The sequence below is a fragment of the Olivibacter sp. EAT-5 genome, from assembly GCF_044784325.1.
Classification (GTDB): Bacteria; Bacteroidota; Bacteroidia; order Sphingobacteriales; family Sphingobacteriaceae; genus Olivibacter; species Olivibacter oleidegradans.
In genome coordinates this window covers 1,730,144-1,845,486 of the sequence record NZ_CP173028.1, presented here as the reverse complement: position 1 = coordinate 1,845,486, position 115,343 = coordinate 1,730,144, and the positions used below count along the sequence as shown (strand labels likewise).

102 protein-coding genes and 1 riboswitch (2 of these 103 running past the window's edge) are annotated in these 115,343 nt (G+C 40.6%); of the genes, 45 read left to right on the top strand and 57 right to left on the bottom strand.

Annotation, left to right across the window (positions count from 1 at the left end; translation table 11 throughout):
* The 4 genes from ACH11B_RS07475 to frr all read right to left on the bottom strand — a co-directional run.
* Positions 1-214: the 5' end (the start) of a hypothetical protein gene (locus ACH11B_RS07475; RefSeq protein WP_377613189.1), read on the bottom strand. Its footprint begins 2,216 nt before the window's first position; only the first 214 of its 2,430 coding nucleotides appear in the window; the start codon lies at positions 212-214; its stop codon lies off the left edge, out of view.
* Positions 180-1,196 carry a hypothetical protein gene (locus tag ACH11B_RS07470; protein ID WP_377613188.1) on the bottom strand — a complete coding sequence of 339 codons (1,017 nt, stop codon included), beginning with the start codon at positions 1,194-1,196 and terminating at the stop codon, positions 180-182. The genes ACH11B_RS07475 and ACH11B_RS07470 overlap by 35 nt, the downstream gene beginning before the upstream one ends.
* Before the next feature lie 15 nt (positions 1,197-1,211).
* Positions 1,212-3,584: a prolyl oligopeptidase family serine peptidase gene (locus ACH11B_RS07465; protein ID WP_377613187.1), complete on the bottom strand. Its 2,373-nt coding sequence runs from the start codon at positions 3,582-3,584 to the stop codon at positions 1,212-1,214.
* A 171-nt stretch (positions 3,585-3,755) separates the two neighbouring features.
* A complete protein-coding gene (gene frr / locus ACH11B_RS07460; RefSeq protein WP_013664722.1) occupies positions 3,756-4,319 on the bottom strand; it encodes a ribosome recycling factor in 564 nt (187 codons plus the stop codon).
* Positions 4,320-5,212: 893 nt separating this feature from the next.
* On the opposite strand from frr, the gene thrA reads away from it, so the two are divergent.
* The 3 genes from thrA to thrC all read left to right on the top strand — a co-directional run bounded on the left by thrA (position 5,213) and on the right by thrC (position 10,239).
* Positions 5,213-7,660: a bifunctional aspartate kinase/homoserine dehydrogenase I gene (gene thrA, locus ACH11B_RS07455; RefSeq protein WP_377613186.1), complete on the top strand. Its 2,448-nt coding sequence runs from the start codon at positions 5,213-5,215 to the stop codon at positions 7,658-7,660.
* A gap of 181 nt (positions 7,661-7,841) precedes the next feature.
* On the top strand, positions 7,842-8,819 hold the full coding sequence (locus ACH11B_RS07450; RefSeq protein ID WP_377613185.1) for a homoserine kinase: 978 nt from the start codon (positions 7,842-7,844) through the stop codon (positions 8,817-8,819).
* Between the two features lie 109 nt (positions 8,820-8,928).
* Positions 8,929-10,239, top strand: coding sequence for a threonine synthase (gene thrC, locus ACH11B_RS07445; RefSeq protein ID WP_377613184.1), 1,311 nt, complete (start codon positions 8,929-8,931; stop codon positions 10,237-10,239).
* A 109-nt stretch (positions 10,240-10,348) separates the two neighbouring features.
* Here the strand turns inward: thrC and metG are convergent, their stop codons facing one another.
* Positions 10,349-12,415, bottom strand: coding sequence for a methionine--tRNA ligase (gene metG, locus ACH11B_RS07440; RefSeq protein WP_377613183.1), 2,067 nt, complete (start codon positions 12,413-12,415; stop codon positions 10,349-10,351).
* A 156-nt stretch (positions 12,416-12,571) separates the two neighbouring features.
* Between metG and ACH11B_RS07435 the strand changes: the two genes are divergently transcribed.
* Positions 12,572-13,480 carry an LD-carboxypeptidase gene (locus tag ACH11B_RS07435; RefSeq protein WP_013664717.1) on the top strand — a complete coding sequence of 303 codons (909 nt, stop codon included), beginning with the start codon at positions 12,572-12,574 and terminating at the stop codon, positions 13,478-13,480.
* Between the two features lie 137 nt (positions 13,481-13,617).
* Positions 13,618-14,022, top strand: a complete 405-nt coding sequence (locus ACH11B_RS07430; protein WP_377613182.1) for a DoxX family protein — start codon at positions 13,618-13,620, stop codon at positions 14,020-14,022.
* A 176-nt stretch (positions 14,023-14,198) separates the two neighbouring features.
* Here ACH11B_RS07430 and ACH11B_RS07425 read toward each other — a convergent pair whose 3' ends face one another.
* The 10 genes from ACH11B_RS07425 to ACH11B_RS07380 form a co-directional block, all read right to left on the bottom strand.
* Positions 14,199-14,915 (bottom strand): DUF4397 domain-containing protein, encoded by a 717-nt coding sequence (locus ACH11B_RS07425; protein ID WP_377613181.1) that lies wholly within the window; start codon positions 14,913-14,915, stop codon positions 14,199-14,201.
* Positions 14,916-15,228: 313 nt separating this feature from the next.
* On the bottom strand, positions 15,229-17,556 hold the full coding sequence (gene bglX / locus ACH11B_RS07420; protein WP_377613180.1) for a beta-glucosidase BglX: 2,328 nt from the start codon (positions 17,554-17,556) through the stop codon (positions 15,229-15,231).
* A gap of 61 nt (positions 17,557-17,617) precedes the next feature.
* On the bottom strand, positions 17,618-19,378 hold the full coding sequence (locus ACH11B_RS07415) for a family 43 glycosylhydrolase (protein ID WP_377613179.1): 1,761 nt from the start codon (positions 19,376-19,378) through the stop codon (positions 17,618-17,620).
* A gap of 2 nt (positions 19,379-19,380) precedes the next feature.
* Entirely contained in the window at positions 19,381-20,748 is a 1,368-nt protein-coding gene (locus ACH11B_RS07410; RefSeq protein ID WP_377613178.1) for a glucoamylase family protein, read from the bottom strand.
* 141 nt (positions 20,749-20,889) lie between these two features.
* Entirely contained in the window at positions 20,890-22,416 is a 1,527-nt protein-coding gene (locus ACH11B_RS07405) for a RagB/SusD family nutrient uptake outer membrane protein (protein ID WP_130854567.1), read from the bottom strand.
* A 4-nt stretch (positions 22,417-22,420) separates the two neighbouring features.
* Entirely contained in the window at positions 22,421-25,438 is a 3,018-nt protein-coding gene (locus ACH11B_RS07400) for a SusC/RagA family TonB-linked outer membrane protein (protein ID WP_377613177.1), read from the bottom strand.
* A gap of 344 nt (positions 25,439-25,782) precedes the next feature.
* On the bottom strand, positions 25,783-28,587 hold the full coding sequence (locus ACH11B_RS07395; protein WP_377613359.1) for a triple tyrosine motif-containing protein: 2,805 nt from the start codon (positions 28,585-28,587) through the stop codon (positions 25,783-25,785).
* Positions 28,588-28,726: 139 nt separating this feature from the next.
* Positions 28,727-29,692, bottom strand: coding sequence for a rhodanese-related sulfurtransferase (locus ACH11B_RS07390; protein WP_013664708.1), 966 nt, complete (start codon positions 29,690-29,692; stop codon positions 28,727-28,729).
* 141 nt (positions 29,693-29,833) lie between these two features.
* Entirely contained in the window at positions 29,834-30,739 is a 906-nt protein-coding gene (locus ACH11B_RS07385; RefSeq protein WP_377613176.1) for a helix-turn-helix domain-containing protein, read from the bottom strand.
* 167 nt (positions 30,740-30,906) lie between these two features.
* Positions 30,907-31,461, bottom strand: coding sequence for an outer membrane beta-barrel protein (locus tag ACH11B_RS07380; RefSeq protein ID WP_130854570.1), 555 nt, complete (start codon positions 31,459-31,461; stop codon positions 30,907-30,909).
* A 321-nt stretch (positions 31,462-31,782) separates the two neighbouring features.
* Here ACH11B_RS07380 and ACH11B_RS07375 point away from each other — a divergent pair, with 321 nt between their 5' ends.
* The 12 genes from ACH11B_RS07375 to ACH11B_RS07320 all read left to right on the top strand — a co-directional run bounded on the left by ACH11B_RS07375 (position 31,783) and on the right by ACH11B_RS07320 (position 45,888).
* Entirely contained in the window at positions 31,783-32,631 is an 849-nt protein-coding gene (locus ACH11B_RS07375; protein WP_013664705.1) for a UDP-2,3-diacylglucosamine diphosphatase, read from the top strand.
* Positions 32,632-32,775: 144 nt separating this feature from the next.
* The gene (locus ACH11B_RS07370; RefSeq protein ID WP_013664704.1) at positions 32,776-33,756 is read left to right on the top strand and encodes a DUF6427 family protein; all 981 of its coding nucleotides are present in this window, start codon (positions 32,776-32,778) and stop codon (positions 33,754-33,756) included.
* A gap of 118 nt (positions 33,757-33,874) precedes the next feature.
* Positions 33,875-35,188: a hypothetical protein gene (locus ACH11B_RS07365; RefSeq protein ID WP_013664703.1), complete on the top strand. Its 1,314-nt coding sequence runs from the start codon at positions 33,875-33,877 to the stop codon at positions 35,186-35,188.
* 74 nt (positions 35,189-35,262) lie between these two features.
* Entirely contained in the window at positions 35,263-35,823 is a 561-nt protein-coding gene (gene lptC / locus ACH11B_RS07360) for an LPS export ABC transporter periplasmic protein LptC (protein ID WP_013664702.1), read from the top strand.
* Between the two features lie 137 nt (positions 35,824-35,960).
* Positions 35,961-38,066, top strand: a complete 2,106-nt coding sequence (locus tag ACH11B_RS07355; protein WP_377613175.1) for a SurA N-terminal domain-containing protein — start codon at positions 35,961-35,963, stop codon at positions 38,064-38,066.
* A gap of 116 nt (positions 38,067-38,182) precedes the next feature.
* A complete protein-coding gene (locus ACH11B_RS07350; protein WP_377613174.1) occupies positions 38,183-38,698 on the top strand; it encodes a DUF2480 family protein in 516 nt (171 codons plus the stop codon).
* A 47-nt stretch (positions 38,699-38,745) separates the two neighbouring features.
* Positions 38,746-39,522 carry a DUF3108 domain-containing protein gene (locus ACH11B_RS07345; protein WP_013664699.1) on the top strand — a complete coding sequence of 259 codons (777 nt, stop codon included), beginning with the start codon at positions 38,746-38,748 and terminating at the stop codon, positions 39,520-39,522.
* Between the two features lie 48 nt (positions 39,523-39,570).
* On the top strand, positions 39,571-40,140 hold the full coding sequence (locus ACH11B_RS07340) for a DUF3109 family protein (RefSeq protein ID WP_130855138.1): 570 nt from the start codon (positions 39,571-39,573) through the stop codon (positions 40,138-40,140).
* Between the two features lie 285 nt (positions 40,141-40,425).
* Positions 40,426-41,979, top strand: coding sequence for a Do family serine endopeptidase (locus ACH11B_RS07335; protein ID WP_013664697.1), 1,554 nt, complete (start codon positions 40,426-40,428; stop codon positions 41,977-41,979).
* A 343-nt stretch (positions 41,980-42,322) separates the two neighbouring features.
* Entirely contained in the window at positions 42,323-43,096 is a 774-nt protein-coding gene (locus ACH11B_RS07330) for a succinate dehydrogenase cytochrome b subunit (protein WP_130854573.1), read from the top strand.
* Between the two features lie 47 nt (positions 43,097-43,143).
* On the top strand, positions 43,144-45,081 hold the full coding sequence (locus ACH11B_RS07325; protein ID WP_377613173.1) for a fumarate reductase/succinate dehydrogenase flavoprotein subunit: 1,938 nt from the start codon (positions 43,144-43,146) through the stop codon (positions 45,079-45,081).
* Between the two features lie 45 nt (positions 45,082-45,126).
* Positions 45,127-45,888 (top strand): succinate dehydrogenase/fumarate reductase iron-sulfur subunit, encoded by a 762-nt coding sequence (locus ACH11B_RS07320; RefSeq protein WP_041388021.1) that lies wholly within the window; start codon positions 45,127-45,129, stop codon positions 45,886-45,888.
* A gap of 87 nt (positions 45,889-45,975) precedes the next feature.
* Here ACH11B_RS07320 and ACH11B_RS07315 read toward each other — a convergent pair whose 3' ends face one another.
* On the bottom strand, positions 45,976-47,250 hold the full coding sequence (locus tag ACH11B_RS07315) for a M56 family metallopeptidase (RefSeq protein ID WP_377613171.1): 1,275 nt from the start codon (positions 47,248-47,250) through the stop codon (positions 45,976-45,978).
* A gap of 28 nt (positions 47,251-47,278) precedes the next feature.
* Positions 47,279-47,650, bottom strand: coding sequence for a BlaI/MecI/CopY family transcriptional regulator (locus ACH11B_RS07310; RefSeq protein WP_013664692.1), 372 nt, complete (start codon positions 47,648-47,650; stop codon positions 47,279-47,281).
* Between the two features lie 622 nt (positions 47,651-48,272).
* Between ACH11B_RS07310 and ACH11B_RS07305 the strand changes: the two genes are divergently transcribed.
* Together ACH11B_RS07305 and ACH11B_RS07300 are read left to right on the top strand one after the other, a co-directional pair.
* Complete coding sequence (locus tag ACH11B_RS07305; protein ID WP_013664690.1) at positions 48,273-49,280, top strand: sensor histidine kinase; 1,008 nt, start codon at positions 48,273-48,275, stop codon at positions 49,278-49,280.
* Positions 49,281-49,296: 16 nt separating this feature from the next.
* Positions 49,297-50,022, top strand: a complete 726-nt coding sequence (locus ACH11B_RS07300) for a LytTR family DNA-binding domain-containing protein (protein WP_013664689.1) — start codon at positions 49,297-49,299, stop codon at positions 50,020-50,022.
* 4 nt (positions 50,023-50,026) lie between these two features.
* On the opposite strand, the gene ACH11B_RS07295 is transcribed toward ACH11B_RS07300, so the two are convergent.
* Together ACH11B_RS07295 and ACH11B_RS07290 are read right to left on the bottom strand one after the other, a co-directional pair.
* A complete protein-coding gene (locus tag ACH11B_RS07295) occupies positions 50,027-51,769 on the bottom strand; it encodes a S41 family peptidase (RefSeq protein WP_377613170.1) in 1,743 nt (580 codons plus the stop codon).
* A gap of 121 nt (positions 51,770-51,890) precedes the next feature.
* On the bottom strand, positions 51,891-52,106 hold the full coding sequence (locus ACH11B_RS07290; RefSeq protein ID WP_013664687.1) for a hypothetical protein: 216 nt from the start codon (positions 52,104-52,106) through the stop codon (positions 51,891-51,893).
* A gap of 186 nt (positions 52,107-52,292) precedes the next feature.
* Here ACH11B_RS07290 and ACH11B_RS07285 point away from each other — a divergent pair, with 186 nt between their 5' ends.
* Positions 52,293-52,892: a porin family protein gene (locus tag ACH11B_RS07285; RefSeq protein ID WP_041388020.1), complete on the top strand. Its 600-nt coding sequence runs from the start codon at positions 52,293-52,295 to the stop codon at positions 52,890-52,892.
* Positions 52,893-52,930: 38 nt separating this feature from the next.
* Here ACH11B_RS07285 and ACH11B_RS07280 read toward each other — a convergent pair whose 3' ends face one another.
* Positions 52,931-53,320 carry a group III truncated hemoglobin gene (locus ACH11B_RS07280; protein WP_013664685.1) on the bottom strand — a complete coding sequence of 130 codons (390 nt, stop codon included), beginning with the start codon at positions 53,318-53,320 and terminating at the stop codon, positions 52,931-52,933.
* A gap of 569 nt (positions 53,321-53,889) precedes the next feature.
* On the opposite strand from ACH11B_RS07280, the gene ACH11B_RS07275 reads away from it, so the two are divergent.
* From ACH11B_RS07275 to ACH11B_RS07265, 3 genes are all read left to right on the top strand, one after another.
* Positions 53,890-54,258, top strand: a complete 369-nt coding sequence (locus ACH11B_RS07275; protein WP_041387158.1) for a hypothetical protein — start codon at positions 53,890-53,892, stop codon at positions 54,256-54,258.
* 18 nt (positions 54,259-54,276) lie between these two features.
* Positions 54,277-55,020, top strand: a complete 744-nt coding sequence (locus ACH11B_RS07270) for a peptidylprolyl isomerase (RefSeq protein ID WP_013664682.1) — start codon at positions 54,277-54,279, stop codon at positions 55,018-55,020.
* Positions 55,021-55,095: 75 nt separating this feature from the next.
* Positions 55,096-55,863 (top strand): exodeoxyribonuclease III, encoded by a 768-nt coding sequence (locus ACH11B_RS07265; protein ID WP_013664681.1) that lies wholly within the window; start codon positions 55,096-55,098, stop codon positions 55,861-55,863.
* A gap of 32 nt (positions 55,864-55,895) precedes the next feature.
* Here the strand turns inward: ACH11B_RS07265 and ACH11B_RS07260 are convergent, their stop codons facing one another.
* Positions 55,896-56,321: a YybH family protein gene (locus ACH11B_RS07260; protein WP_377613169.1), complete on the bottom strand. Its 426-nt coding sequence runs from the start codon at positions 56,319-56,321 to the stop codon at positions 55,896-55,898.
* 237 nt (positions 56,322-56,558) lie between these two features.
* A riboswitch (TPP riboswitch) is annotated at positions 56,559-56,653 on the top strand.
* A 45-nt stretch (positions 56,654-56,698) separates the two neighbouring features.
* Here ACH11B_RS07260 and thiS point away from each other — a divergent pair.
* From thiS to ACH11B_RS07225, 7 genes are read left to right on the top strand one after another with little or no spacing between them, the layout of a single operon-like run.
* A complete protein-coding gene (gene thiS, locus ACH11B_RS07255; RefSeq protein WP_013664679.1) occupies positions 56,699-56,899 on the top strand; it encodes a sulfur carrier protein ThiS in 201 nt (66 codons plus the stop codon).
* 38 nt (positions 56,900-56,937) lie between these two features.
* On the top strand, positions 56,938-58,806 hold the full coding sequence (thiC, locus tag ACH11B_RS07250) for a phosphomethylpyrimidine synthase ThiC (RefSeq protein ID WP_377613168.1): 1,869 nt from the start codon (positions 56,938-56,940) through the stop codon (positions 58,804-58,806).
* A gap of 10 nt (positions 58,807-58,816) precedes the next feature.
* Complete coding sequence (locus tag ACH11B_RS07245) at positions 58,817-59,407, top strand: thiamine phosphate synthase (RefSeq protein ID WP_041387157.1); 591 nt, start codon at positions 58,817-58,819, stop codon at positions 59,405-59,407.
* Entirely contained in the window at positions 59,394-60,056 is a 663-nt protein-coding gene (locus ACH11B_RS07240; protein WP_377613167.1) for a thiamine phosphate synthase, read from the top strand. The genes ACH11B_RS07245 and ACH11B_RS07240 overlap by 14 nt, the downstream gene beginning before the upstream one ends.
* A complete protein-coding gene (locus tag ACH11B_RS07235) occupies positions 60,041-60,814 on the top strand; it encodes a thiazole synthase (protein ID WP_377613166.1) in 774 nt (257 codons plus the stop codon). Before ACH11B_RS07240 ends, ACH11B_RS07235 begins: the two co-directional genes overlap by 16 nt.
* Positions 60,814-61,926 carry a 2-iminoacetate synthase ThiH gene (gene thiH / locus ACH11B_RS07230; RefSeq protein ID WP_377613165.1) on the top strand — a complete coding sequence of 371 codons (1,113 nt, stop codon included), beginning with the start codon at positions 60,814-60,816 and terminating at the stop codon, positions 61,924-61,926. The genes ACH11B_RS07235 and thiH overlap by 1 nt, the downstream gene beginning before the upstream one ends.
* A 17-nt stretch (positions 61,927-61,943) precedes the next feature.
* Positions 61,944-62,960, top strand: coding sequence for a ThiF family adenylyltransferase (locus ACH11B_RS07225; RefSeq protein WP_377613164.1), 1,017 nt, complete (start codon positions 61,944-61,946; stop codon positions 62,958-62,960).
* Here ACH11B_RS07225 and ACH11B_RS07220 read toward each other — a convergent pair.
* The 8 genes from ACH11B_RS07220 to ACH11B_RS07185 form a co-directional block, all read right to left on the bottom strand.
* Positions 62,957-63,289 (bottom strand): nucleotide pyrophosphohydrolase, encoded by a 333-nt coding sequence (locus ACH11B_RS07220; RefSeq protein ID WP_013664672.1) that lies wholly within the window; start codon positions 63,287-63,289, stop codon positions 62,957-62,959. The genes ACH11B_RS07225 and ACH11B_RS07220 overlap by 4 nt on opposite strands.
* A gap of 23 nt (positions 63,290-63,312) precedes the next feature.
* Complete coding sequence (dtd, locus tag ACH11B_RS07215; RefSeq protein ID WP_013664671.1) at positions 63,313-63,771, bottom strand: D-aminoacyl-tRNA deacylase; 459 nt, start codon at positions 63,769-63,771, stop codon at positions 63,313-63,315.
* Positions 63,768-65,036 (bottom strand): peptidase T, encoded by a 1,269-nt coding sequence (gene pepT / locus ACH11B_RS07210; protein ID WP_377613163.1) that lies wholly within the window; start codon positions 65,034-65,036, stop codon positions 63,768-63,770. The genes dtd and pepT overlap by 4 nt, the downstream gene beginning before the upstream one ends.
* Before the next feature lie 9 nt (positions 65,037-65,045).
* Positions 65,046-66,533: a tetratricopeptide repeat protein gene (locus tag ACH11B_RS07205; RefSeq protein WP_377613162.1), complete on the bottom strand. Its 1,488-nt coding sequence runs from the start codon at positions 66,531-66,533 to the stop codon at positions 65,046-65,048.
* A gap of 117 nt (positions 66,534-66,650) precedes the next feature.
* Positions 66,651-67,394: a zinc ribbon domain-containing protein gene (locus ACH11B_RS07200; protein WP_013664668.1), complete on the bottom strand. Its 744-nt coding sequence runs from the start codon at positions 67,392-67,394 to the stop codon at positions 66,651-66,653.
* Positions 67,394-68,491 (bottom strand): Nif3-like dinuclear metal center hexameric protein, encoded by a 1,098-nt coding sequence (locus ACH11B_RS07195; protein ID WP_377613161.1) that lies wholly within the window; start codon positions 68,489-68,491, stop codon positions 67,394-67,396. Before ACH11B_RS07195 ends, ACH11B_RS07200 begins: the two co-directional genes overlap by 1 nt.
* Positions 68,492-68,494: 3 nt before the next feature.
* Complete coding sequence (locus ACH11B_RS07190) at positions 68,495-68,974, bottom strand: hypothetical protein (RefSeq protein WP_377613160.1); 480 nt, start codon at positions 68,972-68,974, stop codon at positions 68,495-68,497.
* 122 nt (positions 68,975-69,096) lie between these two features.
* Positions 69,097-69,504, bottom strand: a complete 408-nt coding sequence (locus tag ACH11B_RS07185) for a DUF4199 domain-containing protein (RefSeq protein WP_377613159.1) — start codon at positions 69,502-69,504, stop codon at positions 69,097-69,099.
* A gap of 150 nt (positions 69,505-69,654) precedes the next feature.
* On the opposite strand from ACH11B_RS07185, the gene ACH11B_RS07180 reads away from it, so the two are divergent.
* Positions 69,655-70,227, top strand: coding sequence for an RNA polymerase sigma factor (locus tag ACH11B_RS07180; protein ID WP_149105156.1), 573 nt, complete (start codon positions 69,655-69,657; stop codon positions 70,225-70,227).
* Positions 70,217-70,879, top strand: coding sequence for a hypothetical protein (locus ACH11B_RS07175; protein ID WP_013664663.1), 663 nt, complete (start codon positions 70,217-70,219; stop codon positions 70,877-70,879). Before ACH11B_RS07180 ends, ACH11B_RS07175 begins: the two co-directional genes overlap by 11 nt.
* A gap of 34 nt (positions 70,880-70,913) precedes the next feature.
* Here ACH11B_RS07175 and ACH11B_RS07170 read toward each other — a convergent pair whose 3' ends face one another.
* From ACH11B_RS07170 to ACH11B_RS07145, 6 genes are all read right to left on the bottom strand, one after another.
* Positions 70,914-71,921 carry an inorganic phosphate transporter gene (locus ACH11B_RS07170; RefSeq protein ID WP_013664662.1) on the bottom strand — a complete coding sequence of 336 codons (1,008 nt, stop codon included), beginning with the start codon at positions 71,919-71,921 and terminating at the stop codon, positions 70,914-70,916.
* 57 nt (positions 71,922-71,978) lie between these two features.
* Positions 71,979-72,626, bottom strand: coding sequence for a DUF47 domain-containing protein (locus ACH11B_RS07165; RefSeq protein WP_013664661.1), 648 nt, complete (start codon positions 72,624-72,626; stop codon positions 71,979-71,981).
* A 115-nt stretch (positions 72,627-72,741) separates the two neighbouring features.
* A complete protein-coding gene (locus ACH11B_RS07160) occupies positions 72,742-73,767 on the bottom strand; it encodes a cell wall metabolism sensor histidine kinase WalK (RefSeq protein WP_013664660.1) in 1,026 nt (341 codons plus the stop codon).
* Between the two features lie 22 nt (positions 73,768-73,789).
* A complete protein-coding gene (locus tag ACH11B_RS07155; RefSeq protein WP_013664659.1) occupies positions 73,790-74,467 on the bottom strand; it encodes a phosphatidylserine decarboxylase family protein in 678 nt (225 codons plus the stop codon).
* Between the two features lie 164 nt (positions 74,468-74,631).
* Positions 74,632-75,165 (bottom strand): hypoxanthine phosphoribosyltransferase, encoded by a 534-nt coding sequence (gene hpt / locus ACH11B_RS07150; RefSeq protein WP_013664658.1) that lies wholly within the window; start codon positions 75,163-75,165, stop codon positions 74,632-74,634.
* Positions 75,165-77,201, bottom strand: coding sequence for a transglycosylase domain-containing protein (locus tag ACH11B_RS07145; RefSeq protein WP_377613158.1), 2,037 nt, complete (start codon positions 77,199-77,201; stop codon positions 75,165-75,167). The genes hpt and ACH11B_RS07145 overlap by 1 nt, the downstream gene beginning before the upstream one ends.
* Positions 77,202-77,404: 203 nt before the next feature.
* Here ACH11B_RS07145 and ACH11B_RS07140 point away from each other — a divergent pair, with 203 nt between their 5' ends.
* The 3 genes from ACH11B_RS07140 to ACH11B_RS07130 all read left to right on the top strand — a co-directional run bounded on the left by ACH11B_RS07140 (position 77,405) and on the right by ACH11B_RS07130 (position 79,534).
* Entirely contained in the window at positions 77,405-78,493 is a 1,089-nt protein-coding gene (locus ACH11B_RS07140; RefSeq protein WP_377613157.1) for an Mrp/NBP35 family ATP-binding protein, read from the top strand.
* A gap of 44 nt (positions 78,494-78,537) precedes the next feature.
* Positions 78,538-78,816: a NifU family protein gene (locus tag ACH11B_RS07135; RefSeq protein ID WP_013664655.1), complete on the top strand. Its 279-nt coding sequence runs from the start codon at positions 78,538-78,540 to the stop codon at positions 78,814-78,816.
* A 67-nt stretch (positions 78,817-78,883) separates the two neighbouring features.
* Positions 78,884-79,534 (top strand): hypothetical protein, encoded by a 651-nt coding sequence (locus tag ACH11B_RS07130; RefSeq protein WP_013664654.1) that lies wholly within the window; start codon positions 78,884-78,886, stop codon positions 79,532-79,534.
* An 18-nt stretch (positions 79,535-79,552) separates the two neighbouring features.
* On the opposite strand, the gene ACH11B_RS07125 is transcribed toward ACH11B_RS07130, so the two are convergent.
* From ACH11B_RS07125 to ACH11B_RS07115, 3 genes are all read right to left on the bottom strand, one after another.
* Positions 79,553-80,125, bottom strand: coding sequence for a nitroreductase (locus ACH11B_RS07125; protein WP_130854594.1), 573 nt, complete (start codon positions 80,123-80,125; stop codon positions 79,553-79,555).
* A gap of 100 nt (positions 80,126-80,225) precedes the next feature.
* Positions 80,226-82,412 (bottom strand): carboxy terminal-processing peptidase, encoded by a 2,187-nt coding sequence (locus tag ACH11B_RS07120; RefSeq protein ID WP_049794960.1) that lies wholly within the window; start codon positions 82,410-82,412, stop codon positions 80,226-80,228.
* 160 nt (positions 82,413-82,572) lie between these two features.
* The gene (locus ACH11B_RS07115) at positions 82,573-83,754 is read right to left on the bottom strand and encodes a tetratricopeptide repeat protein (RefSeq protein WP_013664651.1); all 1,182 of its coding nucleotides are present in this window, start codon (positions 83,752-83,754) and stop codon (positions 82,573-82,575) included.
* Between the two features lie 158 nt (positions 83,755-83,912).
* Between ACH11B_RS07115 and ACH11B_RS07110 the strand changes: the two genes are divergently transcribed.
* Positions 83,913-85,193: a replication-associated recombination protein A gene (locus tag ACH11B_RS07110; protein ID WP_377613156.1), complete on the top strand. Its 1,281-nt coding sequence runs from the start codon at positions 83,913-83,915 to the stop codon at positions 85,191-85,193.
* A 26-nt stretch (positions 85,194-85,219) separates the two neighbouring features.
* Here the strand turns inward: ACH11B_RS07110 and rnc are convergent, their stop codons facing one another.
* The 3 genes from rnc to ACH11B_RS07095 all read right to left on the bottom strand — a co-directional run bounded on the left by rnc (position 85,220) and on the right by ACH11B_RS07095 (position 87,550).
* Entirely contained in the window at positions 85,220-85,951 is a 732-nt protein-coding gene (gene rnc, locus ACH11B_RS07105; protein WP_013664649.1) for a ribonuclease III, read from the bottom strand.
* A gap of 84 nt (positions 85,952-86,035) precedes the next feature.
* Entirely contained in the window at positions 86,036-87,289 is a 1,254-nt protein-coding gene (gene fabF / locus ACH11B_RS07100) for a beta-ketoacyl-ACP synthase II (protein WP_013664648.1), read from the bottom strand.
* Between the two features lie 24 nt (positions 87,290-87,313).
* Entirely contained in the window at positions 87,314-87,550 is a 237-nt protein-coding gene (locus ACH11B_RS07095; RefSeq protein WP_013664647.1) for an acyl carrier protein, read from the bottom strand.
* A gap of 270 nt (positions 87,551-87,820) precedes the next feature.
* Between ACH11B_RS07095 and ACH11B_RS07090 the strand changes: the two genes are divergently transcribed.
* Entirely contained in the window at positions 87,821-88,240 is a 420-nt protein-coding gene (locus ACH11B_RS07090) for an IPExxxVDY family protein (protein WP_041387154.1), read from the top strand.
* A 189-nt stretch (positions 88,241-88,429) separates the two neighbouring features.
* Positions 88,430-89,860, top strand: coding sequence for a pyruvate kinase (gene pyk, locus ACH11B_RS07085; RefSeq protein ID WP_013664645.1), 1,431 nt, complete (start codon positions 88,430-88,432; stop codon positions 89,858-89,860).
* A gap of 49 nt (positions 89,861-89,909) precedes the next feature.
* On the opposite strand, the gene ACH11B_RS07080 is transcribed toward pyk, so the two are convergent.
* The 4 genes from ACH11B_RS07080 to ACH11B_RS07065 form a co-directional block, all read right to left on the bottom strand.
* Positions 89,910-91,001 carry a DUF4407 domain-containing protein gene (locus tag ACH11B_RS07080; RefSeq protein ID WP_377613155.1) on the bottom strand — a complete coding sequence of 364 codons (1,092 nt, stop codon included), beginning with the start codon at positions 90,999-91,001 and terminating at the stop codon, positions 89,910-89,912.
* Between the two features lie 14 nt (positions 91,002-91,015).
* Entirely contained in the window at positions 91,016-92,329 is a 1,314-nt protein-coding gene (gene murF, locus ACH11B_RS07075) for a UDP-N-acetylmuramoyl-tripeptide--D-alanyl-D-alanine ligase (RefSeq protein ID WP_377613154.1), read from the bottom strand.
* A gap of 91 nt (positions 92,330-92,420) precedes the next feature.
* The gene (locus ACH11B_RS07070) at positions 92,421-94,067 is read right to left on the bottom strand and encodes a PspC domain-containing protein (protein ID WP_377613153.1); all 1,647 of its coding nucleotides are present in this window, start codon (positions 94,065-94,067) and stop codon (positions 92,421-92,423) included.
* A 13-nt stretch (positions 94,068-94,080) separates the two neighbouring features.
* Positions 94,081-94,440 carry a PadR family transcriptional regulator gene (locus ACH11B_RS07065; RefSeq protein WP_013664641.1) on the bottom strand — a complete coding sequence of 120 codons (360 nt, stop codon included), beginning with the start codon at positions 94,438-94,440 and terminating at the stop codon, positions 94,081-94,083.
* A gap of 271 nt (positions 94,441-94,711) precedes the next feature.
* Here ACH11B_RS07065 and galK point away from each other — a divergent pair, with 271 nt between their 5' ends.
* Genes galK through ACH11B_RS07045 form a run of 4 tightly spaced genes read left to right on the top strand, consistent with a single transcriptional unit; the run spans position 94,712 to position 99,374 of the window.
* Positions 94,712-95,896, top strand: coding sequence for a galactokinase (gene galK / locus ACH11B_RS07060; protein WP_130854599.1), 1,185 nt, complete (start codon positions 94,712-94,714; stop codon positions 95,894-95,896).
* Complete coding sequence (locus ACH11B_RS07055) at positions 95,883-96,956, top strand: aldose epimerase family protein (RefSeq protein ID WP_130854600.1); 1,074 nt, start codon at positions 95,883-95,885, stop codon at positions 96,954-96,956. Before galK ends, ACH11B_RS07055 begins: the two co-directional genes overlap by 14 nt.
* A 21-nt stretch (positions 96,957-96,977) precedes the next feature.
* Entirely contained in the window at positions 96,978-98,648 is a 1,671-nt protein-coding gene (locus ACH11B_RS07050; RefSeq protein ID WP_013664638.1) for a sodium/sugar symporter, read from the top strand.
* A gap of 51 nt (positions 98,649-98,699) precedes the next feature.
* Positions 98,700-99,374 carry a DUF2461 domain-containing protein gene (locus ACH11B_RS07045; RefSeq protein WP_377613152.1) on the top strand — a complete coding sequence of 225 codons (675 nt, stop codon included), beginning with the start codon at positions 98,700-98,702 and terminating at the stop codon, positions 99,372-99,374.
* Positions 99,375-99,379: 5 nt separating this feature from the next.
* Here ACH11B_RS07045 and ACH11B_RS07040 read toward each other — a convergent pair whose 3' ends face one another.
* The 9 genes from ACH11B_RS07040 to ACH11B_RS07000 all read right to left on the bottom strand — a co-directional run bounded on the left by ACH11B_RS07040 (position 99,380) and on the right by ACH11B_RS07000 (position 109,231).
* The gene (locus ACH11B_RS07040) at positions 99,380-99,937 is read right to left on the bottom strand and encodes an NADPH-dependent FMN reductase (RefSeq protein WP_377613151.1); all 558 of its coding nucleotides are present in this window, start codon (positions 99,935-99,937) and stop codon (positions 99,380-99,382) included.
* Between the two features lie 35 nt (positions 99,938-99,972).
* A complete protein-coding gene (locus tag ACH11B_RS07035) occupies positions 99,973-100,203 on the bottom strand; it encodes a DUF3820 family protein (protein WP_013664635.1) in 231 nt (76 codons plus the stop codon).
* Between the two features lie 4 nt (positions 100,204-100,207).
* Positions 100,208-103,546 carry a transcription-repair coupling factor gene (gene mfd / locus ACH11B_RS07030; protein WP_130854603.1) on the bottom strand — a complete coding sequence of 1,113 codons (3,339 nt, stop codon included), beginning with the start codon at positions 103,544-103,546 and terminating at the stop codon, positions 100,208-100,210.
* Positions 103,547-103,576: 30 nt separating this feature from the next.
* Entirely contained in the window at positions 103,577-104,803 is a 1,227-nt protein-coding gene (locus ACH11B_RS07025) for an ABC transporter permease (protein ID WP_377613150.1), read from the bottom strand.
* A gap of 13 nt (positions 104,804-104,816) precedes the next feature.
* A complete protein-coding gene (locus tag ACH11B_RS07020) occupies positions 104,817-105,458 on the bottom strand; it encodes an MBL fold metallo-hydrolase (RefSeq protein WP_377613149.1) in 642 nt (213 codons plus the stop codon).
* Between the two features lie 63 nt (positions 105,459-105,521).
* Positions 105,522-106,106, bottom strand: a complete 585-nt coding sequence (gene gldD, locus ACH11B_RS07015; RefSeq protein ID WP_130854606.1) for a gliding motility lipoprotein GldD — start codon at positions 106,104-106,106, stop codon at positions 105,522-105,524.
* Between the two features lie 26 nt (positions 106,107-106,132).
* A complete protein-coding gene (locus ACH11B_RS07010; protein ID WP_013664630.1) occupies positions 106,133-106,912 on the bottom strand; it encodes a shikimate dehydrogenase in 780 nt (259 codons plus the stop codon).
* 89 nt (positions 106,913-107,001) lie between these two features.
* A complete protein-coding gene (locus ACH11B_RS07005) occupies positions 107,002-107,763 on the bottom strand; it encodes a phosphosulfolactate synthase (protein WP_130854607.1) in 762 nt (253 codons plus the stop codon).
* Positions 107,764-107,827: 64 nt separating this feature from the next.
* A complete protein-coding gene (locus ACH11B_RS07000; protein ID WP_013664628.1) occupies positions 107,828-109,231 on the bottom strand; it encodes a tetratricopeptide repeat protein in 1,404 nt (467 codons plus the stop codon).
* Between the two features lie 416 nt (positions 109,232-109,647).
* Here ACH11B_RS07000 and ACH11B_RS06995 point away from each other — a divergent pair, with 416 nt between their 5' ends.
* On the top strand, positions 109,648-111,156 hold the full coding sequence (locus tag ACH11B_RS06995) for an aldehyde dehydrogenase family protein (protein ID WP_377613148.1): 1,509 nt from the start codon (positions 109,648-109,650) through the stop codon (positions 111,154-111,156).
* 67 nt (positions 111,157-111,223) lie between these two features.
* Positions 111,224-112,105: a bestrophin family protein gene (locus tag ACH11B_RS06990; RefSeq protein WP_130854608.1), complete on the top strand. Its 882-nt coding sequence runs from the start codon at positions 111,224-111,226 to the stop codon at positions 112,103-112,105.
* Here ACH11B_RS06990 and ACH11B_RS06985 read toward each other — a convergent pair.
* The 3 genes from ACH11B_RS06985 to ACH11B_RS06975 all read right to left on the bottom strand — a co-directional run bounded on the left by ACH11B_RS06985 (position 112,102) and on the right by ACH11B_RS06975 (position 115,190).
* Positions 112,102-112,797, bottom strand: coding sequence for a response regulator transcription factor (locus ACH11B_RS06985; RefSeq protein ID WP_013664625.1), 696 nt, complete (start codon positions 112,795-112,797; stop codon positions 112,102-112,104). The two genes, ACH11B_RS06990 and ACH11B_RS06985, sit on opposite strands and share 4 nt — an antisense overlap.
* A gap of 11 nt (positions 112,798-112,808) precedes the next feature.
* Positions 112,809-114,611, bottom strand: coding sequence for a sensor histidine kinase KdpD (locus tag ACH11B_RS06980; protein WP_041387153.1), 1,803 nt, complete (start codon positions 114,609-114,611; stop codon positions 112,809-112,811).
* 213 nt (positions 114,612-114,824) lie between these two features.
* Positions 114,825-115,190 carry a DUF3127 domain-containing protein gene (locus ACH11B_RS06975; RefSeq protein ID WP_013664623.1) on the bottom strand — a complete coding sequence of 122 codons (366 nt, stop codon included), beginning with the start codon at positions 115,188-115,190 and terminating at the stop codon, positions 114,825-114,827.
* Between the two features lie 73 nt (positions 115,191-115,263).
* Here ACH11B_RS06975 and ACH11B_RS06970 point away from each other — a divergent pair, with 73 nt between their 5' ends.
* Positions 115,264-115,343 carry the start of a class I SAM-dependent RNA methyltransferase gene (locus tag ACH11B_RS06970; RefSeq protein ID WP_013664622.1) on the top strand. The gene runs 1,096 nt beyond the window's last position, so only the first 80 of its 1,176 coding nucleotides appear in the window; it begins with the start codon at positions 115,264-115,266; the stop codon falls past the right edge of the window.

Genomic DNA, 115,343 nt, shown 5'->3' with positions numbered 1-115,343 from the left:
TCTCCTTTTGCGGCTCATCCTCACTGTACAAAAAACTTAAATCGGTAAAAGAAAATGCGGCATAGGCATCTCCCTGTATGTCATTGTGAAAATAGGAAACGTAATAATCATAAGGATCGGGTTCCGGACCGCAAGCAATATTGATTGCAATTTCGCCATAAAACAGAAGTATAAAAAAACTAAAAGCGATCGATAATTTCTTGTAGTTGTTCATCCGAAAAGCGATTTAATAGGTCGGCATCTAGGTGGTAAAAGAGCACCTTCAGATCCTTTCGAGGCAAATATCGAGATAAAAAATCAGAAGCAGCAAATAAATCCTGCACACTCACTTCTTCTTTTCTAATCACATCGTTTACCCGCAACCCGGCTTTTGGAAGATTTCGCTTTAAGTGGTACAAGGGTGTGCCCTCTTGTCGATAAAACAGGCTCGTATCAGCCAAAGACCAACTGTCGAGATGCTTAGAGATACCCACATATTGTTTATCTCTAAAAACCACCGACCAGCTGAACAAAGGTAAAGCAACGTCGATCGGCAAAGGGTAACTTCCCAGGAAATCTTTTAAATAGGTGGTCATCTCTTTCATGTCCAAAATGGAGTTTTGCATACCATATTTACGCAAGTTTCCCATATTATAGCACATTAGCAGTACTTTATCCACCGGTGGTATACCGCTCGCGTGTCTATTTTTTATTTGGTGTAAGCGTAGCGTTGCACTCAAGGTAACAGCCTTATCTGCCAGCAGGGCTTTCATTTTTCTTAACAGCAAAAAATAGGTTTCACGTGTCGTTTGCGTCCAATCACAGTCAATTTGCAGTTCTGTAAATTTATCTTTACCGCTTTGTTTTACTTTCGCCTCGGTAAATGCTAAAATTCGATTGGCGAGTATGGTTAACGTCTGTTCCGATTGTTGTCGTAAGACATTGTTCACGATGTAAACAACAGGCACAATATCGATGGAGTCAGGTAGGTTGTTTCTGAAAGTAATCGGCGAAACAGGAACAGCCTTTCCGGTTTCGTCCAAATCGACGTCCATTATCCGTACAAACAGCTGATTAACGCCTAACTTACGAAGGGCCGTGTGCTCTTGTTCCCGTTGTTGGTATTGTGTTTTCCAGAAGTAAAATGCAGGCTGTGCCCTTCTCTCATACCGGCAAGAAGTGAGCAGCAGCAAACAAAGGATCCGATATTTCCACATAACGCATTGAAGGAGCTATTCGTTTATAAGTTTTTCCTCAAAAAGCTTTAAAATACGTTTGTATTCGTCGGTCCAGCTGCTAGGTTCTACAAAACCATGATCTTCCACGGGATATACAGCCAGTTCCCAATTATTCTTTCCAAGTTCAATCAAGCGCTGGCTAAGGCGTACAATATCCTGAAAATGAACATTAACATCCACCATACCATGACACATCAATAAATGTCCCCTCAAGCCCTCGGCGAAATTAATAGGAGAAGATTGTTGGTAGGCTTTGGGGTCATTAATCGGTTCATTTAAAATATTGGAAGTATAGCCGTGGTTATAATGCGCCCAATCGGTTACCGAACGTAAGGCTCCACCTGCTGTAAACACCTCCGGTTGCGTAAAGAGCGCCATCAAGGTAATAAAACCGCCGTAGGAGCCGCCGTATATACCGATGTTTTTAGGATTAACTTGATATTTTTCCACTAGCAGCTTAGCCCCATCTACTTGGTCGGATAAATCTTTTCCTCCCATGTGTCGGTATATTCCGGTGCGATGGTTTCGTCCATAACCGGCACTTGCTGTGTAGTCGATGTCAAGGACGGTATAGCCAAGATCTGTTAACAGATTATGAAACATATATTCTCTAAAATAAGAACTCCACCAGTAGTGAACATTCTGCAAGTAGCCGGCACCATGAACAAAAATGACTGCCGGACTATTTTTCTTAGGCGTTTCCGGTCGGTACAAGCGAGCGTAAACACTATCTTGATGACGGTTGGTGAAACTAATGACTTCAGGCGAGCGCCAAGGGTAGGCTTTAAACTCGGCGCTTCGCGATTCGGTGATCTGCTTCGCTTTTGCACCCGGCCTGTTTTCTTGCAGATAAAGCTCCCAGGGCCTGTTACTACTTGAATAGCGTATCGCTAGCCATTTTTCGTCAGGCGAAAGGCTCACTTCGTTACCTCCCTTCATAGAGGTTATTTGCTGCAACGTTCCTCCACTAACCGGCATGCTGTAAAAATGTGTTATTCCGGGATGCTCTTTATTAGCTGTCAAATAAAACGTTTTTTTATCCTTTGAAAGAACGAGGTCTTGCACTTCAAATCGCCCTTTTGTTAATTGCTTTTTCACACGGGAGTCTACTGACATGCTGTAAAGATGCGAATATCCCGTTTGCTCGCTTTGAAAATAAATCTGATGGTCGTCAATCCATCCGACATTTTCTCCTCCCCAGCTTCCACCAATGCCAGGGCCTGCAATCCATGCATCATCATGCTGTCTATCGATCATTTGTAAGGCTCCCGTGGACAGATCTAAAAGCGTTAACCAACGATCTTTATGATCCTGTGCATAAACCGTGATAAGAGCCTTGTTTCCGACAGGATTCCAATAAATGCCGGCTATATTAACCGCCCGATCTTTATCTAACTTAATTAGTGAATCTTTCTTCTCGGGATAATCGTTATAGAATGCAGGTATATCTTTTATCCCTTCTAAATTAGCGGTTGTAATACGCACAACCGTATCCTCCTTCACCTTATAAAGGTAGGCAGCTGTAGCACCCTGTTCTTCTCCAACCTTGTTTCTAGTCTGTATGTCTTCCGTATAACCGGATTCAGTTACATAGTTTGGTACGATCGTACTCCGATTATCTTTCGCAGGACTATATTTTATATAGGCAATATATTGCAAATTAGGGCTAGCAGCAATTGTTCTAACAATTTCATTTTCTGCTATAGGCAGCTCTCTCAGCAGTTTTATCCTTTGCAGTTCTTCTAACGAATCAGCTCGGTGTTTTTTCTGTTTACGATCGTTGAGCACGTCGAATAAAGTCAATTGATTTTCTTTAAGCCATTGATTTTGATCGGAGAGTTTAGGGGCGTCACCCTTCTTTTTGCTTCCCTTAACAAAATTGGTAAGCTGTTTTGATTCGCCATTTATCAAGGAGAGGCTGTATAAATTATTTTCACGTTTAAAGAAAACAACGTCTTCACGCACATTAAATTGAGGCTTAGACTCTTCCTCGATCGTCGCCGTCAATTGTTTTTCGCTGCGTGTTTTTAAATCGTATATAAAAATATCACCACCCTTTACATATACCGCTCGATTTCCACTTCGATTGTATTGCGTTTGTTGTGTAAAACTTCGCGTCACATCCTCCTCTTGTCTTTTAGGCTCTTGATCACGCACCGTTATACTGTATAAGGGTGAATAATCCAGATTTTCCGGATTCCATCTAAAATAGATGTGCCCATCAAATTCTCCCCACCTAATATTTTCGGGCGACACGCCCATCCACTTAGGGTCGCGCATTATTTTTTCAACTGTTAAGTTAGTCTTTTGTTGTGCCCATACGGGATTGAAATAGGTTAAGATGATAAAAAGTAATATTCTCTTCATACGATGTAAACTTTGGTCTAAAAATACAAGCAATTTGTGATGGAAATGCGCTATTTGCGCAACAATTTAGTGGGTTAGTAAAGTTGTCGAATCGTCGAGTGGTTAACGGCAGCTACGAACAAAAAAACCACGGTGCGATCCGTGGTTTTTTCACTAATAATTTCAATTTCCTTAAACGGTCATAATATCTTTTTCTTTGGCTTCGGCTAATTTGTCAACTTTCGCGATAAAGTTATCGGTTAATTTTTGAACTTCACCTTCTCCCACCTTTATTTCATCTTCCGAGACACCATCATTTTTAAGCTTTTTAATCCCGTCATTAGCGTCCTTTCTGATGTTGCGAATAGCGACCTTTCCTTTTTCTGCCTCCTCCTTTACTTTTCTAACCAATTCCCTACGGCGCTCTTCGGTCAAAGGAGGAACCGCTAAACGGATAATATTACCGTCATTTTGTGGGTTTAATCCGATATTGGAATCAATAATAGCCCTTTCAATTGCACTTAATAAATTCTTTTCCCATGGTTGAATAACCAAGCTACGAGGGTCGGGCGTATTAATGTTTCCCACTTGAGATAATGGAGTAGGTGTTCCGTAGTAATCTACATTGATCCCGTCCAACATGGAAGGCATTGCTTTACCTGCGCGAATTTTTGTCAATTCTGATTCGGTGTGCGAAATAGCTTTCTGCATGGAATCATTAGCGTCTTCTAACTGTAACTTTATTAGGTCATTCATATGAATACAATATTTTCTAAGGCTATAAGAAATAATTAAATGCTTATAACGATGAATATTTCATGCTATTGCAAATTTGCCCAAAAATAAGATTTTTTATTCAATGGCAAAACACCACAGAAAAGGGGCTGAAGTACCTGATCCATTTTAAAATAACTTTTTTTACCTTTGAAAGGTATCACGACCTCATTTCAATACACTAATCCTTCCCTTTCAGATTTTTTTCAATTTTTGAATCCACGTCAAGTCCACGTGAAGTCCACCTTTATTCCACGTCAGATCCACCTATGCTTCTGTATACATTCGCTGCCTATTTATGTTTTCTTGCTTTTCTATAGAGCGGATATAGTGCGAATATAGCGGCAACAACTACCTTACTGCATGTTAAGTGCCCTCTTGCAAGCCAAGCAGACAGCAGTCAATACATACGGCCGGTTAAATACGGCTGCCTCATAAGGTTTTACTTGTTTTGTTCCACGAGAAACAATCGGATAAGTTGTTAGCAATAAGCTTGAAGCTTTGAGATGAGCCTGTGCTACCGCCACCGTTATTAATCATTCGGCGCTCCAGCCTACTGGTAGGCAGGCCTAATTCATCATTAAAAGTTACTTAAAACGTCCAACTAATAATACGCATTCGTATGCGAATTGCTAAAATCTAAAAAATATTAAAATTCTCTTGATAAATTAAAAATAAACCATTTACTTTACTGCCAATTACAAAAATGAAAGCAATTATATCTATTACAACATCCACAACGATTACCACCGGGATAACAAAACACCGAGGGAAGTAATCTTTATGTTGTAATAACAGCGATAAAACATAAAAGGCGCTTCTCTCGATGAGAAAGCGCCTTTCTTATTTAATGACTTTAAGGATAAATAGAAAAAATGAAGATACTTAAGTTTGGAGGTACCTCAGTCGGATCGGCCGAAAGCATTAATGCATTATTGGACATCCTAAAACAAGGGTATGAACAGGGCGAAAAGCCAATTGTTGTCTTATCGGCCATGAGCGGAATTACAAACCTCCTTACCAAAATGGCTGAAGAAGCAGAACAAGGAATCAGCTTCGGCCCTGCTTTAAAGGAATTGGAATCGAGACACTTCACAGTTGTTAAGCAACTCATTCAAATTAAGAACCAGAATCCTGTTTTTACGCAACTTAAAATTTACTTAAATGAACTTGAGGATCTTTTACAAGGTGTATTAAATCTGCGGGAGCTGAGTTCACAAAGCAAGGATCTCATTGTGAGTTACGGTGAGCGTTGTTCCGCATTTTTGGTCTCTAAGATTGCGGCTCAGTACTTCCCGGAGAGTTTATTCGTCGAAGCCAGCTCCCTTATAAAAACCGATAGCAATTTTGGTAACGCACGGGTAGATTTACAACAAAGCGAATTACTCATCCGTCAGTTCGTGCAAGAAAATCCAGGCAAATTTTTATTTGTAACCGGCTTTATCGCTTCTAATGTCAATGGTCGGATTACTACCCTGGGAAGAGGAGGTAGTGACTATACAGCTGCTATTTTCGGTGCCGCATTACAGGCGGAAGCTATCGAAATATGGACCGATGTGGATGGTATGTTAACGGCAGATCCACGCATGGTAAAAAAAGCGTTTCCTTTACCGATTTTATCGTATACCGAGGCAATGGAGCTATCTTATTTTGGAGCGAAGGTGATCTACCCGCCAACCATGATCCCCGCCTTCATGAAAAAGGTGCCTATCGTTATCCGCAATACATTTAATCCAAGCTTTCCAGGTACTATTATCCAATATGATAGCGGCAGAACATCTTATCCTATTAAAGGTATCTCCTCGATTAATGCCATTAGCGTTATCAATGTAAGCGGCAGTGGCATGATCGGCAAGGCCGGCTTTAGCGGTCGCTTATTCTCCTTGCTAGCGCATGAACAAATAAACATTGTGCTGATCACCCAGTCATCGTCCGAACATAGCATCACGTTTGCTGTTCATCCCGCAGATGCCTTAAGAGCCAAATATCTTATTGAAACTGAATTTGAACTGGAGCTGCTTGCAAAAAAATTAGAGCCCCCCGTCATAGAAAATGAATTATCGGTACTTGCTATCGTGGGTGAAAACATGAAACAAACCCCCGGCATGTCAGGCAGGTTATTCCATGCTTTGGGACGCAATGGTATTAATGTACGGGCTATTGCGCAAGGCTCATCGGAATACAACATTTCGGTTATTATTAGCCAAGCAGATCTGTCCAAAGCGCTGAATGCGGTACATGATGCTTTCTTTACAGCATTAAAGAAAACCTTACATGTTTTTAATCTTGGCACCGGCAATATCGGATCTACTTTGTTTAGGCAATTATTAGAACAGGAAGCTTTTCTGCGCGACAACAATGATATCCAGGTAAAGGTTGTCGGCATGAGTAATTCCCGCAAAATGTTATTTGATGTGGAAGGCATCTCATTGACCTCCTGGCAGACGGAATTGGACAGCAAAGGAGAAACTGCTAGCTTGGAGACCTTTATTAGCAGAATGCAACAATTAAATCTACCTAATTGTATATTTGTGGACAATACCGCAAGCGAGGAGCCTACCAAGCACTATCTTAAAATCTTTGAATCGAATATATCGGTAGTGACCTGCAACAAAATTGCTAATTCCTCGAGCTATGCACAGTATAAACAATTACGCGATACGGCCAGAAGGCACGGCGTCGACTTTTTCTATGAGACGAATGTGGGCGCAGGTCTTCCGATTGTCCGCACGCTGAAAGACCTGATGACCAGTGGTGATCGTATTATCCGTATTGAGGCTATACTTTCGGGTACTATCTCTTATATTTTTAATAATTTCATTGGCGATGCTTCATTTCACGATGTAGTGAAGAAAGCCCAGGCCTTAGGCTATACGGAACCCGATCCTAGGGATGATTTACGAGGTACTGATTTTATGCGTAAGATGCTCATTTTGGCACGGGACAGTGGTTTAGCCATCGAAGCCAAGGACGTCGATCTAGGAGCGATTCTACCCAAAGCCTGTTTAGATGCAGCGAGTGTTGAGGACTTTTACTTAGAACTGCAAAAGGAAGCGGCTTACTTCGATACGCTTAAAGAAAAAGCTCAACGGGAGAACCGAGCGATCCGTTATATCGGAAAATTGCAGGATGGAAAGGTATCCATTGCCTTGGAGCTGGTGGATGAAAAGCATCCCTTCTTCAACCTCTCGGGTAGCGATAATGTCATTTCATTCACTACTGAACGTTATAAAGAACGACCGTTAGTGGTAAAAGGGCCAGGCGCTGGTAGCGAGGTTACAGCAGGCGGTGTATTTGCTGATTTGATGAACGCGGGAGCATAAATTACATGTGATAATTAGCTAATGTGAAAATGAGCCTATGAAAGGTTATAGCCAAATTACACTCAATGTACGTAATGCGAAATCGACCACTGAGACAAGATTTGCGTCTAACGACGGTAGGTCTTTTTACTTCCTGCCTGCGGTAGGCAGGTTTACTTTTGAATTTTTACTTATCTAATAAATGGAATTAACAATAGAAAAAGAACCCGCTGGTAAGGCCCGAAAAGAAAAAGACCGCGTGCATGTGTTTGCACCGGCTACCGTGGCTAACCTGGTATGCGGCTTTGATATCTTGGGACTAGCCCTGGACGAACCGGGAGATGAGGTGATTATGGAACGCTCGGACCAGCCTGGCGTTAAACTGTTAAAGATTACGGGCGATGACGGCCGATTACCGCTCGATCCGGCAAAGAATACGGTTAGCGCTTGTGTTCAGATGTTACTAAAGCATTTAAACCGTGAAGATGTGGGAGTGGAAATAGAGTTGCATAAACACATGCCTATCGGAAGTGGATTAGGATCCAGTGCTGCGAGTACGGTAGCTGGTTTATTCGCTATTAATCAGCTGCTTGGACAACCTTTAACGAAACAAGAATTGCTTCCTTTTGCGATGAAAGGCGAAGAATTGGCCTGTGGGCACGGGCACGCGGATAATGTAGCCCCTTCTTTATTTGGTGGTATTACCTTGATTAAAAGTTACGAGCCACTGGAAGTCGTGTCAATACCTGTTCCAAAAAGCTTATACTGCTCCGTAGTGTTTCCCCACGTAGATGTGCCAACGCGTGCTGCTCGGCAGATGATTCGTTCTAAAATCGAGCTGAAAGATGCGGTGGTTCAATGGGGCAATATTGCGGGCTTGGTAAGTGGTCTGTTTATGAGCGATTATGGCTTAATCGGTCGCAGTATGCAGGATGTCCTGATTGAACCTGTTCGTGCTATTCTGATTCCTGAATTTTATGAAATGCGACAAACTGCCATGGCAGCAGGAGCACTTGGGTTTGGCATCTCCGGCTCTGGACCCTCTGTCTTTGCTTTTGCCGATAACCATCCAACCGCATCGGACATCACCCGGCAAATTGTACAGCATCTGCAATCGAAAGGTATTGATAGCAACGGCTACGTTTCGGCAGTAAATCAACAGGGGCCGAGGGAGTTATAGTTTCGTTATTAGTTACTCGTTAATAGTTATTGGATTTAACTATACTACCAATAACTAACAACCAGATAATTAACAACAAACAACCAATAACTAACAACAAACAACCATCATGAAACTATACAGTACTAATAATAAAAAGCTAAGAGTTTCTTTTAAAGAAGCCGTATTTAACAGTTTGCCTTCAGATAAGGGGCTTTATATGCCTACTGAGATCCCTTCGCTTTCTGCGGATTTTATTAATAATCTTGAGCAGTTTACTTTACCCCATATCGCTTTTGAAGTAGCTCACCACTTAATTGGCGACAGCATTCCGGCCAATGATCTTCGATTATTAGTGGATGATGCTATCAATTTTGAAGCACCTGTAGTATCACTTGACGACCGTACGGCAGTACTAGAGCTTTTTCACGGACCATCCCTTGCCTTTAAAGATTTCGGTGCCCGATTCATGAGTCGCGTTATGGGTTATTTTTCTAAAACCGAGGAAAACAGCAAGCTTTTAGATGTATTAGTAGCCACTTCGGGAGACACGGGAGGAGCCGTGGCTTTAGGTTTTCTAGGTGTAGAAGGCACTCGGGTAACCATTTTATATCCTAAGGGAAAAGTAAGCCCTATTCAAGAGCAACAGCTGACCCGTAACGGTCAGAATATTCGAGCCATTGAGGTCGATGGCACCTTTGACGACTGCCAGGCTTTGGTAAAAGAGGCGTTCAATGATGCTGAACTTAATCAACGGTTCCGATTAACATCTGCCAACTCGATCAATATAGCCCGTTTGATTCCACAGACTTTTTATTACTTCAATGCCTATGCACAAATGAAGAGAAAAGGAATAACTGATATCGTTTTTTCTGTTCCCAGCGGAAACTTCGGTAATATTGGCGCTGGCTTATTAGCCTATAAAATGGGTTTACCTGTTAGGCAGTTTTTAGCTGCTACTAACGTGAATGATACGGTTCCACGTTTCTTATCAGACGGCTACTATGAACCGCGCCCCTCAATAGCCACCCTATCTAACGCAATGGATGTAGGCAATCCGAGCAACTGGGTTCGCATTATGGATCTTTTTGAAGACGATCGCGCGTTATTGAAAGAAACGGTAACAGCTTACGCGTATAGCGACGAGGAGACCCGCAGCGCTATTGACGAGCTTTATAGCAGCTATCAATATCTTGCCTGCCCACACACCGCCATCGCTTACTTAGCAGGGCAAGCTTATAAAAAAGAGCAAGGTGGAAACTATACAACTATATTTTTATCAACTGCACACCCATGCAAATTTCCCGATGTATTTTCTGAAGAAAAACAGAAAGTCATCTACATACCTCAACAAGTAAAAGAATTGGAAAGTAAACCCAGCCAAAAAGAGGAACTTCGAGCTGATTACGAAGCTTTTAAGCAGTGGCTATTAGAAAGGTAAAGGCTCTAAGGTAGAAGGCGAAAGGTGTAAGTATGAGGCCCAATAAAAACAAAAAGGTATAAGGTTGGGATTATACCCTCCAACCTTATACCTTAAACCTTACTCCCTCTTACCTCACTATGCTTCCTGGTTGGATATTTGATTGCGGCGCCACGAAATCAAGGCGTCCATCGGCATCCTCGGCCATCAAGATCATCCCTTGTGAGAGAATGCCTTTGATTTCGCGCGGTTCTAAATTGACTAATATAGAAACTTGTCTTCCAATAATATCTTCAGGATTAAAGAATTCCGCAATGCCTGATACTACCGTGCGTTGATCAATTCCTGTATCAATTGTCAACTTCAGCAACTTCTTTGTCTTCGCCACCTTTTCGGCTGTTAAGATTTTGCCGACGCGAATGTCGAGGGGTGTAAATTGATCAAAGGCAATGTTCGCCTTCGCCGGCTCCGCGGTGCTTGTTTGCGTTTTTGCGTTGTCGACCTTAGCCTGTGCTAACTTGGCTAGCTGCGCATCGATTTGTTCGTCCGCTATTTTTTCAAAAAGCAATTGTACCTCGCCCAATTGATGATCGTTTTCCAACAAATTAGGATTACCGGCAGCCGTCCAATCCCGATCCTGAAAATTTAACATCTGGAATAGCTTTTCTGCCGTATGCGGTAAAAAAGGCTGCGCCAATACCGCCAAATTAGCGGCAATCTGCAAACCGATATTAAGCACCGTTTTCACGCGGTCTTCATCCGTCTTGATTAATTTCCAAGGCTCTTCGTCGGCTAAATATTTATTCCCTAAACGCGCCACATTCATAAAATGCGCCAAGGCTTCTCGAAACCGATATTGACTTAGCGAAGAACTAATGGTTTTAGGATAACGCTCCAACTCGGAGAGCACTAATTTATCTTTATCGCTAAGCTCGCCCGCAGCCTTCACTTTACCATCAAAGTATTTATGAGATAAGACCAGTACACGGTTGATAAAATTACCGAATATGGCTACTAATTCATTATTCACACGTGCTTGGAAATCCTTCCAGGTAAACTCACTATCCGATGTTTCCGGCAAAATAGAGGTCAAAACATAACGTAGCTCGTCTTGCTTACCCGGAAAATCAGCCAAGTACTCGTGCAACCATACCGCATGGTTTCTAGAAGTTGACAACTTATCTCCTTCTAAATTCAAAAATTCGTTTGCAGGAATATTTTCCGGCAAAACATATTCGCCATGTGCATGCAAAATAGAAGGAAATATAATGCAGTGGAAGACAATATTATCCTTCCCAATAAAATGTATCAAGCAGGCGTCATCCGCTGGATTTTCCTGCTTCTTCCAGTATTTTTCCCAGTCTTTCCCGGTATCTAGGGCCCATTGCTTCGTAGCTGATATATAGCCTATAGGCGCATCTAACCAAACGTATAACTTTTTTCCCTTTGCTTCTTCTAAAGGAACATCCACTCCCCAATCCAAATCACGGGTCATGGATCGTGCTTGCAGACCGGATTTTAACCAAGAGCTGCATTGACCATATACATTTGATTTTAAAATATCCTTTTTACCTTCCAATAACCATTTTTCCAGCCAAGCTTGATATTTATCTAAAGGCAAATACCAGTGTTTGGTTTCACGAAGTACAGGTGTTTTACCACTTAAGGTCGATTTTGGATTGATTAAATCCGTTGGGCTCAAGGAGGTTCCGCATTTTTCGCATTGGTCACCATAAGCTCCTTCGTTATGGCAGTTCGGACAGGTCCCTACAATGTAGCGATCGGCCAAAAATTGATGATATTCTTCGTCGTAATACTGCTCTGAGTACTTCTCCACAAACTCCCCTTTATCATAGAGGTTGAGGAAGAATTCTTGCGAAAGCTCGTGATGAATTTTGGAAGAGGTACGATGATAGATATCGAAAGAAATGCCGAACTGTTCAAAACTCTCTTTTATCTGTGCATTATACTTGTCGATTATTTCTTGAGGCGTAATCCCTTCTTTTTTGGCTTTTATAGTAATTGCAGCCCCATGCTCATCCGAACCACAGACAAAAGCCACCTCTTTGTTGTTCATCCGCAAAAAGCGCACGAAGATATCGGCAGGAATATAGGCTCCGGCGAGGTGACCGATATGTAAAGGCCCATTGGCATACGGCAGGGCAGAAGTGATGGTATAACGTTTAAAATCTTTCATTTTGTTGTAACAAGTTGTACGTGTTAAGTTGTACGTTTTAAGCAGTAGATAGTACTTATTACTTACAACTTATCACTTATAACGCGAGCGCTTTTTTCAAAAATGATTTGTTAATTCGGCAAAGATACATCAATTTGCACTTCATAATAAACAGATATGAAGAAAACACCTCCTTATTTAAAAAAAGGTGACAAGGTGGGTATTGTATGCCCGGCATGGAAGGTAGATAATGATTTGGAAGACGCTATAGCGCTCTTAAAATCGTGGGATCTTGACGTTGTGGTCGGTAAAACCGTTCACAGCAGCTACCGGCAGTATGCGGGCAGCGATGAACTGCGGGCACAGGACTTCCAATCCATGCTCGATAACGACGAAATAAAAGCTGTCTTTGCAGCGAGAGGTGGCTATGGCTGTGTGCGGATGATTGATTTAGTGAATTTCTCACATTTTGCCGCAAAGCCCAAATGGATTATCGGATTCAGTGATGTGACTGTTATTCATAGCCATATTCACAGAAATTTTGGAATCCCAACCATACATGGGCAAATGCCTATTACCATTCCTGATGCTACCAAGGAATCATTGCTCAGCTTAAAGGATACGCTTTTTGGTGAAATGCCGTTATACGAATATCAAAGTGAACATACGAATATCCCGGGTGAAGGTGAAGGCGTCGTGATTGGAGGTAACTTGGCTCTATTGGTTAACGTACTGGGCTCGGTTTCGGACATGGACTATGATGGAAAAATTTTGTTTATTGAAGATGTGGGAGAGTTCTATTATTCCATCGACCGAATGTTGTGGACTTTGAAACGAGCAGGAAAACTAAAAAATTTGAAAGGTCTTTTGGTAGGTGGCTTCACCAACTTAAAAGATAATAAAGTACCCTTTGGGATCACGCTAGAAGAGCTGATTTTGGAAATCGTAGGCGAATACGGTTATCCGGTTGCCTTTGACTTTCCGGCAGGACATATTGATAATAACTACACCTTAATTTTTGGTGCGCAAGCTAGTTTAAGTGTCAATGAGCACCATGTATGTTTGGCTTATATAGATGAGCAGTAGGCTATAGGCTATAGGCAGTAGGCAGTAGGCAACAGGCAATAGGTGTAAGGGGATAAGGTGTAAGGCTTGGAGGTATAGTTGCTAGTTGCGAGTTGCCAGCTTTTTGAATTTTGAATTTTGAATTTTTACTTAAAAAAATGGCAATACTTTCGACTCTTGGAAATTACAAAAACACGGGATTATTGATTATCCGTTTGGCGCTAGGCGCTATGTTTATTACCTATGGATATCCAAAAATTATGGGTGGCCCCGAAATGTGGAGGGGTGTAGGCACTTCGATGAACCATGTTGGCATTACTTTTGGTTATACGTTTTGGGGTTTTCTTGCAGCGATCACGGAAACCTTAGGCGGTTTTCTATTAATCATAGGTCTAGCTTTTAGACCAGCTGCTTTGTTACTGGCTTTCGTCATGCTGGTAGCCGCGCTGCATCATTACAAGACCGAAGGCTTTATGCCGGCCGGACATCCAATAGAGCTCTTATTTGTCTTTATAGGTTTGGCTTTAGTAGGACCCGGAAAATATAGTGTGGATAAACGTTAAGATTATGGGAGAGCGGCGATGGCCAATCAATTCACAGACAGATTAAAAGAAGAACTAAAAAAGCCAATCTACAAATATGCATTTGGATTGGCTTTTATTTTATTAATCATTGCCCTATCGCTTCGCTTTGGTTATTTGCTCGGCGAGTGGTTGTATGCTTTGTTTAATTGATAAAACTAATGGGACACCAACCCTACAGCCAACGTGGTAGAGGTATTATCTTTTATCCCTCTAGCAATAATGGTATAAAATCCACCTTGTTTCAGATCAGCTGTTTCATTTCGCTTAGCTAACTCTGTTCCGTTTACATCTGTAAACTGAATTGTATATATTCCCGCGGAAACGGCTATGAAACCTTGATTGGCGGTAGCACTTGTTTGATTATCATATCCTCTATTGGTAAAAACTTCAGTGGTTTGGCTAGCGTTGATTAAATTAACATCCATAGCAACTGTATTATCTGCTACATTGAAGAAACGAACGTAAGCCTTTCCTTGATCAAAATCACTTGGCCTCTTGTCCTCTACCAATATGCTGGTTGCTACCTCCTCTGTGCCATATACGATAGAAGTATAACTAGTGCTATCTTTAAGTGTAATCGTACTATCAACTATGGATTCATCTGTTCCGGAGATGCCTGCGCTAAATTTTCCAGTTCCTACACCAAAGGGTTGATATCGTAAATACATGCCATAATCAACTTTCCCTTGTCGATTCACTGTATATCCGTCCATTTTAAAGCCCAATGCCTCCTCATAAGGATAAGCATTCACGAACTGTACAGCCGACTGAGGTAAGTAGGTATAACCGTCATCATCGTTACTACACGCACTAAAAGTTAATCCTCCCACAAACAACATTATCAAGAGGACAAAGTAATTTTTCGTTTTCATATTCCTTTTTGTTTAGTTTATCTTTCTTTACACAACCTACATAACGGAATAGGATTTGAAAAAGCTACAGGTCTTATAAGTTGTAGTTTGTTGGTGATGAACGGTGTTTTGTAGTGATGCCTGCCGGTAGGCAGGAATTATGAAGCGTGAATTATCAATGCTATATATACGACGATTGCAAGTAGCAGTAACTTTGCATGAGACAGGTAATGCTAAGTTCGTGCGATCAATTCGCTCGCCAGCATACCTAATCGATAGTATTAGCTAATCGGCTAATGATCACATTGGCTAATTAGCTAATAATAAACTGACTTTACTGCAACTTAAACTGAGCCTCTTTCACATCGCGCGAATTGCCCCCCACAAAAACTTTGAAATCACCCGGTTCTGCTACATACTGCAAGTCGGCACTATAAAACTTCAGATCTTCTGCAGAAAGATGGAAAACCACCTGTTTGCTCTCGCCTGCCTTTAGTTCAATTTTTTGAAACGCTTTAAGTTCTTTAACCGGACGGGTTATACTGCCAACCAAGTCCTGCGTATATAATTGCACCACTTCTTTACCGGCCATCTTCCCTGTATTGGTCACCGTAACCGATACCGCTAAGGAATCTCCCGCACTGAACGCGTTCTTGCTTAATTTGATATCGCTATAAGCAAATGAGGTATAACTTAAACCGTAACCAAAAGGGTAGAGCGGTTCATTATCCACGTCTAAGTAATTGGAGCGGAACTTTTGGAACCATTTTCCCTCCGCTAGCGGTCTACCGGTGTTTTTATGGCTATAATAAATTGGTATTTGTCCTACATTTTTAGGAAAAGTGGCTGTGATCTTACCGGAAGGGTTGACATTACCAAACAACACGTCGGTAATGGCTTTAGCAGCTTGCGTACCACCGAACCATACATTCAAAATAGCGGGTACATGGGCCTGCTCCCAAGTGAGTGTAAGCGGTCGACCGGCAAAAACCACCAATACCACCGGCTTTCCTGTTTTCAATAAAGCGGCGAGTAAGCGCTGTTGCACGGCAGGGATATTCAGGTCCGTACGACTCGAACTTTCTCCGCTCATTTCCGAACTTTCTCCCAATGCGGCCACCACCACATCCGCCTGTTGCGCTGTCTTTACCGCCTCTTGTATCAAAGCTTCTTCCGAGCGATTATCTCGGGAAATTTCCCGACCAAACATCGTAGCCCGTTCTTGATAAGCGGCATCTTCCAATAAGTTTGATCCCAGGCTATGCAGTATTTTCACGTTCGACCCTAGCACTTCCTGCATACCTTCCAGTAATGACTGTGTATTCTTTAAATCCGCATTGACGCTCCACGTTCCGGGCATATTGCTTCCGGTATTGGCCAGTGGACCGATTAAAGCTACAGTCCCGGATTTTTTCAATGGCAAGACATTATTTTCGTTTTTTAACAACACAAAAGATTGTGCCGCTACTTCACGTGCAAAATCTAAATGTTCCTTTGCTAGGATCTCTTTCTTTGCACGTTCCTCACTGCAATATTTATACGGATCATCAAAAAGCCCTAGTTTATACTTGGCTTCCAATACATTTCTACAAGCACGATCAATATCGGCCTCGCTGACTTTTCCTTCTTGTAACGACTTCTTCAAGGTCGTTAAAAAGCCTTCCCCTACCATATCCATATCAACACCGGCCTTAAGGGATAAAGCGGAAACCTGTTGCAGATCGCCCAAACCATGATCAATCAATTCATTGATCGCAGTGTAGTCGGTAGCGACCATCCCTTTAAATCCCCATTGTTTCCGTAGCACATCGGTTAATAACCAGTGGTTAGCGGTAGCAGGTACGCCGTTGATATCATTAAAAGACGTCATAATGCTGCCCGCCCCTGCGTCCACTGCAGCCTTATAGGGTGGAAGATAATCGTTATACATACGATGCAAACTCATATCCGTTGTATTATAGTCGCGCCCAGCTTCAGCGGCACCGTATAGGGCAAAGTGTTTTACACAAGCCATCAAAGTATTATTCGCTGCCAGATCGTTGCCCTGTAAGCCACGCACCATGGCGGCAGCGATTTGCGAACCTAGATACGTGTCCTCGCCGCTCCCTTCGGAAATACGCCCCCACCGCGGATCACGTGAAATATCTACCATCGGGGAATAAGCCCAATTTAAGCCATCGGCGCTCGCTTCCGTTGCGGCAATGCGTGCTGTCTTTTCAATTAAGGCCAAATCCCAAGTCGCCGAAAGCCCCAAGGGGATTGGAAAAAGTGTTTTATAACCATGTATCACATCCTGTCCGAATATTAAGGGGATTTTCAGTCTACTGTGATTGACAGCCAATTCCTGTGTTTTCCTTACGCGATCAGGCGTAGTTAAGCTAAATACACCTCCCACTTGACCCGCTTTGATTTTGCTTTCCAGATCAGTACTTACCGCTGATCCCGTAGTTGCTTCTCCTCCGGTGGGCAAATTTAACTGGCCAATCTTTTCGTCAACGGTCATCTTGGCCATCAATTCATCAATAAAAGCCTTCATCTTGCTTTTATCTGTCGGCTTGATCGCCAATGTGGGTTTCTTATCCACCTTTCGCTGTGCTTGTGTCGTACATGGTACTGCCATCATCAGCGCAATCGCCATGCTTGGTATGATTAGTTTGTTCATGTTTTACTAGTTGTTAGGTCTTAGATGTTAGCTAATAGCTAATACCTAAAAGCTAATCGCTTTATTTCACTTCCTGTACCTTCGTTCTTTCAGATACACCATTTTCATTAAAAGCTTCGATGGCAAAATAATAAGTTTGATCAGTCGTCAAGCTCTTCATATCCAGTTTATTGTTATCATATACCATCCATGCGCTATATAGTTTATCTGGTGCAATACCCCATAAGACATTATAGCCTTGCGCGGTTTTCTGTTGATTCCATGTTATGGTAACATCCCTTTTATCTTGATGCCTCTCTACTTGGAAGTTGTTGACCCTAGCAGGTTTTTTCCCTTCACCTTTGCCAAAAACACGTATTCCGGAAATAGCGAGGTGAGGAGTCGGCACGTGTATATTTTTATAACGGACATATCGAATACGTTCCGGAGAAGCTAAAGAAACATATTCATTCGGCACATCCTGTAGGCTATTCCGTTTGTCAACAATCACTTTCCAATTCTTTCCATCCAATGACCCTTCTAGGATATATTGATGCTTAAGGCCCGGAATACGTCCATACATATCCGATTTATAATCATGGTAGTTGATTTGTATAGCATGTACCGCTGCCGGCTTCAAGAGGTCGATCTGCACCCATTGTTTATCATCATTCGCTGCCGCAAGCCAGAAAGTTTTTATACTTTCATCTACGATATGTTGTGCATAGAACTCCCCCGCAGTTGATGAAACGGAAACAGGTTTACGATAGGATAATAACATCCATTCCGTAAATTCACCTTGCTTCGGGCTTCCCGATGCATAGTGCGGATAATCACCAAACCGCGTATTAGCGTACATCAAACCATCTCGATCAAAATAGGTCGGAAACATACAGATGCGCCTCTCCCATCCCACATTGACTGAAACGGCCATCGAGCCAAAATGCCAATATTGATTTCCTGATCCTAACACCGTACTACCATGTCCGGCGCCATTGGCAAAGCCTCCCGGTTTATAGGCGACGGGGTTATTTGGCGCGTAACGATAGGGGCCGAGCGGGTGATCACTGACATAAACGCCATCACCATAGACATTAAACTCCGTACCCGGTGCAGCATACTGCATATAATACCTGTTACCATATTTGGTTAGCCAAGGGCCTTCGATATAGCCTCCGAGAACCGTATCTTGATGATTTTCGCCAAAGCGCTCCCATCCGTGTCTGTCCGGATCTAAATTAAATAGCTCATAAGTTTTCTCTGAAGGCCTGAACCGCTTATACCGATCCAGCGTTTTCGCTCTGATCGGAAATTTATTAGAAGATCCCCAAAACATGTAAGCCTGGCCGTCATCATCTATAAAAAGATCCGGATCTTGCAAATCATTTAGAATAGCAGGAACCGCTTTCCAATCTCCTTTTTTTGGATTATCTGTATAAAGAATGCTCATAGAGCCCGAAGGATCCCCGGTCACGTAAAGTACAGAATCTTTATAATTGTGTGCTGCCGGAGCGTTAGAGCCTTGGAAGTACCATTTTTCCGGTGTAATAAAATTCCAGTTTGTTAAGTCGGTAGAATGCCAATAACCCATTGACCGTGTAACGAACATATAATATTCTCCCCGGAATTTTACAACAGCGGGATCAGCGCCCGAACGGTAAGAAATATCGTTATGGGCATTGTAGATCATATAAGTATAATCCAGATTGAGCGGGTTACAATAGGTCTGCTGATGTTGCGCATGTACCTGGAGGTTTAATCCGAATACTAAAAAAACGAAAACTGCCCTTCTAATAATCGGCCAATGGGTAACACCTCTGGTGGCTAACAACTGATAATTCATAACTATAAAGTATGTTGACTACTTGAAAAACCTAATTTCTTTAATCCCTCCTTTACTTCCGGAGCACTCATAAATAAATTCCAAAGCAATCCACTCCGTTCATTTTCAATCATTACCGGAATAGGCCCCTGGTCAATTGCTAAATAACGTTGGGGAAACCAGTTATCGGTTTCGCTGTAGGCATCATAAAATCCATATTTTCCCCATACTTTACTGCCTAATTGATCATAAAGATAGCGGATGACCTGCATACTATATTCAGGCGTATAAGGATAAGAAGACAAGGCTGCCGTCGGACTGATTACACCTAAATCCTCTTTGGGGCTATGCCCGGCATAACCTTTTACCGAATAGCTCGCAGTTAAACCCCAAGCATTGGCGCCGTAGCCTTTAAAATGTTTGGGATTCTCGATGCAATATTCGCGTTGAATGAGTGTTTGATTCTTATTGAGTTCCCAATAATCCGCGTATTGGTCTTTCAATCCTCTCGGATCTAATCCCAAGTAAGAATAATGAGCCCAGAACATAGGTCCAACGGTTCCTTTATGTCCATTAAAGTCCAAAACGATTTTATGTCCGTACTGTTCCGCATCGGTTTTAATTTTTCCACTCTTTGCCCAACCTTCGTGGTATACCGCGGCAGGTACGCTGTGCGTAGGAGAGGCAGCTGCCAGCACATACATAATCAGGCATTCGTTATAGCCCGTTACCGGAAAATTCATTTCCCAACCATACTCGGGGCTCCAATGCCAGTATAATACATTCTGCCCGCCTTTACGATACCAACTCCAATCGATTTCCTTCCACAATTGATCCGCTTTGTCCGCAACCGCTTTCTCCTGCTCATTGCCCCCCGCCAAATACTGTCGTACGCATAGGAGGCTTTGCGCCATAAAGGCTGTCTCTACCAAATCGCCGCCATTATCTTTTTGGCCAAAGGGTTTTACTTTACCGGTAGGGCCATGCAACCAATGAGGCCACGCACCATGAAAACGATCTGCTTTCTCCAGATAATTAACAATTTGCTCTAGTCTTTGTACTCCGGCTTGACGCGTAATAAAACCACGTTCCATTCCAACCAAAATATTCATAACACCGAAACCACCCCCACCAATGGTTACCACATCTTGATCATTCTCCGGATACACACCGTCTAGATGAATACGTTCGCGGGCTAAGCCAGACGTTTTTTCAGCACCCTCCCAGAAATATTGAAAGGTTTGTTGTTGTACAATCGTCAGTAAGGAGTCGTTGGAAAGCGTATCCGTCTTTTCTTCTGATTGTTGCGCTTCTTTATTAGAGGGCGACTGAGAGCAGGAAAAGGAAAGAGACAGAATTGTTAATAATAATACGTAAGAAGAAACTTTCATTGATGTTTGTTTTTGGTGATGAAGCCCGCCCAAGCTATTACACATTTTTTTGGTGTAGTAACTCAGACAGGTTCGTTTGTATCTGAAGGAAGGTATCAACAAATCTGGAAGGTAAGACTTCCAGATTTGCAAGTTGTCGAATTAATAGCCTGGATTTTGCCGCAATCTATTTTCACTAGCAATGATCTCGTTTTGAGGAATTGGAAATAGCTCATGCTTGCCATCCACAAACTGCTTACCTTGCGCCCTCAAAATAGCTCCTGCTTGACCGGTGCGAACCAAGTCGAAAAAACGGTCAAATTCCATCGCCATTTCGAGCCGTCTTTCATTCCAGATTAACCGACGAAGTTCATCTTGACCTGCGGCTTGGATATCAGGTACTGCATTTGGGTTGTTTCCCCTTGCTCTCGCTCTAATCGCGTTTACCGAAGATAACGCTACAGAAGTATTGCCTAACTCATTAGCCGCTTCGGCCCGGATAAGGTATATTTCGCCCATACGGAGAATCCGAATGTTCACATTCGAGTAATCAGTACTACCTCCATACGTTTCCTTTAAAATGCTTTGATAAGCTTTGTAGTTATATCTTGGATTAAATGCCGATATTACGCGCACTCCGTCAAAAAGTGTATTCCCTACACTGATGATTGTCGCATCCCGTCTCACATCACCTTCACTATAAGCGTTATACAGATCAGCGCTAGGCGTATTGAACCCCCATCCTTGAAATACTTGTGAAGAAGGCACATTAAAGGCTCCCTCTTTGATGCCTTGCACTTGACTAAATTGTTGAACACTGCTATTTCTCAATCCACTGCTTTGGATTTCGAATAAGGATTCGGAAGAGTTTTCCCCCGACTCTCTCCAAATAGTAGTATAATCGTTTACTAATCCATAAGCTCCCACGGCCCCATTGATAATACTATCCGTCAAGGAATAAGCACGATTCCATTCCTTCCTGTACATAGACACCTTTGCCAACAGACCTGCAGCCGCACCCATGGTAGCTCGTCCCAAATCCTGCGCAGCATATTCGGTGTTCTTCGGCAAGTTGTTCAACGCAAATTCTAAATCGCTCTTAATAAATGCATAAATTGAATCAGCTGGTAACTGTGTATATGCTGTTTCACGTTCTTCGACATTTTCGTAATCTATAACACGGTCTATTTTTGGGACGTTTCCAAACATTCTTACCAAGTTAAAATAATAGTATGCTCTCAGAAAACGTACTTCTGCAGCATATCGAGTTTTCAAAGCCTCCTCTATAGAAAATTGTGGAACATTTTCCAGAGCCCGGTTACAATAATTTACACCTAAATAGTTGCTGCTCCACATACTATAAAAGGATGGAGTTGACGCGCTAAAAGTGAAGTTATCCAATTGGTCTTTATCGGATCCGGTATCACCTGGCGAGCTTCCTTTGTCTGCATCATCAGAAGTAATACTTGTCACGCCGATCCAAGCAAAGGAACTTTGATCCCAAGTAAGGAGGTTGGTATAAGCTGAATTGACGAAGCGTTGAGCATTCTGGGGATTAGTAAATGTTGAATCGTCGCCCGAAACCTGATTTTCGGGAGCGGGATTTAACCAGTCTTTACTGCATGAGGATACAACTATACCTAAAATAAGGACAGTTAGTATACTGATATGATGGATGAATTTCTTCATGATCTTAAAATGTCAAATTTAAACCAAACATATAGGTTGAATAAATTGGATATACATCCAATTCGATACCTGAATTAATTGCCGAGCCCGCATTACGCCGATCAGCATCGGAAATATTTCCTGAGGTTGCACCTCCAATTTCGGGAGTAAATCCGCTATAAGATTTGAATACAAACGGGTTTTGTGCAGTTGCAAACACACGTAACTTACTATCTTTTAAGAATGTCCATTTTTGATTGTCAAACGTATAGCCTAATGTAATGTTGTTTACTCGCAAGAAATTACCGGATTCGACATAATATGTAGAGGGCCGAGGAATAGTATTGGATGCAGCAGGCCCAGAAGCGTTCTGATTTTCCGGTGTCCAGCGATTAGCAAAGACTTCTTGTTCTACCGCATCATTGCCAAATCGTACAGCGCGTTTACCATTGAAAATTTTGTTTCCTAAGTTTCCGTAGAGATCAAACGACAGATCAAACTGTTTATAATTCACACCCGCATTGAATCCGAAATAAGCTTTTGGTTGATAAGACCCGACAAACACACGATCGTTGTCGTCGATAGTACCGTCTCCATTTACGTCTCGGTAAGTAAAGTTCCCCTGATCATCATGGCCAGTCACTTCATAAACCCAAAAGCTGCCCACGGGTTCGCCTACTTGGGTCATGGTAACAATTTGTCCATTGCCAAGACTTCCTCCCTGTAACCTTAGGTTTCCAGTAACTTCGTCGACGATATTTTTATTGAAAGTAACATTTCCGCCAAATCGATAGGAGAAATCGTCGTTTACCCGATTATCCCAATTCAAGGCAACTTCAAATCCTCTGTTCCGAACACGAGCTGCTTGTGTATAGACAACTCTGTCTGCATCGCCGAAGAGCGAAGGAATTGTTACCGGAACGTAGGCGTCGGTCAACTTATTGTAATATCCAAAGCTTCCAGATAACTTTCCATCGATGATACCAAACTCCAATCCAGCATCTACTCCTTTTGTCGTTTCCCACGAAGCGCCCGCATCCCGTATTTGATTATAATTGATCCCAAGCACCGGATCAAAATTAGGAAAACCAAAAGGATAATACCCTGTTTGAGAAACGCCTAATAAAGCTGCCAGGTTATTCCCTGAAATACTGATGTCATTTCCAACTTTACCGTACCCAACTCTTAGCCGTAAATAATCAAATAAATCTTGATCCTTCATAAAGTTCTCTTCACCGATATTCCACGAACCACCAATTGAGTAAAAAGTTCCCCACTTATTATTGACAGGGAATGAACTTGACCCGTCTCTACGCAAAGAACCGCTAATGTTGTATCGACCGTCATAGGTATATGTTAATCTTCCAAAAATGGATTGGCGGCGTACCAAATCACCGCCATTAATATTGTTGTTTGGATCAATAGTAATTGTCGATACATCTCCTTGACTGATATACCATAGATTTCGTTGATTAGGGACATCTAATACTTGAACGTTTGACCTTGTTGCACGGTCTCTTTCAAAGGAATAGCCTACGGTGGCGTTAACTTCGTGCTTCTCCGCGAAAGTTTTATTGTAAGTAGCTTGGTTATTCCAAATGTAATAGAAGCGGTTGTTATCCAATACATTTAATCTCGAGCGATTATTTTGCTGCGCACTGAAAACGGTGTACACAGGAGCATATTGAAGACCATCTCCATTTGTCTTATCGAAATTAAAATCACTTCGTAAAGTCAAACCCTCCACGGGTTTTAAAGAGATAAAGCCATTTCCCTGCAAACGTAACGTATTGGTAAAGTCATTGGTATAATTAATCGTCGCTACAGGGTTTCCAACATTTAACCCTGGTTGATACCCATAACTACCGTCTTCATTATAGATAGAGGCCGCAGGCGACATCCGGTAGGCTGACGCAAAAACACTTCCGGGAATATTATTCGACTTGCTGTAGGTTACGGTAAGATTATGACCAACAGAGAGAATTGGAGCTAACTTATACTCATTATTTACCCTTGCGTTAAAGCGATCATATTTTGATCCTTTTAGAATACCTTGATCGCCAAAGTAACCTGCACTAAAGTAGTACGTTGTCTTTTCTGACGACCCACTCACGCTTACGTCATAATTGTGGACTAACCCTTGGCGAGTTACGGCATCCATCCAGTCAGTGGTTTGATTAGGCAAATTATTCGGATCGAATAACAATTCAGGTTCTTCTCCCACGGGTGTCCCATTAATGATCGCTTCATTGGTATAAATCGCATAATCTCTACCACCAGCCATATCTACCTTGCTAGTCATGTTTCGAAAACCAGCGTAAGCATTTACATTCACTTGCATTTTACCACTTTGACCGGTTTTTGTAGTAACCAATATCACACCATTACCAGCCCTGCTACCGTAAATTGCTTGAGCAGACGCATCTTTCAACACTTCAATGGAAGCGATATCCGAGTTATTAATATTCGTAATATCGTCCGTAATTACACCGTCTACCACATAAATCGGATTTTGGTTCCCTGTAATTGATCCTACCCCACGGATTCTTACTTGCGGTTGCGAACCAGGCTGTCCCGAAGCGTTAATCTGTACGCCTGATGCCTTTCCTTGTAGGCCTTGTGCCGCTGTCAACACGGGCTGTTTGGTAATTTCTTCTGATTTAACGGAGCTTACTGAACCGACAATCTGGCTCCGCTTTTGTGTACCGTAACCAACAACTACCACTTGATCCAATACCTCGCTCTCACTGGCCAAGGTAACATTAATGGTGGTTTGATTGTTTACGGCTATCTCCTGTCTTCGATAACTGATGAAACTAAATGTTAGGGTGGCATTCGACGGTGCCTTGACATTATAGTTACCATTGGCGTCCGTCTGGGTCCCTTTACCTGTCCCTTTGATTAATACACTCACGCCTGGAATCCCTGTTCCATCGAGCGAATCTGTTACCTTACCTTGAATGGTTATTTCCTGCTGCGCGAAAGATGGCGCTGCGATAAAAATAAATAAAACCATTAGGCAGTACGTAAATCTGTACCTCATAGCTTTTTTGATTGGTTATAAATTGTCTCTTTAATATAGTTGGGTTTTACTCTCCTAAGTGAGCGCACCCTCATTAGTGGTTAACAAAACAAAGTTGCCCGATTGTTTTAAAATTTGGAAAAAAAGAGACTCTACATCAATACATCAAGCGTAAAACCACTTGCTCATTTCTGGATTATATTTTTTTAAAACGCTGATTAACAAATAAATAATCTGATACATCACCTCTCATATTTATCGGTAAGTGTGTACTTAATACACGAAGTGTTTGATGAGGTAATGATGTAGTGTTTTACCTTACATCTAATAGGGTCTATAATGATATACCAAAACAAGAGGGGTCACTACACATCCATTAGAAACTCGGTAAGATTCTGGTCGTGCTCAAGGTTTAATTTTTTCCGTAATCGATATCTTCTGATTTCAACTCCTCGAGTGGTGATATTAAGTAAGGAAGCAATTTCCTTGCTTGACATGTTCATTCGCAAATACGCACACAGTTTTAGGTCATTAGGTACCAACTCGGGATAGTTGGCTTTTAACTTTTTAAAGAAATTCTCGTGCGCTTCATTAAAACTTTCTTCAAAGAGATTCCAATCGCGCTCATCGCTCCGAGCGTCGTCTATAATCTTGCTGATCCTTTTTAGTTGATCACTTGATAACCTGCGTCCATCTCCGTCCTTCAATTGAAGCAACTCATCATGTACATTATTCAGCAACTCATTTTTATAGACAATATTCATGGCTGAATTGGCCAATTCTCTATTTTTGCTCGCAAGCTCCTTTTCCAATTGACTATTTTTCATCCTGAAAAGTCGCTGCTCATTTTCAAACATCTCTTTTTGTAACCGCTCCTCCTGCTCATGCAACATTTTTTGCTGCACTTCCTCGCGATGCCTTTTAAGCTTATATAAGTAATAACGTCTAACTCCGTAAAGCAGCAGCAAAAACAGCAACGCATAGGCTATCCAGGCCAAGCTACTTCTATACCAAGGGGCACTTATTTCAAAAGAAAGTGCACTGACCGACGTTACATAACCATTTACATTTGCTCTTACCCTAAAGATGTATTTACCCGGTGAAAGATTGGTAAACTCCTTCTGAGTGATACTGCTCCAGGCCGACCAGTTCTTTGAGTTTCCCTCCAGTTGATATTGAAACTGAATGGTATTAGTAGAAAAATAGGGCAACGCGAAAGTAATACGTATATTATTTTGTTTGGCTTCCAAAATAATTTCGCTCGATTGATAAAATGCGATTGGTTTGGCTGTACTATCAGCAATATCTTCTACCTTCTGGATAATTGGCGGGGCAATTTGTTGTTGCGGGGATCCGGTGACTTTTCTATAAAGCGCGAAACCGTCATCTAAACTAACTAACGATAGGTTTGGCGTGAGCAAGTTTACATTTTCATAAAAACTCAACATACGGTTATTCAACACCGTGAAACCAGTAGAATCAATATGGACTTTGCCACCATCACCAAAACCAACCAACGCCAAATGTCCTTTACGAATGAACCAATATTTGCCACCCGCAGCCGGCATTACCTTGTTTGCATTGGCAAAGGTACCCAAGCGTTCATTCAGTTGGGTATAAGCATGAAAGTGATCCGCTATCTCATCATGTAAATAAAACCCGGAGTCCGTTGCAAAAACGACTCTACCGGCTATACTAAATACGTTGACATACGGACTTTGAGGTAATCCATCATCCTCTGTATATTTCTTTTGATGCCGAACAAGGGTAGCTTCATTATTTAGCTGGACAGCATACAGGCCTTTGTATCCACTTACCCAGAATCGGTTGTTACTTATCTGCTCGAGGTATTGAACAGGTTCGTTGAAGTTCCCTAGTTTCCGATCAAAAGTCCAACGATTATTACTCTTCTTAAAAAGAGCTAAACCCGTATAGGTTCCCTGTATCAGGCTATCACTCTTCCCTTGTAAGGTATGTAAAGTATAGCCTCCGGTAACCGTTGATAGCCACTGCGGCCGCTCGTTTTCGACCCGAAAAGTTCCATTGTTATGACCGCAGAGCAATTCGTCGCCTAGGGTATAGAGCTCCCAAACTTGTCCTTGTGAGCCTTCTACTAGTCGGAAATCGAAACGATTATTGTTGGCTGGCCAATTACTGTAATAGAGTCCCTGATTAGTCCCGATATAGAGTTTGCCTTTGTAGATTTTCGAGGTGTAAACAGTACCTAAAATCCCCGCGCGATCGTCAAAGTAATAAATAGGTGAATTGATTTCTATACGATCGATTCCATTGTCCAAACCAACCCATATATTTTGAAACGCATCCGACTGTAAGCTTAAAACGGTATTATTTTGCAAGCCATTGCTTTTGTTTATGTGCTGAATGAGCTTCCCTGCTTGGTCAAGTATGTAAACGCCATTTAAAATGGTCCCGAAAGCATATTGATTTCCAAGTACTTTCAGCCCATTATTGAGTTGGTATTGTCTTAGCGCTACGTCTGCTTCGTTGATCCAGGGCCGAGCATCTCCATTTTCAAAGATAAACAAACCACTTTTGGCCGTACCAATAAGCAAGGCATTGGATGTGAAAGGAAGTATGGAAAGAATGATTGAATTTCCATAGAATTGTTTATCTAAAAGTTTTACGAGCTTTCCGTCTTTGAACTCGAACAAGCCTTTTGATATTATTTCTACCAAATAACGTCCATTAACTTGATATAAGAATAAAAAAGGGTCTTTTGTCTTTAATACGCTTAACTTTCCATTTTTGTAGGTATAGATGGCAGAAAAGGATTGAAAAAGCACTTGCTCATCATCAACATAAATCTTCCAAATTTCGTCATTGACCTTGTCCGCTTCCGTCAGTTGATCACTTAATGAGCGGTATACCAGCAAACCGAAAGCATTTCTTTCCCATACACCAAATTGGCCAAATCCGCCGGTATATATTTCCCCCTCCCTTCCAACAGCAACACCTCTCACCAAAATTTTGCGCGGCATGGTATTTAGATCCCAATGCTGCCCGTCAAAAGAAAGCAAACCATCGCTATTGGCAAAATACATTCGCCCGTCGGGCCCGTAGCTTGCCGACCAGTTCTGGTTCCCCGCCTGGTAGAAAGTTTTACTGAAATTTTGGACAAGAGGCGCACCGGCAAAATGGACATCGCCCATAGCAACTGTTTGTTTCGCAACAGGCGCTCCGATTCTTGGCCTACTTGGCTGCGCCATTGCCGGTTTAAGCGAAAGGCTAAGAAGCAACAGAACTAATAGGCTAAAAGAAAATGACCAATTGTTGCGCATACAGGCTAAATTAGGTCTTTGCCGGAAATTTTTTATGTTTTCTTTTGCTGAGATTGACAGTTTGTGGAATTTTGACATAATATCCCGTTCCGTCGTACTCTCTTTTTCTAGGGTGTGCTTTACACGCATCTGAACAACATCCATCCATCTTCCATCCGCATTCGTCGCATTGGGTAAAATGCTCATTGCATTCAGGATTGGCACAATTGATCATCTTAGTGGTTTGTGTGCCACAATTAAAGCAAGTAGATACGACTGAGGGATTTACGGTGTTCACGTCGACCGCCACACGGTTGTCAAAAACATAGCATTTCCCTTCAAAGTCTTTTCCGCCAGCTTCCTTCCCGTATTTTATAATCCCTCCATGTAATTGGTATACTTGTTCAAAACCTTCATGCAAGAGTAAAGCGGATGCTTTCTCGCATTTTATTCCGCCGGTACAATAGGTAAGGATCTTCTTGTCTTTATACTTAGCAAGTTCCTTAATCTTTTCCGGAAATTCCCTAAAGTTTTCAATGTCTAAACGTACTGCGTTTTTGAAATGGCCAACTTTATGTTCGTAATCAGACCGAACATCTAATACCACTACGTCGTCCCGATCCTTCATTTCAAGAAACTCCTTGGGTTCTAAATGTACACCTGTTTTCTTTGTTGGATCAATTATATGCGGGTCTCTCAATCCCGAATGCACAATCTCCGGTTTATACCGACAATGCATCTTAACAAATGAAGGTTCATCCACCTCGTCCACTTTAAAATCTGTCTTAGCAAAACGAGGATCAGCATGCACGGCATCCATATACGCTTGACATGCTTCCGGTGTACCTGATACTGTTCCGTTCAGTCCTTCATTTGCCACAATAATACGTCCGACAAGTCCTAAAGACTTACAAAAAGCTAGATGGTTTTCGGCAAATTCTTCTGCGTTTTCGATTGGGCTGTAACAATAATACAGCAAGGTTTGATATGCTTTCATATGTCATTGATACCGCTGCAAACGGCGTTTAATGTTTTTTAAGGTGCAAAGATAAGAATTATTTGCCTTTTATTGATAGCGAATGACCTAGTTAGCCTTCATTACAGACTCTTCACAGCTTTGAAACGAATTGCGCTCGTGCTATCTCGCATATTGCAAACTGTAAAGTTGCTGAAACGCCGTCGGATTATATCCGGCGATATGCTTAAAGAAACGACTAAAATGCGAGCTTGTGTCGAAATTAAGTTTACCGGCGATCTCTTTAACACTTAGGTCTGACGTGGTTAACCAATATTTGGCCTCTTCCATGATCCTGCTGTGTATCATATACAATGCCGTTGTTCCTGTATACTCTTTAACCACTTCACTGAGATATTTTGCGGTCACGAAAAGGTGCTCCGCGTACTCCTGAACAGTTCTTTTGGTTAAGAAATGATCATCAATAAGTCGTTTAAATTTATTGACCAGCTGCTGCTGCCGCGAAGGCAAAGTCAGTGCCTTGGCCGAAACATGCGTACTGGCGCGACTCGTTTCCAGAAGAAGTTCAATAAACAGCAGTCGCAACATCTTGTCGCGAAACAACTTACCGTTGTGATATTCTTGATGTAGTCGCTTGAAAGTTATCTGAATGGTAGCAAAATTAGGCTTAGTTAACGTGCATATAGCGGGTTCATCAAAACCATTCACCAATACATTTTCAATCAATGGCTCTTGAAAAACTGCATTAATAATAAAATCCTTCTTAAAAAGAATAATATAGCTCTGGATATCGGCTGTCAGTGATTCAAACACTGTTGCCGGTGTCAGTTTAATAAGATACAGCGTCCCCGGGGCTAGCTTAAATGAATAATTTTCCATATTGACTATTCCCTCTCCTCTAAGATTTAGAATAAGAGACATGTATTCATGTAAATGAAAATTAGATAAACTTGTTAAGGTATTTCGGTTAGCCTGCATGACAATAAAGTGGGGGTTTTTGTCCACTGCGGAATTGAAAGCAGGATCGTTCTTCTCAGTTATTACTAATTTATTTAAGGAATTGCTCATATATTACCTTTTGATCATGCAAAGCAAAGCATATCCTATCGTAACAAGGTAAATTGAATATCATATTAACATAGGTTTAATGTCAAAAACAGGCAAAAAAAACCTGTTTCCAAAAGGAAACAGGCCAAATTTAAAATAAACAAAAATCACTAAGCATCTAGGGGTTCTTACAAACCGAAACCATAAGCTATCCGTAAACCAAAGAAGTTATTGCTACTTCCATTGTCTGTAAATTTGCTATTACCTTGAAAACGTACACCCGCATCCAAGTAGCTTTTACCACCTAAATTGAATTGATAGCCTACTTGTGGTGCATAGGCAAATGTAGCAGATTTAGTGGCGCCTATATCGTCTTTGTTTGTTAAGAAAGACACCCCAGCCTCGCCTTGAACATAAAAGTTCCCGACAGGAAAATATTTCAAGCCTGCTTTTACAGGAAGCAATTGTAAGTCTTCGCCGGAAATGCCATTGAAATCTTTTGCAAAGAAATTACTGAATCCTGCATTCAGGGTTACGTATAAATCATTTTTCAGGATCGGGTATTCAGCTTGTATTGAACCTCCCACGCTCCAATCATAAGCATCTCCGAAATCTCCTACCGGTAAACCAAACTCCGGTCCAACGCTTAGACGAAAGCCTTCGCGGTCTTGCGCCTTAGCAGAAAATGTAAGCAAAGTTAATGCAGCTAATATAAATGTACTCAGTTTAATTGCCTTTTTCATGTTTTTAAAATTAATTGTAAGTTTTTCTCATTATTGTTACTAAGAAGTTGATAGCGTCTTTCTATCCAAAAAAATTGCTGCTTAATGATTCTTATTAATTTGTTTTTACAACACAAAAGTAGTTTGACAAATCAGCGCCATCAATTCCAAAAGGTCGGATTATGGAACCAATTTTTCGGCTAAATGAAATAATGGATATGAATTTGGAAGCGTCAGGCATAAAAAGTTGATATCGAAGAGCCTATGCAAACGAAATATAACAACTAATTAACAGCAACTTAACAATATAAATGTTACTTTGTATACAAAGTTTATACTTTGATGTCAAAACGTGCAATAGAGCTGGTGGTTATCTCAGATGTTCATCTTGGGACCTACGGATGTCACGCTAAAGAGCTCCTAAATTACCTCAAGAGCATTAAACCTGAAAGAATCATATTAAACGGCGATATCATTGATATCTGGCAATTTAGCAAACGTTACTGGCCGGAAAGCCATATGAAAGTGGTCCGTAAGCTGCTTAAATTTGTGGCCGAAGGTATCCCTGTTCATTATCTGACGGGCAACCACGATGAAATGCTTCGAAAATTTGCTGATTTCAATCTTGGCTCTCTGCAGCTTAGCAATAAATTGGTACTTCCGTTATCAAACGGCAAAGCCTGGATATTCCATGGTGATATCTTTGATGTAACCATGCAGCACTCAAAATGGCTAGCACGCTTAGGTGCCATTGGCTATGATTCACTGATCTTGCTTAACAGCTTTGTAAACTGGTGTTTAGTTAAAATGGGCAGGGGAAAGATGAGTTTTTCCAAGAAAATCAAAGCAAGTTTTAAAGATGCTGTTAAATTTATCAACAACTTCGAAACGATCTCTGCCGAGCTAGCCATTGAAAAGGGATATCAATATGTGGTTTGTGGCCACATACACCAACCGGAAATAAAGGAAATAGAAACAGAAAATGGCACGGTGACTTATTTAAACTCCGGCGACTGGGTTGAGAACCTGACTGCCTTGGAATACAACAAAGGCAAGTGGGAGATTTACCGTTACAGCAAAGATGAAATGGCAAATACTGCATCAGAGGAGATTGATCCTTTTGAAAGTGAAGACCTAAATGAAAAACTGAACGTAAACAAGTTGTTGGCGCTATTGAAAGCTGAAGGTTAAGAATCCCCAATGCTTGAAGTCTGTCTCTCCTTTTTCAACGGATATCCTTCTAACGTGACAGCTTTTTACTTTTACTTTTTACTTTTTACTTTGATTACACTAATATTGTAGTTCTATACAGATAGGTAAAAAGCAAAACAGGTAATGATCAATTTATTTAGAAAATTTACTCCCTCTAATCTTCTATTTTTAATAATCATCGCCTGCTTCCTTTGTATAGGGGCTTTTATTCACATGCCGGAATCGTTCCATCCGATTCTTTTTGAGCAAGCTATTATGACGTTTGTGAAAAACGCAAACGATTTAACATTTACGCCTTTAGCAAGTATTCTCCTCACCCTAGTGATTACCATTGCGCAAGCGCTGTTATTAAACCGGATCGTCGACAATCATAATTTACTGGGTAGACCCACTTTTTTGCCTGCGTTAATGTACGTAACAACCGCCAGTCTTTTACTGCCCTTTCTCGCTTTAACTCCTACACTCATCTGTAATTTTTTATTGATCTGGATGATCGATAAATTGCTGAAAACCTATCATCGTGCGGAAGTAAAATCTACCCTATACGATTTAGGCATGTTGGTTGCGCTCGGAACCTTATTCTATTTTCCTTTCATCCTCATGTTCTTGCTTTTATGGATAGCACTCATTATTTTCAGACCTTTTGATTGGCGCGAATGGATTGCCGGACTGCTTGGCTTTATAACCATCTACTTTTTACTGGGCATCATTTATCTTTGGAAGGATCGCATTAATGATTTTTACGCCATCTGGAAGCCTTTAACCAACCCAATTCCCACATCATTTCATATTGAGCTTTATGATTATTGGGTGTTAATGCCCTTGGCCCTGGTTTTGATTCTCTTTTTAAATACCCTGAGAGAAAACTTTTATAAAAGCATTGTCCATGTAAGAAAATCCTTTCAACTGCTGTTTTTTATGTTTCTGTTCGGGATTTTCTCTTATTATTTGAAAGCCGATGCACCGCAATATCATTTTTTAATATGCGCACCGCCTATCTCTATTTATATGGCCTACTATTTTAATTTCGCGAAAACCAGTTGGTTTTATGAAAGCGTATACGCTATTTTAGTCATTGCCATTTTATACTTTCAACTTTTTTAACCAAGTAAAACTGTTTGTTTTAACCTTTTTTAACAAAAACACCCCACTTCACAACTAAAAAATAAATAGCTTTGCAGTCTTGAATTGACATATATAGCTTCATGAACAGTAGATCCGCATGAGATTACACATTAAGAAATACCTTTATATCATTGGAATATGCGTTAGTGCAACCGCTAGTGCACAATCGAACAGCAGCTCACCTTATTCGGCATTTGGGCTAGGCGCTTTAAGGGGCGACCAATTACCGCAATACAGGGCAATGGGTGGACTGTCAACAGGGGTGCGTAGTTTAGGAGGCTATAGCAATATTAACGTAGCCAATCCGGCCGCCTATTCCAGCATTCGCCTATCAACGTTTGATATCGGAGCTTACATGAACAGAACCATCCTTGAAAAAGGAGGAAACAGTGAAGCAAGCGGAAATTTTGCTTTAAATCATATTAATTTTGCCATTCCTTTAAGTCAGCGTTCTGCCTTTAGTTTTGGCCTTATGCCCTTTTCGGATATGGGCTATAACTATGCCTCGCCTATGTCATTCGGCTCCGGAGATACAACACGGGCGAACAGAGCTTTTGCGGGTGAAGGCGGTCTCAGTAAAGCTTATATTGGATACGGGGTACAGATCGGCAAATACTTCAGTGTGGGAGCGAATGTATCGTATTTGTTCGGAAAACTAAATAATATTAGTGGAATCGAATATCCTAACCAACTAGGAGCTACTAATTCGAGAATTGAGAATAAACGGGATATTAACGGCTTTAATTACGATTTAGGCCTTCAATATCACACCACCTTGAATGAAAAAACGCTCCTAACACTTGGCTATACCAACAGTTTGGGCACTAAGCTTAATTCTACTGCTTCCGAAATTGTAACACGTATATCGAGCAATATATCTGACGGTACGATCAATTCGGTTTTGGATACCGTATCTTCTTATTTTGGTAATGAAGAAAAGATAACACTCCCTATGCGCCATAGCTTTGGCTTCAGTATTAACCGTGCTAATAAATGGTTACTAGGCGCTGATCTTCGTTATGCTAAGTGGTCCGATTATAAAGATGGATCTGTCCTGGACGATCAAACGAAATTCAAAGACAGTTACGGGGCTAGCCTTGGAGGCCAATGGACTCCTGATATTACTTCTATTCGCTACTGGAACGTGGTTGATTACCGTTTCGGATTACGCTATGATAAAACCTATTTAAATCTAAACGGGCAAGACATAAAGGATATGGCCGTTAGTCTGGGCTTAGGGCTTCCCATCCGGGCACAGTCGGGTATTCAAGCTTATTACAAAATCAACCTGACAGCGGAATACGGACAAAGAGGAACCCTAACCAATAACCTGGTTAAGGAAAGGTATTTTAATTTTACCGTTTCTTTTATGTTGAACGATCGTTGGTTCCAGCGGTATCGATACGACTAAGCAAAGAGAATGGGGCAAATGAAATGTATTTGGTGACTCATCAATTAATCTATAGGTTCCAAAAAAGACAAGCCATGGTTTTTAAACAAACCATGGTTTCGTTGTTTTTTGCTGTCTTATTCTTGTGTTCTTGCGAAAATGACCTGAAGGATGTCGAGCGCATAGCGAACATTAATGCTGAAGAACCGATTGATGTCTCTTATGGTGTTACCGTCATTTACAGTGATTCGGCGGTCGTAAAAGCTAAGTTGATTTCCAGCAAAATGATTAAGCATAATGTAGATAGTCCCTTTTACGAGTTCCCAAAGGATGTGCTTTTGATCTTTTATGATAAAAACAAAAAAGAGGAGAGAAGAGTCACCTCTAAATATGGTCTATACTTTGAAAAGAAAAACCTGGTCGAATTGAGGCATAACGTGGTTGTTACCATGGCTGATGGAACGATCTTCAAATCGGAAGAACTTTTTTGGGATAACGATAAACGGATTTTCTTCAATAAACTGCCATTGACCATCACCAGTCCTGATGGAAGTATATTGGAAGGGAACTTCTTCGAGGCTGATGAAAATTTTGAACACCGGAAAATAAACGGGGCAAGGGGAGTATACAATTTAAAAGAAGGTGATGGATTATGACAATACTCCATCGCAAATACTTTTTTTATTGTTAAAAATTGTATCTTGCGCCCTCATTTAAAAATTTGTTGAATTTTTATTTTAAATACTTATAATAAAGAACTTAAAACCTTCAATCAAAATAGTATAAAGAGCATATGGGATTAATGACCTTTTTGCGAAACCGCGCGGGAATAATCATTGTAGTAATTATCGGTTTAGCAATCGTAGCATTTTTATTAGGCGACGTTATCCGCTTCGGCACCCCGTTTTGGGCATCTCATCAAAATGAGGTGGGTAATATAGATGGCGAATCTATATCGTATACGGATTTCAATAATCAAGTGGAACAAAGCATCAACAATATGCGCCAGCAAATGGGGGGCAATATGAGTCCACAAATGACATCCTATGCGGTTGAAGATGCATGGAATCAAAACTTAAGACGGCTATTACTCGACAAAGAACTCGAGCGTATTGGTCTGGGTGTAGGAAAGAACGAGTTGCAAGATATGGTAACCGGTAAAAATCCATCACCGATGATGGCGCAGAATTTCGGCAATCCACAGACCGGAGAAATAGATCGCAATCAATTGAACCAATTTCTTGCCAATGTTGCAAAAGAACCTGCAAATAGCGAGCTAAGTAGACAGTGGGGTACTTTTTTGGAAGCCATGAGAGATAACCGTCTACAGCAGAAATATAACAACCTGGTACAAAACAGTGTTTACGTAACTTCCTTAGAAGCAACCGAAGATTATAATCAACGGAATAAAATTGCCAATTTTAGCTACGTTTTGTTAGATTATGCCTCCATACCCGACAAAGACATCAAGTTAACGGACGCTGATTATCAAAATTACTACAACGAACACAAGGCCGCTTTCAAGAATCAGATGGAAACGCGTTCTTTTGACTACGTTGTATTTAATGCGCAACCAACCGCACAAGATACGGCTTTAGCCAAGGAAACGATTACTAAACTAACGGAAGAATTGGCCAAGTCTACCAATGACTCGTTGTTTGCTGTATCCAACTCGGAGCAAAAGAGACCCGTTTCTTACATAAAGAAAGGAACCTTGAGCCCTGCTTTGGATTCACTGGTATTTAGCGCGGCTAAAGGTTCAACTGTAGGGCCTGTATATTCGAACGGTGTCTACGAGTCTGCAAAAATATTGGATGTACGCAATAGTCCGGATTCGGTCACCGCACGCCATATTTTATTAAATCCTGCAACAGAAGGCGGAGTTGATAAGGCCATGGCAAAAGCAGACTCCATCAAAAACCTTATTCTAAAGGGAGGTAACTTTGCTGCACTGGCAGTGGAATTTGGTACGGACGGGACAAAAGATAATGGCGGCGAATTAGGTACATTCGCTAGAGGCAGCATGATCCCTGCTTTCGAAAATGCTGTTTTTGATGCAAAACCAGGTGATGTATTCGTTCTAAACACACAATATGGTGTGCATATCATTAAGGTAGACGCACAAAAAGGGATGTCTAAAGTGGTAAAGGCAGCTATTATCGATAAAAGCGTGAGTAGCAGCAATGAGACGTTAAGAGCAGCTTATAGCAAAGCATCCGACTTCTTTGGAAAAGCAAATAGCCAAAACTTTGCTGAAGAGGCCAAAAAGGCTGGTTTGACCGTAGAACATGCGGATAACATTACGCCCATGCAAGGCTATCTGCCTAACCTTGAAACACCAAGGGAAGTGATTAAGTGGGCTTTCAAAGCCGAAAAAGGCGATTTAACGGACAAGGTCTACGAGCTTGACAATCAATATGTGATTGCTAAATTGACTAATATTCGCCCCAAAGGACAGTTGTCTTTGGAGGATGTGAAGAAAGAAATCGAGCCGGCAGTATTAAATAAGGTAAAGGCCACAAAGCTAACACAGAAGTTGAACGATGCTCTTCAAGGCGCAAAATCAATTGACCAGATAGCACAAAAAGTCGGAAAAACACCGAAAGCAGAACAAAACATCGTTTTTGCAAACCCGATATTACCAGGAGTTGCACAGGAGAATAAAGTGGTAGGAACGGTGTTCGGATTACAACCGAAGCAGCTATCTAAGCCAATCGAAGGAAATCAAGGTGTATATGTGGTACAGGTTACTGACTTCGTAAATCCTCCTGCCTTAGATAAAGTTGATCAACAAAAGCAACAAGTTAGACAACAACTGAGACAACGGGCTTCCAACCAATCCTTCCAAGCTTTATTAGATAAAGCAGACATTAAGGATAATCGTGTGAGGTTCTACTAAAATTATTTATTCATACCTTTGTATCCGGATAGCTATAACATACTATCCGGATTTTTTATTTTAAGACGGCCTAACATTAGTGGCAATAGAGGAATTTTGTAATTTATTCGAGGGGTATGGAAATTCAAGAAAACATAGTAAACAGGGTTGCAAACAGTGGTCTGCTAACCTTTGATTTAGCATCACTCAAATCAAAAGCTGAAGTAGCCGTTTACGATATAAAAGACAATTTATTTCAGGGACTTATTTTACGTGAAAAGGATTTTCGTGCCTTTGTAAAAGAAAACGACTGGTCTAAATACGCAAGTAAAAATGTGCTGATTACTTGCAGTGCAGATGCAATCGTTCCTACATGGGCCTATATGCTTCTGGCTAATAAATTGGAACCTTATGTAAATGAGCTTTTTTTCGGGGACAAAAAAACCTTTGAAGATATATTATTTGAGCGTGCCTTATCCAATCTGGACATAGAGCAGTTCAGAGACCAGCGAGTAGTAGTAAAGGGTTGCGGAGACATAAAAATTCCGGAATCGGCCTTCGTTACCTTTGCTTATAAGTTATCAAAAGTTGCCAAAAGTATTATGTACGGTGAGCCTTGTTCTACGGTTCCTATATTTAAACGAACGACATAAAGTATCGTCTAAGGCGTTGGTTAATGCTTAGCGATAAATAATTTATGATGAAGAAACTACTAGCGGTTATTATCTCAGTTACGTTTTCAGCCCATGTGTCCGCGCAGGTCTTACCCTATTTAAAAAAGGGCGTATTTCAACCGGGAGAAGAGCTGACTTATAAGCTTAAATATGGCTTTATTTCGGCAGCAGAAGGTGTATTAAAAGTCTTACCGTCTGATCTAACGTTTGATGGAAAACCAACATATCATTTAACCGCTGTTGGTAAGACTTCAAAGGCATTCAGTATCTTTTATAATATACGTGACCAATACGATTCGTATATTGATCAGAAAACATACCTTCCTTATTTCTTTAGCGAGGATATCAAAGAAGGTAAATATAGGAGAAACGATAAGATTCGATTTCATCAAGATAAAAAGAAGATTGAGGCAACGCGTGGCAATTTTACCGCTAAAGAATCGCAGACATTCGATTTGCTATCTGCCTATTATTTTTCGAGAACACTAGACTTATCGAATATAAAGGAGGGAGAATCATTTAAGCTCTCTTATTTTCTAAAAGACTCTTTAGCTTATCTCTACATTACCTATTTAGGTAAAGAAAATATAAAAACCCCTCTGGGAACATTTAGGTGCCTGCGATTTAGCCCATCATTGGAGCCGGGTCGTGTATTTAAAAAAGATAGTAAACTTCATCTTTGGGTAACGGATGATGATAACCGAATACCGGTAAAGGCACAAGTAGATATTTTAATAGGAGCGGTAACCTTGGAACTTACCGGCGCCAAAGGTTTAAAATATCCACTGAAAACAACTAAGTAACGACAAAAAGACATAAAAACGCCATTTTGTCGCAATATTAACGATATGATGATTGAAGTTAGTGACGTATTGGTTAATGAGGAGATCATTAAAGAACAATTTGTCTGTAATCTGAACAGATGTAAAGGAGCGTGTTGCGTGGAAGGCGATTCGGGCGCACCACTCGATCAGCACGAGTTGACTATACTTAAGGAGATTTATCCTGAAGTAAAACCCTTTATGACGGCTAAAGGAATTGAGACCATTGAAAGCACCGGAACACACGTGGTGGATGAAGACGGTGATTTGACAACGCCATGTGTTGACGGAAATAAGGAATGTGCATACGTGACCTGGGAAAATGGTATTACAAAATGTGCGATTGAGATCGCCTATCAAAAAGGTCTTATACATTGGAAGAAGCCCATTTCCTGCCACCTATACCCCATTCGTATTACGAAATATCCGGAATTTGACGTCCTAAACTATGATCGTTGGCATATCTGTCATGACGCTTGTTCCTATGGAAGGGAGTTAAAGGTTCCTGTTTATAGCTTTCTGAAAGAACCATTAATCAGGAAATACGGAGAAGAATGGTATAAAGAACTGGAGGAAGCAGCAAAATCCCCACATATTTAATGGCTTTGTAAGTTTTTCATATTAATCTTGTTTTTTAAGTTTTCTTTAACATTTTTTAACAGAAATGACAAGCCAAAAATTTGGCTTTAAGCACCAAATGGTATTACTTTTGAAAGAGTCAAATCAAAGTTTGCAGACTTGACTAAAACAAACAGGAGAGCGAAGGACTTTTACTAGGGGTCCAAATTTTTATCGAATTTTCCTTGAACGAAAAAAAGCAACATCCCGGTAATAAGTCATCAAGCTCCGCATAATGGTACAAACCGCTAAAAAATAAAATAGAAAATGAAGAAAATAGGATTGACACTACTAACAGCCCTTATTGGTGGAGCGGTGGCTGTTGGAGGTTACAAATTGTTGGAGAAGAAACAAATTAGCCAAATGTCGTTTGAAGAGCGGCAACAACTTCACTATGCGAATAACCCGAGTAACATAGCAGCTTCAACCGGTAATCTTGATTTCACGCAAGCGGCCGCAGCAGTTACTCCCGCAGTCGTTCACATTAAAACAGAATATGAGCAATCGGGTCGATCGGGCGGTGATCCTTTTCAGGATATGTTTGAGGAATTTTTTGGCGCACCGAGAGGACGTCAGCGTCAAGCGCAGCCGGCAAGGGCTTCAGGTTCCGGGGTAATCATTTCCAATGACGGTTATATCGTAACGAATAATCACGTGGTGGAAGGAGCTGATAAAATCACCGTTGAACTTACCAATAAAAAGGTTTATGATGCCAAAATCATTGGCCGCGACCCGAATACTGATTTGGCATTAATCAAAGTTAATGCAACAAATCTCCCAATTGTTAAATTAGGTAATTCAGATAATGTAAATATTGGCGAGTGGGTTTTAGCTGTGGGCTATCCTTTAGGTTTACAATCGACCGTTACAGCGGGTATCGTCAGTGCGAAAGGTCGCGCCATCGGTATATTAGCTGATCAACAGAGACAAGAACTTTACCAGCAGTGGCAGCAAAATGGCGCAGATCCGAATAATATACCGGCGAGCTCTGCAGTCGAATCGTTTATTCAAACCGATGCAGTGATCAATAAAGGAAATAGTGGCGGTGCACTGGTAAATGCCAACGGCGAGTTAATTGGTATAAATGCTGCCATTATGTCGCAGAGTGGCTACTATGCCGGTTACGGTTTTGCCATACCGGTTAACCTGGTTAAAAAGATTGCCGATGACTTTGTAAAATATGGAAGCGTAAAACGCGGCTATGTAGGCGTAACCTTCCAAGAGCTCAATACCGAAGTAGCGAAAGAATTGGGTGTTGCCGAAATTAATGGTCTTTACATCAATAGTGTAGTGCCAAATGGAGGCGGTGCCGCAGCAGGTTTGAAAAAAGGTGATATCATCACTAAAATTGACGGAAATGTAATCTACTCAAGTCCAGACCTACAAGAGCGTGTAGCAAGACTACGCCCTGGTGATAAAGTTAAGTTGACGTACAAACGCGATGGAAAGGAAAAAGAAGTAGTTGTAACCTTGAAAGGAGATGACTCCATTAAGTCAGATAAAGAAGGCAAGAGTGGTAGTAACCGTAGTACCGCTGAACTTTACAACAAGCTAGGCGCAGGCTTCATTCCAGCAAATGCACAATTGAAAAAGAAGTTCAACATTTCTTCGGGTGTTGTCGTATCTGAAGTGAGGAGAGACGGTTTATTTGCCGAATACAATGTTCCAAAAGGATTTATCATTACAGCGATCAATGGTAAACCGGTTAATAATGTGGATGATGTCGAAAGCGCATTAGCATATGGCAAGAATGACATGATTCAGCTTAGCGGTGTTACGCAAGACGGGGCTCGTTATACGTCGACATTCCCTTTAAAATAACATAGTATATATAACCTTTAAACAGAAAGGGATCTTCGCAAGAAGAGCCCTTTTTTGTTATACGACATCCAGGATCAGCGTCTTCTGCCAATCATCGAACCTCCTGGACTTGTTTATTTCAAATTAATTATATAAAGCCTTCTTCTTCAACTCGTTTAAGCTTGATTTCAAAAAAAAGACCGAGGATCGCCTCAAAAAGAGACATACAAAATCGGTTATAAAATTGTGTAAAAATGGTCAAAAATTAGAACCATTCTAAATTGCGTAAATAGATAGCCATTATTATGTCATTATTAAATCAAATAAATAGCTTTGCCTACCATTAATAAAATTAACACACAAAATGAGTAGTTTTAATCAAGCATTAACTTCCACATTAGGGAAAAAACTAATCATGGCCTTAACAGGTTTGTTCTTATGTACATTCCTGATAGTACACCTGATTGGTAATCTCCAATTATTTAAGGATGATGCAGGCAAGGCTTTTAATGACTATGCCTACTTCATGACACACTTTCCTCCCATTAAGGCAGTGTCCTATCTATTGTATGCGTCTATTATAATCCATGCTATCTATGCCTTATTATTGACCTTACATAATAAGAAAGCTCGTCCTGTTGGTTATGCAAGTTATGCGGGTAATAAAAACAGTACTTGGAATTCGAGAAACATGGGTATTTTAGGGACCGTGCTTTTGGTTTTCATCGCAACTCACATGGCCAATTTTTGGTGGAAATTCCATAACGATGAAGTGCCTTATATAGAGTATCGCACCAATTTAAATACGCTTGAAACACAGGTTACGGAGCTAAATGCATCAGATTTTACAGATTATCAAAAGTTTACTGAAAACGGAGAAGAGGTGACGAAAGCGCGCGATTTATATAAGCAGGTAGAATATGCCTTCCAAAACCCGGTTCTAGTTGCTTTTTATGTACTGGCAATGGCGGCCTTATCTTTTCACTTAATTCATGGTTTTAACAGTGCCTTCCAATCACTGGGTTTCGATCATAAAAAGTATGTGCCGATTGTGCGCTTTCTTGCAGTATGGCTGTTTGGCGTTATTATTCCGATAGCCTTTGCTGCTATGCCATTGTATTTTTTCTTTTGTAAATAAAATTCACTTTCCCGGTTCGCCGGAATTGTGATAAAAATAGAATAAAGATGATGTTAGATTCTAAAATACCAGAAGGCCCATTAGCCGAAAAATGGTCAAAACATAAATTCAATCTTAAGTTAGTTAACCCTGCTAATAAACGTAAGTTTACCATCATTGTAGTTGGAACAGGATTAGCAGGAGCTTCTGCTGCGGCATCGCTTGCCGAGCTAGGCTATAATGTAAAAACATTCTGTTATCAGGACAGTCCCCGTCGTGCGCACTCCATTGCCGCACAGGGCGGTATAAACGCTGCTAAAAATTATCAAAATGATGGCGATAGTGTATATCGCTTATTTTACGATACCATTAAAGGAGGCGATTATAGAGCCCGTGAAGCCAATGTATATCGCTTGGCTGAGGTTTCGGTCAATATAATCGACCAATGTGTAGCACAAGGCGTTCCATTTGCCCGGGAATACGGCGGCTTGTTAGACAACCGTTCTTTCGGTGGAGCACAGGTTTCCCGTACTTTTTACGCTCGCGGACAAACCGGGCAACAACTTTTACTGGGCGCCTATTCTGCACTGAACCGCCAAATTAATGCCGGCAAAGTACAATCCTATACGCGTCATGAGATGTTGGACGTGATAATGATTGACGGACATGCGAAAGGCATTGTTACCCGTGATTTAAAAACGGGTAAAATCGAGTCACATGAAGGGCATGCGGTTCTATTGTGTACCGGCGGATATGGCAACGTTTTCTTCTTATCTACAAATGCCATGGGATGTAACGTAACTGCTGCCTGGAGAGCGCACAAACGTGGTGCTTTCTTTGCGAATCCTTGTTACACGCAGATTCACCCGACCTGTATTCCTGTAACCGGCGACCACCAATCGAAGTTAACTTTGATGTCCGAGTCATTACGTAATGACGGTAGAGTTTGGGTGCCTAAAACAGTTGAATTAGCAGAGAAGCTCAGAAAAGGACAGTTAAAGCCGTCGGACATTAAAGAGGACGATAGAGATTACTTCTTGGAGCGGAAATATCCGTCCTTCGGTAACCTGGTTCCCCGTGATGTGGCTTCCAGAAATGCTAAAATGATGTGCGATGAGGGAAGAGGCGTCGGCAAAACCGGACTAGCGGTATTTCTTGATTTTGCAGAGGCCATCCAACGGATGGGCGAAGATACGGTACGCGCTAAATACGGCAACCTCTTTGATATGTACTATCAGATTACGGATGAAAATCCATACAAACAACCTATGCGTATTTATCCGGCTGTACACTACACCATGGGCGGATTATGGGTTGACTATAATCTGATGACCAGTATCCCTGGTCTATATGCTTTGGGTGAATGTAATTTCTCTGACCACGGAGCAAACCGGTTGGGTGCTTCTGCACTCATGCAGGGTTTGGCCGATGGTTACTTTGTAATTCCATATACTGTAGGTGATTACCTAACCAGCTTGGGAAGCTTTGCTCCGGTTGACAAAAATCATCCTGCTTTTGAAACTACCCGAAAAGAAGTAGAAGAGAAGGTCAAAAAACTTCTTAGCCTTAAGGGATCGAAAACCGTAGATGACATTCATAAGAAGCTTGGCCACATTATGTGGGAATACTGCGGTATGGCTAGAAATGAAGAAGGGTTGAAAAAAGCAAAAGTAATGATTCAAGAACTTCGAAAGGAATTTTGGAGTGATGTCACCGTCTTAGGAGAGAACGAAGAGCTAAATCTGTCATTGGAAAAAGCCGGTCGCGTAGCCGATTTCTTAGAACTTGGCGAATTAATGGTTGATGATGCCTTAAATCGCAGTGAATCTTGCGGCGGCCATTTCCGCGAGGAAAGCGCTACCCCGGAAGGTGAAGCAAAGCGGGACGATGACAATTTCGCTTATGTAGCAGCATGGCAGTATAACGGTGATAATCAACCGGAAACACTTCACAAAGAAGCACTCGTATTTGAGAATGTGAAGTTGACCCAAAGAAGTTATAAATAATTTAACCACTCAAATATATAAAGCATCATGAGTGAAGAAAGAACAATGAATTTAACGCTAAAAGTTTGGCGTCAAAAAAATGAAAATACAAAAGGTAAATTTGTTACAATACAAGCAAATGGTATTTCCTCAGATATGTCATTTTTAGAAATGCTTGATGTTGTAAACGAAGACCTGACAAGAAAGGGAGAAGATCCCATATATTTTGATCACGATTGCCGTGAAGGTATCTGCGGCATGTGTTCGCTGCATATTAACGGGCAGCCACATGGTCCTAAGCAAGGAACAACCACCTGTCAATTACATATGCGCAGCTTCCACGATGGACAAACTATCGTCATTGAACCTTGGAGAGCTGCGGCTTTTCCGGTAATCAAGGACTTAGCGGTTGACCGTACGGCTTTTGACCGCATTCAACAGGCAGGTGGATATGTATCCGTGAACACCGGTGGCGTTCCTGACGGAAACGCTATTCCAATTCCCAAACCAAAGGCGGATGAAGCTTTTGAATCAGCTACCTGTATTGGATGTGGAGCATGCGTCGCGGCTTGTAAGAATGCCTCTGCCATGTTATTTGTTTCGGCGAAAATATCACAATATGCACTATTGCCGCAAGGACAGGCAGAACGTTACCAAAGAGCACAGGCTATGGTAGAGCAAATGGATAAAGAAGGTTTTGGTGCCTGTACCGTTACAAAGGCTTGTGAAGCAGAATGTCCGGTGGGCATCAAATTGACAAACATTGCCAGAATGAACAGGGATTACTTTAATGCGAAGTTCTTTAAAGAAAAAACTGCTCATTCATAAAACCGTTTTACACTAACTAAGCAAAAAAAGCGGTTCCTCTTTTGGAGGATACCGCTTTTTCCATTTTACCGGCTTAGATTGCGTTCGTTAGTTGGCTGCTGTTTGCGAGACCTGCTCCTTTTGTTTTGACTTGCTTAGGTTCAATTTTATAGGAAGAGAATAGGATACTCGGACAGGCTTGCCATCTACAAGACCTGGGGCCCATTTTGGGGAGGCTTCTAATAGTTCTATAGCCGCCTCTCCTGTTCCTGAGCCTAGGTCTTTGTAAACTTCAATTTCACTGAGTGATCCGTCCAATTCCACAATAAACCTCACATGTAAAGTCCCTGCAATCCCATTCTTTTTGGCTTCCGCTGGATATTTATAATGCTCACCTACCCATTTATAGAAGGCATGTAATCCACCTGGAAACTCTGGTTGTTTTTCTACCTTATTAAAATCAACTACGTTTTTTTTGATACTATCTTGCTTCATCTCCCATCCATTTGGAAGTTTGAGTCCTTCCTTCTGATCGGCGTTAACGTGCGTGAGTTCTTTATCACTGACTTTTGCTGATGAAAATATTAACATAGCAGCAAACAATGGCACAGCCAAAACATATTTTAGCAATGCGGGTCTTTTTGATTTGTCTTTTAAGAGCATAACGATTCTACTTTTTATAAATGATTGATTCAAAAAATTGTTAGTCAAGACGGATGAGGAGACTGAAAAGGTACGACTAATGAGCAGTTCGGCATAAGTAATCTTATCGTCTCGACTGGCGTTGATGGCCTCATCGGCAATGTATTCATGCGTTAACTTAAGCGAATTAGTTAACCAATATACAACCGGATTAAACCAGTTAAATAACTTAACCACCTCCAAAAGCAGTACATCCAAGGTATGCAATTGTTGCACATGAACCAATTCGTGACGAAGTACCGTTGGACTGCCTTCTTGCCCGTCATCAACCTTAATCATGTGCATAAATGAATAGGCATCCCCACGATTATTGGTTTTTAAACGCCTCCTTAATTGAACTAACTTTCTGATTAATAGCGCGAGCTGTACCAAAAAGCCACTAATATAAATGTAGCCCAAAATTGAAATATGGATGTCGCCCATTGTATCACTAGGGGTATTATTCACGGTCATATCAATTGTAACGGCATCTAAACTTGATCTAGCAACAAAAACCGTTGAAGATCCAAAAGCGTTCTGTAACCACTCTAAATGAATGAGCGGAAAAATAAACGACAAGAAGACAGTCCCTACCAAATAAATTCTATTCAACTGAAAAAATGTCTCTCTTGCCAGGAAAAACCTATAAAAGCCGTAAAACAGGATCAGATAAATGTTAGCGATAATTAAGTAGTTCATCATAATTGTTGTTTCTAATGGTTTGAATTTTCTATTTTTTCTTCGCCTTCTCGAGTAGTTTTAATAGCTCATCCGTTTCCTTTACATCCAGCTTATGCTCTTGTAAAAAAAACGACAGCATACTGCGAGGTGAATTATCAAAATACCCGGATAACAATTTGCCCGTCGCAAACTCTTTATAGGCATCCTTGCTCACCTTGGCAAAGTAACGGTGACTTTTCCCAAAACTTTCATGATCAACAAAACCTTTGGCTTCAAGAATGCGAATGATTGTAGATACGGTATTGTATGCAGGTTTGGGTTCGTCCATTTGCTCAATGATATCCTTCACAAAAGCTTTACCCAGCTTCCAAAGCTCTTGCATAACCTGCTCTTCAGCGCGTGTTAATTCTTTGATTTCCATATATTTTCCGGTTAATAACACAAACTTAAAACTAAATATTTAGTTTTACAACTATTTTCTTAGTTATTTTAAAATAAAAAAAAAACGCCCTATTAAATGGGCGTCCATAAAAATATATGATGGGGGAAATCTTACAACCTTTTCTCCTTAAAAAACAGTTCCGCTATCTTAACCGAATCAGAAAAGAAGAGCCCTCACATTTAAATATTTAGGGATCGTAACAAAGGAGGCATTTAAATCTGCGGATCTTTGTATGACTTCTGTATTGACATGTGTACATATCACCAAAGCTGCTATTAATATCGGTATCAATAACAACAAGAATGGAGAAATATTCGATAAAAGCGTTTTCATATTTTTAGGAGTTAAGGTGTTCATTTTTTTTCTTAATTATTATGATACAAATAAACGAGTGTTTTCTTTTTTAATAAAGTTTTTTAGACTAACGCTTTATATTTCTAGACAAACAGGAGATTCATTACATCGGCTGTATTAGCAAGTTCATCGCTTAAGCGGGGCCGTTAGTATATCAAGAGTACCTAAATTGCCACATAAAAGATATATTTGTTACCTTGTAAGCAGCTATAAAAGCATAATATAAAAATAAGAGCGCTTAGCCTACATGAAGAGAAGTCACATCCTTTACCATATACTCGTTTGGCTTATTTTAGCCACCCTATTATTTTTGGCAAATGACAATAAGAACAGTCTTCCGCATTTAATCTTTTACAGTCTGTTCACGGTATTTAATGTTGGAATCTTTTATTTTACTTATTTCTTTACTGCCTCTTATTTTATTGGAAACAAGCGTTACCTTTCGGGCTTTATTATCTCCACTTGCTGCTTATTTGTTTGCGCGCTCATTAAGTTGACAATCGCCGTCTATAATGAACCTATTCTTATGCGTTACGGTGACCATATGGAAAGAACCTTAACCAAAGCAGAGTACTTTACTTCAGCCATTATAATCACCCTGTTTTTTATGCTACTAGGTTATGCCTTTCGGCTGGCGACAAATTCCTATCAAATGGAACAGGCAAGGAAAACACTAGAAACGGAAAAACTGAACGCAGAGCTGGCTTTTTTAAAGACGCAGATTAACCCACACTTTCTTTTCAACTCGCTCAATAATATTTATTCACTTGCCTACCAAAAATCAGATAAAGCACCGGAAGCCATATTGAGATTATCCGAAATTATGCGTTATATGCTATATGAAAGCAATGACGAGAAGGTGTCCTTAGAAGAAGAGATAAATTACCTGGAAAATTATATAGAACTCCAAAAACTTCGCGTTAAGGAACAAGTGTATCTGGATCTTCATATCAACATCGACAATTATCAGCACCGCATCATGCCTCTGTTAGTAATTTCCTTTCTTGAAAATGTTTTCAAGCATGGCGTTGCAACAGACAAGGAACATCCGATTAGAATCACCGTTGAAGTTCAGAATAGTCGCCTGCACTTCAAAGCGCAGAACAAGAAGAACAAGCTAAATAAAGATAAGTCCGGAGGAATTGGCCTGACCAATCTAAAAAGGCGGTTAGAGCTTGGGTATCCCGACAAGCATAGCTTCATTGTACACGATAACGAAGATTATTACAGCAGCGAATTATTTGTATATTTATAAAGCAAATTCATAAACCATGATACGATGTTTAGTAGTTGATGACGAACCTTTGGCATTAGATATTATAGCAGATTATATTCAAAAAGTACCGGAGCTTACCTTATCAGCAACAACCACCAATGCCATCGAGGGTTTAGGCTTGGTACAACAAGGGGCAATTGATCTGGTCTTCCTGGACATACAAATGCCGGAATTAACCGGCATCCAATTTTTAAAAATCATAAATGGAAAATGTGATGTAATTCTCACCACGGCTTACCCTCAATATGCGCTCGAAGGCTACGAGCTGAACGTCACCGACTATTTACTAAAACCCATTGCCTTTGATAGGTTTTATAAATCCATTCAGAAAGTCATTAGTCAAAAGATTCATTTTTCTCCAAAAAACTCCTCGGTTGATCAATCACAGAATCATAATAAAAACAGTGAGTTTATATTCGTAAAAACAGAGCATAAGATTCAACGTGTCGACTATGATGACATTTATTACATCGAAGGGCTCAAAGATTATATCTCGATTTATACTTCCAGTGAACGGATAATAACACTTCAAAATATGAAAAAGATGGAAGAAACGCTTCCCGAGGAGCGATTCGTCCGCGTTCATAAGTCATACATCGTAGCTTTGGAAAAAATTGAGAGTATAGAACGTGGCCGGATCTCGTTAAAAGAAAAGTTGATTCCAATAGGAGATACCTACCGGGATTCCTTTTTTAAACGCATCGGCGAAAAACATGGTTAAAAGTTCAATTATTCAAGGGCTCCGCAGAGGCTAGGTGGACTTTCGGCTTTCCAATAATATGATAGTTACCTTTTCCCGAAAGCACGTTATTATAAACCAACATATCGGTCGCGGCTAAGATCTGTTGTGCCTTTTTTGTAGCGTCGTCTTTCGTTAATGCTACACGATACCTACCTTTCTGAAAATAGTACCGCGACGCAATCTCTTCTTCAAGCTGTCCCTTTATATATTCTTTATAAAGTACTAAGTCTCGATTTTTGTGCGACCTTATCTTTTGCGCAAGGACTTTCAATTCGTCTGCAACCTGCTCGCTCCGACTTTCCTTTTCCAGCTCTGACCGCAAGTATTGAAGAGCCTTTTCCGAACGTGTACTGTAGATGAAATTATGGGCCGATAGATACGTCAAAAAGTCGCTATAATCTTCATCCGACAGCCGAAACGACTGAAGGTCTTTTAGCGAACTATGTTTATGATAATACTGATTGGCATAACCGGAAATTAAAAATTTATTTTTCAACTCCTGTACAATCATACTTTGGGCTTGTTCATTTATTTCAATATCAGGCGATATACCGTCACCATTATATACTTTTCTTCCATTTACCGTACTAAACTCCGTGATTAAACTATCATTAATCTTTATCGCCTTGCCCCGGTTATCCTTGTGCGCATAGTCGAGCGCTTGAATGCATCTGCCTGAGGGTGTATAATACTTTGCTACCGTTACTTTTACTAAATTATTATAAGGCAAACGATAGGTTTGTTGCACGAGTCCTTTCCCGAAACTCTTTTTTCCTATAACTACCGCACGATCCAAATCTTGCAACGCACCCGCCACTATTTCAGAGGCAGAAGCCGAGCGCTCATTGATCAATACAACTAAAGGTAATTGAAGGGCTAAAGGAGCTTGCTTCGTGATATAAGTAAATCGGTTATCCCCTTGTCTTCCTTGTTGAAAAACTACTTCCTGTCCTTGCCGAACAAAAAAATTTACAATCTTCACCGATTCCTGCAGTATTCCCCCTCCGTTATCACGTAAATCCAGCACAAGCCCCTTTAATGGAGCTGTTCGCCTCATTTCAAGAATCGCTTTGCGAACTTCATCCGCAGCGCCGGTTAGGAACTTATCCAGTTTTATATAACCTATATTTCCGGGCAGTGTAGTCGAATAGCTCACATTAGGCTGTATGATGTTCTGACGGGTAACTTTGATATTTTCCAGGGTTCCGGTCAGGTTCTTTTTAATGCCCAGTTCAATTACGGTCCCTTCTTCCCCCTTTAATAGATGACTAACATCTTCCGAAGTCATTCCTTTAACCGCCTGGCCGTTGATACGTATAATTTCGTCTCCCACCTCCAACCCTGCTTTATGGGCAGGATAGGCCTCAAATATTTCGGCAATTTGAATACTTTTATCTTCTAAACTTACAATCTTGGCACCCAATCCTGCATATTGTGTGTTTATATACCTAAGACGAAAATCATCTAAATCTGATTCAGGCACGAATTCGGTGTAGGGATCCAATTCTTCCAGCATGGCATTGATTCCCTTTTTCATTAAGAGATTTGGATTTACATCCTCGACATAAGTCATACTGACTTGTCGGTAAAGAGCTGAGAAGATCTCAAGATTTTTTCCAATCTCAAAGAAATCATCTTTAACGAACGTGAAAGCCATGAACAAGACTCCAACTACAAGTCCTACTAACAGCTTAACGATGTGACTACGTTTGGTTAATCTTTTCATCAGCTTGCATTTTATTGATAGACGATCAATGCCCCAAAATCAAGCTCTTGAGGCATTACTATAAGCATAATCTGTACAAAGAATCTGACGTAGATTGGCGGGTAATAACTCACGAACTATACTAAAGCCTATTGCTCGATAAATCCGCTAGCCCCTTCTTTAATGTAAACAAGATATATTCCGGTTTTCTTTTCACCCGTGTTGACAACCTATTGACGAGATCTTCTTCTTGCCCCGCCCGATAGTCAAGGTCCTCGTCAGTCAGGTGATTATATTTTCGCTTAATCTTTTCCCGGAGAACCTTCCAATCAGCTTCATTTAACGTAAAAGACATCATATATTCTGGTTTTAAACAAACTTAAAACAAAATTTCACTAAATCAAACAGGTAACACATATATCCGGGCCTGTAACCCTCAAAAAACGATTTTAGGCTCGAAATTTGTGGAATCAGGTATCGGTATAGTTAACAGATGCTAAAACTTTACCATACATGCTATTAACAATTAAAAACGAGTATGAACATGAAAAAAACACTTTTATCTATTTGTATACTGATTAGTACAGTGACAATCGCTTCGGCTCAATTACTTCCTACTTTTCAGCTTGGTATTAAAGGAGGGTTAAATTTTTCTTCCTTAAGAACAGACGGGAACTGGTTTGACAAAAGCAGCCGCACCGGTTATCAAGCGGGCCTTTGGGCGCGTATTGGCGGCGCAGGCTTTCATTTTCAACCGGAGCTTTACGTAACAGGAAAAAATGCGGAGGCAAAGGTAAATGAAGGGGACGCTGAAGTAAAAATGGATTTTACAAGCTTAGATTTACCCCTATTACTAGGTACTCGAATCGGACTAGGCCCCATCGCTGCCCGTGTACAAGTAGGTCCGGTAGTCTCCTTTATAATTGATAAAGACAATTCGGTTTTCGATAGATTAGGCGAGGTTGGTAAAACCGGATCTTATAAAAACCAAGCGATTGCTCTAACCGGTGGTGTAGGTGTAGACATCATGCGGCTTAGAGCTGATTTGCGCTACGAACATGGCTTAAGTAACTTAACTAAAGATGGTGCAGAATCGCAAAAAATAAACGTATGGACTATCGGCATTGGCTATAGGTTATTTTAATTTTAGCAAAAAAGAGCAGTGTCTCTCCGCACTGCTCTTTACTTCTTATTCTCAGGAGGGTATACACCTAGTTTGGTTTGCATAATAATAGCAATACTGTTCGCTCTGAATTTCGCTTCTTCTGCACGTTCGCCACTAAACAACTCGTTTACGGTATTTTCCCATATATCAAGCCATCTATCAAAATGGGCTGGTTTAAACGCGGAAAGATAATTTAAGTTCATATGCTTAAAAAGCATCCCCCCTTTATAGGCTCCTGTTTGAAATAAAATATTTTCCCAGAAAGATACAATCGTGGGAATATGTTCATCCCAATTTATCGGAACTACCGAAGTAAAATAATGCCCTATTAGCGTATCTTTTGTAGCTCGCTCATAAAATAAGCGAACTAAGTGTTCAATATCCCGTCTATCCTGTATATCATTCATTTCTCTATCTCATAAGCGCTGGTTAAACTAGCTAGACAAAGATACGCATAATAAAAAAAGGCCACCAAGAATATGGTAGCCTTCCGTCAGATACTAAAACAAACAGTACATACTTCTAAAGTACTTTACCGTTATCTTAACTTTACTATTTTGATTTGGTATCTCAAAAGCAAAGTCATTTGTATATTTAAACCTTTGATAGGTTTCACAAATTGTCAATTTAATTGTCTATTGAGGCCTCCCCCGATGGACATTAACAATGACTTTCATACGCTCTCTTATCTTGATGTGCCATTGTTTCACTATTCTGTATAGAAATAGCGTGCCAAAAAAAGAAAGGGGCCTCAATGCACCTAAGAGTTCATTTTTCTATCGCTCATCTTCGCCATAGGCACACAAAGTGTGGAAAAAAATCCACATTTTGGTAATTGAATTTCGGGCGACGCGTAACATCGGTCATCGAAAAATCCTGCGATGATTTAAAGTCGCTCCTTAAGGCCCGTATTATTTAGCATTAATACGGAACCATTCCTGCATTCATACCGTCGTATATGTTATCTTTGCAATATATGAATGCATCAGAAATAAATAATCGCTGGCGTGTATTGCAAAAATATACGGCCGATCATTTTGATACAGAGGTTCCCGATATAAAAGTTTTTTTGTTTCTAATAGGCGTACAGGAGCTGGGTAAGGGACCACAAAAATTCTCCAAAAGGCAGAAGGAAGAATTAATGCATATTGCAACCTGCCGATTATTTAGCGAAATGGGTTTCTATGAACTGGAAGGCGTCGACCAAGATGGGTGGCCACATTGGAAATTGATTAAGTCAATTCCCAATTACACCCTTTTAGAACAGGAACTCATTCTAAAGTCGCTCATTATTGATTATTTTGAAGAACATATCCCAAACTCTACAAATACTAAAACGCTATAATCTATCCGCTAATCTAATATGAAGAAAACAGTTCTCTTCTTGTCTTTATCACTTCTTAGCTTATTTACATTCGCTGCAAAACCTGAATATACCTATGCGCGTATTTCAGTAAATGGCACAGCATGCATTGTAAGGCTCTATAATGAGACCCCTAAGCACCGCGATAACTTCATTAAGCTTGCAAAAGAAGGCTTCTATAATGGTACTCTTTTCCATCGGGTAATAAAAGACTTCATGATTCAAGGAGGTGATCCCGATTCTAAAAATGCACCACAAGGGACGCTTTTGGGTGAAGGAGACCTGGATTATAAAATTCCGGCAGAGTTCAATGATAGTCTCTTTCATAAGAAAGGGGCTCTTGCCGCCGCTCGAGATAATAACCCCGACAAATCATCCAGTGCAGCACAATTTTACCTCGTCCAAGGCAAAAAGTACAGTCCTAAAGAACTGGACCGTTTAGAGCAGTTGAAACTGGAAGGTCGGAAAATCCCACCCTACCAACGTAATGTTTATGAGACAATAGGAGGGACTCCCTTTCTTGATCATAACTATACCGTTTTTGGCGAAACCGTAAAGGGCTTGTCTTTAATTGATAGCATAGCTGCATTGCCCACAGACAGCAATGACCGACCACTCCAAAACGTTACGATGGAGGTGAGCATTCTTACCCCTTTGGCAACCAGAAAATTGGAAGCAGAGCTGAAGGGAGTGCCGTATAAGCCAAACATTTTCAGACGATTTTTAGATTTGTTCGCAAAATAACAGCGATTCTTATCGAAGAAGATCGCCTAATTTCCGGTACATTACAAGACAGAACAAAAGAACTACTCTAGATTGATGAAAATAATAACGTATAACGTCAACGGTATTCGTGCCGCCATGCGTAAGGATTGGATAAATTGGTTAAAAGAATCGGACGCGGATATCGTTTGTCTGCAAGAGATTAAAGCTTCACCCGATCAGCTTATTGATTTATTATTGATCGAAGGACTTGGTTATGAACATTACTGGTTCCCTGCAGAGAAAAAGGGCTATAGTGGAACCGCCATTTTAACAAAACGTAGTCCGAAACATGTTGAATATGGTTGTGGCATTGAGGCCTATGACAAGGAAGGAAGGATCATCCGTGCAGATTTTGAAGAATTGTCCATAATAAGTGCTTATTTTCCATCCGGCTCTAGCGGCGATGCCCGACAAGATTTTAAGTATCAATTTCTGGACGATTTTCGCCGTTATAGCGATAAATTGTTAACAGAGTTCCCCAGCCTTGTCATTTCCGGCGACTATAATATTTGTCATCGCGCAATAGACATCCACAATCCCAAATCAAATGCCAATAGTTCCGGCTTCTTACCCGAAGAACGGGCTTGGATGGAAAGCTTCATTAATAGCGGGTATATAGACACCTTTAGACACCTCCATCCGGAGCCTCATCAATACACCTGGTGGAGCTATCGTGCAAATGCACGGGCTAAAAATCTCGGTTGGCGAATTGATTACAACATGGCCAGCCGCGCTTTAGAAGGCCGTATCAAACAGGCTGCTATTTTAACAGATGCGCTACATTCCGATCACTGCCCCGTATTTTTGGAATTAGATTGCTAAAAAATCGTTCTGTCGTTCATTAATGACAGCCTTTAACTGGTATGATCAGCAACGATTAACCATTTACCTCCTATTTTTTTAAATAGGAGCGTAAAGGTCCCTCCAAGATCATCGTTCAGCCGTTTTAAATGCCATTTACCCAATACGAAATAGCTCGTTGGAGATAAGCGGTCAAACCGCAAAAGATTAAAAGCTAATGTTCCCATGGCGTTCCGGTCCGGATAAGTTTTCTTATATCTGTCAAAGGCCCCTTGCCAGCCATAAATAGGTCCCGCCTTGCTAACAAAAAGCAAGCTATCGCTTTTCCAATAGCCCTCCATAAACCGTGGGATATCTCCAACATTCCACGCCTGTTCTTGCCTCTGCAATACCTTTTTAATGGCCGATACCTCCTTTTCTTGTGCGAACAGGCCTGCTGATAGGGAGATCAGTACTAGAAAAAATAAACTTTTTTTCATCCTATTATTGTCTTTTATTCATTTTTTGCTTGTTTTTATGCTGCATTCGGCGGTTAATGGCTAATAAACCGGGATGTAAATATTTTTTTTTAAACGGGAACGCTTCATATCAAGCGTTTTCCGGTGCTCAATATAGATATTACTGCTGAATGTTTATAATAACGCCTTAAGAAGAATTTTCCAACAAATAAACCAAAGGGATTTCTATTCTTTAAAAAATATTTTATACTTTTGAAACAAAAGCTTTAGGGGTGTCCCATTATTGGGGCTGAGAGTTACCCTCACAACCTGCTCAGGATAATGCCTGCGAAGGGAAAAGTAGACAAGTCTTCTCATACCGTTCCGGTTGACTTCTAAAGCATCAATTTTTTTGCAATATGGAAGTCAACATTAATCATCAGACATTTTTTGTAAATGGCCAGCATCTTATCGCTGCCTTGGAGAGTTACGGACTAACGCAAACAAAAGGTGTTGCCATTGCCGTAAATGAGCACGTTGTTCCCAAGTCTAGTTGGGAAAGCTTTCAGATCCATCAGGGAGATCATATAACGATCATTACCGCAGCACAAGGCGGATAACGCGTTTACAAGAAAAATTACCCATAAAATCTTTTCAAATGAAAACAGAAAAACTGCCTTCGGCGCAAACTATCAGCAGAACTCCTTTTCCAGGTTCCAGAAAAATCTATGTGCAAGGCGCTTTGCATAATGTTCAGGTGCCAATGCGCGAAATATCATTGAGCGCAACGACCGATCGTTTTCGGAATATAACAGAAGAAAACCGCCCTGTCACCGTTTACGATACAAGCGGGCCTTATACCGATCCGAATGTAGCTATTAATGTGCGACAAGGTTTACCGAAATTAAGGAATCCCTGGATTGAAGAGCGAGGTGACACCGTTCGACTGAACGACATTAGCTCGGCATATGGCAAATCCCGACTGAGTAACCCAGCGCTTGATTATTTACGTTTTGAGCATTCGACATCCCCCAGAAGGGCTAAGGATGGAGCGAATGTCTCTCAAATGCATTATGCCAAAAAAGGTATGATAACCCCTGAAATGGAATTTATAGCCGTACGTGAAAACATGCGCCTTGAAGAACTTTATGAGAAGGACAATAGTTTATGGCAACAGCACAAAGGGCAGAATTTTGGCGCACATATATACCAGGGATTTATAACACCGGAGTTTGTTCGGTCGGAGATCGCGCGCGGACGGGCGGTCTTACCAAACAATATTAATCATCCTGAAACCGAGCCCATGATTATTGGTCGGAATTTTTTGGTTAAGATCAATGCGAATATAGGCAACTCAGCCGTAACATCCAGCATCGAAGAAGAAGTAGAAAAAATGGTTTGGGCTATTCGATGGGGCGCTGATACGGTAATGGATTTATCAACCGGTAAGAATATACACGAGACCCGTGAATGGATTATTCGAAATTCGCCTGTGCCTATTGGAACGGTGCCTATTTACCAAGCGCTTGAAAAAGTAAATGGCAAGGCGGAGGAATTAACTTGGGAGCTTTTTAAAGACACTTTAATTGAACAGGCGGAACAAGGTGTTGACTACTTTACCATTCATGCGGGTGTGCGTCTTCCCTATGTACCTTTAACGGCCAAGCGGACAACAGGCATTGTTTCACGTGGAGGATCCATTATGGCTAAATGGTGTTTAGCCCACCATCAGGAAAATTTCCTTTACACGCATTTTGAAGAGATCTGCGAAATCATGAAAGCCTACGATGTTTGCTTCTCGCTGGGCGACGGTTTACGTCCTGGGTCTATAGCAGATGCCAATGATGCGGCACAATTTGCCGAATTGGAAACATTAGGAGAATTAACACAAATCGCATGGAAACATGACGTTCAAACCATGATCGAAGGCCCGGGCCATGTGCCCATGCACATGATTAAAGAAAATATGGATAAACAGTTAAGGGAATGCGGCGAGGCCCCTTTTTATACCCTTGGCCCGCTTACAACAGATATAGCACCCGGATACGACCATATTACATCAGGTATTGGAGCAGCTATGATCGGCTGGTTTGGCACTTCGATGCTCTGTTATGTAACCCCGAAAGAGCACTTAGGACTGCCTAATAAAAAGGACGTAAAAGACGGTGTTATCACCTACAAAATTGCTGCTCATGCCGCAGATCTTGCAAAAGGTCATCCCGGAGCACAGTATCGCGACAATGCCATGAGCAAGGCCCGTTTCGAATTTAGGTGGGAAGACCAATTCAATCTTGCGCTTGACCCGGATACTGCAAGGGAATATCATGATGAAACCTTGCCGGCAGAAGGTGCTAAAACAGCACATTTTTGCAGTATGTGCGGCCCAAATTTTTGCAGCATGAAAATCACACAAGATGTTAGGCAATTTGCTGCAGAACAGGGAATAAACCCGGAAGAGGCGCTTGATAAAGGGCTCCATGAAAAAGCAAAGGAGTTTCGCCAAAATAACTTTGAACTTTATTCTTGACACTTACAACATGAAGCTGGTTATTATAAGTCCCGAAACATTCATTAGGAACGAATCAAAAACTGTTAATCAACTGTTTGATCATGGGCTGGAAGTCTTCCACGTAAGGAAACCAAATGCGGATATTAAATCTATTCGAAAATTTATCCAATCCATTGATCCTTTCTTTCATCACAGGTTAATTGTTCATGGCGACTGTAATCTGCTTCAGGAATTTAATTTGGCAGGCATCCATTTGAAGGCAGGTGAATTTGAGGTTTTAAAGGAGCAGAGGGGGGTTATTTCCAGTTCGGCACATTCAATAGCGGAATTTATAGCAATGGACAGGCCTTGGACACAAATTTTTATCAGTCCTGTTTTTGATAGTATTTCAAAAACAGGATATCGTAAGGCCCCGCATTTGTTAGAAATGGGAAGCATAACAAGGCAAGGGCAGCTTATTGCTCTTGGCGGTATTTCGGATAGAAATATTGGTCTAATAAAAAGAAAAGGTTTCGACGGCGCAGGGTTATTAGGATATATATGGCTTACAACAAATCCCTTGTCAAATTACATCAATTTAAAGCATCTAGTAGAGGAACGAACTTATGAATCGAATTAAAAAACATATAGAGCGGCTACAATATATTACGCATGCAACAAAAGACAAGTCGATTATCGATCAAGTCCATATTGCGGTGGACGCCGGCATCAAATGGGTTCAATTTAGATTAAAAAATGCTGACGATGATACCTTTAAACAGCAGGCTATGGCTTGTTTGGAAATTGCTAAACGGCACCGTTGTACTTTTGTCATCAATGATCGCGTACATGTTGCAAAAGAAATCGATGCAGATGGTATTCATATCGGAAAAGAAGATATGTCGCCTCGCACGGCGAGGGAAATGCTCGGCCCCGATAAAATCATTGGGTGCACAGCAAATACCATTGATGATATTATACAGTTAAGCAACCTACCTATTGACTATATCGGCTTAGGTCCCTTTCGGTTTACTAAAACAAAGGAAAAACTAAGTCCGATTTTAGGTTTAGTCGGCTATGATGAAATCATAAAAAAGGCAGTGGCTCACAATTTATCCGTTCCTATTATTGCCATTGGTGGAATCCAGGTTGAGGATGTCGGCCATTTATTCCAAACAGGCGTACATGGTATAGCCGTCTCGGGAATTATCTCAAACAGTAATCACCCACGAAAAGACTGCCAAAATTTACTGAAACAAATAGAAGCACAATCATGTCCAACAGTTTAAAAATAGCAGATAAGATCTTCTCCTCCCGTTTGTTTACCGGTACGGGAAAATTTAGCTCGCTGTCGATGATGGAAGAGGCCCTGCTCGCATCAGGGTCTGAATTGGTGACAGTTGCACTGAAGCGTATCGATGTTACACCACAAGATCATTTACTCAAACATCTCGATCATCCACAAATTAGCTTGCTGCCCAATACCTCCGGGGCAAGAACGGCCAAAGAAGCTGTTTACGCAGCAGAGCTTGCTAGGGAAGCCTTGGAAACAAATTGGTTGAAGCTTGAGATCCACCCGGATCCGAAGTATCTCATGCCGGATCCGATAGAAACCCTACTTGCTGCGGAAGCATTGGTTAAAAAGGGATTTGTTGTATTGCCTTATTGCCATGCTGATCCTGTACTTTGTAAACGGCTGGAGGAAGCGGGCGTAGCTGCTGTTATGCCTTTGGGGGCACCTATCGGCAGTAATCAGGGCCTGCAGACACTTCCGATGTTGGAAATTATTATACAACAAGCGAATGTCCCCGTTATTATAGATGCAGGTATCGGTAAGCCAAGTCATGCAGCGCAAGCAATGGAAATAGGAGCAGACGCCGTCTTGGTAAATACGGCTATTGCGGTAGCTCCCGATCCAATCAACATCGCGATCGCCTTTAGAGAAGCCGTCCGGGCGGGTAGGATTGCTTACGAAGCTGGAATGGCTATTTCAGGACAAGAAGCACGTGCTTCCAGTCCGCTAACTTCCTTTTTAACGAATACATAATGTTCACAACTACTTTTGATCAGTTTGGCTGGGAAACAGAAAAGGCTTCTATCTACAATAAAACACAGATCGAAGCTGAAAAGGCACTGTTGGCAAAGCACCGTACCTACGAGGATTTTAAGGCATTAATTGCACCCGCAGCGCTCCCTTTATTAGAGCAAATGGCTCTATTAAGCCAAAGAGAAACGCAGCGACGTTTTGGCAAAACCATTCAGCTGTATGCACCTTTATATCTGTCGAATGAATGCCAGAATATCTGTACCTATTGCGGTTTTAGTTTGGACAACAAGATACCAAGAAAGACGCTTACGTCATTGGAGATCTTGCAGGAAATTGCTGTGTTAAAAAAAATGGGTTACCAGCATGTCCTATTGGTAACGGGTGAGGCGCAACAGCAAGTTGGAATGGATTATTTTAAGAAAGTTATTCCACTCATTAAACCACATTTCGCTCATATAGCCATGGAAGTGCAGCCACTGGAGGAGTGTGACTATCGAATATTACGTCAGCTCGGTGTTAACACCATTTTGGTTTATCAAGAAACGTATCATCAATCCGATTATAAAATACACCATACCAAGGGCAAAAAGTCAAACTTCAGATATCGCTTAGAAACACCCGATAGAATCGGACGCGCTGAAATCCACAAAATTGGCTTGGGGGTTTTATTAGGACTTGATGATTGGCGCACCGACAGTGCTTTTGCCGCCCTCCATTTGCAGTACTTGGAAAAGACGTATTGGAAAAGTAAATTTTCCATTTCTTTCCCCCGCCTTCGCCCGCACGCGGGTGGTTTGGAACCAAAAACGGTTATCAACGATGCGGAGCTTGTTCAACTGATTTGCGCGTGGCGCCTATTTAACCAAGATGTAGAGCTTTCCATGTCTACACGTGAAAGTCAGAACTTTCGGAATAACATTATCAAATTAGGTATTACATCGATGAGTGCCGGTTCTAAAACCAACCCCGGCGGTTATGCTGTTGAACCCCAAAGTTTGGAACAATTTGAGATTGATGATACGCGGACACCGGAGGAAATCATTGAGGTTATAAAACAAGCAGGATATGACCCTGTTTGGAAAGACTGGGATGCTATCTTACAACTGGATTGACATTTATTATTGGCTTCATGTTAACTGACAGAGAATATTACGACCGCCAAATAAAGTTGACGGGTTTTGGCGAGTCCGCTCAAAAAAAACTACAACAGGCAAGGGTGCTGGTTATAGGTGCCGGTGGACTTGGTTGCCCGACGTTACAATATCTCGCAACAGCAGGTGTGGGGCATATCGGGATTATTGACGGAGATCTTGTTGCTGTGCATAACCTACATCGACAGATTCTCTTTAGTCGAGAAGATATTGGCCATTCCAAAGCCTCTGTTGCTGTAAAGAAATTAAAGCAGCTACAACCAGCTATCCAACTCAAATCCCACCCCTTTAGCTTAAGTGCTGAAAATGCCTTGGACATCATATCACAATACGATCTAATTGTTGATGGCAGCGATAATTTTAATACACGTTATCTGGTAAATGACGCCTGTGTGATAAGCGGTAAAGCCTTCGTATCAGGTGCGGTAAATGATTACACAGGGCAACTGTCGGTTTTCAATTATAATGAGGGGCCAACTTATCGTTGCCTTTACCCTGATGCACCCGATCCTGATTACTGCCATAGCTGTTCGATCAATGGCATCCTCAATGTATTACCCGGCATTGTTGGTCTATTGATGGCAAATGAGGTTATAAAGGTCGTTACAACCTACGGAGATGTATTAAGTGGCAAATTGCTGACAATCGATATTCAAAAAAATCGCTATCAAACCATCTCTTTTGCTGTGGATCCGAACAATAAGAAAATAAACACCTTGAAACACCACAAACATGTAATGCGTGGCCATGAGGTGCTGACTTATCAACGATTAAATCCCAATACATTACTGGTTGACGTAAGAGAAGATTGGGAATTTGAAGAGAAAAATATTGGAGGTATCAATATTCCGCTCTATGAATTGCCTCATCGGATTTCCGAAATTAAAGGCAATCACCCGATTATTTTTTTGTGTCAATCGGGACTGAGAAGCAAGCAAGCCGCTGCCTTATTTAAAAATGAAAACCGACAAATTATGATCGCTAAGCTGGATTAGGGTCGATTCAGCTTTTCGTTATTCTTGTGTCTTTCGCTATCGCGAATAGACTTTTTATGAAGATTTTTTTCAAGTGCGTCGGTTAGATCAATTCCGGTTTGGTTTGCTAAGCAAATCAAGACAAAAAGCACGTCGGCCATTTCGTCCGCTAAATTTACTTCCTTGTCAGATTTTTTGAAGGACTGTTCACCATATTGTCTTGCCATGATGCGAGCAACTTCGCCCACTTCTTCCATTAACATGGCCGTATTGGTAAGCTCATTAAAATAACGGACACCGGTTGTTTGAATCCAATGATCAACTAATTCTTGCGCTTCCTTTATTGTCATAGTTCTTTATCTAGAAATGAAACTCAATAGTTTTCTTTATCCTTTGTGTTCATTATGATGGTTACGGGTCCATCGTTAAGTAAATCGACTTTCATATCAGCACCAAAAACACCTCTCGCAACAGCTTTACCCATTAACGTTTCCAACTCGTTAATCATTTTATCATAAATAGGCATTGCCTGTAACGGCTTTGCCGCTCGTATAAAAGAAGGCCTATTGCCTTTCTTGGTTTGTGCAAAAAGCGTAAATTGTGATATCAGTAGGATATCACCCTGCACGTCCATAAGCGATTTGTTCATCAACCCTTTGTCGTCGCCAAAAATTCGCATATTGACAATTTTTTGCGCAAGCCAGCGTACATCGTCCTCTCCGTCTTCTTCCTCAATTCCCAATAATATCAATAAGCCGTGTTTAATCTCTCCCGTAATTTTTTCAGATACCTTACAAGAAGCTCGGCTGACACGTTGTAGTACCGCTCTCAATTACGTTCCTCCTTTTTAGTCCATAAATGGGCGATGTGAATAAGCGTTAATGCCGCCTTCTGCATATCTTGTACGGAAACCCATTCTTGTTTTCCGTGGAAAGCGTGCTCTCCTGCAAAAATATTGGGACATGGGAGCCCCATAAAAGAAAGTCGCGATCCGTCCGTTCCGCCCCTTATACTTCTCCTGATGGGCTTTAAGCCTGCCAACCGGATGGCCTGAAGCCCGATATTGATAATTGCAGGATATTTATCCAACACTTGCTTCATGTTGCGATATTGTTCATGAATGATCAATTGGTAAGAACACCCCGTATATTGTGCTACGACCTGCTTAGCAATGCTATCCAGTATTTGCTCATGAGCAAGAAGTTGTTCATCCCTGAAATCTCGAATTATAAAATCAATTTTCGCCTGCTCAACGGTACCCGATATGGAGACGGGGTGAATAAATCCTTCTTTGTCGCTTGTCGTTTCGGGAGAAAGCCTGTCTTTAGGTAATGCACTTACAACTTCAGCGGCAATCTTTATAGCACTTTGCATTTTTCCTTTTGCAAAACCGGGATGGGCACTGATTCCGTTAATGGTAAGTGATGCCCCGTCGGCCGAGAAAGTTTCGTCTTCAATTGAACCAGCGGTTTCTCCATCAACAGTATAACCAAAATCAGCGCCAAGTTTCTCCATATCTACTTTGTCTACACCTCTGCCAATTTCTTCGTCCGGTGTAAAAAGGATTCGTATTTTACCGTGTTTTATTTCCGGATGCTTTAACAATAAGGCTACCGCATCCATAATAGCAGCAAGCCCCGCTTTATTGTCAGCTCCTAACAAAGTTGTTCCACTGGCGGTGATGATGTCATTGCCAATCTGCATTTGTAGATCCGGATGGTTTTTCTTCGTAAGCACCTGCGAAGGATCATCCGGTAACACAATGGGATCGCCCTGATAATTTTTATGGATGATTGGCCTTACATCCGTGCCACTACAATCAGGAGAGGTGTCCATATGCGAACAGAAACAAATGACAGGTATAGCGGGGTCATCAATATTGGCATCCACCGTAGCATATACATACCCAAATTCATCCAAATGCGCATCATGTACGCCTAACGCTTTCAGTTCTTCCACCAGCAACCGCCCTAAATTCTTCTGCTTTTCAGTAGATGGTTGGCTTATGGAGTGTGGATCACTTTGCGTATCTATTTTCACGTAGCGCAAAAAACGTTCGGTAACGCTATACTCCTCGGGCTTTATCAAAATACTCATTTGGTAAAATTAATACTTTCCTGCTATTCTTTTTAAAGCCTCTTTAGCTTTATTCTCTATGCTACTTTCGTAATCGTGGTTTTTCATATTGATTGCTTTACTGTAGCTATCTGCCGCCATTTTATACCGCTTTTTTTCCACATAAATATCTCCGAGGAAGAGTGCTGCATTAGCCGCATAATAGTATTTGCTGTCTTTACCGAAGGCGATTGTGTATTGATAAAACTTGATCGCTCCATTAATCCCGCCGGTTTCATGAAATACGCGAGCAAAACGATAACAATATTCAATTTTATCTCGTTTTTGCTTATAGTTATTGGCATTTTCTTTTTCTAAAACGTCCTTTGCTCTTTCATAATAGCCCCCGTCAAATAGAAATCTAGCCTTTAATAAACTTTCATTGGGTACTCCCTCATTTGCTTCATTGAGGGCTTGCTTGTCTTTTTCGTCATAAGTGGTCCCGTTAAGCTGTATTTTTGAGAGATAAGCCTTATAATTCAAACTATCGCCCTTCAGCAGAGAAATATAGGCCAAATGAAGATAAGTGTCTTTTATATAGCTTCCTCCTGCACTTTCCTCTAGGAAGCGTTGAAAATCTACCTTTGCTGAAAAATCCAGTTTATGAAGCTTGGCCATTCCCAGTAAATAGTCGAGATAGGGATAATTAACGTAATCGGCACTTTTGGGCTTTGCGATTAAATACGCTATTGCTTCATCGTTATGACCGGTTTTAAAAGCCGTAAATGCGCGGATGTAAAGTTTCAGTAAACTATCATCTTGCATTTTGCCGGTCAAAAAATAAATTTTTTCAAACGCTTGCTTCTTCTTGGTGATGTTAACCCAAACCTGCATCAGATAAAAAACAGATTCGTCATAAAAAATTTCATAAGCTGACCCTGGCAAACTATTCACAAGCTCTTCCAGCATCTTCTCGCCTCTTTGGGTGCTACCGTGTACGCCCAACGTACCCAGCGCCTTCTGCGCGCCCGTGGGTAAGGAGCCGATTACGGCATTTACCATGCCTAAACCTTTTTTGTTAGGAAGAAATTCCGGAAATTTCTCCATGTTTTCATGGAGCATATTATAGGCTTTTTTAATCTCTAGCGCACTGGCCACATACTCTTGGTACTTACCTCGAAGAAGGGCCCATTGCAGGTTTATTTCGGCTTGTGCAAAAAGATAGTAAGGAGAGTTCTTATCTCCTCCACCGAGTTGAGACAAACGGCTTGATTTGTTCTTTTTTAACTTATCGAATGCCGACTTGTCATCGCATGAAAGTATGTAGAAATAGTCAACATAATTCTCCAATAAGGGAATGAAGTTGTTCTCTGGGTTCACCAGTCTCTCTTTTTCGAGATATTGTTTCGCCAAATCCAACCTTAAATTTAAAATTTCTACATAGGCTTGTTTACAATTAGCCGAGAAGTCAAAAGCAGCATAGGTTCTAGGAAATAAACTAAAGGAAAGGGTGAGGAGTAATACTAATTTGCGCGCCATGTGCATTTGATTAACGAATATGATTCCTCTTTATTAGCAGTAACAATGCCAAAATACACCGTCAATAAAAAAGCTCAGGACATATGACCTGAGCTTAACAATATGTTATAATAAATTTTAGGCTTCCAATGTGTTCTCTACAAAAGCCTCATCCACCAAAATACGGCCACAGTGTTCACACACAATAATTTTTTTACGTTGACGGATATCTAACTGTCTCTGCGGTGGGATTTGATTATGACATCCTGAACACGAATCTCTGTCGATTGTTACGACAGCCAAACCGTTCTTTGCATTATTACGCAATCTGGTGTAGGCAATGAGTAAACGTTCTTCGATGTTTGATTCCGCTTCTTCTGCTTTTCGTAATAACTCGTCTTCGTCTTTTTGCGTTTCAGAAGTTATTGTATCCAATTCCTCTTGTTTAACGGCTAAATCTTTCTTACGTTCTTCTAAATCGCCCTGCGTTTTTTCGTAGATCTCCGTTTTGTTACGAATCTCAAATTCATGCTCACGGATTTTCTTCTCGCAAACCTGAATTTCTAATCCTTGAATCTCAATTTCTTTGGTAATCGCGTCGTACTCCCTATTATTCTTTACCTCATTTAATTGGGATTCATATTTCTTGATAGCAGCCTGCGCTTCCTTAATCATGTTTTTACGATTAACGATAGCGTCTTCTAAGTCATCAAGCTCTGAACGGATCTTTTCCATACGAGTTTCTAGACCAGCTACTTCGTCTTCAAGATCAGCCACCTCGATAGGCAATTCTCCTCGAACCTGACGGATCTTATCAATTTTGGTATGAATTGTCTGCAAATCCCAAAGGGCCTGCAACTTTTGCTCTACGGTTTGTTCCATTAAATATAATAATTTATGGGGTTTGTATTTACTCCGGTTAAACGGACTGCAAAGTTAGGAAATTTTTTTTGAATTATTTCCAACAATAATTCCTGTGTAAACTGCTCACTTTCAAAATGTCCGACATCGGCAATAACAATTTTTTTCTCCGCATCAAAAAACTCATGATACTTATAGTCAGCCGTCACAAACACATCAGCCCCTTGCCGAATAGCTTGAGGTAGTAAAAAGCCGCCCGAACCTCCGCAAACAGCGACGCGTTGCACACGCTTACCCCTTAAACGGGTATGCCTTATTACACTCGCCCCCAAACATTGCTTAAGAAGTTCAAGAAACTGGCGCTCTTCTAAAGGCTCCGGTAGGCTCCCTATCATGCCGCTACCTACTTGGTGATGTTTATTTTGAAGTTTATAAATATCGTAGGCAACCTCCTCGTAGGGATGCGTTTCATACATAGCGATCAAAATTTGCCTTTCCCGATGTTGCGGATAGATAACTTCTATTCGTTCTTCGACTTCGTAATGTCGTTCTCCGATCGAACCAACATAGGGATTTGTCTCCGCCCCCGCTTTAAAGGTTCCGGTTCCTGATGCATTAAAGCTACATTCACTGTAATTTCCGATATGACCCGCACCCGCTTTAAACAATGCTGACCGGAGCTGCTCTGCTTGCGTCTTCGGAACAAAGACAACCAGTTTATTCAATAGTTCCTCTTTAGGCGAAAGGATGGATAGCTGTTGAAGACTTAGCTTTTCCGCGATCTTCTTATTGACTCCTCCATAAATATTATCCAAATTGGTATGAATGGCATAAAGAGCAATATCATGCTTAATAGCCTTCATTACAACACGTTCAACGTAGCTATGTCCATTAAAGCGCTTTAAACCTTTGAATACAATGGGATGATGAGAGATAATTAACTGACATCCCAAGTCAATCGCTTCGTCTACGACCTCTTCTGTACAATCGAGTGATATAATAGCCCGATCAATATTCTGATCAGGGTTTCCCACGATCAATCCTGAATTATCGTAAGACTCTTGATAAGAAAGAGGGGCAATCTGTTCTAAATAATCTATTAATGCAGCTAAAATCATGATTTAGTTTTCTTCCTCCTGATGCTCTTGTTGTTCGCTAAGGAATATATTATGGTCTTTTAACAATTCCCTAAACTTGTTCATTTTAACCCAATAGGCAAAGAAATAGAAAAAATAGACCAAATTCACTCCCATTAGGATATTCACGGGGAGTGGAAGCATGGTAATGATATACAAAATAGCAACGGTAATACCGGTTGATCGTCCGGGAAATTCCTCCTCAGCAATCTTACGATCATAAAATTCATTCGTTAAAGAATCCGACATACGTCTTGCCAATTCAAAGCTCCAATAAATGTTAAAAATCGGAATTAACACTAAAAACGCTTCGCCCGGTTTCATGAATCTATTTTCCGGTGCGATCAATTTCAACGTAGCCCTAAACGTATTTGCATACAAAACTTTGATAAATAAAAAGAGAGCAGCCAAAGCTCCTGCGGCAATTAACGTTTCCCGGTCAATATTATTTATATCCAATTCCATTGGTACGAAAGTACATCAAAAACTTAGATAACTGAATTTTATGTGCAATTTACAAAACCCATACGTTACCTAAGCAGCCAACTTCCGATCCATCTTGCGCAAAACATAAAGAATATTGGTAATTAAAGGTTCTTAGGCTTATTCATGAACCAAAGGCTCACTGCCAAATTCAGCAAAATCCCGACCAATAAAGCCCCCCCAAATCGCCCCATGTATTCTTCCATATAAGGCTGCCTTTCGTACTGTAATAATATCGCCGTAGCCAAGCCTGCAAGTACTCCGCCTACCAGTAAAATCATAAAACCTTGAACAAATGCCCGAAAAAACGAAATCTGATAATTAGGCAGCGTATTTTTATAATGAGCGATTCCAAAATAGAGCCCTAAAAATGGGATAAAAACAGAAAGATATTCCATCCATGAAATTCCTAAGAATCCTGCTGAAGACCCTCCGCCGGTTTTCTGAATAACGAAAATCCATATTCCGCTTAGAATGCCGATGAGAACACCGTATGGCCATGCTTGTTTCATAATCAGTGCTTTTAAATTGTTTCTGTATAACAAGATTAATATATTATTGTTTAGTTACTCCCGGTCGCGGCTCGGGTTCCCGATATCGAACGACCGTTGCGAATGTTGTTTTATATAGTTATTTTAGTTTACCGGTAAAAACGCATTACATTGGCATTTCAAAAAAGAGTAGAAAAACATAATGAAGCTGATTTATTGAGTCGATATAAATCTACGGGAGAATTACACATATTGGGCGTGTTATACGAACCATATATGCCGCTCGTTTATGGTGTATGTTTAAAATACTTAAAGGATGAGGCTCGCAGCGAGGATGCTGTTATGCAGATATTTGAACAGCTTATACAGAAACTACGCATCCATACTGTTAATAATTTTAAAAGCTGGCTATATTCATTTGCTAGAAATTACTGCCTAATGGAATTGCGTGCAGCCAATAAAGAGACTACCATCTCCATAGAAGAAAATTCTTTTATGGAAAATGAGCTCGTTGAGCATCAATTCTTAGGAGAAGATATGCTTGAAAGCAAACTCACGCAGATGGAGAAATGCTTAGAGCAATTAAATATGGAACAGCGAGAATGTGTTCGGTTATTTTACTTGGATCAGAAATGCTACAAAGAGATATCAGACCTCACCGGCTACGATTTGAGTAAGGTTAAAAGCTATATACAAAATGGCAAACGGAACTTAAAAATATGTATGGAAAAAAATGACAAGTAACATAACGAATATTATACGAATTCAGCAATACCTTAAAGGAGAACTATCTCCTGAGGAAATGAACAAATTGGAACGGGAAGCATTGGATGATCCTTTTCTGAATGATGCATTGGAAGGTTATCTACAAAAGGGTGTAAACACACAACACTTAACTTTACTTCAACAACGCTTACAGAATAGAATAACGGAGCAGCCACAAGAAAGAAACCGCATGCTTTTTACTTCGCAAAGGCTCGGCATAGCAGCTGTTGCTTGTTTGTTGTTTGTTTTGGCTTGTGTCTTGCTTTGGATGGTTAACGCCCGAAATACAGCAAATAAGACGAACCGAGAGGTAACGGTAGAACTGAACACAGGTGACCCTATTCCTTCCGGCAACGGATTATCAATTGCAAGAAAGTTAACAGCATCCTCGGCATCGCCGGCAGCCGGATGGGATCACTTTAATGATTACATCGCGCAAAAAGCGAAGTCCAATATGGCTAAAGGAGTCATTGTTCTTCGGTTTCAAGTAAACCAACAGGGACGGCCATTCAACATACAGGTAATAAAAGGCACCGAATATAGTCAGCTAAACGAAATCAAACAGCTATTGAAAGGTGGACCGGCTTGGGAAGCGAATAAATCGGGGGAAGTTGAGTTTGTTTTTGAATAGATGTAATTCTATTCAAAAACAAACCTGAAGCTCTTTATAAAATATAATGCATAATGCCATAAGTGATGCCCGCCAAGATTGCGGATACAGGAATGGTTAGTACCCATGCCCATAGCAAACTGATTGTTACGCCCCAACGGACAGCCGACACACGCTTAACCAAACCAACACCTATAATGGAACCTGTAATCGTGTGGGTTGTAGAAACCGGGATTCCGAAGTGCTCGGTAATTCCTAGGGTCAAGGCTCCCGCTGTTTCGGCACCAACTCCCTCTAAAGCTGTCACTTTCGTGATTTTTGTTCCCATTGTTTTTACAATTTTCCATCCACCGCTCATGGTTCCTAATGCGATCGCACTATAACAGGTTAAAGGGATCCATTCCGGCATATGATCGGCATTTGGTAAATACCCGCCTGCTACCATGGCAACTACAATAATTCCCATAACCTTTTGCGCATCGTTTCCTCCGTGAGCAAAGCTCAAAGCGGCCGACGAAACTAACTGCAATCGCTTAAACCATTTTTCTGCAACCGCCGGGCGAGACCGTTTTGCCAAGTGCAAAATTATCAGCGTTATAACAATTGATATCAGCATACCAATTACAGGGGCCAACACAATGAAAGAAATTATCTTTAGGGTAGGTCCTAAGTTGATGGCACCCATAATGGAATCACCCAGAAATAGCGCATGGGCCATGCCCGCACCTGCAAACCCACCGATTAGCGTATGTGAGGAGCTGGAAGGAATTCCGTAATACCAGGTAAATAAGTTCCAGCTGATGGCAGCAATCAATCCGGCTAGGATAACTTCTAACGTAATATAATTTTCAACTACTGTCTTCGCTATCGTATTGGCAACTTTGTGATCTGTAAAATAGAAATAAGCCGCAAAATTAAATGCTGCTGCCCAAAGCACAGCCTGAAAAGGTGTCAGCACTTTAGTTGATACAATGGTGGCAATGGAATTAGCTGCATCATGGAAACCGTTTATATAATCAAAAGCAACGGCTAGCACAATAACAACGACCAGTATGGTTAACATAGATTTTAAATTTTAATTAGTGAAGGGCTTAAATGTAAAAATAGCACGCGCAAGATGCTACGCATTTTTCACTAAAATACTTTCTAACACATTCGCCACATCTTCACACATATCGGTTGCGGTTTCCAATGTAGCAAGCACCTCTTTATACTTTATAAGAGATATCGCATCTTTTTCGTATAAGAACAGGTCGCCTATCGCTTTATTATAAACGTAGTCGGCTTTGTTTTCCACACTATTTACACGAACGCAAGCATCTGCGATGCTTCGCACATTTTTCAAATTTCTTAACTCATGCATACCCTTGGAAAGCGCAGTAACCGCTTCCACAATCAGCCCCGCTAATTCGCGGATTGGATCTGTAATGGTATCGACATGATACAGCTCCATCCGATTTGCAGAATCAAAAATATAGTCAGCGATATCATCCAAAGCACTTGCAAGTGTATGAATATCCTCACGATCAAAGGGAGTAATAAAGTTCTTTCCTAACTCCAGATGTATTTGATGGGTGATTTCATCCCCCTTGTGCTCCAAATCTTTAACCTTTTTATAAAGCGTTTTTCTTTGTTCTAGATCATCTGTATTAACTGCCTCGTGAAGTGCTTGGGCGATGTCTATCAGGTTAGTACTTGCCTGTTCAAAAAGAGGGAAAAACTTTTTGTCTTTTGGAACGAAGTATTGGAATATACTGTTTAGCGACATTTTGTTTTTTATATATTATGTTGCAAAGGTATATCCTTTATGTTAAGTTAATGTTAAGTTTGTGCTAACTCTATCCAAATGAACATTTGTGTAACAAGGAAAACGGTTCATGTATTTAAGCCTTTGCTAAAGTAAACCCAAAGGTTGAACCCAATCCTTCAGTACTTCTTACGGAAATTGTTTGTTGATGCGCTTCCAGTATATGTTTCACGATGGCCAATCCCAATCCTGATCCACCAATTTGCCGTGAACGACTTCGATCGGTTCGGAAAAACCGTTCAAATAAGCGGGGCAAGTACTTCTCCTCAATGCCGATGCCATCGTCCGTTACCTCGATGAGCACTTGGTCATGCAACTCGTAGGTTTTAATATAGGTGTGCCCCTTTTCTTTGCCGTACTTAATAGAATTGCTAATTAGGTTGACCAAAACTTGTCGAATTTTTTCTCGATCGGCGTTTACAAAAATTGGATAACTATATTTCTGCTTAAAGATTAGTTCTATATCATGCTTTTCTGCTTTTAGTTCTAAGGATTCCATTACTTCCTTAACGAGCAGGGAAAGATCAAATCGTTGGTAATTTATTTTAATTTCACCGCTTTCCAATTTAGCTATTTCATCCAAGTCTTTGATGAGATAACTTAGCCGATCAATGTTGTTGGAGGCTTTTTGCAAAAAGACTTCTGCTCTTTCAGGATCTTCATACATAAGTCCATCTTGAACGGCTTCTAAATATCCCTGAATAGCAAAAAGAGGTGTTTTAAATTCATGCGATATATTTGAAAGGAACTCCCTTCTAAATTGTTCCTGGTTTTTCAATGCATCTATCTCAATTTTCTTTTCCCTCGCCCAGGCTCTTACTTCTTCATGCACATCGTTGATAGGATCGTCACCCAATTGCTCGCCCAAAGCTTCCTTTAAATCTTTACCCAATTTAAGGTTATGGATCATTTTGTAAATGAGCGTAATCTTTCGATAAATATAGCGTTCAATGAGGTAGTAAAAAACAAAAAAGCTGCAAATGAACGCAATAACAAACGTTATTAGGAAGTAATACCAACTATGCTGAAAGTAGAAGTTTACCGAACTTAATGATAAAGCAACAATTAATGCATTTATTGAGACCAGCAACTTAAATTGCATAACCGGTTTAGTTTAAAACTTTTTAATTAATAGGCTGCTCTTCATCAAATTCACCCAAGATGGTGATGCCGCCCTTCACTTTATCGCCCAGCTTTACATTCACCTTTGTTCCTATAGGCAAGAAGACATCTACACGAGAGCCAAATTTAATGAAGCCAAATTCTTCTCCTTGCTTGACTTCTTTGCCTTCGTTAACATACCATACGATTCGCCTCGCTAGTGCTCCGGCGATCTGCCTAAACAAAACCTCTACGCCAAATGAGCTTTCTACAACGATTGTCGTTCGCTCGTTAAGTGTTGAAGATTTTGGATTCCAGGCCATCAAGTATTTCCCGGGATGATATTTAAAAAATTTGACGATACCGGTAATGGGGCTCCGATTACTGTGTACATTAATCGGCGACATGAAAATGGATACTTGTAATCGTCTGTCTTTAAAATATTCTGTTTCTTCTGTTTCTTCAATAACCACCACCTTCCCATCTGCCGGGCATAATATCTTTTGTTCACTTGGACTGATTTTACGGATTGGGTTCCTGAAAAACTGTATAACCGTCACAAGAAGTACAAACGAAAGTATATATACGATCCACGTCAATATACTATTGTCTGAGTAAAAAAAATGCACCAACGCATTTATTACAAAAACAAATAATATTGAAAGCGCTAATGTCGTATAACCTTCTTTATGGAATTTCATTAGAATAATTTATTATTGTGTGTGCCCTGTAAGGTCATTATTTCGATACAAACTTAGCATATTTTTTCCTCAGAATAAATTATTAATAATCTTGCATGCCCATATCGCTGTGTCATATCAAGTTTGTTCATTGCATCATGCGCAGGTACAGATAATAGGATGGATTATATCGCACGATATATGTCCTTTAAATTACGGCCGATGCCGTTATAGTCAAGACCATACCCCACAACAAATTGATTCTCTATTTCAAAACCAACATAGGCAATTTCTTCAAAATCATGTTCAAGCGCATCCGGTTTTAACAGCAGGGTGCAAACAGCAATAGAAGCCGGTTCTTCTTCCGCGATTAACGCAATCACTTTCTTCAGCGTATTGCCGGTATCTACAATATCCTCCACAATTACAACCTCTCTTCCCTTGAGCGGATGACTGAGGCCAATTAGGTTTTTCACTTCTTCTTCCCGTTGATCCCCTCGATAGGAGGCCATTTTCACAAAACATACCTCTGAAGCAATATGTACTTCTTTCATCAGATCGGCCATGAACATAAAACAGCCATTTAGCACACCCACGAACACCGGTATTCTATTTTCATAGGCTACATTTAGCTGTATCCCTATGAGCCGTAATCGCTTTTTTACCTGCTCATGCTCGATCATTAGCTCAAAATCTTTCTGATCTATTTGTATTTTCATCAATCCTGCTGCTCGTCTTTTTTATCTTTTCCAAAAAGCCTTTCAAAAAAACTTTTTGCTTCTTTAAGCTCTTCCTCCAAAATGTCCGGTTTAACCGTATCCACTTGAAGCGTATCGGGCCTTGCGGGCCGGAGTGCCTCCCTAAGCGTTACGTTATAAAACCCGTAACTGCTACTATCGCGCGGAACGAGGCCTCGCCGCGCCATAATACCGCCTATTAGCCTAAAATATCCTCCTAGGTAGGGCTTTAAATGGCCATCATACTGGAATGGATAAAGGCCTGTCTTTGGTTTCGGTATGATACTGGCCAGATAAATGCTTTCTCCTACATTCAACTGGGAAGGGTGCTTTCCAAAATAAAATCGCGATGCTTCTCCGATTCCATATACGTTTCTACCCCACTCAATAATGTTAAGATAAACCTCAAACATTCGATTTTTACTGACTATCTGATTATTTTCAATCAGCCAAACCATCAATATCTCTTCTATTTTTCGCACCAATGTCTTTTCTCTTCCAAGAAAAACGTTTTTTACTAATTGCATGGAAATCGTGCTACCCCCTCGTTTAAAAGCTTTGGCTTTTAAGTTGGCTGTAATAGACATTTTAAATGCATCAATCACAAAGCCTTTATGACTAAAAAAAGAAGGATCTTCGGTGGTCAACACCGCATTCCTGAGATTGGGTGATATTTCATTAAGTGGCGTGAAGTTGGGATTATTGGGCGACACATCAATACTACGCATCGCCTTTCCGTCTTCATAAGGTATGTAAGTAAATGGCGTATTAATCTTTGCTAAATTCGTTTTACCCCATGAATTTATGCGAAACCCTTTTTTATCCATTCCCGCAGCGAGACGTACACTGTCAGGATTATCTAAATCTACAAATAAATCTAAGTGGTACTTCAATTTTCCCGAAACCCTAATGCCTTCCAAATTATCAAACATTCCATGAGGAAATGAGTCAAACATATCCTGCGCATCAATTTCCGGCATATCTACACCCAATTCCACCGTACGATGTGGTTTAAAGGTTATCTTTCCAAAAGGATGGGCAGACAATTTTTTTATTTTCACTTCCGAACTCCTGTCCAAACCGATATAGTTTTCGCCCACCAAGACCTTTGCGTCGATATGCCCCTGTGGAATGACGATTTCCTGTTCAGCTATTCTCCAGTGTTGAACAACAAGATTTTTGGCCGCCCACCCTCCTGATATTTGTAGTTCTCCGCCATTCATCGTCACCTTTCGCAAATCCGTTTCCAATGTATCAAACTTTAAGGTAAGTCCATACTTCTTTTTTATAACCGGTAATTCAACTGCTTTGCCCTCGGCATAAACTTTAAAATACAATTGCTTTTTAGACGGACGTACGCGCCCTAAAACATGCCACACCGCTTCATTCCCATTAATTTTTACAGTAGAAGACAAATCACCGTCATCAATGATGGCGTTTGGTACCGTTATAATTTGCTTAGCACTATCGTCCACATAACTTGCCTCGAAATTGGCAAGCTTCATGTTTTCGGGAATTTTATAAAGCACGCTGTTGATTAGCTTATCGGCCAATTCGGCTAAATTCATTTTGGTGCCCCGTTTCGTAGTGTCTGCCTTTTTCTGCTTAAACAAGAAATCATAATTACTTAGGCTATCTTTTTTTACAAAAGATAAGGAAGCATCGTGTAGATTCAGCGCAGAGACTTTTACATCTCCTGATAAAAGTGGCCAAAGTTTCACGGTGACATCTAAATAATCAACGCCCAATAGCTGTTCCCGTTGGTTTGGTACCACGCGAAAGCCTTCGAATGTCACGGTACTAAAGCCAGAAAAATACGCTTTATCTATCTTTACATAGAGGTCATAATCCGTTTGAGCTTGCTTTTTTATTTGCTGCAGCGCTTGCTGCAACAAGCTTTCCCTTTTATTATAGATGACGCCGAGCGCGATCGCTAACACCACCAAAATCGTCCCCAGAACGATTAGCGCAATTTTAATGTGCTTCGGATGAATTTTTTTTAAATATTCTTTTATCATAACGGGTGGACGCACTATTATTCGTCAAAAGTAACACTATTCTCTCATTATTAATGGTTCATTCACATCAAAGATAGGGGGATTACTATCGACGCAATGTATACTGTACGTTTGTTTATAAAATGTAGAAATACCGCAAACCCGGGTAAAGACCGAATTATCTACCCTATATTTCGTATTTTTGTACAAAATATGGAGTTCAAATGATAACTAAAGAACAGATATTACATGCTTTAAGTTTTGTTGAAGACCCTGATTTCAAAAAAGATCTTGTTACCTTAAACATGATCAAAGATATTGAAATCACACCACATAAAATCAGCTTCAGTGTTGTGCTTACAACGCCTGCTTGTCCTATGAAAGATCATATTGAACATGCTTGCCGTAATGCGATCGCGCACTTTGTCGACAAAGAGATTGAAGTTTCCATTAACATGACATCTCAGGTAAAATCGGCTCCCAATCAACAACTGGATAATATTAAAAATATTATCGTTGTGGCTTCAGGAAAAGGAGGAGTAGGGAAGTCAACCGTTGCAGCTAATTTAGCGTTAGCACTTCATCTTAAAGGAGCAAAAACCGGCTTATTAGATGCCGATATTTATGGTCCATCCATCCCTATGATGTTTGGTGTAGAAGGCGCACGTCCCAAGGCTTCTAAGACAACCGATGGAAAAACGAAAATAGAACCGATTGAAAAGTTCGGGATTAAACTATTATCTATCGGTTTTTTTACGGATCCGAATCAGCCTATTCCCTGGCGAGGGCCAATGGTAAGTGCTGCTATCAAGCAGTTGTTTAACGATGCTGATTGGGGCGAATTAGATTATTTAGTGGTTGACTTGCCTCCGGGTACCGGCGATGTACACATCACAGTAGCTCAAAACTATCCCGTTGCAGGAGCCGTTATTGTAACGACGCCTCAAAATGTTGCCTTGGCCGATGCGACAAAGGGTATTGGCATGTTTATGATGAATACGATTAATATCCCTCTACTAGGGGTTGTTGAAAACATGGCCTATTTTACCCCCGCGGAACTACCTGACAATAAGTACTATATTTTCGGAAAGGATGGCGGCAAACGACTGGCTGAAAAGTTTGATGCTCCTTTTTTGGGCGAACTTCCTTTGGTCAAAAGCATTAGTGATGCCGGTGATAATGGCTATCCCATTGTAACTGATGAGGACGAGCTTATTTCCAAAAACTTTATATCAATTGCCGAAAAAGTGGCGCAACAACTGTCCTTACAACATAATTTAAAGGAAGTACAAAAGCCGAATTTTACACAGTAAATAATTTTTAGTATCTTTACATCTATTTTAAAACCACAAAGGTTATGAGCTTACAGGAGAGAGTAGAAGAAGCACTAAACACCCTAAGGCCTTATCTCGAGGCGGATGGTGGTAATGTAACCATAGAAGAAATTACGTCAGAGAATGTCGTTCGCTTGCGCCTGCTAGGATCGTGTGCGTCTTGTTCAATGAGTATTATGACTTTTAAAGCGGGTCTGGAACAGGCCATTCAAAAAGCTGTTCCCGAAATTACCGCAGTAGAAGCAATTAACATTACCGATCCAAATGACCCGAATGCTACCATGCCCCAGCGTGTTAACTAATTGACGCAAATCCTTTTAACATTATTTAACAGGAGCTTTTGCTGAGTTTTGGTAGTTTTATTGCATTATGAAAAAAATCGTTTTTGTAACCTGCTTGCTTATTTTAAGTGTGTCTACCTTGGCATTTGCCCAACAACATACCGAAAAGAAGCTGGTACAGTTTAGCGGAGTTATACATAATGCGGATTCAAATATCGCTGTGCCCTATGTAACATTGACAAATCTCTCTTATCAAAAGCAGCTGTTTAACGCAAATCATCAGGGTTTCTTTTCTTTTGTAGCCCATGAAGGGGACACGATAAAACTCAGCGCTGTAGGATATCGTTCCGAGCAATTAGTGATTCCTAAAACCACCACTAACAAAGTGACGGTCAATTTAACAATGAAGGCGCAAATCATCGATTTGCCCGTCGTCACCGTTTATCCATGGGCCAGTATAGATGAATTTAACTACGCATTCATGAATTTGCAGATCGCCGATGACGATTATCTAATCGCTCAAAGAAACCTTTCTTATGAGTCATTGGTAGCGATGTCTAAGGTAGTTCCAAGAAACGCAACCGAAATACAAAATTTAGACGCGACCAGCAGGCATATCGGTTTAACCAATAAGACTGTCAATCAACGCAATTCCAACGCATTGTTTAGTCCCTTAGCCTGGGCAAATTTTATCAACCAAATTACGCAAGGAAATAAGAGTCGAGCGAGCGATAATTAGCTGTACTCCCTTACATAATTAACTTTTTATCCATCGAATTTTTTCTTCGACAGGTTTTCGTTGGCCTTCTGCTTCTTTTTCATGATGATATCCTAGATAAAAAAGTCCCAAACATTCCTCATTTTGACTGAGTTGCAGAAAATCGCTCATCCCACTCAAGGTACCCGGCGTACTCCAGTATCCACCTATGCCTTTCGCTTTTGCTGCAAGCCAAAGATTTTGCGTCGCACACCCGACAGCCGCTATTTCCTCCCAACGCGGAACGATTCCACTATAAGCTATGTTAATTGCAATTACCGCCGCAGATTTTAGAATTTTTTCCTTGATATTATCAAACTTCTTTATCAAAAACTGCTCTTCTTTCGTTTGCACTCGATATAATTCGGCCATCTTATCAGCAAGCGCTTGGAGCCCTTGCCCTTTAAATACCGTAAAAAACCACGGTTGGGTGAGCTTATGACTTGGTGCATAATTAGCATATGTCAGAAGTTCCTTTATAATTTCATCAGGAATATCTTGATCGATATAACTTACAGGAAAAACACTTCGTCTATATTTTATATTATCCAGAATTATCTTTTCAGTAGACATATGTTTGTCGTAATTAAATGAACGGTTGCTACATGCTATAAAAAGCCATAGCCACTTGCAGTGGCTATGGCTATGAGTCCGATGTGTTCGAACCAAAAAACTACTTTGCCGAAGCAGCCACTTGATTATGAACAGCAGGTTTCAATTCTATGAAATCGGCCATGATGTCTAAACTTTCATCTTCGATGAAATCGTTATCCATCCGTGGAAGCGCTTGTCCTTTTGCTATGGCCGGTAAGCCTTTTAGTTGCCGGCGAGCGTTTACACGATCTCTATTTTTTGCATCTTGATCTTCTCTTTCCTTCTTTAACTTCGTTTCCTGCAAGGATACAGAAGTCTCTCCTTCACGCTTATTGAACGCTTCGATATCGTCTAAAAGATATTTATATTCTGTAGACGTCTTCATCCGTTCGTTATGCTTCTTTATCAGGGCGGGTTTGATCGCACTTAAATCGGCATAAGGGTTATAAGAAGAAGATTTAATTTGGTCCCAGGGAAGAGCTGCTTTTTCTGAACTTTCTCCAAATTTATCTGCTGCATAAATCATAGGAAATTCTATATCAGGCGTGACTCCCTTATGTTGAGTGCTGCTTCCATTTATTCGATAAAATTTGAATGTTGTAAAATTTATTTGTCCGAATTTCGGGGCACCTTGAGGCATGCTTTCATCAACATTGGAAGCTTCATTCGTTTTATCTCTGGCACTCAATAACAACCTATCGGCACGGCTAATAAATTGATCCATGGCTACCGCACTTTGCACAGTCCCTTTTCCGTAAGACTGGGTCCCAATAATAATTCCACGTCCATAATCCTGGATTGCGGCAGCAAAAATTTCAGAGGCTGAAGCGCTGAATCGGTCGATTAAAACGCCTAGCGGCCCTTCCCAGCTTATGCTTTCATCCTCGTCGTTGTTAATTTCCACGCGATTGTTCGGGTCTCGAACTTGCACAACCGGCCCTGATTTAATAAAAAGTCCGGTCAATTCTACGGCTTCAATTAAAGACCCTCCACCATTCGCCCTCAGATCCATTAAAACCGCATCGACCTTTTCTTGTTTTAAGGTATCTAATATCCGCCGTACATCTCTTGTTGTACTCTTATAATCAGGATTTCCAGCTTGCATTTCTTTAAAATTCAAGTAGAATCCCGGAACTTTTATGACTCCTATTTTATACGTTTTTCCATCAGCGCCCTTAACCTCTTTCACTTCTTTCTTTGCTGATTGCTCTTCATCTACAATCTTATCTCTCACTAAGGATATTATTTTTGGAGCAGAAGTAAGTTCTTGGCCGGCGGGAATTACTTTCAATCGAACCGTTGTTCCTTTAGGCCCCTTTATTTTAGAGACTACATTACCAAGCCGCCAACCAACTACGTCTACAAATTCACCGTCACCTTGGGCCACAGCAATAATCCGATCATCTTGCTTTAGGGTTTTATCGCGAAAGGCAGGGCCGCCAGGCACTATACGCATTACCTTTACGACTTCATTATCCATCATTAACTGCGCGCCTATTCCTTCAAACGAACGGGCCATACTCTCGTTAAAGCGCTGCGCATCTTCCGGAGTGAAGTAATTGGTATGAGGGTCAATAGCGCCCGTAAAAGCATTCATCATAATTTGAAACGCATCATAATTATTAGACGTGTTTTCCTGTGAAAGCAAATTTTGGTACCGTTCTTTTAGCGTTTTTTTATTTTTTGTCTCCTCGCCTTCTTTTCCGGTACTACTCAATTTCAGATTTAAAAGATCGTATTTTATTCTTTTCCGCCAGCTCTCCTGAGCCTCGGCCTCGGTTTTGAACCAAGCAAGTTTCTCTCGATCGTAAACGAAAGACTCCTCTTTAGTAAAATCATATTTCTTGTCTATCTGGGAAATGGCGTATTTTAATTGCTCATTAAAGCGCTTTCTGTAAACATTGTAAACATGAAACATGGCACTTAGATCACCATTCTTTAAATCATTTAACAAGACTTTACGATAAGGTTCAAAACTGTCAATATCCGATTGGAGAAAATAATTTTTCCCTTGATCCAGATTTTTCAAATACAGATCAAAAACGACGGATGACAGAGAGTCATCAAAAGGAACTTTTTTGTAATGCGCCTTTTCAAGCAGGGCGACTAAATCTTTGGTTATAATTTCTTGTTTGGCATTGGGCCGCAGAGCTCCTGAACCTTCATCCAATTTAACGCGCGGGTTAGCACTACAAGCAACTGCTGCAGCAATAAACAACGCCAAAAACAATTTTTTCAACATCTCTTGGAACGATTTAATATCCATTATTTATACGTAATACTCTCTTGGACAACGCTGTCCTCAAGGCTTTAAAATTATCAAAAAAAGAACCAAAAACCACACAGCAATATAGTATAAAACTATTTCTTTTGTAAATCATATAAATTTTACATTTATGCGATGCTATACTTTGTCGGAGGGCTTGTTACATGGAAGTATTCTGCATTACTGTCATGGTATCTTCTTTTGTTTTTGATACCGTGGCCTTTACATCGCTAGTGGGAAATAACCGATTTTTGATATGGTGATAAGCTGTTAAATATTCAGAGGCTTTTGTATAATTTTTTGTCTGCAAATACACATCCCCTAGATCATCATATATACGTAAGCTCAACATCTCATCACCTGCCTGTAAAGCATAAGCGGCTGCAGAAGTATAATCGGTGATGGCTAGATCATACTCCTTCAGTAATTTCTTTACTTTACCAAGATGGTATAAGCTATACGACAAATCACGCTGACCATTACTTGCCAACGAAGCAACTTTTACAGCCTGAAGGTGGAACCACCTGGATTCGGTATATTTTTTTTCCAACAAATAAATGGCAGCCAAACTATTATAAGCACTCACACGACCGCTGGTGTTTTTCTCTTTTTTGTACAAAGGCAAAACTCGTTTAATGATATCATGCTGTGCTTCTTTAAATTGTCCTTTTCTAGCCTTCAAAAGTGCTAAATGCTCTAAGGCTATCGCCATGTTATGTGTACTGTTTGCCTTTAATGCAGCTTTACTCATTAGCTCATAATAGAGCAGGGCTTTATCGGTATTGTCCAGAAACTCATATAAGGCCCCTAAATTATTTGCAATAATAGCTTGTGCATGGAAGTCGTTAATCTCTCCCTTTATAGCAAAGGCTCGTTCAAAGCTACCAATAGCTTGTTCATAGCCCCTGTCTTCTACATATAAGAGCGCCAGCCGGTTTTGCAGATCTGATACCATTTCCATATTTCCAATTTGCAAATAGGACTGTAAAGAACGTTGGAGAGAATTCTGTAGATCGGCTCTATTTATACTTGTATGCGTGGGTAAAGGATAATACTGCCCGGTCTGCTGCAAAACAGCGCTGAGGCCTCTTTCTTCCAACCCTTTTGTAACGAAGACCGCAGCCATGCGCTTTTTGTCAAACTCTTCTTTCAGCAATTGCTCCTTGGTCTTTTCGGGTGGAAGTTCATATAAAACAGGGCCAATTCCTGAGAAATCTTTTACGGATACTGTGTCTGGCACAATCCCCCTATCACTTCTTCTTTTGGATAACTTGCCTTTTACCCCCGGTGAGAAACCCATTAATAGGCAAGAAACCAATGTATATTTAAGTATCTTTTGCACGTACGCCGTTTTTATTTATTTCCTATTATACAAACTTATATAAAATTGATTTGATTTGCAATTTTATGATATCCAAGACATAACCTATTTTTTCGACTTCTTTGTCGCAATGTTGGTATTGCTTTTAGATAAAAATAATAGTAGGTTTGCTAAAAAAGATGGCAACAACTCCTCCTTTGGCTGAGCGCATGCGCCCTGAAAATATAAATGATTATGTTGGTCAATATCATCTATTGGGCCCGGATGCTGTTTTAAGAAGATCCATTGAAAGTAACAATCTTCCATCTATGATTTTATGGGGACCTCCCGGGGTGGGAAAGACGACCTTAGCTTATATCATTTCGAAGCGTTTAAATCGCCCGTTTTTTAACCTCAGTGCAATAAATGCCGGGGTTAAAGATGTTAGGGAAGTCATTGAACAAGCGAACTTAAGTAAGGCCATGTTTCAGGATCAACCCATTTTATTTATCGATGAAATTCATCGTTTTTCAAAATCCCAACAGGACTCTCTGTTAAGTGCTGTTGAACGGGGACTGGTTACCTTAATTGGAGCAACAACAGAAAACCCATCTTTTGAAGTTATATCAGCATTACTATCCCGTTGTCAGGTATATACGTTGAAACCATTAGACGAAAGTGACCTTGTAACACTTTTACAAAAAGCCCTCGCTAATGATCCGGTCCTAAAAGAAAAAAAAATCATTATTGATGAACATGAGGCTCTTCTCCGAATTTCAGGGGGAGATGCCCGGAAGCTACTTAACGTATTGGAACTGGTTAGCAATGCTCTTCCTGAAGGCAACCATCATATTAATAACGAATTCGTGCTCAAACAGGTTCAACAGAACATGGCGCTCTACGACAAAGCCGGTGAGCAGCATTACGACATTATTTCCGCCTTTATCAAATCGATCCGAGGAAGTGATCCGAACGCCGCAGTATACTGGCTGGCACGGATGATTGAAGGAGGGGAAGACCCATCCTTTATTGCTAGACGATTGCTTATTCTGGCCTCCGAAGATATCGGCAACGCAAACCCAAATGCCCTGTTGCTTGCAAATAACTGTTTTCAGGCTGTAAATGTAATCGGATGGCCTGAATCAAGAATCATTCTTTCGCAAACGGTAACCTACATGGCCTCATCAGTCAAAAGCAACGCTGCTTATGAAGCGATTAACAAAGCACAGGCGCTTGTTAAACAAACGGGCGATTTATCGGTTCCTTTACATTTAAGAAACGCACCTACTAAACTGATGAAGAATTTAAATTATGGAAAGGAGTACAAGTATGCACACGCATACGATGGAAATTTTGTTGAACAAGAATTTATGCCTAAAGAAATAACAGGTCAACAATTGTATGATCCGGGAAAAAACCCTTCAGAACAAAAGCTAAGGGAGCATCTACGGAAACTATGGAAAGATAAATATGGATACTAGTAGGCAACGACCTAACCTTTACGTCGCTAAATGATGCCTAAGGCTTCGCAGGCTTTTTCCGCAGCCAACTTTTCGGCATTTTTCTTATTATAGTCGCGCCCCGTCCCCCTGACTTCCCCGGAAATAATAGCTTCTACCGTAAATAATTTAGCGCTCTCTCCTTCTGCATTATTCGCTACTTCAAACAACACTTCGTTCCCCGTGGACTGACACCATTCAATTAATCGGCTCTTAAAATTTGTTTCGGTTTGCTCTAACAGGTGAATGTCTACGTGAGGCTTTATAATGCGGCTGAGAAGAAAATTACGGGTAAACATGTATCCCTTGTCAAGGTAGACTGCTCCAATGAGAGCCTCAAAGGCATCGCCCAATAAAGAGCTCGATTTCCCGGGATATCCTACCATTTTCGAATCGTATTGTATGAGTTCATCGAAACCCAGCTTTCTGGCTAATTGGTTAAGATGAACTCTACTAACAATCTTTGAACGCATCTCCGTTAAAAAGCCCTCATCTTTATAAGGGTACATTTTAAACAAAAGCTCGGCGACAACTGCGCCTAGAATAGCATCTCCTAAAAACTCCAGCCGCTCATTGCTATTTTTTGTTCCTTTCTTTACCTGTACCGCAACCGATTTATGACGAAAGGCCATTTGGTAGAGGTATAAATTTCCCGGTATAAATCCGAGTAAATTTTTTAGTGCCCGAACGTATTTTCGTTTGGACGAGAGGTAGAGCTTATAAATGCTAAAAATAGACATTATTCATTTGGAAAATTTTCAGAATTCCATAGATATGATTCAGCGAAGCTTTCGAAAAGATACGTTTCTCAAGGCAGAAACACATTATTCTTCGTACTTCTTGAATATAACGGAGGCGTTATGCCCACCAAAACCAAATGTATTACTTAAAGCATAGTTGACTGTTCGACTTTGCGGTTTATTAAACGTAAAGTTAAGTCTGCTATCTAAGTTGGGATCATCGGTGAAATGATTAATCGTTGGAGGTATGATACCATTTCGGATGGCCAAAATGGAAGCGATTGATTCTACCGCCCCAGCCGCACCTAACAGGTGACCTGTCATAGATTTGGTTGAGCTAATGTTAAGCTCATAGGCATGAGCTCCAAAATGATCAAGAATGGCCTTCGATTCACTTATATCTCCTACCGGTGTTGAAGTACCGTGCACGTTAATATAGTCGATATGTTCATTAGAAATACGGGCATCTTTTATGGCATTGGTCATCGCTAGCCGCGCACCGAGACCTTCCGGGTGGGACGCAGTAATATGGTGCGCATCCGCACTCATGCCTCCACCGATCAACTCCGCGTAAATCTTTGCTCCACGTGCTTTTGCATGTTCCAAACTTTCAAGGATAATCGTTCCCGATCCCTCGCCGGCCACAAAACCATCCCGATCATTATCGAAAGGTCGCGACGCGGTAGCAGGGTCATCGTTACGTGTTGAAAGTGCATGCATTGCGTTAAAGCCTCCTATACCCGCTTCGTTGATAATGGCCTCTGACCCGCCACTAATAATAACGTCGGCATATCCTGTCCGGATATAATTGAGGGAATCTATCAGTGCGTGTGTCGATGAAGCACAAGCTGAAACGGTTGAAAAGTTCAACCCATGCAGTCCATACTTCATGGATATATGCCCAGGACATATATCCAATATCATTTTGGGTATAAAAAAGGGGTTGTATCTAGGTGTCCCGTCGCCTTTAGCAAAGTTACTTACTTCGTCTAAAAAGGTTTTCAATCCGCCAATTCCCGATCCCCAAATTACACCGATACGATTTGTATTTAACTTGTCAAACTCTAACCCGGCATCCCGTACAGCCTCTTCTGTAGAGGCAAGGGCATAATGAACAAATGGATCTAACTTACGAGCCTCCTTCCGATCCATAAATTGAGTAGGATCGAAGCCTTTTACTTCACACGCAAATCTTGTCTTGAATTTCTCTGCATCAAAATGCGTAATAGGAGCAGCTCCGCTTACCCCGTTGATCAAACCATTCCAATATTCAGAAACAGTATTACCAATAGGAGTAAGCGCACCTAATCCTGTTACTACTACTCTTTTAAGCTCCATTTATTCGATTGGCCTAATTTTTAGTTAGTTAACGTTTTTCTCTAAGTAAGCTACAGCTTGTCCAACAGTGCTGATGGTTTCAGCTTGGTCGTCAGGGATAGCTACGTTGAATTCCTTTTCAAACTCCATGATCAACTCTACGGTGTCTAATGAATCAGCACCTAAATCATTGGTGAATGAAGCCTCTGGTGTAACTTCATTTTCGTCAACACCTAATTTCTCAACGATAATTGCTTTAACTCTTGAAGCGATATCAGACATGATTTTTATGGTTTAATGTTTAATAAATCAGTGCAAAGAAAAATAAAATTCAGCAAAAATCAAACCTTTTTAAGTTTTAGGCCTAATTACTTTATTCTCAAAGACATTTTACCATAGGCAATTTGTTCAACTTAAGGCAGAAAATTACTTCCCTTAAACACTTGTTGTGCCAAGTGTCCTTAATAACAAATGATTTTTTGTTTTGTGTTAAGTATGTCAATTGCAATAGAATAGCAATTTATCTAAGTTTGCACCAAAGTTTTAGAAACATTGAATAAGCTGACATTAAAATACGAATTGGATATCGACTTCAATTTGGTGGCCATAACTTGCCCTTTAAAGGATTATCGGCTATGCTATTATATTAATAAAGTTACAGGATTGGACCTACACAAAATAGACGATCATGAAATTTGGCAAGACAATCAACATTCCTTTTATTTCGGAAGATACTACTATGAAGACAGCAATAATGAAATTTCCTACTACCTTTTAAATAATAAAGGTCTCGAGGGGGGGGTACTCATTCCGGAGATGAAAGTCACGGATTTTTTCTTATTGATAAAAAATGCCATCGATGATGAGCTGCTGGAGTGGCAGATCGATCAGATAAATAATTTAAAAGAGGTAGTTGTAGCATCCGAAATAGATCCACATAAATTGAAATCGAGAGAAAATTTAGTATTTTAGCTTGAGAATGATTTTCTTACCTTTGCCCGTGTAACTTTTACACTATTGTGAATAAAAACAACGACTTTTTCCCGAGGGGGGAAAAGGTAATTAACAGAATAATAGAATTAACAACCATAAAGAACAACTATATTTCCGGTAAACCAAGGGCTTATAGTATGTTCAACGCCATTAAAAACTAGCAATAAAATGAAAAAAGTTCATAAGAGAACTAAAATTGTGGCCACTTTAGGCCCCGCTTCATCGCCAAAAGAAATATTAAGCAGCTTAATTGAAAAAGGTGTAGATGTCTGTCGTTTAAACTTTTCGCATGGTAGCCAAGAAGATCACCTCAAGGTTATTAATACGATAAAGGAGATTAACGCCGAAAACAATTTGAATATCGGAATCTTGGCCGACCTACAGGGCCCTAAAATACGTATAGGAAAAATGAAAGAAGGCGGAGCCATTTTATTAAATGGAAAACAGCTTCGCATTACTACTAAAGAAATGATAGGAAATGAAGAAGAGATCTATATTACCTATCAAGAATTTCCAAAAGACGTTACTGAAGGAGAAATCATCTTGTTAGATGACGGAAAAATTCAGCTTCGGGTGTTAAAGACCAATAGTGTCGACTCGGTTACCTGTGAGGTGGTACACGGCGGTGTACTGACGTCCAGAAAGGGCGTTAACCTTCCTAATACAAAAGTTTCTATCCCCAGTTTAACGGAAGAAGACTTAGATAACCTTCATTTCGTATTGAACTATGATGTTGAATGGATCGGTATGTCTTTCGTTCGTACCGCCGAAGACATTCTACAATGCAAAAAAATAATTGCGGAGAGGGGCAAAACAGCGCGGGTCATTGCAAAAATTGAAAAGCCGGAAGCGATCGAAAATATCGACAGTATCATTGCCGCTACGGACGGGGTTATGGTTGCAAGAGGGGACTTAGGTGTCGAAATCCCGATGGAACAAGTCCCTCTATTGCAGAAAATGATTGTTCAGAAATGCCGCGATGCTTCTAAACCAGTGATTATTGCCACGCAAATGTTGGAAAGCATGATCACTACGCCTAGACCTACCCGAGCAGAGGTTAATGATGTTGCTAACTCTGTTTTGGATGGAGCTGACGCCGTTATGCTTAGCGGAGAGACATCTGTAGGTGAGTTTCCTGAAATTGTAATCGAAACGATGACAAAGATTATCAAAAACGTAGAGGGCACGGCTTATCCTTATTTTTCACCACGCAAGCCCGGGCATAATCCATCTACCTCCATTCCGGATTCAATTTGTGCATCGTCGGTTTACCTCGCTCAACAGGTAAAAGCAAAAGCGATTGTAGCAATGACCTCATCCGGCTACACGGCCTTTGAAATCTCCAGCCACAGACCGGATTCAGACATCCATATTTTTACCGGAAACAAATCGCTTCTTAATACACTTAGCTTACTTTGGGGTGTAAAAGGATTTTACTATGATGGGGAAGAAAGTACCGATTCTTCTATAGCAGATGTAAATTCTCAGCTTAAAGAAGCCGGGCTGATCTCTTCAGGCGACCTCGTAGTCAACACCGCCTCTATTCCGATCAGCGAAAAAGGAAGAACGAATATGATTAAAGTCACTGAAATCAAATAAGATAATAAACGCTCATTATTTAATGCATGAAAGCATTAAATAATGAGCATTATCCTGTAATACCTTCAAGCTCACTTCTTATTTTCTTTATCCCCGCACTTACTTTGGCAGGTTGAACTTGATCAAGAACGGTTACTTCAGTAGTTCTGTCTTGCTCTGACCGATAAATAACCAAAAATTCCTCATCGTTAATCAAAGCGTCGTAGGGACCTTTGCCACTCATCAGCTTAACCAATACGGGCAAGCATTCAAAAAAGATGAATAATAATCCAATGAATGTTATCGCCCAGTAATTACTCGCATTCGTCTTCCCTGCATCACTGTATTTTAACTGTCCGAGGGCTTCATTCCTATCAGCAAAACCAGCTAGTTTCACGATGCTATCCAACTCCTTGGATGTCATTAGCTTTTCGTCAAGCAGGCCATCGATCTGCCTCCTTTCTTTTATAAAGCGCTCCTGAACGCTTATCTGTGAACGTAAATCCTCTTCTCGTCTCTCTCTTTCCTTTAACGCCTCCTCCTTTCTTTTGGCGTAAGGGCCATAGCCCATCATACCCGAAGTCTCAGCTGTTTTACTTCCAAATATTTCAAAATTTAAACTTTGACGATCGTGCTTAATCGTTTTCGAAAGGGAATCAAGTTCCGATTTTAGTCCTTCTAATTTAGCAATATCGCTATTGTATTTACGATCAAAGGAGCCATTTAATTGATCGATCCGTTGTTTTTGTCCATTTAGATAATTTATCTTAAGCTGTTCTCTTATTTCCTTATCAAATATTTTTAGCTCCAAAGGCCTGGAAATCACAATCCCAATCAATATCGCCAAAACTAAACGAGGTGCTGCTTGGAGAAACTGTTTAAAGGGTGTCGACATTTTATTAATTGTTGAAACGATGTAGCGGTCCATATTAAAAATAGCCGTTCCCCAAATGAGACCAAAGGAAATGGAAGCGAGTAAGGCATAAGTGCTTCCGCTAAAAACAAAATACAGCGCATAACTACCGGCGATAGCGGCAAACAAACCGGTAAAAAAAATCGTTGCTCCAATACCGGCATATTTGTTGTGCTCTGAGGGAGTTTTCAATAAGGTAGGTATGTGCGCCCCACTACAAAACCAAAAAAAATGATTAATCTTCCTCATAACTCCCTTTTAAATTATAGATATTGAAGCAAGCCTTCAAAAGCCATTCCTCTAGATGCCTTTAGAAGAACCGTCGTATTTTCAAGTGGTTTCTCCTGTAAAGCCTGCTTAGCCGCATCGAGCGATTCGTAATATTCTATATCATGTTCTTCTTGCCTTTGTCCGAAAAAGTTTCTACCCACAAAAATTTTTCGATAAAGCTTCATGCCACGTATACGTTCGATCAAACGACGATGTTCTGTCGGTGCTTCTTCTCCCAACTCAAACATATCACCCAAAATCGATACCTTTTTCTCCGCATGAATACTTTCCAAATTATCCAGAGCCGCCCACATACTACTTGCATTGGCATTATAGTAATCGCAAATAACGGTATTCTTTTCAGTCTGCGTGATCTGAGAACGATTATTTGTAGGGCTGTACGCTGTAATGCCTCGGTTAATTTCCTCGGGGTTCAATCCAAAATATAAACCTACCGCTACGGCAGCTAATACATTTTCCAGGTTATAGGAGCCCGTTAAATGCGTAGGTACCACCTGACGATCGTAACCATATGCCTTAATACTGCTCCAACCTAAATTTAAAACGGGATTAACGGAAAGCAATTCGCCACTAATATTGTTCGATTTGTCTAAACCATAGGTTATGATTTGCTTGAAGGTTTTATTGTTGGCCATTGATAACAAATGATTATTATCTCCTTGTAAAAACAGAACCCCTTTATGTTCTTCCAGCCACTCATATAACTCGCCTTTAGCCTGTTTCACCCCCTCAAAACTTCCAAAACCTTCTAAATGCGCCTTCCCAACATTTGTAATCAGTCCGAGCTCCGGTCTCGCTATCCCACATAAAAAAGCGATTTCGCCAATATGGTTAGCACCCATCTCTATAATGGCAAGCTCAATAGCTGAATCAATAGCCAGCACACTCAACGGTACACCTATATGATTATTCAAATTACCTTTTGTAGCATAAACGTTAAACTTCTGCGACAACACCGATTGTAGAAGCTCTTTAGTAGTCGTCTTTCCGTTAGTACCGGTGACCCCTATAACAGGTATCTGCAGTTGATCCCGGTGATACCTCGCTAAATTTTGCAGTGTTTCCAGAACATTCGAAACCACTTCGATGCGTTCGTCAACAATGGGTACCGGCTCATCAACGATCGCTAATCTTGCACCTAATTCCAGCGCTTTTTCAGCAAATTGATTACCGTTAAATGTAGCCCCTCTCAATGCAAAGAAAATGGACCCGGGAAGAATATTTCTCGTATCCGTTGATATTTTTTGACATTCTTGAAAAAGCCTATAAAGTGTTGCAATCTCCATAAAAAATGATTTTTGCGACTAATTTACATATTATAATATTGAGAATAATGACTCGCCTTATGAGGCTTTTTCACTTAAGTTGGCTATCTGATTAATTTTCAATATGGACTGAATCTGCTTGATGTTCTTCTTCCTTTTTCATCTCTGCTATGCATTTCAACCCTTCTTCCGTCATAATCCATTCTGTATAAGATGCTCTATTTTCCTCGGGAAAATTTTCTCTACATTGCCAAACCGGCAAATTTCTAATGTGGTTATCGGCTTCATTACTTAAAAATAATTTTGCGCCCACAGGTAACAGCATTTTAATACTTACTCGCTGGTCGCGCATTAGTTCACCTTGTGGCAAGGTGGAGTTATTATCAAATACGATATGCTGTTCCTGCTGATTCACATTATAAATGATTCGTTCTGCTCGCTTCGCTGCTAGATCAAAGTTTTTCCCTCGGGCGTGAAACTCTTGAACGAGTTTTGCCGGACTGTTCGTCTCTCCCTTTATTATTTTAATATCGACCGAATTCATATTTCGGAATTTACCTCTTTTTCGATTGGATTTTATAATAGTACCCAAAGAGTCCAGTCGATTCCCGCTGGAATCAACCTTTTTAATGACGTTGACATCGTTTACATCCACATAATATGCAGGGAAAGGGGCTAGTAAGCGCTCCTGAACAATGGAAGCATCCTCTCTGAAATCTTGTGCTGTTTGAATCGTATAATAGGTGAGCGTACCGGCGGCTACGAGCCATAGTACCAGGAGTCCGAATCCTACATAACTACCCGCTATTCGCCTATTAAATACAATACGGATGGCTAGTATAATAAGTGCCAACAGAGGGATCGCCAAACTGAAGAAAGCGGCCACAATGACAATACCCTTATAAGATTCAGGAACAAGATACAAGGGGAAATCCGGGTCATATAACCCCCCGAAGCCATCTCCGTTCCAATCTGGTATTGCCAGAATTAGGCAAACAAGCAACGCAACAATTCCTGCGCTTAACCCGAAAATGATAAGAGCGCCGATAACTTTTAAGAATACAATGAATGCTTTTGCAATAAAATTCGCAGCACCCTCCAACGAGTCTGCCGCCTTATTTAGGCCGGGTTTGATTCTTTCCCCGGCCATAGTAAAATTTCCGCGGAGGCCCTCCATTTCCTCTTCAAAATTCTTTTTGAAGTTTTGCAAATTCGGTGCTTCCCCACGCATCGCCATACGGTCGGCCCGGGTTTTTGCAATGGGTACAACAATCCAAAGTATAATGTATAAAAGGAAGCCCGTTCCGGCAAAAACAAACAAGAGTACCATTACAAGCCGAACCCATAATGTTTCGATATCGAGGTAATGCCCCAACCCGGAACATACGCCCCCAAATACTTTATCATCGGGATCTCTAAATAATTTGCGTGTTCCTGAGTAGCCTGACCCATAATACGATTGCCGCGAATAATCATAAGAATCACCGGCATTATCACTTTCAAAGTCGCTCACTTTTCCCATCTGTGCACAAACTTCTTCCACATCCTGCATCGTAATAACTTCTTTCTTTCCCGGAACAATCCGTTCGTTGAACATCTCCGCAATTCTGTTTTCAATATCTCCTACAATTTCCTTGCTGTCTTCCGTATAAGCAAAATGCTTTTTCACATCGATCATGTATGACCGCAAAGCATCGTAAGCATCTTCTTCAATGTGAAAAACGATGCCGTTTATATTTATTATTATTGTTTTATTCATGGTTAATCATTTATTAAAGGTTCACATCGCTGTTTTCTTCTGTATTTCTAGGTGCAGTGGATGTTTTTACTGCAAACACAAGCTCGTTCCAAGTTTCATCTAAAGCTTTAAGCACTTCTTGGCCGGCTTCGGTTATTTGATAATACTTTCTTGGCGGACCCGAGCTGGACTCTTTCCAGATATAGCTTAACAGCTCGTTATTCTTCAATCTGGTTAACAGAGGATATAGTGTACCCTCTACCACCAATAAGCGAGCCGCCTTGAGCTCATTGATGATATCTGAGGCGTATATTTCCCCTCGGGAAATAATTGACAGAATACAGTATTCCAGTATTCCTTTCCTCATTTGGGTTTGCGTATTTTCTACTATCATATAACAAAGATATATGTTTTGGTAGGTATTATGCAATACATAGTAGCTTGTTAAAGACATACTAAATTATAAATGACTGACAATCAACGACAAAAAATTAAAATACCGACAAAAACGCATGTTATCAGAAGCTATATCTTCGATTATTTCAGGTATTTCGTTTGGTCTTTCTGTTTTCGCGATTATCAAATAGTGTATTTTTAACACAATCCATTTGCTTTTTAATATTTCATCCAATACATTTACAAATTAATTCCTTATAAACAAAAGCATGATTAAAGCGGCTAACCTAAAGAAACTATTTATCGAAAAATTTAGTCAGAATCCATTAATCGTCCGCTCACCGGGCCGAGTAAACCTCATTGGAGAGCATACCGATTATAACGAAGGGCTCGTTCTTCCGGCGGCAATTAATAAAAATGTATACTTAGCTATTGCTAAAAATAACACGGATAAAGTTCGTCTTTATGCCATAGATCTATCCGATTCTTTTGAAACCACCGTTGATGCTATAAAAAAGACTGACAAACTTTGGCCGGATTATATTCTCGGCGTCATTGAACAATTGCAATTAAATAATTACGCCATTAATGAAGGATTCGATATTGCTTTCTCCGGAGATATTCCGCAAGGAGCAGGCTTATCGTCATCCGCTGCCTTGGAATGCGCTACCGCTTTTGCTCTAAGCACGCTTTTTGAGTTCCACATAAGTAAGCTGGATATCGCACTTCTGTCTCAAGCTGCTGAAAATCAGTTTGTCGGTGTAAATTGCGGCTTAATGGATCAGTTTGCGAGTGTATTCGGAAAAGAACAGCACCTTGTGAAATTAGATTGTGCAGATTACTCATACGAGTATATTCCTTTTAAGACAAGCGACATAAAAATATTGCTGCTCGATACGCAGGTTAAACACTCGTTAGCTTCCTCTGCCTACAACGAACGCCGCGAACAATGCGAAGAGGGCGTTCGGTTGATCAGTCGGCATCACCCCTCAGTTACCAGTTTGCGGCACGCTACGGAAGAGATGCTTCTCAAATATGTAAAACCCGTTGACGAAATTGTATATCGAAGGTGTAGCTACGTGGTCGCAGAGATTGCACGTTTACAGCTAGCTTGTGAGGATTTGAAAAAAGACGATTTTAAAGCTTTCGGGCAACGTATGTTTGAAACGCATGAAGGCTTGGAGAAACAGTATGAAGTGAGTTGCAAGGAACTTGATTTATTGGTGCAGTTAGTAAAGGGCAATCAGTATGTGCTAGGAGCCCGTATGATGGGTGGGGGCTTTGGCGGTTGCACGATTAATCTTGTGAAAGCTGATAAAGCGGAGGAAGTGGCTCAACAAGTTGCTGCTGCTTATAAAGAACAAACAGGAATAGAGATTCCGTATTATATTGCTGAAATAAATTCCGGAACGAGTATCGTTGATTTAACACAAGCATCGTATGGCCAGGTATAAGCTTCCACTACTTAAAGATTTCAAAACAAAAGGAGACGATAAGAGTAGCGCGCTGATCATACTAAAAAATAACAGAGGAATGCAGGTGGCGCTTACAAACTATGGCGCGCGAATAGTAAGTATGATTGTTCCCGATAAGACCGGAAGTTCGGTAGATGTTGTTTTGGGCTTTAACAACATCTTGGATTATCTCCATGCGGATGAATTATATCATGGGGCTACTATTGGGCGATACGCCAACCGGATAAGCAACGGTACATTTGAACTTGGCGGAATACCCTATAAAATTGAACCAAATAACGGCCCTAATGCGCTACATGGTGGGAAAAATGGTTTTCACACAAAAATATGGGATCGAAGAATTAACAATCCCAATCAGGTGACCTTCTATTATACTTCTCCTGACGGTGAAGAAGGTTTTCCGGGAACACTAACCGTGTCCGTAGATTATCTATTGACAGATGAAAACGAGCTCCAAATAAATTATCGAGCAAATAGCGATAAAGACACTATTATTAACCTTACAAATCACGCCTATTTCAATCTGGATGGCGAAGGTTCGGGATCCATCGTTGATCATGTTGTTGAAATCGCAGCCGAAACGTTCCTTCCCATTAACGAGGTTCAAATCCCTTTGGGAGAGCTCCGACCGGTAAGCGATTCAGCTTTTGATTTCCGTAAACCGAAGCGTATATCCTTGGGCATATCAAGCGAGGATGAACAAATCCAAAAGGGAGGTGGGGGATATGACCATACCTTCGTTCTAAACGAAGCAAACAAAGACGGTAAAAAAGTCGCAGCTTCTGCCTTTTCTGAAAAGAGTGGGATTATGCTCGAAGTGCTTACTACCGAACCCGGGATACAATTTTATACGGGAAATGCGCTCACAGGAAAGGACAAAGGAAAATCAGGAAACCACTATGCCAAGCAACACGCGTTCTGCTTCGAGACACAACACTTTCCTGATGCACCGAACCAAGCACAATTCCCATCACCCTTACTAAAGGCAAAGCAGCCATTCCGATCACAAACAATTTATCGATTTCATGTGCAAAAATAAAAACACCATAAAACAAGCCCAATGAAAACCTTACACACTACTGACTACTTCGTTTTTTTATTCTATTTTTTGATCGTAGCTTTATACGGCTACTGGGTATATCAAAAAAAGAAATCACTCACTGCAGATTCCAAAGACTATTTCCTTGCTGAGGGTTCTTTAACTTGGTGGGCAATCGGCGCTTCGCTAATTGCTTCCAATATTTCTGCAGAGCAGTTCATCGGAATGAGTGGTTCGGGCTTCAAAATGGGCCTGGCGATCGCTGCTTATGAATGGATGGCCGCGATCACACTGATTATCGTCGGTATTTTCTTTATCCCGGTATATCTTAAAAATAAGATATACACCATGCCTCAATTTTTAAATCAGCGCTACAATAGTACCGTAAGTATCGTCATGGCCATATTCTGGTTGCTGCTCTATGTTGTTGTTAACCTTACTTCAATTCTGTATCTAGGCGCGTTGGCCGTATCCAGTATATCAGGCATCAATTTCACCGTGTGCATTTTCGCGCTCGCTATTTTCGCTATTATCATTACACTGGGCGGTATGAAAGTCATTGGGTTTACGGATGTAATCCAAGTGTTCTTTTTGATTCTCGGCGGACTGGCGACAACCTATATCGCACTCAATTTGGTAGCCGACCATTTTGGCGTACATGGAGCATTAAACGGTTTGGGACTTATGTATGATAAAGCTCCCGACCACTTTGAAATGATATTCGGCAAAGACAATGAAAACTACCTCGATTTACCCGGACTTTCGGTGCTCATAGGCGGTCTTTGGATCGTAAACTTGAATTATTGGGGCTGTAATCAATACATTACCCAACGGGCCTTGGGTGCGGACCTCAAAACCGCTAGGGGAGGTTTGCTATTTGCGGCAGGACTAAAGCTGTTAATGCCGGTTATTGTAGTACTGCCTGGAATTGCGGCTTATATACTTTATAAAGAAGGTTATTTTCAGGAAGAAATGCTTCAGGATGGAAGTGTAAATCCTGATCACGCTTATCCTGTACTGCTGAATCTTTTACCAACCGGTTTAAAAGGATTGTCTTTTGCCGCCTTGACAGCAGCAGTAGTTGCTTCTTTAGCCGGAAAAGCCAACAGTATTGCTACCATCTTTTCATTGGATGTTTACAAAAAGATTTTCAACAAAGAGGCTTCTGAAAAAAATCTGGTTAATGTGGGAAAAACAACCATTATCGTTTCCATGCTATTAGCCATCGTCATTTCACCATACTTAGGGATAGATAAAAAGGGTGGCTTTCAGTATATTCAAGAATATACCGGTTTCGTGTCTCCTGGAATTTTCGCGATGTTCATCTTAGGTTTTTTCTGGAAAAAAGCAACATCCTCTGCTGCAATGTTTGCAACTGTCGGCGGATTCATTCTTTCTGTCATTTTTAAATTTTTGCCGAACGTCATGGATCTATCTTTCTTGGCTCCATCCGGTTTTGCCGTCAAAAATGCAGAAGGTATTTATGAAATACCATTCCTTGACCGTATGGGCTTTGTTTTCATTATCTGTATAGCGGCGATGCTTATAATAAGCATCATCGAAAATAACCGTGGTGTTAAGCCAAAAGGTTTGGAAGTGGACACAAAAATGTTCCGCGTCCATCCAGGATTTGCGATAGGTTCTTTGTTAATAACAGGCGTTGTTGCCGCACTATACTTATTGTTTTGGTAATTAATTATCTTTGCTACGGGGCTTTACCCCGTAGCAAAAGTTATTTTTATAATGCATATTTTCCCATCCACATTCACGTTTCTAACGAGCTTACAACAAAATAATAATAGAGAGTGGTTTCAGGAGCACAAATCTGACTATGATTTAGCACATCAAAATGTTAAAGATTTTGTTGCCGAATTCATCCACGCGCTATCGAAAATAGACCGTTATATTAGCGAGGATATTCCCGTTTCAAAATGCCTTTTTAGGATATATCGGGATACACGCTTTAGCAAAGATAAGACTCCCTATAAAAATTGGTTCGGTGCCGGTATATCTGTTGCCGGAAGAAAGCTGAATGGCCCGGAGTACTACCTCCATATACAACCGGGAAATTCATTTATTGCCGGTGGCTATTGGCGTCCGGAGAAAGAACATTTGGCGGCAATCAGACAGGAAATTGATTACAACGGCACCCAGTTTAGACAGATCATCAACGCCCCCAAGTTCACTAAGTTCTGTATTTTAAATAACGAAGATAAACTCAAAAAAGTTCCGGCAGGCTATGATGCTGACCACCCGGATATTGAATTTCTTAAACTAAAGAGCTTCACCGCTAGCAGCACCTTAAGTGATGCCGATCTCTCCGAGGATGATGGGCGATCCATTACTCGTTTATTGAATTTTGCGGAAGCTATGTATGACTTCAAGCTGTTTCTTCATCAAGCCTTAGATAAAGAGTAAGCTCATCATCGCAACTCCTTCAGGGCGTAATGTAACTTTTCAAGTTTAACGAGCATCGCTTCCGCTGCTTTTTCGTTCGCTTCAGTGGCAGCAAACGATTCCTCCTCATTAAGCTGTTTGGAAAAATTTGCGAGTAGCAATCCATCGAAAGGGAACATTTGTAGTGCATTGGTAACTTGCTTAAGCTGCTGAATCGCTCGTGTCCCTCCGGCTATACCTCCATACCCTACCATGGCGACCGGTTTATAGGCCCACTCATTAAAGAGGAAATCCAGTGCATTCTTTAAAGGGGCGGGCATACCATAATTGTATTCCGGTGTGACAAATATAAAAGCATCAGCAGCGCCGATCTTTGAGCTCCAATCTTTGGTATGTTGATGGGTGTATTGCTGCATTCGAGGATGTACCGGCTCATCCATAAAAGGCAGATTGACTTTCTTTAGGTCTATCAATTCCGTATCAAACATTGTATATTTCTTTGCTGTTTCATATACCCAATGGGCAACAGCATGCCCTTTTCTGCCATTTCTTGTACTTCCTAAGATAATTTTTAACTGAATCATAAGCCTTAATCTTTAAGGGATAACAATTCGATAGCTCATTTGTTGAAGCGCTTGTTTTCGAGCGGAGAAAGTAAATGCTCTAAGCCATTTAATTTGATTTCATACATTGTAGCAAGTAGAACACCCAATTTTCCCTTAGGAAAGCCCTGATTTCGGAGCCAAACAAGGTAGTGCTCGGGCAAACGGCTTATAGGCCAATCCTTATATTTTCCATAAGGCATTTTATAGACAACGAGCTCTTTTAATATTTCTCTATCAGATTCCATACGCTTAACGGGCTAATTCCTGAAGAAGCATAACAGCTTCATCCACGCTTTGAATTCTGTCAAATCCGATACGCAAACTTCCTTTTACTTCTTTTAGGTTACAAACCGATGGATTTTGCTGAACAAACTGCAAAACCTTTCCAAATCGTTCACTTTCAAAATACGGAGATTTTTTATTGCTAATGAAGTACCCCCGAAGCACGTTCTTTTTGTAGGATATCTTCTCAAAACCTATTTCTTTACCAAGCCATTGTAAACGAAGCGTATTTAGCAACTCCTTTACCGGCAATGGTACCGGCCCGAAACGATCGGCCAAATCCTGCTCGAAAGACTCGATTTCATTTTCGGTCTTTAACGAAGCCATTTGATTGTATAGATTATAACGTTCACCTACATTGGTTACATAAGAATCTGGAATGTATACCTCTAAATCCGTGTCTATTTGCGTAAAATTAACATATACTCTAGCCTTTTCCTCCTTAAACAACCCTTCAAATTCATCGTCTTTCAATTCTTGGATAGCTTCGTCCAAAATCTTATGGTACATTTCAAAGCCTATTTCTGCGATAAAACCACTTTGTTCTGCACCTAATAGATTTCCGCTTCCACGAATGTCCAAATCCCTCATCGCTACATTGAACCCACTTCCCAGTTCACTAAATTCTTCAATGGCGCTCAAACGTTTACGTGCCTCGGGTGTAAGGGTCGAAAGGGGAGGAGACAATAAATAACAAAAAGCCTTTTTGTTGGATCGACCCACTCTCCCTCGCATTTGATGTAAATCGCTTAGGCCGAACATATGCGCATGGTTAATAATAATGGTATTTGCGTTCGGAATATCCAAACCCGCCTCAATAATCGTTGTGGCCACCAACACATCAAACTCATGATTAATAAATTTGAGCATGACATCCTCTAAGGCATCACCTTCCAATTGCCCATGGGCAACACCACATCTTGCATTTGGCACCAGCTTAGTGATCAAAGCTCCCAATTGGCGAAGATCCTGCACCCGATTGTGGATAAAGAAGACCTGCCCGCCTCTATTAATTTCATAGGCCACCGCCTCTTGTATCAGTTTTTCATTAAATACATGCAATTCCGTTTGTACAGGTTGACGATTTGGCGGAGGAGTGCTTATGATGCTTAAATCTCTTGCTCCCATCAACGAAAAATGAAGTGTCCGAGGAATCGGCGTAGCAGTAAGCGTCAGCGTATCAACATTAACACGCAATTGCTTAAGCTTCTCTTTAACACCTACACCAAATTTCTGTTCTTCATCAATAATCAATAGTCCGAGATCCTTGAATTTCACATCTTTGCTTACCAGGCGATGCGTTCCGATCACAATATCAATTTCACCCTCGGCGAGTCGCTTCAACGTGTCCTTTATTTCTTTGCTCGTTTTAAACCGGTTGATATAGTCAATATTACAAGGAAATCCCTTTAACCGTTCGGAAAAGGTCCTGTGATGTTGTAATGCCAAAATTGTTGTAGGAACCAACACCGCCACCTGCTTACTATCAGCGACTGCCTTAAAAGCAGCCCGTACAGCTACCTCTGTTTTTCCAAAACCGACATCACCACATACGAGCCGATCCATCGGATGCGGTGCCTCCATATCTTTTTTTACATCGTTGGTCGCCTTTTCTTGGTCTGGTGTATCCTCATAAATAAAGGAGGCTTCCAATTCCGTTTGCAAATAAGTGTCCGGGCTGAAAGCATTCCCCGTTTGCGCTTTCCGTTGAGCATATAGCTTAATCAGATCGCGGGCAATATCTTTAACTTTTTTTTTAGTGGTTCTTTTTAGCTTATCCCAAGTATCGGTTCCTAATTTATTCATTTTAGGAACAGTACCATCTTTACCCGTATACTTGCTAATCCGATTTAAGGAGTTTATATTAACATATAGCAGATCGTTGTCGGCGTAAACCAGGCGAATCATTTCCTGCATTTTGCCATTAACTTCTACTTTTTCCAAGCCCGCATATTTACCTATCCCGTGATCAATATGAGTAATATAATCGCCGGGTTTAAGGTCACGAAGTTCTTTTAAAGTAATCGCTTGTGACCGGGCATAGCCTTTTTTATGTTTATATTTATAATAGCGATCAAAAATTTGATGGTCCGTATAGCAAGCTAGTTTGAGCTCTTCATCGCTAAATCCTTCACGTAAGGCAATACTTATGGGAATAAATTTGACCGTTTTATCCAGATCATCTAAAATGGCAAACAACCTTTCGATCTGTTTCGGAGAGTCACTAAAAATACAATTGGTGATTTTCTTCTCCTCATTTTCCTTTATATTGTGAATAAGTAGTCCAAAATCTTTGTTGAAAGAGGGTTGAGGTCGCTGATTAAATTGAATTTGATGATCAGCATCGTAGAAAAATTGCTTACCGAACTCAACTACCGGAAAATCCTGTAACAGGTTCGCAAGCATCTTTTCATCCGTGAAGCTGAATTTAGGATCGATCCATTCGGGGTTATGTTCTTTGTCCTGGGCCGATAAAGCGGACCAAAGTTTGCTGGCATTTTTGTATCCAGATTGCACAATGTCAAGGGTAAATTGGACATCTTTAATCCAGATGACGGCGTCACTATCGATATATTCCAGTAAAGAAATATTGTTCTCTGTTAGAAACTTCGCCTGCACATTTGGAACAATTGTTACCGTATGAATCTTATTAACAGAAAGTTGATTCTCTGTATCGAATGTGCGTATACTTTCCACAAGGTTGCCAAAGAACTCAATGCGATAGGGTAAATCATTTGAGAATGAAAAAATATCAACAATCCCTCCCCTAATTGCAAATTGTCCCGGTTCGTACACAAAATCCACTCGCTCAAAGTCGTACTCTATCAAAAATTCATTGATAAAATCGATATCCAACTTTGCATTAATGGATATTTCAAGTGTATTTTTACTTAGTTCAGTCCGGTTAATTACTTTTTCTGCTAGCGCTTCCGGATAGGTCACGATCATCTTTGGCAATTCCGAAGCGTGATTCAGCGTACTGAGGGTTTCTGCTCGCTGCAATACATGCGCACTATCCGCTTGAGTAAAATCAAAGGGTTTCCGATAAGAGGAGGGGAAAAAAAGAACCTGCTTATCCAGGAGGCCCTCTAAATCACTCAAAAAGAACGCTGCTTCCTCATAATCGGGTAATACGAAAATAAAAGGTCGTTCCTGCAGCTGATAACTCGAGACCGCCGTTATGGCGTCGGCTGATCCTATCAATCCCTTTAATTGGATTCTAGGCTTGGCTCCCTGAAGTGCTTTTGTAAACGATAAGACTCCTTTGTGTTCCTTATATTGTTGTAAAATATCTTTTATTGTCACTGTAATAAATTAAGAATAATCCTTCGGAAGCTACTCCGAAGCCTTTAATTGTTCCATATTTTTAACACTCAATCTCGACGAAATAGCAGACGCAGTCCCTGAAACTAGTAATACCGTCAGAAATACCAAAAGAAAATCAGACCATCGCATGGATACAGGATAAACGTCCGAGACAATGGTAGTTGTTCCCATACGTACCAGACCAAACTTTTCCTGAATTATACAAAAGACTGCACCTAATAACAAGCCACCTAAACATCCCATCATGGAAATAAAGATTCCCTCTAAAAAGAAGATACGCTTTACCAGTCCATGTGGCGCACCTAAGCTATTTAATACCGCTACATCTTTTTGTTTATCGATGACTAGCATGGTCAATGATCCGACGATATTAAACGCTGCAATCACCAATACAAACGCTAAAATGAAAAATACCATCCATTTCTCACTATTTAATAACTTGTAAAGTCCCGGATTTTGTTCCACCCGGTTTTTTATGTTATAGTTTTTTCCCAGTAACTTTTGAAGATCCTTCTGGACACGGTTCAAATCGGCCCCCTTTTTAAGGTTAATTTCAATCGCCGAAATTTCATCATATTCTCCAAGTACATCACGGGCAAAACCAATTGGAACAATGATAAGATCATCAAGCTCTTGTTGTGCTTTGAAAACCCCTGCAGGTGCAATATTCCGAACATTAAATTCATCAGCTGGGTTGAGAGCTGACCGGACCCCTTTCTTTGGTGAGAAAACTTCAATCTCTGCTAGAATATTATTTAAACTTATACCTAAATTAGTAAAAACGCCCGCCCCCAATAAGGCGTAATTTATTCCGTTTTCGCTTAACACAAATGTTCCATCCCATAACAAGTTATCTGCCGGTCTATTTAGGCCATAAGATGGGTCAACACCTTTCATGTTTGCTATGTACTGGTATTCCCGATATCTTAGAAGCACCTTTTCTTGCAATACCTGACTATAGCTTGCTATTCGCGAATCCTTTTTGATTTTTTCAAAAACAACCGTATCTTCTTTAAATACTTTACCGGAAGCTGGTTCAATCCGCAATTCGGAGGAAAAGGAGCTATACATACTTAATATCAAACCTTCTAGCCCATTATAAACCGATAAGATTACAATCAACGCACCACTAGCTACCAATACACCTACCATGCTGATGGCCGAGATGATGTTAATCGCATTAACAGATTTTTTGGAGAACAGGTACCGCTTGGCAATAAAGGTGGCAGTATTCATAACATTAAGTTACTTAGGCTCTAACAAAAGGATTACTGACCTTTTCTTCTCCTATATATGTTTCCGGGCCATGCCCAGGGTATACAATAGTATCATCAGGTAAGCTATACAGATCTTCTTTAATATGCTTTAGAAGCAATTGATGGTTTCCTCCTGGAAGGTCTGTCCTACCGATACTTCTTCTAAACAGCACATCTCCACCGATAAGCAGTTTTTCCTGTTGATTATAGAAACACAAATGACCGGGAGAATGGCCGGGAGCAAAGATAAGTTGCAAGGAGGTGTTACCAAAGCTCACATTACCCTCCATTGGCAAAAAATGTTCTGGTATAGGCGACTGCTCATACCGTAAACCGAACATCGGCGCTCGTACTTGTACATCCGATAACACAGCCGCTTCATGCTCATGAAATTGGGGAAGTAGCCCAAATTCCTCATAAATCAACTTATTTCCTAGCACATGATCTACATGACAATGGGTATTCAATAACAAGGTGGGCTTCAGGTTATTCGATCTAATAAAATGAAGCACACTTTCTTCCTCCGCTGTCGTATACATCCCCGGATCTACTATGGCGCAGTTGTGCGTCTCATCATATAAAATATAAGTATTCTCGGCAAAGGGATTATTTTCAAACCTTTTTACGTATATCATAATAAACAAACTTAGATAAAATGCTTGGCATTCTCCAACAACAACAAAACAAATCGGAATGTGTCAATGCCACTTCATTGATTTGATCATTACGTTGATGTCCTGTTTAAGGAAATCCAATACGGGCCGAATAGAGTCAAGCCTTGGCTTTTCGTGAAAATAAAGCGCCCCCCTTAGATAGTTTCTGGTACTATCGGTCACAAAAAACTGAACCGAAGACGCACTGTTGCCTTCTATGGAATATAAAATGCCATACACGCGCTCATCCGGAAATGAAATAGTCGATTCATCAATGGCGGTCGCCCTAACCGTATGTTTAAAGGCAAAGGTTCGGGCATCCTCAACCAATTGATTAAAAACTTTTTGGCTGGAAATCGGATAATAACTCAGATGAATGCGGGCATTGTAAGATGGAAAGACTACATCAAACCAGCAAGGTCTAGCCGAAACATTGGTATCTGGCTCAATAATCGCATAGCGAGGGTAATCAAAACGAAAAGGACATGCTCCTTTAAAGGCTTGATATTTCTTGTCGGGAAACTTAATCCGAAAATAACCGCGGGGCTTAGGCGCATAATCTCTTCCACATGAAGAAAATAGCCCTAAAAGAAGAACGCATATAATTACTATTATTCCTCTCGAAGTCACCTTGCTAAGTTAGCGATTCTCTATGGTTATGAGTTCCATATTTCCCAATTCTTTTCTGCTTGTAGGTGAAGCATTTCCAAACCATTCTTTATGATTGCTCCACGTTTCTTTCCTTCCATTAAAAAAGCCGTTTCTTCCGGATTGTAAACCAAATCATAAAGCAAGTGCCGTTCACCAATAAACTCATAGGGAATTTCGGGCTTTTCATCTACCTTCGGAAAGGTTCCAAGAGGAGTGGTGTTAATAATAAGCAGATGCCCTTCAATTATTTCTTTATTTAATTGTTCGTAAGAAAACTGCTTAGGATTTGCTCGTCTAGAAACCACCTCATAGTCGATCCCCAATTTTTTTAACACATAAAAGACGGCACGGGCGGCACCGCCGTTACCCAAAACGAGCGCCTTTGAATGCTGTTTCTTCAGTAAAGGTTTTAAGGACTCCTCAAAACCGTAAACATCCGTGTTATACCCTTCCAGCTGAACCTTTTTCATGCACATTTCTCCACTAAAAAAAGATTCAACCGGATTCGATTTTACGATCTTTATACAATTAACGGCATCAATCTCTTTCGCTTCAGGCGATATTTTATCAAGATAAAACATAACCCCAATCTTATGTGGTATCGTTACATTAAGACCGCAAAGCTCTGGTTGCTGCTTTAATAAATCGGGTAGATCGCTGATATTGGGGAGCGGTAATAATTCATAATGGTAATCTTTGAGACCCTCCCTTTCGAACTTTTCGTTAAAATATTGCTTAGAAAATGAATGCTTAAGCGGATATCCAATCAATCCAAATTTCTTCATCACTATTTATAATATCCGGGGAAACTTTGCCCCCGTCTTTCGTTAGAATTTAACAAACATATATTTACTATGTTTTTCACTTAGCAAAACTACATGGAAATAAAATGGTCAAACGTATCGCCCCGTAGTCCAAGACGTATTGTTTCCAAAGGTATAACTTCCTGTGGCGCTATATTGCCTAAATTGACATTACTTCCAATCAATTTAATGAACCAAACCTGTTGCGCTTTTATAGGGGCTTCCCAAATAATGGACTCTTGCGGAACCTGCGTTAGTATCTCGTCAATGAGTCCCTGTCGCACTTCTCCTGTTTCACGATAAATTCCTACGTTACCACTTTCTCTCGCCTCGGCAATGACTTTCCAGGACCCGGCCGCTAATTCCGCTTTGATAAGCTCGATCCAACGATAGGGCGCTATTATTTTTTTATCGTCTTTTGATCCAACTTCTGAGATGACCGTAACCTGTTTACTCAGTATGTCAATATATTTACATTTTTCTTCATGGGGTAAGATGATCGATCCATCGGATATTTCTGCATATTCCATCTTATACTTATCAAGTACTTTCCGATATGCGTCGAATTGATTTCTTATCAAAAAAGCTTCAAACAAGGTGCCTCCAAAATAAAAAGGCATCTGTGCATCGCGATAAATCTGTAACTTCTCTTCAAGCTTTGGAGTAACCATGGATGTTGCCCATCCCAATTTTACTATATCGGTATGTGGTGCAGCAACTTCGATGAAATCTTGAGCCTGCCTGGTACTCATACCTTTATCCATTACCATCGTTATCCCATTATTCCGAGGCTTGAGCGTCCGTATTGGGATATTATTTAACTCAAAGTTCATAGGAATGCAAAGGTGAAAAAAAAAATCAACACTGCTATACTTTCATGTTGATAAAATGTAATTGTTACTTGGTAAACTTGTTGATAATTTCTAGAATCACCTTATTATCTTGTAGTTGGGGGAGATATTCAAATAGTATGTGATATTTTTCGGGATCCGCCGTCAGGGCCAATTCCAGAAAATTCAGCGCTTCTGTATATTTTCCTGCAGCAAACATATAAGCCACCATTCTATAATATAACTCAGGAGCATCGGGGTTGTTCTTTATAGCTTCTGATATTACTTCAATAGCGGTTGTAAGTTTTTCTTGCTCATATAAAATCGATGAATAGTCAAGCCAAGCTTCCGTATCAAGCGGATTCAATTCCACCACCTTTTCATAAGCAGCCTCGGCCTCCGCGATTTGCTTTAACTTATAGCGGGCATCAGCTATTGCAAACCAATATTCCGGATTTTGATCATCAATATCCAACGCTTTTTTGTAAAAATGTAAGGATTCAAAGTAGCGTTCTTCGTAATCAAGCGTCACACCAATTCCAAACCAACCATCTCCAAGCTTCGGATCAATTTTCACTGCCTTTTTATAATACGACCTTGCTTCATCCATTTGTTCCAACTTCTCATAACATTCTCCAATAGCGCAGTAGGTCTCCGCACTAGGCGGCTCGTACTCAAAGGTCTCCTTATAAACATCGATCGCCTCGGCATATCGATCTAAATTTACCAATGCATTTCCTTTGTTGAAATAAGCCGAGGCAAAATTTTCCTTAATCAATATCGCATAATCATAGGCATCGATCGCCTTTTCATACAAACTTAATTTATGATATGCGTTTCCAAGGTTATACCAGGCAGCATAGGAATATGGTTCATTATCAATGTATTGAAGATAAAACCCGATACTTTCCTCTTGCCGATCTAAAACATCATAGCAGAAAGCCAGTTCATATAATGCTTCCTGGTTCTCCATATTATGCTCAAGGCTCTTTTTTAGGTATTTGATCGCTTGCTCATAGTCGCCTTTATTTTGAAAAAGCATAGCCATTTGCAAGAATATCTCGTCCGGATTCTCTGTTAGAGACAGCGCTTTCTCCAGGTTTGCAATAGCCTCTTCGTATCGATCTATTGTTCCAAGAATCCCGCCACGAATAAGATATATATCGGGTTCAGAAGCTTCCAATAACTCAGCTTTGTCTAGCGCCTTTAATGCTAAATCCAATTGATTGGTCACAGAGTATAGTTGCGCTTGCTTGATATAAAAAATGGCGGCAAAGGGATGCTGGTTAACCGCGTAATCAACTACTTGAAGAGCTTTTACGGGATCATTCTTCTCCATATAATAATCGATGATTCCCTCAAATGCTTGGGCGTCAAAAAAGTATTGATCCTCATTACGGATCATCTCTTCGTAACGTTCTACCGAAAACTTTGGGTCTTCAGAGAATTCAAAATCAAAATCGTCTTCCATCGCAATTAAAATAATTAGTAGTTCTTTATCTTTGCCCCTCCACGTATCACATAAAACAGAACCAGACTCCAGACGGAATCTTTATTAACGTTCAATCATAATGCCAATATGTACAAAAACGAACAGCTTAGCTAATACACTTGCTGATGAAATAATGCCTTCAAATTACTGTTAAAACTCTTATTCTAAGAATTTAGTTTTCCACAAACAAACAAATAAAAACCCAAGGCTTTGTCTCATAAGCTTTTACAATTTTGTTTTTTGAAGTACTTTGTTAATAACATTCACCAGCGGCAATCTCTTGGAGGATTAAACAACCCCTACTAACCTTTGTATCTATATATACAAATATACATATTTTTCCGGAATTTTACTTTAGGTTTGTATAGCATACATTCAATTGAAAAGGCATTTTTATGAAAGCGATTCATATTTCCTCGATTTTAGAACGACTTTGTATTCAAAATGTTAGCGGCACCTCGCCTTCTATAACGAGTTTCTCCCCCGTGGATGGCAAAGCTATCGCTGCTGTCCCGATAACCACTCGTGTAGATTATGAAGCATTAGTCGGAAAGGCCGGCGTCGCTTTTTCACAGTGGAAACAGGTTCCTGCACCTAAAAGAGGGGAAATTGTCCGCCAGATTGGCGATGCGCTACGGCTTCATAAACAAGATCTTGGAAGGCTCGTTTCCTACGAAATGGGAAAAAGCCTACAAGAAGGTTTGGGAGAAGTGCAGGAAATGATTGACATTTGCGACTTTGCGGTTGGCTTGAGCCGGCAATTGTATGGATTAACGACCCAATCAGAACGTCCGGCTCATCGAATGTTCGAACAATGGCTTCCATTGGGTATCGTTGGCATTATTTCGGCCTTTAACTTCCCGGTTGCTGTTTGGAGCTGGAATGCCGCAATTGCGTGGGTTTGCGGCAATGTTTGTATTTGGAAACCGTCTGAAAAAACGCCCATAACTGCTTTAGCCTGTCAAAAAATCGTATCTGAAATATTTAATAGGAATGACCTACCTCAAGAGATTTCTTGCCTTATTCAGGGTGACGCCGAGTTAGGTAAACAGATGGCATCAGATCCACGTATTCCGCTCCTTTCCGCAACGGGCTCAACACGTATGGGAAAATCGGTTGCCCAAGCTGTAGCTGCTCGGTTGGGTAGAACCATCCTTGAACTGGGCGGTAATAACGCTATCATTATTACAGCGCATGCGGATACGAAAACCGCTTTATTAGCCAGTGTTTTTGGCGCTGTTGGAACTGCAGGGCAACGTTGCACCACCACTCGTAGACTCATCATTCATGAGTCCATTTATGAATCCTTTAAAGTCCAATTGGTTGATGCATACAAACAGTTAAAGATAGGAAATCCGCTGGACGAAGCGAATCATGTCGGCCCATTAATTGACGAGGCCGCTGTCAACTCCTATCTTGAAGCCATTAAACGATGTAAACAGGAGGGAGGTAAGTTCATTGTAGAAGGGGGCGTTTTGAAAGGAGACGGGTATCCTTCGCCTTGTTATGTTAAACCATGTATTGCGGAAGTTGAACCACATTACAAAATCGTTCAACAAGAAACCTTTGCCCCTATTTTATATGTGATGAAGTACAAAGATTTAGAAGAAGCAATCGCTATACAAAATAATGTTCCGCAGGGTCTTTCTTCTGCAATTATGACACTCAATTTACGAGAAGCAGAGCATTTTCTATCTGTTAACGGCTCCGATTGCGGCATTGCTAACGTCAATATCGGCACATCGGGCGCCGAAATTGGGGGTGCCTTTGGAGGTGAAAAAGAAACGGGTGGAGGACGAGAGTCCGGGTCTGACGCCTGGAAGGCTTATATGAGAAGACAGACCAATACCATCAACTATTCGGACAAGCTTCCATTGGCTCAAGGAATTACCTTTAATTTATAGCATTTACCATCCGATGAAATTTTAATCTTCTTTTTTTAGATTTACACGCACAATTTCATTTCTAGCAATGATTATTTACAATCCAAAAGACTGGCTGCATGCCGTTTTATCTTTTCACCGTTCTGAAACTATAAAAAAATTATATCCCTATCTTATTTTAATGGCGATTTATGCCTGGGCGATTGCTTATCTCGAAATAGAATACCTTAAATTGTCTGAGAAAAGCTGGCTGCGAAATATTCCTTCTATGCACAGTTTGCTTGGATTTGTCCTATCGATCTTACTGGTATTCAGAACGAACACAGCATATGATCGTTGGTGGGAGGGGAGAAAGTTATGGGGGCAGTTAACGAATAATAGCAGAAACCTTGCATTGCGAATTGAAAGTCTTTTGCCCGAGGGTGATAAGGGAAACCGAAGCTTCTATAAAAAGAGTATACCCTTATTTGCAAGCACACTTCGAGAGCATTTACAGTCCAGTCAAACACGTTTCATGTTAGACGAAAAAGATCACCCGGAGTTCAACCACCTAGATGAAAACAAGCATGGCCCTAATCAGGTGGCTGCTATGATCTTTAAAAGAACGGATACATTGTACAGAGAAGGCGTTATCAGCGGAGACCAATTAATAATATTAAATGCCGAGCTTTTGTCCTTTACGGATATATGTGGCGCCTGTGAACGAATAAAAAACACGCCGATACCCTTTACCTATACCTCTTTTATCAAAAAGTTTATTTCAATTTATGTACTAACCTTACCGTATGGCTTTGTGTTTTCACTCGGATACTTTGTCGTACCGGCCGTTGTTTTTGCTTTTTATGTATTAACATCACTCGAGCTTATCGCCGAAGAAATTGAAGACCCTTTTGGCACGGATGTCAATGACTTACCTTTAGAAAAAATGGCAGATAATATCCGAAAACATGTTGGGGAGCTTATTCATTAGCCCACTAATAACTTATATCCTTTCCCGTGTACATTCACAATTTCTACCTTCGGGTCTTCTTTAAGGTATTTTCTAAGTTTACTTAAAAAGACGTCCATGCTACGGCCATTAAAATAATTGTCGTCATGCCAAATTTTTATCAGGGCTTCTTCCCGTGTAAGCACGTCATTTTTCTTTAAACAGAGCATCCTTAAGAGCTCCGCCTCTTTAGTAGATAATTTCTGTTGTTGGCCATGGCGGCTAATCAATTGGGCTGTATAGTCGAAGTTATATTCCCCTAATTTGAATTTAACCGGAAGTTCCTCCTCAACACCCCTTTCCTGGAAGGAACTTCTTTTCAATAGGGCATTAATTCTCAATAACAATTCTTCTACTCGAAATGGTTTTGTAATATAATCGTCACCTCCTAAATTGAAGGCTTCGGTTTTATCCTCCATCATACCTTTAGCGGTAGCAAAAATGATGGGTACGCTTTCGTTCACTTTTCGAATTTCTTTCCCGAGTGAAAAGCCATCCTTTTTCGGCATCATCACATCTAAGATACACAGGTCGAACTCTTCTTTGCTAAAGGTGCGCAAAGCCTCCTCTCCATCCTGGCATAGTTTAACATCAAATTTACCCTTTAGTTCTAGGTAGTCCTTTAGTATTTCGCCCAAATTCGGGTCGTCTTCCGCTAATAAAATTTTCCGCATACCGTATGAGATTAGTTCTTTATAGTAGGTAAAATCAATTCGAACTCCGTTCCTTTATTCTTCTCACTTTTCACCTTTACCGTTCCCTTCATTCGTTTAATAATATCATGTACGTAGCTCAGTCCAAGACCGAAACCTTTAACATCATGTAGATTTCCGGTGGATACTCGATAGAATTGATCAAAAATTTTAGACAGTTGGTCCCTACTCATGCCGATACCCTTATCTGCTACGATAATATGGAGATGGTTACCGACATTTTTAGTTCTAATCGTAATTTCAGGAATATCCTTACTGTACTTTATAGCATTATCTATAAGGTTAAAGATAACATTCGATAAATGGAATTCATCACCATACAAAATGGGATTAGCCGCCTCAATTTGCATATCTACCTGTGCGTCCCGCTTTTTTAGTTGTAAATCCATGCTATCAACAACTGCCGCCACCAAATCATTAAGATTCAATTCCTGCTTATCAAGCTTCAGATCGCCTTTATCAATTTTGGCAATATTCAACACCCTTTCTATATGATTTCCTAGCCGGACATTTTCGTCATAAATAATGCTGGCAAGCTTGTCTACGCGTTTAGCGTCCGTAATAATTTCCGGATCCTTTAACGATTCGCTGGCAATCATAATAGTGGCAACGGGCGTTTTAAACTCATGTGTCATATTGTTTATAAAATCCGTTTTCATCTCCGAAATTTTCTTCTGTCGCAAGATGATAAAAATCGTATAAGTAAAACATCCGATCAAAACAAGCAGTAATGCCGCCGACGACCCAAGCATGACGCCCATACTACCTAACAACAAAGAGGTCCTGCTCGGAAAATTAATTGCCAACTTTCCTGAAGACTTAATCATGCTATTTGGAAATAGAAGCGTGGCATAGGAGTTCTTTAGGTCAAAATTACCGTTAAAAGATGCCATCTGAAAAAGAACAGAATCATCGCTTCCCTCGGTTATCACCATATTAAAAGGTAGGTTTATCTTTCGATGCAACAGCTCTTCCTTTAGCTCTGCTTCGATATAGGAGGGGTTTATACGCTTCTTTAATGGCTGCTTTGCCAATTCAAAGTCATTTGCCAAATTTTCAATAACCGAAGTTGCCGGTTGCTGCGCATTCGACATATAAGAATCGAAGAACTGGGTGGCTTGCCGAATCTTCTCCTGTTCTTCATAGCGTTTAATCTGCTCATCTAATTGACGATCTCTTGGCGGAGGCAGCACCACGACAGCAAATTCATTGGCATAATCGTCCAAAATCACGTATCGTACACTATCGTCCTTGGCCTTTTTGGGATTGGTAACAGATCGCTCGGCATATATCTCCATGCTATTATTCTGATAAATACCTGATGCGCTCTGCTTCAGTGATACTTTTACCAATCTTTTCAACTTGGGATCACGCATATAGGTTTCATAGAACCAATTTGGTATGAGCGTAGCACTTGGAAACTGTCGTTTTAGCTCCGACTCCAACTCACGATATTCAGCTTCCATTTGGCGTTGGCGCCTGCGCATACGTTCAACAACGGCTTTTGTCTGCCACTCTTCCTCTATCTCCCGTTGCTGCTTTTCCCGAAGCTGTTTGTTACGAATATTTTTTGCTTCTTGAGCCTCTATAAAATCAATAGCTTCCTTTTTTTCTGCTTTCAGCACAACCGTATTTAATGCGGCATTAACGGCCTCATCAAACAATTGCGCTTTAAGATTATAAGATTGATGAATGAAATAATATTGCATCGCTATTACACCCAAAAGGGCAAATAGCATTAACCCGATAATCAGCCCTATACTTTTACGCCTCATATACACAAAAATACGCAAGCACTTGCTTTTCAGACTTCTTTTAACAATTTTTAACACACCAAGCTTGAGGCAAATGACCAAAACATGCCACGAAGTATTAAAAATTCCAGTATTTAAGAAACGTGTGAAGAACCTGTCTGATGTTTTTAATAGATATCTTAAAAAAAAGAGCAAGCTATAGAAGTAGCTTGCTCTTTTTTCTTAGAAAGACTTTTAGAAGGGTAGATCATCGTCGTCTCCAGGGGCAGAGGAGATGTCTACAGGCGGTACATACTGAGGGGTTGCGCCTGCACCTTCCGGTGCAACCTTATTAACCCGCCACGCAACCAATGAATTAAAATAGGTTGTAACACCGTCCTTATTAGTCCACGGTCTCCCTCTTAAATTAAAAGAAACCTCTATATCTTCGCCGGGAGCCAGGTTATCAAAAAGATTAACCCGATCTTGCGTAGCTTCAAATCTTATATATTCTACAAACTGCGGGTTTTCAGCATACTGAACGATCAGATCTCTTTTTTTAAAGGAATCCGTAACCTGCTGTACCGCACCAACTTCATGTACCTTGCCTTTTATTTCCATAACATTAAAACGATATAAATTGTAAAATTAAGGATTTTTGGCGACAATAATCAGTAACTTCGCACAATAAGCTATGCAAGTTTTCAACACTCCTCAAAAAGTTATCATTACCTGCAATAAAAGATTGTCACCTTATTTGCAGCAAGAAGTCAA

Excerpts from the sequence above, each read along its gene's own strand:
- thiS (WP_013664679.1), top strand. The coding sequence starts at position 56,699 with ATGGAAGTCAACATTAATCATCAGACATTTTTTGTAAATGGCCAGCAT.
- ACH11B_RS07170 (WP_013664662.1), bottom strand. The coding sequence starts at position 71,921 with ATGTTAACCATACTGGTCGTTGTTATTGTGCTAGCCGTTGCTTTTGAT.
- ACH11B_RS07405 (WP_130854567.1), bottom strand. The coding sequence starts at position 22,416 with ATGAAGAAATTCATCCATCATATCAGTATACTAACTGTCCTTATTTTA.
- ACH11B_RS07355 (WP_377613175.1), top strand. The coding sequence starts at position 35,961 with ATGGGATTAATGACCTTTTTGCGAAACCGCGCGGGAATAATCATTGTA.
- lptC (WP_013664702.1), top strand. The coding sequence starts at position 35,263 with ATGGTTTTTAAACAAACCATGGTTTCGTTGTTTTTTGCTGTCTTATTC.
- ACH11B_RS07070 (WP_377613153.1), bottom strand. The coding sequence starts at position 94,067 with ATGAATAAAACAATAATAATAAATATAAACGGCATCGTTTTTCACATT.
- ACH11B_RS07190 (WP_377613160.1), bottom strand. The coding sequence starts at position 68,974 with ATGGAATTGGATATAAATAATATTGACCGGGAAACGTTAATTGCCGCA.
- ACH11B_RS07300 (WP_013664689.1), top strand. The coding sequence starts at position 49,297 with ATGATACGATGTTTAGTAGTTGATGACGAACCTTTGGCATTAGATATT.
- rnc (WP_013664649.1), bottom strand. The coding sequence starts at position 85,951 with ATGTCTATTTTTAGCATTTATAAGCTCTACCTCTCGTCCAAACGAAAA.
- ACH11B_RS07350 (WP_377613174.1), top strand. The coding sequence starts at position 38,183 with ATGGAAATTCAAGAAAACATAGTAAACAGGGTTGCAAACAGTGGTCTG.
- ACH11B_RS07390 (WP_013664708.1), bottom strand. The coding sequence starts at position 29,692 with ATGAAAGCATATCAAACCTTGCTGTATTATTGTTACAGCCCAATCGAA.
- ACH11B_RS07400 (WP_377613177.1), bottom strand. The coding sequence starts at position 25,438 with ATGAGGTACAGATTTACGTACTGCCTAATGGTTTTATTTATTTTTATC.
- metG (WP_377613183.1), bottom strand. The coding sequence starts at position 12,415 with ATGAAAGATTTTAAACGTTATACCATCACTTCTGCCCTGCCGTATGCC.
- ACH11B_RS07155 (WP_013664659.1), bottom strand. The coding sequence starts at position 74,467 with ATGAAATTCCATAAAGAAGGTTATACGACATTAGCGCTTTCAATATTA.
- ACH11B_RS07335 (WP_013664697.1), top strand. The coding sequence starts at position 40,426 with ATGAAGAAAATAGGATTGACACTACTAACAGCCCTTATTGGTGGAGCG.
- ACH11B_RS07235 (WP_377613166.1), top strand. The coding sequence starts at position 60,041 with ATGTCCAACAGTTTAAAAATAGCAGATAAGATCTTCTCCTCCCGTTTG.
- ACH11B_RS07415 (WP_377613179.1), bottom strand. The coding sequence starts at position 19,378 with ATGAATTATCAGTTGTTAGCCACCAGAGGTGTTACCCATTGGCCGATT.
- ACH11B_RS07465 (WP_377613187.1), bottom strand. The coding sequence starts at position 3,584 with ATGAAGAGAATATTACTTTTTATCATCTTAACCTATTTCAATCCCGTA.
- ACH11B_RS07095 (WP_013664647.1), bottom strand. The coding sequence starts at position 87,550 with ATGTCTGATATCGCTTCAAGAGTTAAAGCAATTATCGTTGAGAAATTA.
- ACH11B_RS06995 (WP_377613148.1), top strand. The coding sequence starts at position 109,648 with ATGAAAGCGATTCATATTTCCTCGATTTTAGAACGACTTTGTATTCAA.
- galK (WP_130854599.1), top strand. The coding sequence starts at position 94,712 with ATGATTAAAGCGGCTAACCTAAAGAAACTATTTATCGAAAAATTTAGT.
- ACH11B_RS07120 (WP_049794960.1), bottom strand. The coding sequence starts at position 82,412 with ATGGATATTAAATCGTTCCAAGAGATGTTGAAAAAATTGTTTTTGGCG.
- thiC (WP_377613168.1), top strand. The coding sequence starts at position 56,938 with ATGAAAACAGAAAAACTGCCTTCGGCGCAAACTATCAGCAGAACTCCT.
- ACH11B_RS07285 (WP_041388020.1), top strand. The coding sequence starts at position 52,293 with ATGAAAAAAACACTTTTATCTATTTGTATACTGATTAGTACAGTGACA.
- ACH11B_RS07125 (WP_130854594.1), bottom strand. The coding sequence starts at position 80,125 with ATGTCTACTGAAAAGATAATTCTGGATAATATAAAATATAGACGAAGT.
- ACH11B_RS07175 (WP_013664663.1), top strand. The coding sequence starts at position 70,217 with ATGACAAGTAACATAACGAATATTATACGAATTCAGCAATACCTTAAA.
- ACH11B_RS07130 (WP_013664654.1), top strand. The coding sequence starts at position 78,884 with ATGAAAAAAATCGTTTTTGTAACCTGCTTGCTTATTTTAAGTGTGTCT.
- ACH11B_RS07110 (WP_377613156.1), top strand. The coding sequence starts at position 83,913 with ATGGCAACAACTCCTCCTTTGGCTGAGCGCATGCGCCCTGAAAATATA.
- ACH11B_RS07220 (WP_013664672.1), bottom strand. The coding sequence starts at position 63,289 with ATGACAATAAAGGAAGCGCAAGAATTAGTTGATCATTGGATTCAAACA.
- ACH11B_RS07345 (WP_013664699.1), top strand. The coding sequence starts at position 38,746 with ATGAAGAAACTACTAGCGGTTATTATCTCAGTTACGTTTTCAGCCCAT.
- bglX (WP_377613180.1), bottom strand. The coding sequence starts at position 17,556 with ATGAACAAACTAATCATACCAAGCATGGCGATTGCGCTGATGATGGCA.
- ACH11B_RS07290 (WP_013664687.1), bottom strand. The coding sequence starts at position 52,106 with ATGATGTCTTTTACGTTAAATGAAGCTGATTGGAAGGTTCTCCGGGAA.
- ACH11B_RS07225 (WP_377613164.1), top strand. The coding sequence starts at position 61,944 with ATGTTAACTGACAGAGAATATTACGACCGCCAAATAAAGTTGACGGGT.
- ACH11B_RS07280 (WP_013664685.1), bottom strand. The coding sequence starts at position 53,320 with ATGAATGATATACAGGATAGACGGGATATTGAACACTTAGTTCGCTTA.
- ACH11B_RS07050 (WP_013664638.1), top strand. The coding sequence starts at position 96,978 with ATGAAAACCTTACACACTACTGACTACTTCGTTTTTTTATTCTATTTT.
- ACH11B_RS07160 (WP_013664660.1), bottom strand. The coding sequence starts at position 73,767 with ATGCAATTTAAGTTGCTGGTCTCAATAAATGCATTAATTGTTGCTTTA.
- ACH11B_RS07245 (WP_041387157.1), top strand. The coding sequence starts at position 58,817 with ATGAAGCTGGTTATTATAAGTCCCGAAACATTCATTAGGAACGAATCA.
- ACH11B_RS07305 (WP_013664690.1), top strand. The coding sequence starts at position 48,273 with ATGAAGAGAAGTCACATCCTTTACCATATACTCGTTTGGCTTATTTTA.
- ACH11B_RS07340 (WP_130855138.1), top strand. The coding sequence starts at position 39,571 with ATGATTGAAGTTAGTGACGTATTGGTTAATGAGGAGATCATTAAAGAA.
- ACH11B_RS07295 (WP_377613170.1), bottom strand. The coding sequence starts at position 51,769 with ATGAAAAGATTAACCAAACGTAGTCACATCGTTAAGCTGTTAGTAGGA.
- ACH11B_RS07320 (WP_041388021.1), top strand. The coding sequence starts at position 45,127 with ATGAATTTAACGCTAAAAGTTTGGCGTCAAAAAAATGAAAATACAAAA.
- ACH11B_RS06975 (WP_013664623.1), bottom strand. The coding sequence starts at position 115,190 with ATGGAAATAAAAGGCAAGGTACATGAAGTTGGTGCGGTACAGCAGGTT.
- ACH11B_RS07385 (WP_377613176.1), bottom strand. The coding sequence starts at position 30,739 with ATGAGCAATTCCTTAAATAAATTAGTAATAACTGAGAAGAACGATCCT.
- thiH (WP_377613165.1), top strand. The coding sequence starts at position 60,814 with ATGTTCACAACTACTTTTGATCAGTTTGGCTGGGAAACAGAAAAGGCT.
- ACH11B_RS07055 (WP_130854600.1), top strand. The coding sequence starts at position 95,883 with ATGGCCAGGTATAAGCTTCCACTACTTAAAGATTTCAAAACAAAAGGA.
- ACH11B_RS07025 (WP_377613150.1), bottom strand. The coding sequence starts at position 104,803 with ATGAATACTGCCACCTTTATTGCCAAGCGGTACCTGTTCTCCAAAAAA.
- ACH11B_RS07145 (WP_377613158.1), bottom strand. The coding sequence starts at position 77,201 with ATGATAAAAGAATATTTAAAAAAAATTCATCCGAAGCACATTAAAATT.
- ACH11B_RS07275 (WP_041387158.1), top strand. The coding sequence starts at position 53,890 with ATGAATGCATCAGAAATAAATAATCGCTGGCGTGTATTGCAAAAATAT.
- ACH11B_RS07330 (WP_130854573.1), top strand. The coding sequence starts at position 42,323 with ATGAGTAGTTTTAATCAAGCATTAACTTCCACATTAGGGAAAAAACTA.
- thrC (WP_377613184.1), top strand. The coding sequence starts at position 8,929 with ATGAAACTATACAGTACTAATAATAAAAAGCTAAGAGTTTCTTTTAAA.
- ACH11B_RS07005 (WP_130854607.1), bottom strand. The coding sequence starts at position 107,763 with ATGAACTTTGAGTTAAATAATATCCCAATACGGACGCTCAAGCCTCGG.
- ACH11B_RS07325 (WP_377613173.1), top strand. The coding sequence starts at position 43,144 with ATGATGTTAGATTCTAAAATACCAGAAGGCCCATTAGCCGAAAAATGG.
- ACH11B_RS07195 (WP_377613161.1), bottom strand. The coding sequence starts at position 68,491 with ATGATTTTAGCTGCATTAATAGATTATTTAGAACAGATTGCCCCTCTT.
- murF (WP_377613154.1), bottom strand. The coding sequence starts at position 92,329 with ATGGAGATTGCAACACTTTATAGGCTTTTTCAAGAATGTCAAAAAATA.
- ACH11B_RS07470 (WP_377613188.1), bottom strand. The coding sequence starts at position 1,196 with ATGTGGAAATATCGGATCCTTTGTTTGCTGCTGCTCACTTCTTGCCGG.
- ACH11B_RS07045 (WP_377613152.1), top strand. The coding sequence starts at position 98,700 with ATGCATATTTTCCCATCCACATTCACGTTTCTAACGAGCTTACAACAA.
- ACH11B_RS07260 (WP_377613169.1), bottom strand. The coding sequence starts at position 56,321 with ATGAAAAAAAGTTTATTTTTTCTAGTACTGATCTCCCTATCAGCAGGC.
- hpt (WP_013664658.1), bottom strand. The coding sequence starts at position 75,165 with ATGAAAATACAAATAGATCAGAAAGATTTTGAGCTAATGATCGAGCAT.
- ACH11B_RS06985 (WP_013664625.1), bottom strand. The coding sequence starts at position 112,797 with ATGCGGAAAATTTTATTAGCGGAAGACGACCCGAATTTGGGCGAAATA.
- ACH11B_RS07435 (WP_013664717.1), top strand. The coding sequence starts at position 12,572 with ATGAAGAAAACACCTCCTTATTTAAAAAAAGGTGACAAGGTGGGTATT.
- thrA (WP_377613186.1), top strand. The coding sequence starts at position 5,213 with ATGAAGATACTTAAGTTTGGAGGTACCTCAGTCGGATCGGCCGAAAGC.
- ACH11B_RS07010 (WP_013664630.1), bottom strand. The coding sequence starts at position 106,912 with ATGAAGAAATTTGGATTGATTGGATATCCGCTTAAGCATTCATTTTCT.
- ACH11B_RS07240 (WP_377613167.1), top strand. The coding sequence starts at position 59,394 with ATGAATCGAATTAAAAAACATATAGAGCGGCTACAATATATTACGCAT.
- frr (WP_013664722.1), bottom strand. The coding sequence starts at position 4,319 with ATGAATGACCTAATAAAGTTACAGTTAGAAGACGCTAATGATTCCATG.
- ACH11B_RS07165 (WP_013664661.1), bottom strand. The coding sequence starts at position 72,626 with ATGTCGCTAAACAGTATATTCCAATACTTCGTTCCAAAAGACAAAAAG.
- ACH11B_RS07185 (WP_377613159.1), bottom strand. The coding sequence starts at position 69,504 with ATGAAACAAGCATGGCCATACGGTGTTCTCATCGGCATTCTAAGCGGA.
- ACH11B_RS07380 (WP_130854570.1), bottom strand. The coding sequence starts at position 31,461 with ATGAAAAAGGCAATTAAACTGAGTACATTTATATTAGCTGCATTAACT.
- ACH11B_RS07315 (WP_377613171.1), bottom strand. The coding sequence starts at position 47,250 with ATGATGAACTACTTAATTATCGCTAACATTTATCTGATCCTGTTTTAC.
- ACH11B_RS07425 (WP_377613181.1), bottom strand. The coding sequence starts at position 14,915 with ATGAAAACGAAAAATTACTTTGTCCTCTTGATAATGTTGTTTGTGGGA.
- ACH11B_RS07265 (WP_013664681.1), top strand. The coding sequence starts at position 55,096 with ATGAAAATAATAACGTATAACGTCAACGGTATTCGTGCCGCCATGCGT.
- ACH11B_RS07310 (WP_013664692.1), bottom strand. The coding sequence starts at position 47,650 with ATGGAAATCAAAGAATTAACACGCGCTGAAGAGCAGGTTATGCAAGAG.
- ACH11B_RS06990 (WP_130854608.1), top strand. The coding sequence starts at position 111,224 with ATGATTATTTACAATCCAAAAGACTGGCTGCATGCCGTTTTATCTTTT.
- ACH11B_RS07035 (WP_013664635.1), bottom strand. The coding sequence starts at position 100,203 with ATGGAATCTGATAGAGAAATATTAAAAGAGCTCGTTGTCTATAAAATG.
- ACH11B_RS07370 (WP_013664704.1), top strand. The coding sequence starts at position 32,776 with ATGATCAATTTATTTAGAAAATTTACTCCCTCTAATCTTCTATTTTTA.
- ACH11B_RS07080 (WP_377613155.1), bottom strand. The coding sequence starts at position 91,001 with ATGAGGAAGATTAATCATTTTTTTTGGTTTTGTAGTGGGGCGCACATA.
- ACH11B_RS07270 (WP_013664682.1), top strand. The coding sequence starts at position 54,277 with ATGAAGAAAACAGTTCTCTTCTTGTCTTTATCACTTCTTAGCTTATTT.
- ACH11B_RS07200 (WP_013664668.1), bottom strand. The coding sequence starts at position 67,394 with ATGGAACAAACCGTAGAGCAAAAGTTGCAGGCCCTTTGGGATTTGCAG.
- ACH11B_RS07365 (WP_013664703.1), top strand. The coding sequence starts at position 33,875 with ATGAGATTACACATTAAGAAATACCTTTATATCATTGGAATATGCGTT.
- ACH11B_RS07065 (WP_013664641.1), bottom strand. The coding sequence starts at position 94,440 with ATGATAGTAGAAAATACGCAAACCCAAATGAGGAAAGGAATACTGGAA.
- fabF (WP_013664648.1), bottom strand. The coding sequence starts at position 87,289 with ATGGAGCTTAAAAGAGTAGTAGTAACAGGATTAGGTGCGCTTACTCCT.
- ACH11B_RS07205 (WP_377613162.1), bottom strand. The coding sequence starts at position 66,533 with ATGGCGCGCAAATTAGTATTACTCCTCACCCTTTCCTTTAGTTTATTT.
- ACH11B_RS07020 (WP_377613149.1), bottom strand. The coding sequence starts at position 105,458 with ATGATATACGTAAAAAGGTTTGAAAATAATCCCTTTGCCGAGAATACT.
- ACH11B_RS07395 (WP_377613359.1), bottom strand. The coding sequence starts at position 28,587 with ATGGGCGATGTCCATTTTGCCGGTGCGCCTCTTGTCCAAAATTTCAGT.
- pepT (WP_377613163.1), bottom strand. The coding sequence starts at position 65,036 with ATGAGTATTTTGATAAAGCCCGAGGAGTATAGCGTTACCGAACGTTTT.
- ACH11B_RS06980 (WP_041387153.1), bottom strand. The coding sequence starts at position 114,611 with ATGAGGCGTAAAAGTATAGGGCTGATTATCGGGTTAATGCTATTTGCC.
- ACH11B_RS07410 (WP_377613178.1), bottom strand. The coding sequence starts at position 20,748 with ATGAAAGTTTCTTCTTACGTATTATTATTAACAATTCTGTCTCTTTCC.
- ACH11B_RS07000 (WP_013664628.1), bottom strand. The coding sequence starts at position 109,231 with ATGGAAGACGATTTTGATTTTGAATTCTCTGAAGACCCAAAGTTTTCG.
- ACH11B_RS07140 (WP_377613157.1), top strand. The coding sequence starts at position 77,405 with ATGATAACTAAAGAACAGATATTACATGCTTTAAGTTTTGTTGAAGAC.
- ACH11B_RS07040 (WP_377613151.1), bottom strand. The coding sequence starts at position 99,937 with ATGATTCAGTTAAAAATTATCTTAGGAAGTACAAGAAATGGCAGAAAA.
- ACH11B_RS07135 (WP_013664655.1), top strand. The coding sequence starts at position 78,538 with ATGAGCTTACAGGAGAGAGTAGAAGAAGCACTAAACACCCTAAGGCCT.
- pyk (WP_013664645.1), top strand. The coding sequence starts at position 88,430 with ATGAAAAAAGTTCATAAGAGAACTAAAATTGTGGCCACTTTAGGCCCC.
- ACH11B_RS07450 (WP_377613185.1), top strand. The coding sequence starts at position 7,842 with ATGGAATTAACAATAGAAAAAGAACCCGCTGGTAAGGCCCGAAAAGAA.
- ACH11B_RS07375 (WP_013664705.1), top strand. The coding sequence starts at position 31,783 with ATGTCAAAACGTGCAATAGAGCTGGTGGTTATCTCAGATGTTCATCTT.
- ACH11B_RS07430 (WP_377613182.1), top strand. The coding sequence starts at position 13,618 with ATGGCAATACTTTCGACTCTTGGAAATTACAAAAACACGGGATTATTG.